This window comes from Micromonospora sp. SYSU B005 (genome assembly GCF_055362685.1).
Window position 1 is genome coordinate 57672 of the sequence record NZ_JAXCFU010000012.1, and the last position, 103078, is coordinate 160749.

72 protein-coding genes, 1 tRNA gene and 5 pseudogenes (1 of these 78 running past the window's edge) are annotated in these 103078 nt (G+C 69.8%); 34 read left to right on the plus strand and 44 right to left on the minus strand.

Features of this window, described 5'->3' with window-relative positions; genetic code table 11:
• Positions 1 to 501, minus strand: the 5' portion of a protein-coding gene (locus tag SM452_RS23960) for a phosphatase PAP2 family protein (protein ID WP_463840741.1). It extends 36 nt beyond the left edge of the window; the window shows 501 of its 537 coding nt (coding positions 1-501); it begins with the start codon at positions 499 to 501; its stop codon lies off the left edge, out of view.
• 45 nt (positions 502 to 546) lie between these two features.
• On the minus strand, positions 547 to 762 hold the full coding sequence (locus SM452_RS23965) for an ABC transporter permease (RefSeq protein WP_463840777.1): 216 nt from the start codon (positions 760 to 762) through the stop codon (positions 547 to 549).
• Positions 763 to 950: 188 nt separating this feature from the next.
• On the opposite strand from SM452_RS23965, the gene SM452_RS23970 reads away from it, so the two are divergent.
• The 3 genes and pseudogenes from SM452_RS23970 (at position 951) to SM452_RS23980 (ending at position 5809) form a co-directional block, all read left to right on the plus strand.
• The gene (locus tag SM452_RS23970) at positions 951 to 2183 is read left to right on the plus strand and encodes an IS701 family transposase (protein ID WP_463840778.1); all 1233 of its coding nucleotides are present in this window, start codon (positions 951 to 953) and stop codon (positions 2181 to 2183) included.
• A gap of 61 nt (positions 2184 to 2244) precedes the next feature.
• Entirely contained in the window at positions 2245 to 4536 is a 2292-nt protein-coding gene (locus tag SM452_RS23975; RefSeq protein ID WP_463840742.1) for an NACHT domain-containing protein, read from the plus strand.
• A 212-nt stretch (positions 4537 to 4748) separates the two neighbouring features.
• Positions 4749 to 5809 (plus strand): annotated as a pseudogene (locus SM452_RS23980) (IS110 family RNA-guided transposase).
• 343 nt (positions 5810 to 6152) lie between these two features.
• On the opposite strand, the gene SM452_RS23985 reads toward SM452_RS23980, so the two are convergent.
• Complete coding sequence (locus SM452_RS23985) at positions 6153 to 6311, minus strand: hypothetical protein (protein WP_463840743.1); 159 nt, start codon at positions 6309 to 6311, stop codon at positions 6153 to 6155.
• A gap of 241 nt (positions 6312 to 6552) precedes the next feature.
• On the opposite strand from SM452_RS23985, the gene SM452_RS23990 reads away from it, so the two are divergent.
• On the plus strand, positions 6553 to 6774 hold the full coding sequence (locus SM452_RS23990; protein ID WP_463840744.1) for a DUF397 domain-containing protein: 222 nt from the start codon (positions 6553 to 6555) through the stop codon (positions 6772 to 6774).
• Between the two features lie 137 nt (positions 6775 to 6911).
• Here SM452_RS23990 and SM452_RS23995 read toward each other — a convergent pair whose 3' ends face one another.
• The 6 genes and pseudogenes from SM452_RS23995 to SM452_RS24020 all read right to left on the minus strand — a co-directional run.
• Positions 6912 to 7547 (minus strand): DUF6082 family protein, encoded by a 636-nt coding sequence (locus SM452_RS23995; RefSeq protein ID WP_463840745.1) that lies wholly within the window; start codon positions 7545 to 7547, stop codon positions 6912 to 6914.
• Between the two features lie 269 nt (positions 7548 to 7816).
• Positions 7817 to 8953 carry a tyrosine-type recombinase/integrase gene (locus SM452_RS24000; protein ID WP_463840746.1) on the minus strand — a complete coding sequence of 379 codons (1137 nt, stop codon included), beginning with the start codon at positions 8951 to 8953 and terminating at the stop codon, positions 7817 to 7819.
• Between the two features lie 63 nt (positions 8954 to 9016).
• Positions 9017 to 9472: a helix-turn-helix domain-containing protein gene (locus tag SM452_RS24005; RefSeq protein WP_463840747.1), complete on the minus strand. Its 456-nt coding sequence runs from the start codon at positions 9470 to 9472 to the stop codon at positions 9017 to 9019.
• Positions 9450 to 10451, minus strand: coding sequence for a TRM11 family SAM-dependent methyltransferase (locus tag SM452_RS24010; RefSeq protein ID WP_463840748.1), 1002 nt, complete (start codon positions 10449 to 10451; stop codon positions 9450 to 9452). The genes SM452_RS24005 and SM452_RS24010 overlap by 23 nt, the downstream gene beginning before the upstream one ends.
• On the minus strand, positions 10435 to 11355 hold the full coding sequence (locus SM452_RS24015; RefSeq protein ID WP_463840749.1) for a hypothetical protein: 921 nt from the start codon (positions 11353 to 11355) through the stop codon (positions 10435 to 10437). Before SM452_RS24015 ends, SM452_RS24010 begins: the two co-directional genes overlap by 17 nt.
• A gap of 422 nt (positions 11356 to 11777) precedes the next feature.
• A pseudogene (locus tag SM452_RS24020) lies at positions 11778 to 12404 on the minus strand (transposase family protein); the annotation flags it as partial.
• A gap of 504 nt (positions 12405 to 12908) precedes the next feature.
• Between SM452_RS24020 and SM452_RS24025 the strand changes: the two are divergent.
• Positions 12909 to 13738, plus strand: a pseudogene (locus SM452_RS24025) (IS5 family transposase).
• A 334-nt stretch (positions 13739 to 14072) separates the two neighbouring features.
• Here the strand turns inward: SM452_RS24025 and SM452_RS24030 are convergent.
• The 11 genes from SM452_RS24030 to SM452_RS24080 form a co-directional block, all read right to left on the minus strand.
• Positions 14073 to 15005, minus strand: a complete 933-nt coding sequence (locus tag SM452_RS24030) for an alpha/beta fold hydrolase (RefSeq protein ID WP_463840750.1) — start codon at positions 15003 to 15005, stop codon at positions 14073 to 14075.
• Positions 15002 to 17476, minus strand: coding sequence for a glycosyl hydrolase 2 galactose-binding domain-containing protein (locus SM452_RS24035; protein ID WP_463840751.1), 2475 nt, complete (start codon positions 17474 to 17476; stop codon positions 15002 to 15004). Before SM452_RS24035 ends, SM452_RS24030 begins: the two co-directional genes overlap by 4 nt.
• Positions 17473 to 18474, minus strand: a complete 1002-nt coding sequence (locus SM452_RS24040) for a DUF1839 family protein (protein ID WP_463840752.1) — start codon at positions 18472 to 18474, stop codon at positions 17473 to 17475. Before SM452_RS24040 ends, SM452_RS24035 begins: the two co-directional genes overlap by 4 nt.
• Positions 18471 to 19340 (minus strand): class-II aminoacyl-tRNA synthetase family protein, encoded by an 870-nt coding sequence (locus SM452_RS24045; RefSeq protein ID WP_463840753.1) that lies wholly within the window; start codon positions 19338 to 19340, stop codon positions 18471 to 18473. Before SM452_RS24045 ends, SM452_RS24040 begins: the two co-directional genes overlap by 4 nt.
• Before the next feature lie 41 nt (positions 19341 to 19381).
• Positions 19382 to 20536, minus strand: a complete 1155-nt coding sequence (locus SM452_RS24050; protein ID WP_463840754.1) for an acyl-CoA dehydrogenase family protein — start codon at positions 20534 to 20536, stop codon at positions 19382 to 19384.
• Positions 20533 to 20862: an acyl carrier protein gene (locus tag SM452_RS24055; protein ID WP_463840755.1), complete on the minus strand. Its 330-nt coding sequence runs from the start codon at positions 20860 to 20862 to the stop codon at positions 20533 to 20535. The genes SM452_RS24050 and SM452_RS24055 overlap by 4 nt, the downstream gene beginning before the upstream one ends.
• Positions 20789 to 22540 carry a carbamoyltransferase family protein gene (locus SM452_RS24060; protein ID WP_463840756.1) on the minus strand — a complete coding sequence of 584 codons (1752 nt, stop codon included), beginning with the start codon at positions 22538 to 22540 and terminating at the stop codon, positions 20789 to 20791. Before SM452_RS24060 ends, SM452_RS24055 begins: the two co-directional genes overlap by 74 nt.
• A gap of 65 nt (positions 22541 to 22605) precedes the next feature.
• Positions 22606 to 23244 (minus strand): carboxymuconolactone decarboxylase family protein, encoded by a 639-nt coding sequence (locus SM452_RS24065; protein WP_463840757.1) that lies wholly within the window; start codon positions 23242 to 23244, stop codon positions 22606 to 22608.
• A complete protein-coding gene (locus SM452_RS24070; protein ID WP_463840758.1) occupies positions 23241 to 24143 on the minus strand; it encodes a hypothetical protein in 903 nt (300 codons plus the stop codon). Before SM452_RS24070 ends, SM452_RS24065 begins: the two co-directional genes overlap by 4 nt.
• Complete coding sequence (locus tag SM452_RS24075; protein WP_463840759.1) at positions 24143 to 24445, minus strand: acyl carrier protein; 303 nt, start codon at positions 24443 to 24445, stop codon at positions 24143 to 24145. Before SM452_RS24075 ends, SM452_RS24070 begins: the two co-directional genes overlap by 1 nt.
• Before the next feature lie 6 nt (positions 24446 to 24451).
• Positions 24452 to 26788 carry a WD40 repeat domain-containing protein gene (locus SM452_RS24080; protein WP_463840760.1) on the minus strand — a complete coding sequence of 779 codons (2337 nt, stop codon included), beginning with the start codon at positions 26786 to 26788 and terminating at the stop codon, positions 24452 to 24454.
• A 146-nt stretch (positions 26789 to 26934) separates the two neighbouring features.
• Between SM452_RS24080 and SM452_RS24085 the strand changes: the two genes are divergently transcribed.
• The gene (locus SM452_RS24085) at positions 26935 to 28998 is read left to right on the plus strand and encodes an AAA family ATPase (protein WP_463840761.1); all 2064 of its coding nucleotides are present in this window, start codon (positions 26935 to 26937) and stop codon (positions 28996 to 28998) included.
• Positions 28999 to 30004: 1006 nt separating this feature from the next.
• On the opposite strand, the gene SM452_RS24090 is transcribed toward SM452_RS24085, so the two are convergent.
• Both SM452_RS24090 and SM452_RS24095 read right to left on the minus strand, forming a co-directional pair.
• Positions 30005 to 30340 (minus strand): hypothetical protein, encoded by a 336-nt coding sequence (locus SM452_RS24090; protein WP_463840762.1) that lies wholly within the window; start codon positions 30338 to 30340, stop codon positions 30005 to 30007.
• The gene (locus SM452_RS24095) at positions 30337 to 31482 is read right to left on the minus strand and encodes a TRAFAC clade GTPase domain-containing protein (protein WP_463840763.1); all 1146 of its coding nucleotides are present in this window, start codon (positions 31480 to 31482) and stop codon (positions 30337 to 30339) included. Before SM452_RS24095 ends, SM452_RS24090 begins: the two co-directional genes overlap by 4 nt.
• Here SM452_RS24095 and SM452_RS24100 point away from each other — a divergent pair.
• Positions 31449 to 32030, plus strand: a complete 582-nt coding sequence (locus tag SM452_RS24100) for an IS1634 family transposase (protein WP_463840779.1) — start codon at positions 31449 to 31451, stop codon at positions 32028 to 32030. The two genes, SM452_RS24095 and SM452_RS24100, sit on opposite strands and share 34 nt — an antisense overlap.
• A gap of 98 nt (positions 32031 to 32128) precedes the next feature.
• Here SM452_RS24100 and SM452_RS24105 read toward each other — a convergent pair.
• Positions 32129 to 32908: pseudogene (locus SM452_RS24105) on the minus strand (transposase family protein).
• Positions 32909 to 33124: 216 nt separating this feature from the next.
• Positions 33125 to 34894, minus strand: a complete 1770-nt coding sequence (locus tag SM452_RS24110; RefSeq protein ID WP_463840764.1) for a restriction endonuclease subunit S domain-containing protein — start codon at positions 34892 to 34894, stop codon at positions 33125 to 33127.
• Positions 34895 to 35669: 775 nt separating this feature from the next.
• On the opposite strand from SM452_RS24110, the gene SM452_RS24115 reads away from it, so the two are divergent.
• The 6 genes from SM452_RS24115 to SM452_RS24140 all read left to right on the plus strand — a co-directional run bounded on the left by SM452_RS24115 (position 35670) and on the right by SM452_RS24140 (position 52165).
• A complete protein-coding gene (locus SM452_RS24115; protein ID WP_463840765.1) occupies positions 35670 to 40847 on the plus strand; it encodes a DEAD/DEAH box helicase in 5178 nt (1725 codons plus the stop codon).
• Positions 40844 to 43726, plus strand: coding sequence for a helicase-related protein (locus SM452_RS24120; RefSeq protein ID WP_463840766.1), 2883 nt, complete (start codon positions 40844 to 40846; stop codon positions 43724 to 43726). The genes SM452_RS24115 and SM452_RS24120 overlap by 4 nt, the downstream gene beginning before the upstream one ends.
• Positions 43723 to 47817, plus strand: coding sequence for an Eco57I restriction-modification methylase domain-containing protein (locus tag SM452_RS24125; RefSeq protein WP_463840767.1), 4095 nt, complete (start codon positions 43723 to 43725; stop codon positions 47815 to 47817). Before SM452_RS24120 ends, SM452_RS24125 begins: the two co-directional genes overlap by 4 nt.
• A complete protein-coding gene (locus SM452_RS24130; RefSeq protein ID WP_463840768.1) occupies positions 47814 to 50063 on the plus strand; it encodes an AAA family ATPase in 2250 nt (749 codons plus the stop codon). Before SM452_RS24125 ends, SM452_RS24130 begins: the two co-directional genes overlap by 4 nt.
• Positions 50064 to 50065: 2 nt before the next feature.
• A complete protein-coding gene (locus SM452_RS24135; protein WP_463840769.1) occupies positions 50066 to 51280 on the plus strand; it encodes an McrC family protein in 1215 nt (404 codons plus the stop codon).
• Between the two features lie 261 nt (positions 51281 to 51541).
• Positions 51542 to 52165, plus strand: a complete 624-nt coding sequence (locus SM452_RS24140; protein WP_463840770.1) for an endonuclease domain-containing protein — start codon at positions 51542 to 51544, stop codon at positions 52163 to 52165.
• A gap of 726 nt (positions 52166 to 52891) precedes the next feature.
• Here the strand turns inward: SM452_RS24140 and SM452_RS24145 are convergent.
• On the minus strand, positions 52892 to 55507 hold the full coding sequence (locus SM452_RS24145) for a PHP domain-containing protein (protein WP_463840771.1): 2616 nt from the start codon (positions 55505 to 55507) through the stop codon (positions 52892 to 52894).
• 1525 nt (positions 55508 to 57032) lie between these two features.
• Between SM452_RS24145 and SM452_RS24150 the strand changes: the two genes are divergently transcribed.
• The gene (locus tag SM452_RS24150) at positions 57033 to 57299 is read left to right on the plus strand and encodes a hypothetical protein (protein WP_355510077.1); all 267 of its coding nucleotides are present in this window, start codon (positions 57033 to 57035) and stop codon (positions 57297 to 57299) included.
• Positions 57296 to 58978, plus strand: coding sequence for a recombinase family protein (locus tag SM452_RS24155; protein ID WP_355510080.1), 1683 nt, complete (start codon positions 57296 to 57298; stop codon positions 58976 to 58978). Before SM452_RS24150 ends, SM452_RS24155 begins: the two co-directional genes overlap by 4 nt.
• On the opposite strand, the gene SM452_RS24160 is transcribed toward SM452_RS24155, so the two are convergent.
• Positions 58960 to 59043: transfer RNA gene (locus SM452_RS24160), tRNA-Leu, on the minus strand. The genes SM452_RS24155 and SM452_RS24160 overlap by 19 nt on opposite strands.
• Positions 59044 to 59243: 200 nt before the next feature.
• Here SM452_RS24160 and SM452_RS24165 point away from each other — a divergent pair.
• Positions 59244 to 59417, plus strand: a pseudogene (locus tag SM452_RS24165) (hypothetical protein); the annotation flags it as partial.
• A 968-nt stretch (positions 59418 to 60385) separates the two neighbouring features.
• On the opposite strand, the gene SM452_RS24170 reads toward SM452_RS24165, so the two are convergent.
• On the minus strand, positions 60386 to 61780 hold the full coding sequence (locus SM452_RS24170) for a hypothetical protein (RefSeq protein ID WP_463840772.1): 1395 nt from the start codon (positions 61778 to 61780) through the stop codon (positions 60386 to 60388).
• A 382-nt stretch (positions 61781 to 62162) separates the two neighbouring features.
• Between SM452_RS24170 and SM452_RS24175 the strand changes: the two genes are divergently transcribed.
• The 6 genes from SM452_RS24175 (at position 62163) to SM452_RS24200 (ending at position 71535) form a co-directional block, all read left to right on the plus strand.
• Entirely contained in the window at positions 62163 to 62933 is a 771-nt protein-coding gene (locus SM452_RS24175; RefSeq protein WP_357210045.1) for a fibronectin type III domain-containing protein, read from the plus strand.
• A gap of 206 nt (positions 62934 to 63139) precedes the next feature.
• Entirely contained in the window at positions 63140 to 65707 is a 2568-nt protein-coding gene (locus tag SM452_RS24180) for a fibronectin type III domain-containing protein (protein ID WP_357210047.1), read from the plus strand.
• A 24-nt stretch (positions 65708 to 65731) separates the two neighbouring features.
• Positions 65732 to 66727 (plus strand): AAA family ATPase, encoded by a 996-nt coding sequence (locus SM452_RS24185; protein ID WP_018787909.1) that lies wholly within the window; start codon positions 65732 to 65734, stop codon positions 66725 to 66727.
• Between the two features lie 2 nt (positions 66728 to 66729).
• Positions 66730 to 67884, plus strand: a complete 1155-nt coding sequence (locus SM452_RS24190; protein ID WP_463840773.1) for a DUF58 domain-containing protein — start codon at positions 66730 to 66732, stop codon at positions 67882 to 67884.
• Positions 67860 to 70169 (plus strand): transglutaminase TgpA family protein, encoded by a 2310-nt coding sequence (locus tag SM452_RS24195; RefSeq protein ID WP_435819581.1) that lies wholly within the window; start codon positions 67860 to 67862, stop codon positions 70167 to 70169. The genes SM452_RS24190 and SM452_RS24195 overlap by 25 nt, the downstream gene beginning before the upstream one ends.
• 91 nt (positions 70170 to 70260) lie before the next feature.
• Positions 70261 to 71535, plus strand: a complete 1275-nt coding sequence (locus SM452_RS24200; RefSeq protein WP_358174588.1) for an MFS transporter — start codon at positions 70261 to 70263, stop codon at positions 71533 to 71535.
• A gap of 15 nt (positions 71536 to 71550) precedes the next feature.
• On the opposite strand, the gene SM452_RS24205 is transcribed toward SM452_RS24200, so the two are convergent.
• The gene (locus SM452_RS24205) at positions 71551 to 72357 is read right to left on the minus strand and encodes an SDR family oxidoreductase (protein WP_114920898.1); all 807 of its coding nucleotides are present in this window, start codon (positions 72355 to 72357) and stop codon (positions 71551 to 71553) included.
• A gap of 1 nt (position 72358) precedes the next feature.
• A complete protein-coding gene (locus SM452_RS24210; RefSeq protein WP_463840780.1) occupies positions 72359 to 73333 on the minus strand; it encodes an LLM class F420-dependent oxidoreductase in 975 nt (324 codons plus the stop codon).
• A gap of 67 nt (positions 73334 to 73400) precedes the next feature.
• Between SM452_RS24210 and SM452_RS24215 the strand changes: the two genes are divergently transcribed.
• Positions 73401 to 73655: a hypothetical protein gene (locus tag SM452_RS24215; RefSeq protein ID WP_262016231.1), complete on the plus strand. Its 255-nt coding sequence runs from the start codon at positions 73401 to 73403 to the stop codon at positions 73653 to 73655.
• A 46-nt stretch (positions 73656 to 73701) separates the two neighbouring features.
• Positions 73702 to 74541, plus strand: coding sequence for a DUF1028 domain-containing protein (locus tag SM452_RS24220; protein WP_357210028.1), 840 nt, complete (start codon positions 73702 to 73704; stop codon positions 74539 to 74541).
• A gap of 7 nt (positions 74542 to 74548) precedes the next feature.
• Here SM452_RS24220 and SM452_RS24225 read toward each other — a convergent pair whose 3' ends face one another.
• Entirely contained in the window at positions 74549 to 75220 is a 672-nt protein-coding gene (locus tag SM452_RS24225) for a maleylpyruvate isomerase N-terminal domain-containing protein (protein WP_262016233.1), read from the minus strand.
• A 5-nt stretch (positions 75221 to 75225) separates the two neighbouring features.
• Positions 75226 to 76107, minus strand: a complete 882-nt coding sequence (locus SM452_RS24230) for a phosphatase PAP2 family protein (protein ID WP_355513739.1) — start codon at positions 76105 to 76107, stop codon at positions 75226 to 75228.
• Between the two features lie 93 nt (positions 76108 to 76200).
• Here SM452_RS24230 and SM452_RS24235 point away from each other — a divergent pair, with 93 nt between their 5' ends.
• Positions 76201 to 76890 carry a DUF3159 domain-containing protein gene (locus tag SM452_RS24235; RefSeq protein WP_402809100.1) on the plus strand — a complete coding sequence of 230 codons (690 nt, stop codon included), beginning with the start codon at positions 76201 to 76203 and terminating at the stop codon, positions 76888 to 76890.
• Between the two features lie 288 nt (positions 76891 to 77178).
• Here SM452_RS24235 and SM452_RS24240 read toward each other — a convergent pair whose 3' ends face one another.
• On the minus strand, positions 77179 to 80076 hold the full coding sequence (locus SM452_RS24240; RefSeq protein WP_355514825.1) for a glycoside hydrolase family 48 protein: 2898 nt from the start codon (positions 80074 to 80076) through the stop codon (positions 77179 to 77181).
• 855 nt (positions 80077 to 80931) lie between these two features.
• Between SM452_RS24240 and SM452_RS24245 the strand changes: the two genes are divergently transcribed.
• The gene (locus tag SM452_RS24245; RefSeq protein WP_355514823.1) at positions 80932 to 82425 is read left to right on the plus strand and encodes a GH1 family beta-glucosidase; all 1494 of its coding nucleotides are present in this window, start codon (positions 80932 to 80934) and stop codon (positions 82423 to 82425) included.
• A gap of 54 nt (positions 82426 to 82479) precedes the next feature.
• Here the strand turns inward: SM452_RS24245 and SM452_RS24250 are convergent, their stop codons facing one another.
• From SM452_RS24250 to SM452_RS24260, 3 genes are all read right to left on the minus strand, one after another.
• Positions 82480 to 82902, minus strand: coding sequence for a roadblock/LC7 domain-containing protein (locus SM452_RS24250; RefSeq protein WP_013287300.1), 423 nt, complete (start codon positions 82900 to 82902; stop codon positions 82480 to 82482).
• Positions 82899 to 85466: a sensor histidine kinase gene (locus tag SM452_RS24255; protein WP_355514138.1), complete on the minus strand. Its 2568-nt coding sequence runs from the start codon at positions 85464 to 85466 to the stop codon at positions 82899 to 82901. Before SM452_RS24255 ends, SM452_RS24250 begins: the two co-directional genes overlap by 4 nt.
• 121 nt (positions 85467 to 85587) lie before the next feature.
• On the minus strand, positions 85588 to 86958 hold the full coding sequence (locus SM452_RS24260) for an FGGY family carbohydrate kinase (RefSeq protein ID WP_355514135.1): 1371 nt from the start codon (positions 86956 to 86958) through the stop codon (positions 85588 to 85590).
• Positions 86959 to 87217: 259 nt separating this feature from the next.
• Here SM452_RS24260 and SM452_RS24265 point away from each other — a divergent pair, with 259 nt between their 5' ends.
• A complete protein-coding gene (locus tag SM452_RS24265; RefSeq protein WP_355514132.1) occupies positions 87218 to 89137 on the plus strand; it encodes a chorismate-binding protein in 1920 nt (639 codons plus the stop codon).
• Between the two features lie 66 nt (positions 89138 to 89203).
• On the opposite strand, the gene wrbA is transcribed toward SM452_RS24265, so the two are convergent.
• Positions 89204 to 89821, minus strand: a complete 618-nt coding sequence (gene wrbA, locus SM452_RS24270) for an NAD(P)H:quinone oxidoreductase (RefSeq protein ID WP_120569050.1) — start codon at positions 89819 to 89821, stop codon at positions 89204 to 89206.
• An 85-nt stretch (positions 89822 to 89906) separates the two neighbouring features.
• Here wrbA and SM452_RS24275 point away from each other — a divergent pair, with 85 nt between their 5' ends.
• Together SM452_RS24275 and SM452_RS24280 are read left to right on the plus strand one after the other, a co-directional pair.
• Positions 89907 to 90398, plus strand: a complete 492-nt coding sequence (locus SM452_RS24275; protein ID WP_262014313.1) for a GNAT family N-acetyltransferase — start codon at positions 89907 to 89909, stop codon at positions 90396 to 90398.
• A 203-nt stretch (positions 90399 to 90601) separates the two neighbouring features.
• The gene (locus SM452_RS24280; RefSeq protein WP_262014314.1) at positions 90602 to 91705 is read left to right on the plus strand and encodes a winged helix DNA-binding domain-containing protein; all 1104 of its coding nucleotides are present in this window, start codon (positions 90602 to 90604) and stop codon (positions 91703 to 91705) included.
• Between the two features lie 230 nt (positions 91706 to 91935).
• Here SM452_RS24280 and SM452_RS24285 read toward each other — a convergent pair whose 3' ends face one another.
• Genes SM452_RS24285 through SM452_RS24300 form a run of 4 tightly spaced genes read right to left on the minus strand, consistent with a single transcriptional unit; the run spans position 91936 to position 96273 of the window.
• Positions 91936 to 93144, minus strand: a complete 1209-nt coding sequence (locus SM452_RS24285) for an ABC transporter ATP-binding protein (protein ID WP_262014315.1) — start codon at positions 93142 to 93144, stop codon at positions 91936 to 91938.
• A gap of 9 nt (positions 93145 to 93153) precedes the next feature.
• The gene (locus SM452_RS24290; protein ID WP_135241062.1) at positions 93154 to 93990 is read right to left on the minus strand and encodes a carbohydrate ABC transporter permease; all 837 of its coding nucleotides are present in this window, start codon (positions 93988 to 93990) and stop codon (positions 93154 to 93156) included.
• Between the two features lies 1 nt (position 93991).
• Positions 93992 to 94993 carry a carbohydrate ABC transporter permease gene (locus tag SM452_RS24295; RefSeq protein ID WP_262014316.1) on the minus strand — a complete coding sequence of 334 codons (1002 nt, stop codon included), beginning with the start codon at positions 94991 to 94993 and terminating at the stop codon, positions 93992 to 93994.
• The gene (locus SM452_RS24300) at positions 94990 to 96273 is read right to left on the minus strand and encodes an ABC transporter substrate-binding protein (protein WP_355509754.1); all 1284 of its coding nucleotides are present in this window, start codon (positions 96271 to 96273) and stop codon (positions 94990 to 94992) included. Before SM452_RS24300 ends, SM452_RS24295 begins: the two co-directional genes overlap by 4 nt.
• A gap of 211 nt (positions 96274 to 96484) precedes the next feature.
• Here SM452_RS24300 and SM452_RS24305 point away from each other — a divergent pair, with 211 nt between their 5' ends.
• From SM452_RS24305 to SM452_RS24325, 5 genes are all read left to right on the plus strand, one after another.
• The gene (locus tag SM452_RS24305) at positions 96485 to 96760 is read left to right on the plus strand and encodes a hypothetical protein (RefSeq protein WP_463840774.1); all 276 of its coding nucleotides are present in this window, start codon (positions 96485 to 96487) and stop codon (positions 96758 to 96760) included.
• A 41-nt stretch (positions 96761 to 96801) separates the two neighbouring features.
• Positions 96802 to 97044, plus strand: coding sequence for a ribbon-helix-helix protein, CopG family (locus SM452_RS24310; protein WP_463840775.1), 243 nt, complete (start codon positions 96802 to 96804; stop codon positions 97042 to 97044).
• A 205-nt stretch (positions 97045 to 97249) separates the two neighbouring features.
• Positions 97250 to 97681 carry a RusA family crossover junction endodeoxyribonuclease gene (locus SM452_RS24315; protein ID WP_135241065.1) on the plus strand — a complete coding sequence of 144 codons (432 nt, stop codon included), beginning with the start codon at positions 97250 to 97252 and terminating at the stop codon, positions 97679 to 97681.
• A gap of 47 nt (positions 97682 to 97728) precedes the next feature.
• Positions 97729 to 98004: a hypothetical protein gene (locus SM452_RS24320; RefSeq protein WP_013287312.1), complete on the plus strand. Its 276-nt coding sequence runs from the start codon at positions 97729 to 97731 to the stop codon at positions 98002 to 98004.
• Positions 98005 to 98075: 71 nt separating this feature from the next.
• Positions 98076 to 98357, plus strand: coding sequence for an SCO0607 family lipoprotein (locus SM452_RS24325; protein ID WP_262014320.1), 282 nt, complete (start codon positions 98076 to 98078; stop codon positions 98355 to 98357).
• Between the two features lie 12 nt (positions 98358 to 98369).
• Here the strand turns inward: SM452_RS24325 and SM452_RS24330 are convergent, their stop codons facing one another.
• From SM452_RS24330 to SM452_RS24345, 4 genes are all read right to left on the minus strand, one after another.
• Entirely contained in the window at positions 98370 to 99071 is a 702-nt protein-coding gene (locus SM452_RS24330; RefSeq protein WP_355509747.1) for an AMIN-like domain-containing (lipo)protein, read from the minus strand.
• 71 nt (positions 99072 to 99142) lie between these two features.
• Positions 99143 to 100984 (minus strand): AfsR/SARP family transcriptional regulator, encoded by a 1842-nt coding sequence (locus SM452_RS24335; RefSeq protein WP_355509744.1) that lies wholly within the window; start codon positions 100982 to 100984, stop codon positions 99143 to 99145.
• 362 nt (positions 100985 to 101346) lie between these two features.
• Positions 101347 to 102048, minus strand: coding sequence for a hypothetical protein (locus SM452_RS24340; RefSeq protein WP_355509741.1), 702 nt, complete (start codon positions 102046 to 102048; stop codon positions 101347 to 101349).
• 127 nt (positions 102049 to 102175) lie between these two features.
• The gene (locus tag SM452_RS24345) at positions 102176 to 102637 is read right to left on the minus strand and encodes a hypothetical protein (RefSeq protein ID WP_355509738.1); all 462 of its coding nucleotides are present in this window, start codon (positions 102635 to 102637) and stop codon (positions 102176 to 102178) included.
• Positions 102638 to 103078: the final 441 nt, after the last annotated feature.

A 103078-nucleotide genomic window follows, 5' to 3' on the forward strand; every position in this document is an offset into this window, starting at 1 on the left:
GCGGTGGCTCGTCAGGCTGACGGCCACGACGCAGAGGCCGGCGATGACTGCCGCGGCGAGGATGTCGCCTGGGTAGTGCACGCCGACCCAGACGCGGGCGACCCCGACGACGAGCGCCGCGCCGGCCAGTACCACGCCCCACCGGCGGCCCAGGAAGGCGTAAACGCCGAACGCCAGCGCAAACGCGGCGGTAGCGTGGTCGCTGGGCAGCGAGACTCCCGCATCGTGAGGGATCAGCTGGTGCACATGATGACTCTGGAATGGGCGCTGCTGACTGTTCGAATGCGCCAGGACGGTGGCTGCGACGAAGGCGAGGACCAGGGCGGCCCCGAGCTCGACGACCGGGCGTATTCGTCGGCGGCGCAGTCTCGCCACCGCAAGCAGAGCGGTGACTGCGAAGATCAGATACAGCAGCCTGGTCGCGGCGAACTCCATGACGTCGTCGATACCGTCGATGCGCCCGGCGTGATCGTTGATGAGTTCGAACAGGCGGTAGTTCACCATGTCATCCTGCCGACTCAGTGGCGGGAAGTCGGGGAGATCGGGTTATCCGCGGGGTTCCGGTCGGCGAAGCAGCCCGTTGGCGACCAGTTCGACGGTCACCCCGACGGCGATCGCCTCAACGGCCAACAGCGCGACGAGGACCAGCAGTTGGGCCGCCCCAGCCGACGGGTGTGCCGCCGCCGAGCAGCACGCCCGCGCGAAGGCTCCGGGGAGCGTGACCAGCCCTACCGTGCGGGTCTGGTCCAGCGCGGGAATCAGCGCCTGCCCCGCGTCCCCGGCGAGCCTAGTACTCCAACGTCACTTGGCTCTGGCGTTGGGCGTGGCGCGGGCATGAAGACGGCCACCGCGTTGATCATCGATGGTTTGTGAAGACAACCGAAGATCGTGCGGTGGCCGCGTGCCACAGCGTAAACCCCGCCGGGTGGCGGGTCATCCTGGACGAGGCGGTGACGCGTGTCGCTGACCGGTTCGTGCGGGCAGAGCCGCGTCGGACCGCCGGGCAGTTCGTGGAAGGACTGCTGTCGGGCGTGGAGCGCAAGACCTGCTGGTCCATCGCGGAACGGGCTGGCCACGATGATCCGCAGGCGATGCAGCGGCTGCTGCGCACGGCTGTGTGGGACGCCGACACCGTCCGCGACGACGTTCGGGCCTGGCTGATCGAGCAACTCGGCCACCCCAACGCGGTGCTGGCCTGCGACGAGACCGGCTTCCTGAAGAAGGGCCTGTGTTCGGTCGGGGTCCAGCGGCAGTACACCGGCACCGCCGGCCGCGTCGAGAACAGCCAGGTCGGGGTGTTCCTCGCCTACGTCTCACCTCTGGGGCGGGCGATGATCGACCGCCGGCTCTACCTACCCGAGACGACGTGGTGCGACCGGCCTGAGCGTCTCACCGCCGCCGGCGTTCCCGACCAGGTCGGGTTCGCCACGAAGCCGGCCCTGGCCCGGCAGATGATCGCCGCCGCGGTGGACGCCGAAATCCCGTTCGCGTGGGTGACCGGCGACGAGGTCTACGGCGCCGACCCCGGCCTACGCGCTGACCTCGAACACTATGGGATCGGTTACGTGCTGGCCGTCGGCTGCGACCGACGCGTGGCGGTCAACAACGGCCGCACCCTCATCCGCGTCGACGACCTCGCCGAGCGGATACCCACCCGCGAATGGCAGCCCCACAGCTGCGGGCCGGGCGCGAAAGGTCCCCGCGACTACCTGTGGGCCTGGATCACCACGGCCACCCAACCCGGCGAGCACCGATGGCTGCTTATCCGCCGTAACCGCACCACCGGCGAGCTGGCCTTCTACCTGTGCTGGTCACCCCGCCCAGTGCCGCTGCACACCCTCGCGACCGTCGCCGGCTCCCGTTGGAGCATCGAGGAGCTGTTCCAGACCGGCAAAGGTCAGGTCGGTCTGGACCATTACCAGGTCCGCAGTTGGACCGGCTGGCACCGATTCATCACCCTGGCCATGCTCGCCCTGGCCGTCCTGACCATCCTCGCAGCCCAGCAGCCCGACACCGACCCGAAGATCATCGCGTTGACCGTCGCCGAGATCCGCCGACTCCTCAACGCCTTCGTCCTCGCCACATCGCTCCCGCCAGAGCACACCCTGCACTGGTCGCTCTGGCGACGAACATCCCAAGCCCGCGCCCGCCGATCCCACTACCAGCGCAGACAGGCCAAATGACGTTGGAGTACTAAGCCGCATACATGATGAGTCGGCGCGCTTGCGCGCACAGGTCGCCTCAGTGCACGGCGATCTGCGCATGCCGCATAACGGCAAGGTGCGCAGCGTTCCCTGGGACCAGCTCTACGTGGCGCCATCGTTACACCTAGATTCACCGCACGAGACCGCAGTTAGCTTCGACGAGCTAGTCGATCCGGGACGCCGGCACGTGATCCTGGGCGATCCAGGGGCAGGTAAGTCGACGCTGGCGGCGAAGCTTGCCCACGACTTGGCGGCCGACCCGCACGGCACCATAGTGCCGCTACTGGTCGTGCTCCGTCATTTCTCGGCTGCCCTGGAGGCAGGTGATCGCACGCTGATCGAGCACCTCGTAAGCGTCGCGAAGGACCCGTACAACGTCAGCCTCACCACCGACACGGTGGAGTACCTGCTGATGAACGGCCGGGCTGTGGTCATTCTCGACGGGCTGGACGAGCTGACCGACATCAGCCTTCGCAACCGTGTCGCAGACCTCGTCAAGGGCTTCGTGTTGCTCTACCCGCTCGTGCCGGTGATCGCGACGTCGCGCCGGGTCGGCTACGTGCAGGCCGCGCTCGACGCCACGCTGTTTCGCACCTGTGTGCTCGCCGCGTTCGATACCGAACGTGTCGAGTCCTACGTGCGGCGATGGTTTCATCTCGACGATGGGCTACCACCTACTGAACGGGCGCGTTTGGCCAGCGCGTTTCTGCGGGAAAGCGAACGGATAGACGACCTGCGCAGCAGCCCTTTGCTGCTCAGCGTGCTGTGTTCCATGTACGCCACCGATCATTTCATTCCTCGCAATCGCGGACAGATCTACGAGCGGTGCGCGCTGATGGTCTTCGAGCAGTGGGACCAGATGCGGGGCATCTCCCGCGCGCTGGGGTTCGAAGGCCGAGTCCGTTCCGCTGTTCAAGACTTGGCGTGGACACTACTCACCCGGCACAAGGTTCCTGAGCAACCGCGCGGCCGCATCAAGGCAGCCCTGGAGCGACATCTGACCGGCAAAGGGTTCGACGAGGACCAGGCGTCGACCGTGGCGGCGGAGTTCCTGGACTACTGCGCCGGTCGTGCGTGGATCTTGGTGGAAGTCGGCTCCACCGCTACAGAGCCGATCTTCGGGTTTTCCCACCGCACCTTCCTGGAGTACTTCGCCGCAGAGCATCTCGTACGCCGATCGAGAACTCCGGCGAAGGTCTGGAAGCAAATCAGGCCACGCGTGCGCCGCAACCAGTGGGAGGTCGTAGCCCAGCTCGCGCTGCAGCTGATCGATCGCAACGTCGACGATGGCGGTGACGCGGCGCTCCGACTCGCGCTCGACGACGTCGACCGGGTGACAGCGCAGGACGAACGAGACGCGCTCCTTGCCTTCTGCGCACGTGCTCTTGGTGACGTGTGTGTGACGCCGGAGGTGACGTGTCGAGTCGTTGACCTCGCGGTGAGCCGCTCATGCGCCTTCGGCGAAGCCGATCGCTTTCAGGTGATGCCGACACTCTTCTGGGCTTTGGAGGCAGCCGATGGCCCGCTATACGCCCTGCTGTACCAGAGCCTGCCGGGGAATCTCACGTTCATCCGCCGCAGGCTCGCAGAAGCCTTCCGTGATCGACTGGAGGCAGACGACGACGTAGCCCATTTCCTCCTTTCCGTGCTGCCCCGCCGTCTGCTAACTGAGGATCAAAAGCGTGCTGCGGTATGGACGGAGCTGCAGGATGAGTTGGAGGAGCGGCACGAGCTGGCGCATGAACGGTGGCGTCGTAGACGGCCGTGGGCGCAGCTTAGTAATGATGATGCCTTGAGCGACGTCATCGCCAACTATGGTGCGCTTCCCCTCTACGTGTCGGACATGGCGCTGAGCGGAGCTGGATACCCGCGGGTGGTGGGGCTTCTCGTCGATGACATCGGCGTCGCACCTGACCAGCCCCATCCGTTGGAGGAGACCGCACACCTAGTGCGTGAGCAGCTGATACGCCATCTGACGCCGTGGTTGCCGCACTTTGAGGCAGAGTCGTCCTTCACGTTTCGGCGCATCGAGCAGGAGCCAATACCACCGTCGGGTGAGGATCTTGCGAGCCATCTCGTGCTGTCGCTGCCTTACCTGGAAGCGCGTGTGCCTGCTACAAAGCCTGTCCACATTTTCGATCTTGCCCGAACGGGCCGCGAGGGCGACGAGCACGCGCAGAGGGCCTTCAAGCGCGAGCTCGAGAAGAGGGCGGTACCTCTACATGTGCGCGAGTTCTTGGTCCGGTGGGTTCAGGGTCTAGTGACTGTGGTGGGACCTGCGCCCTTAGCGGGCGCCGGCTCTTCGGTGTTGTTCACCATGCCCTCAGGTTGACGGCAGGGTATGAAAGGGAATTCAAAGCTGATGAGCTGTAGCCGCACCGCGTCCAACGGCGCAGTCCACTGAGATGCTTCTATAACTGTCAAGTGTTGCTGGTAGCTTGCCCGATCCGTGGCCGCGGATCGTGGCTCATCACAGTCCTGCCTCGAGAACATATTCCTGGGCCGGCGCCGTCACGACGTCTCCCGGGAAGGCAGTCCGCCGCAATGGCCATCGTCGCAGACCAGTACGACTTCGTCATCGGCGTGGACACCCACGCCGCTTCACACACCCTTGCCCTGATCACCGCCGACACCGGCGCGGTCGGGCAACACGCCCAGTTCCCGACCAGCCTGGCCGGGCTGCGTCGTGCTGCCGGCTGGATCCAACGCCACACCCAGGACGCGCCGGTGCTGATCGTCATCGACGGCGCCGGTTCCTACGGCGCCGTCTTCACGAAGCAGCTCACCGCAGCGGGCCTGGTCGTCGCCGAAGCACCCGACATCGCGGCCATCAGCCGGCGCGGCCGCGGCAAGAGCGATGCGCTGGACGCCGTCGCTATGGCCCAAGCAGCACGTGGCCTGGACGTCAACCAGTTGCGCTGGCCCCGCACGACCGCTGCCAACCCCATCTTGCGGGTCTTGACCGTCGCCCGAGAACAGATGAGCGGTGAACGCACCCGCGCGGTCAACGCACTGACCGCGCTGCTGCGCACCGTCGACCTCGACGTCGACGCCCGCCGCGCCCTGACCACGACGACCATCACCACCATCGCGGCCTGGCGCACCCGCGGCGAAGACCCGACCCTGACCGTCTGCCGAACCGAGGCCATCCGCCTGGCCCGGCGCATCCGCGCCCTCGACACTGAACTCGCTGCCAACCACGCGCCCTGCAGGCAGCCGTCTCTCAGCAGGCGCCGCAGCTACTGGACCTACCCGGCGTCGGCCCGGTCGTCGCCGCGACGGTCCTGCTGGCCTGGTCGCATCCCGGACGCATCCGCTCGGAGGCCGCATTCGCCGCCCTTGCCGGCGCATCACCGCTACCGGCCTCATCCGGCAACACCACTCGACACCGACTCAACCGTGGCGGCGACCGACGCCTCAACCGAGCCCTCTACACCGTCGCACTGGTCCGTACGGGCCACGACTCCCGCACCCGCGGCTACGTCACCCGCCGCACCGCCGAAGGCCGCACCAAACGCGAGGTCATGCGCAACCTCAAGCGCTACATCAGCAGGCAACTCTTCCGAACCCTCAACAACGCCCAACCAGCTACCAGCACCAGTTGACAGTTATAGAAGCATCTCACTAACTTCGGCCCGATTCCCGGCCCACGACCATCGAATACGGCCAGCCCCGGGATCATGATGGTCTGATCCTTGCCGCGTCCGTAGGTGTGACACAGGATCCGCTGCGGCAGGTATGCCCGTCCGGCCGCAGCCAACACGTCGAACACCCGCCGGAACCTGCCCAGGTTCCCCAACCCCATCATCCAAACCACGGTCATGCACACTGATCACCAGAACAGCCCTTGGTTATTGATGCTCTCGCTGGACAAGAAGCTCATCGACCAAGGACTGTTTCCGTGATCAGCCAGGATCCCCACAAGACCCTTGAAGGTTAAAGATCAAGTTAGTCGGCTGGTGAGTGCCCCAGGATGGCGTCGATGATGCAGACCCGGTAGAAGCCGACCACGACGGACAGCCAGCGGGAGACGGTCGAGGGCTGGTGTCTGCGCCCATACTGCAGCCATCGCACGCACCGCTCGATGTCCACCCGTGCCGCAGCCATTGATCTAGACCGTGGTCTACGCAGCGGATCGAGGTGGACTCGCGCTGTACTCTTGCGGTCGAATTGCAGCACAGCCGGTGGCCTCCCGCTGACTGCGCCGACGCTCTGACTTCCATACGTCATGGACGCCCGTCGCACAGCCTGTGCGACGATCCCCTCGTAGTCTAGATACTTTTACGCTCGGCGCTCTCTGAAAGAGGAGTAGGATCGGCGCGGTCATGAGCAAGGGGGCTTCGATTAAATGTCCGAGGATTGCGACAATCGGCCGCTAAATTGGATCAAGAGCAGTCGCAGCACATTGACCCAGGAGTGCATCGAGATGACAAGACGTCGGAATCATGCCCTAGTAAGGGACTCGAAAAATCCCGGCGGCGCAGTTCTCACCTTCCATAATTCAGCCTGGAGGGTTTTTATCTCCAACGTCCGCGCTGGCTTTTACCGCGAACATGCATGCTCCGGGTAAGTCCGACAATGAATGACCCATAGCGGTTCGGTTGACCACTGTCCAGCAAGGGCGCACTCCCCGGTAATCGCCGCAGAGCGGTGGACGCGCCTGGTCTCTGACCGCACTCGGTGGATTCGCGGGCATCGGACTGGGCGTCAAAATCTGCCGAAAACCCGTCGCGCCGTCGGCTGTAGCAGGATTCCAATCGCGACTCCTGCTGCGATGCCGGTGATGAAGAGATGGCGGGAGCCTTGCGAGGATTGTTGCTCCAAACCTGAAGCGGTAACCTCAACTTCTCGACTCTTCAAGGTTTCCGTAGCATATCGGGCGGCAGTTTCGCACTCCTCGGACAAGATGGCGAAAAAACGCTTCCGGCGACGCGAGCTAAGATATGAGCCCCCGTTCGCCTCCCACCATTCGCGAGCTACCTCTGACTCGAATAGGCGCCGCGCCACGATGTGCAGCGTATTTTCTTTCATCTCGCCGAGATCCCACACCATTGCCCAGTGGCCCACAAATAGATTCGCGTACACCTTTAGCGCCGCATTGGGATCGCCAGTGGCAGTTGATCCATCAACGTAAAGAAACTGTGGATTCTCGAGCGCCAGTTTTACGATGTCAAACTGCCTTTGTCGAATCAAATGGACCTGACTAATCCTGTTTAGATTGTTTTGAATTAGCAAGGATATCGAGACGCCAATGAGGGCTAGGGCCGAAAGTACGGCTGATGTGCCCCCGTATGCCTGACCAATGTCCGAGAGGTCACTCCACCGCACCGAAAGATCCGCCATCCAGGTCATTGCTACGGGGGAAAGCGCAACTAGGCCCATCAAAGATATCGACGCCAGTGAGATAATCGTCTTCCGGCGCCATGATGCCCTGCTCTGAAAACCCGACATACCACTCTCCGATAGAGTTGCGTGCGGCTACCCCCATGGACAGCATGGACTGGCCGCGCAAGTACGTCGATGCAGGCCAGCGCCGAAGCCGTTTTGCCCGGAGAGTGGAAGTGGTGCGACCCCCTATCGGCCGGACACCAATGCGCACCTCAGCAATCTGATCAAGCGACGGGTCGCAGATGCCGCAGCGTGCTGTTGGGGCGGTCGGGTTGGATTGTCTCCCAGCGTTTCTGCAGCGCCTCGACAAGGGTGGTGATCATGGGTTCGGTGACGTGGCTGTAGATGCCTCTTACTCCGACGAGGCGGTGGCCGAGCCCTCGGGCCTGGGCGATTTCGGGGATGCCGTCTTCGATGAGCCAGGTCTTGTGGGTGTGGCGTAGGTCGTGGAAGTGCATGCCGGGCAGGATCGGCGGGATGTCTCGTTGGGGGTCGCCGGTGAGGGCGGGGGTCCAGGCGCGGCGGTTGAAGTTGGAGCGGCGTTGGTGGTAGCCGCGGGCGCCGGGAAAGACGGTGTGGTGGGGGTGGTCGGCGAGGTGGCTGGCGAGGAGGTTGGTGAGGAATCGGGGTAGGCGGATGTGGCGGACGGAGTCGTTGGTCTTGGGTGGGCCGAGGTACAGCTTGCCTTCGACCTCGTGCAGGGCGCCGGTGTCCGGGTGGACGTAGATGCTGCCAAGGGTGAGGTCGAGGTTGTCTCGGTGCAGGCCGGCGAGTTCGCCCCAGCGCATGCCGGTGTAGGCGGCGGTGAGGATCATGAGGCCGTCGGAGGGTCGACTTTGGCGGGCGACGATGGCGGCGACTTGTTCGGCGGTGGCGTGGGGTCGTTCGGCGCGGATGCCTTTGGGGATGCGGATGCCTCGGCAGGGGTTGAAGGGGATCCGGCGGTCTTCTACGGCTTCTTGTAGGACCATCGACAGGACCATGATCACGTCGGCGACGGATCGGGGTGCGAGGCGTTTGCCGAGGGCGACGGCGAGGGTCTTGATGTGTTGGCGGCGGATGTCGACCAGGGGTAGTGGGCCGCGAGTGGGCAGGATGTGCAGCCGCAGGTGGCTGCGGTAGGCGGCCCAGGTTGCGGGGGCTGCCTGGTGGGTGGACTCCCAGATGGGCACCCATTCGGCGAGGGGGATGCGTCCGCCGCGGGGGTCGATGAAGGTGTCGCGGGCGACTTCGACGTCGATTTCTTTGGCGCGGATGACGGCGTCGGCGCGCCGGTCATGGGTGGAGTCGGTGGTGACGGTGCCGTCAGTCGTGCGGAGGCGGACGCGGAACTTCATGCCGCGTTGTTCCACCCAGGCCATGGGTTACTCCATTCGGTCCGGTTGTGGTGCGTCGGTGATGGACGCGTGACTTCGCGGGTTGGGTCAAGTCGCCGCTGGCGGGTGGCGGCGCCGGTGGGTGCGGCGGCCGGTGGCTGGTTCTGCTGCTGCGGTGATGAGGGCGGCGAGGTCGGCGGCGGAGAAGCGCAGGTGTTTGCCGAGGAAGGTGCAGGGGATTTGGCGGCGCCCAGCGCGGCGGCGTAGCCAGGATTCCGGGATGCGCAGCAGCGCTGCGGCTTCGGCTGGTGTGTAGAGGCGGGGTTCCTGCTCGTCGTGGTGCCCTGTCGCGTGGCCGGGTGTGGGTGGCGGCGGTGGGCGCCGTAGTGGGCGGGGCGGGTTGTCGCGCACGGTGAGCTCCTCGCAGGCGCGGGTGGGGCGGGCTCTTCGCGGGCGGATGTCTGGTCGGCCTACGAAGAGCTCGCGGGTGGTCAGTGGTGGCGGTACAGCAGGAGAGGGAGGGCGGCGGTGGGCAGTTGCCTTACGCGACCGCCCCTCCCTCACCGGTGTCCTTCGAGGTTCCTGCGCCGGAGCCGGTGGGATTCTTGGTGAACACGAGGACGTCTTCGTGTGCGATCAGGTGCATGGGGGTGCCGGCGGCTCGTGCCTTGCGGACGGCCTGGAGTTGGAAGAACGACGGCCGGGCTACGAGCCCGCCGTCTCGGACGGCGGCGAGCAGCGCTACGCACCGGTCGACGGGGGTGAGGCCGGCTCGGATGCCGGCGCCGATGACGGCCGATGGGAGGTCGATGAGTTCGCCGTGCTTGCGCCACGGTCGGGCGGCCACGACGACGACCCCACCGGGTTTGAGGAGGGTGTGGCAGCCGGTGAGGATCTGGGCGAACCCGTCGGCGAGGCCGGTGAGGTCGCGGTAGGCGAGGTTTCCGCGGTCGGTGCCGTCGTTGTAGGCGTTGTCGAACTTGGCTACGCCGTCGGTGCCGGGCCGGACGAGGCCGTGCACGGTCGGTCCGTACGGCGGTGAGGTCACGACGAGGGCGATCTGCCCGGTCAGGGCCGCGGGTACGAGCGAGAGGATGCTGGTGGCGTCGCCGCGGATGACGCCGGCCCGGCCGGTCGCACCCTGCGTGTGGGCGTGCTTGATGTTGGCGTCAGCGATGTCGGACCAGCGGGACTCGTACTCCACGCCGATCGCGTCGCGGCCGGCGTGGATCGCCTCGACGAGGGTGGTGCCGATCCCGCACATAGGGTCGAGCACCAGGTCCCCCGGTTGGGTGTAGGCGGTGACGGCGTGCGCGGCGATCGCGGGAAGCATCCGCGCCGGGTGTTGCACGGACTCGCGGACGTACCGTCCTCGGCGCTGGACCGGTCCGGTGGCCTGCGCGGTCGCCCACACTGACAGGTTCTCCGGGCCGGCAGCAGCCCGATGACCTCCGATCGGGCCGGTGCTCGTCGAGGCAAGCGGCGTGCTCTGCTCGTTGTGGTCGTCGGCGATCTCTGCGCGGTGCTTAGCCACGGTGACCACCGCCCTCGCGGCCACCCCGTCGACGCGGGGCGCGGCTCTGGGATTGGCTGAAGACCATCAGGTCCGCGTGGACTCGCAGGTGCGCCATCTGCCACCGCTGGTCGGTGGTGGTGAGGGTGAGTAGTTCCTCGTCGGTGACGTGGTAGACGAAGGCGTCGCCGTCGGTGTCGGCGGTGACGGCGACGAGGTGTTGCAGGTAGCCCAGTCCGGCGCTGGCGGCGGCTTGGACCACGCCGGAGAAGTCTTCCGGGCCGTTGGTGGTGCCGACCGGGGCGGTCACGACGAGGATCAGGCAGCCGCCCGGTTGCAGCAGTGCGGCGCAGGCGGCCAGCAGCCACGCCAGCCGGACCCGGTTGGCGGCGGCGTGCGCGTGTAGGGGCCAGCAGGCGACCACGAGACTGGTCGCAGTCTGCAGGGATCCGCTGGGTGGCAGGTCGACCGCCGTGTCGGTCGGTGGGTGCAGTTGCGGGTCGGTGAGATCGTCACCGAACCACGCACTCATCTCGGGCAGGTCGTCCTCCTCCCCCGGTTCCGCACGGCCGGTGGTGCCGACGGGCGGGACCGCGGTGGCCGGGCCGATGATCAGGCTGGGCGCGTCGGTGAACCACGCCGGGTGGTGACGGCGTGCCCCGACCGCGCTGGCATGGATGAGGGCGTGGTCGGTGGTGAGGTCGACGACCGTCTCGCCGGGGCGGCTATAGGCGGCGATGAGGCGGCCGGCCAGTCGGGTGCCGATGCTGCGTCCGGCGTCGCCCGGGGTGTGGGCGGTGCGCCAGACGGTGAGCGGTACCGGCGGGTCGCCGGCGACCAGGTCGGTCGGTGTCGGGTCGACCTCAGCGTCAGGGCCGGTGTCGGCGGTGGGATCGGGATGCGGGTTGTGGTGCTGCGGCGTGTGCTCGCTCATGTGGTGTCGGCTCCGCGCCGCGCCGTGGTGCGCTGACACCCTCAAACCGGTGTTTGTCAGCCGTGGCGAACACCTGCCTCTCTCACGGTGATCTCACGAATCTCTGACAGCCGGTTCCCGTCCGCTTAGCTGTCCTGGGGCTCCCGGATGTTCACGCGGGCGCCGACTCCGTGGGGTCGGATCAATATCGGGAGGCTGCCAGAGCCGTCGATCGTTCCAGTTCTGTCAGCCGCCCAGTGTCACGGCCACCTCGGCCATGCCAGCGGCGTACGCCAATGACACGGGGTGCTGGCCGGCGTTGTCAGACCGCTGTCCGACTTCGCCGGACAGCAGCGGCGCCACTGGGGGCACCGGCTCCGAAGCCGTCATTCGGACGGCGGCTCGTCAGACCGCCACGGCCCGGCGGACGGACGCTGTCAGCCGGCACGCCGGCGCACCCCCTGCCGGCGTGACAGCTTCGGCCGGAAGCGGCGCCGCTTGAACGGGATGCGCAGGCTGCCACGGGTGCCCTGGTAGCCCTTGTCCGCGAAGGTCATCACATCGGCGCTGGTCAAGGCTTCGATGATGCCGTGGGTGCGGGCGGCGGTCAGGTCATGCGTTGAACCGGGCAGCGCGGCCGATGCCCAGACGAGACGCCCGGCCGCATCCGCGATGACCTGCACGTTCACGCCGTGACGTTTGTGCTTGCCGGAGTAGTACGGCTTCTGGTCGGCGACCCGGTCGATCGGGATCAGCGTGCCGTCCAGGATCGCGTAGGCCAGTTGTCGGATGCGCCGCATGGCGGTGTCCAGGTCCTCGGCGGCAGCGCTGAGCAGGGCGATTGCTTCTTGAACATAGCGCCAGGCGGTCGCGACGCCGATCTCGAAGCCGGCGGCGAGGCGGGTGTAGGTGTCGCCGTTGCGCAGGTGGGCCAGGGCGAGTAGTGCCTGGCGGCCCGGGTTCAGTCGCCTCCACCGGGATTTGCGCTGCTGGCGGTGGCCGCGGATTCGCTCGGCGAGGTGGTTCAGGGTCCGGTTGGACAACGGGATCGTGGCAGGGTAGGACAGCATGGCGAGGCTCCCGGTCGGGGCATCGGGTTTTGGTCGATTTGCTGTCCTACCTGGAGCCTCGCCCTCATCGATCAGCACCCCTTGCCGACCCGGGCTGACCTGCAAGATCAGGCTGGAAAAGGCTCATTGGTACACCATCAGGCTCGCGGTAGCGCCGATCCTGCACTACGTCCGCGCTGCTCTTGCGCGGGAGCGCCTCGATCAAGACCGGCACCGACGGGGCCTGTCCGCGCCGGGCGGATGGGGGTTCATGTCCAAGGGGCGACGTCGACCATAAATCCATGATCTTCGTACGTGGCGAACTACAACTCACGCCCAGGTAGCCGCATCAGCCGATTACTGGCGCCGCTGCCCCGGCTCGTGTTCGAGGGGCGGCACGACCCCGCCCGAGATTGGCTGCACGTGCTACCGCCTGCCCGCCTAAGAGGGCGTCTGATCCGTGTAGTGGTTGATTCGCGTTCGGTCGTGGCTGCGGTGGGCTCGGCTCGTTGATCTCGAGTGGGTGTGAATCGGCGTGGGTATCGGTCGGACTTGTCGGATGAGCGGTGGGCGTTGATCGAGCCGGTGCTGGCCGCGTGGCGGGCGGCGCGGGTGGGGTTGGGGATCAGTCGGCCGGTGCATGACCTGCGGGAGATCGTCAACGCGATCCTGTATGTGGCCAGGACGGGTATCGCGTGGGAGTACCTGCCGCACGACTTCCCGCCGGCGAAGACGGTGTACGACTACTACGCCAAGTGGGAGGCGGACGGGACCACCCAGCGGCTCCACGATCTGCTGCGGGAACGGGTCCGGGTCGCTCGAGGTCGGTGTGGGAGCCCGTCGGCGGTGGTTCTGGACTCGCAGAGCGTGAAGACCTCCTGCAACGTCGGTGAGTCCAGCAGGGCATTGATGCCGCGAAGAAGATCAAGGGACGTAAGCGGCACATCGCCACCGACACCCTCGGTCTGCTCGTGGCGGTGATCGTCGCCGCCGCGTCGGTCCAGGACTCCGCTGGCGGCCGGCGCCTGCTCGACACGGTTTCCACCGACCATCCGACGGTGGTCAAGGCGTGGGTTGACGGCGGCTACAACACCGCGGTGCGTGCGCATGGCGCCCGGCTGGGCGTTGACGTCGAGGTGGTGCCCCGACCAGCCGAGAAGGGCTTCCACGTCCAGCCACGACGGTGGGTCGTCGAACGGACCTTCGGCTGGCTGATACAGCATCGACGACTCGTCCGCGACTACGAAACCCTCCCTCAACGAACCCGAGCGATGATCCACTGGGCGATGGCTAACACAATGAGCCGTTACCTCACCGGAGAATCCACCCCAACCTGGCGAAACGAAACCACCTAACCGGACCAACCTCGCCAACCGAGATCAGATGCCCTCTAAGCCCCCGACCCCAACCCCACCGAGCAGGTGTGGTCACACCTCAAGCGCGGCATCGGCAAACCTCGCCGTCCGCGGCGTTGACCACCTCCTGGCGATCGTCAGCAACCGGCTCAAGCACATCCAGTACCGCCCCGACCTACTCGATGGCTTCCTGACCAACACCGGCCTGACCATCGAACCCGACCCAACCTGACCGTTCAAGATCTTTATCTGCTGGAGAGGGAAGCACGACGGCTTCGCCTCGCCTTGCTGGCGCCTCTCGTGCAAATATGCACCTCTCGGCGGCCTCCTTGTGTTAGCCGGGCTGGCGTGGTGTTTGGGGGCGTTGCAGGGAGTCATCGCCTCGGCCCAGCCGCTGACGGACATTGCGCCGCTCACGGCCGACGAGTTCGGGAACAGCACGGATGAGCACCTCGCCGGTCGCCCTTCGGCTGAGGTACCGCTCAACCGCGTGCGTGTCGGCCCCGTTCTCGACGACGATGTCGTCCGCCTCTGCGATCTGTGGCCACCACGATCGTAACGAGCCGGCACAGGCCACCGGATCACGGCGGTCTCGAATGTTCACCCAGGTGGGCACGTCGATCGAGGGAGCGGGAAAGCGGGACCGGACGAATCGCAGCCCGAGCGGTGACCCCAGCGTGAGTAGCAGTGCAACGCCGTGATCCGGGGTACGCCGAAGGTACTCGGCGGCCACCACCGATCCCAGTGAATGGCCGACGAGCACCCGGCATCCGGATGTCACGCTTTCCGTGACGCGCTGGTCGATTTCGGCTTTCAACGCGGCGTCACGCAGGTAGCCGCGTACCTGCCGCAGGGCACCCACGGCCGTGATCGCGGACGCCGACCTGAAGCGGATCCCTAGGGCCCGCAGCAGCACCTGGAGCGGCGTAGGCGTTCGGGTGTAGCCCTTCTCCCCTGCCAGGTCGGCGGCGGCTGCTGCCACGTCCTCCGGTGTGACCATCTCCGAGAGCATCTTCTCGACATCGGCGCGTTCCTCGTCGCTCAGACCGTCAAGTGTGTCTGCCTCCTCGCTGCCCTTGCGCCCTCCGGATGTCCTCGGCGGCAGGTAGAGGTCGCCGTAAAAGGCAAGGTCGAGGTCGACGTGGTCGACGCGACGACCGGTGGCTCGCTCGATGCCGTCCAACAGCGCCGGCCGCCAGTCGGCCAACAACTGATGACGACCGGAGTGGTGCTTTGCGATTCCGTGTACGCCGACGATCAGGGTCACCCGCACTCCTCCAACTCGTCCTCGGACGCCGAGCAACCGTATGCGGCCGCCGTCTCTGGCACGTTCATCGCCCGCACCCGGACGATCGGTCGACCCGCACCGGACCAGACCGGATTCAGCCGCACCCGGCGCTCCGTCCCGGGTGCGAGGTGGAACCACGACTCGGTGGGTTGATAGTCGGCGCAGGTGATGGCGACCCACTGCGCAAGCCGGGTGGCGGCGATGTCGACCTGCCACCCGTCGTCGGTCCGCTGCACCACCGCGTTCAATCCCCCGTCGTAGGCCGGTCGCAGGTGTTCGCCGAGAAGCGCTACCTGCTCGGCGAGCACCACGCCGTCCGCTCCGATCAACCTGACCCGCAGCACATCCCGCATGCGCGGACCGAACCGGTACACGTGGCCGGCGTCGGTAAAGTGGCCCACAACCTCGTCGAGGCGGATCTCGATCCCTTCCCGCGCCGGCACGACGACCTCTGTGGACGCCGATTCGAGCGGAACACCGGCCACGGACCAGAGGCGGATCTCCAAGCGCGCCGCTATCGCCACCTTGGTGTCGTTGCAGGCGATCACGACGAGGCCGTTCAGCCCGTCGTCGCTCACGAGCACGGAGACCGGAGCGAGCACCCGCCGCAGCGCGTACCAGGGCGCCTTGGGAGCCCCACCGCTGTCCGTCAGGCCCCAGCCGGCACCGGGTGCGAGGTCCCGCAGCGTCCAGACCAGCGCGCCGGCGCATCCGGAATTGGGCCGCCGCCACCGCGCGAAGGCCTCCGTCATCAACACGCACGTGACCGCACGGCCGAGGTCGAGGTACCGCTCCGGGTCCTCCATCCGCACCAGCATCGGATCCAGGTCGAAAACCTGGCGCACGTAGTGGTCCCGGACATCCTCGAAATCCCACGAGGCGCCGCGGTCCCTCGGCACACCCGCCTTCCAGGCCGGATGGTGACCTGCGACAGCAGCTGATCCGAACCACCGCTCCACCCCCGGGGCCTCCGGGGGAATGCTCAGTGCCAGGCACTCGGCGGCGAAGCGCACCCCGGCGGTCCGGACGTCCGATAGGGGCCGCAGGTAGGCACCGACCCCGTAGTAGTGAGCGACACCGGACGAGACATCCGTCGGCAGCACACCGCCGGTGGGAGTCGACGGTACGTACGGCACCTCCAGCACACGCTGCCGCAGCAACTCGGGGATCAGCGTGTTGACCGCCGTCACGGCCGAGCGGTCGCGTTGGATACCCAGCAACGCTGGCTGCTGTTCGGTCTCGCTGCCGCCGCTGAGCACGGCGAGGCAGGGTCGACCGGACATCCGCTCGACGAGCTGTGTCACCTCGGCTGCCAACTCCGCGAGGAACCCGTCGTCGTCAGGCGGGTCCAGCGTTGCCAACATGACGTCCTGCCACACCAGCATGCCGACCTCGGTACACAGGTCGTAGAAGGTATCCGTCTCGTACAGCGTGCCCCCGACGACGCGCAGCATGTTGAACCCGGCGTCGCGCGCCAGTTCGATCGTGGCGCGGAGTTGTGCAGTGTCCGCGCGCAGGGAGACAGGGTCCGGTGGCATCCAGCACGCGCCACGGGCGAACAACGGCACACCGTTGAACCGGAGCTGGAAGCCGCCGGCGGAGCGGTCCACGGTGACGTTGCGGAATCCGATGTCGCGCAGCCGGACCTCGTACCCGTCAACAACGACCGAGACCGGGTAGCGGTACGGCAGACCGTGGGTGTGCGGCCACCACGGCCGCACCCGCGGCACCCGTACCCGGGCGCGCAGCGCACCATTGGTGAGGGTGGCCTCGGCGATCGCGTCGCCGACGTGGACCGTTGCCCGCCTCGCCGGTTCCGGCGCCAGGAGCCCGGCCTCCACCACCACCACACCCTCGTCACCGTCAAGCCGGGCCGACAGGTGGTGGCTCACGACGTACGGGCGGTCGACGGCGCGCAGCGATACGGCTCGCCACGGACCCACCGGCGGTGCGCTACCGGCCCAGGCCGGGGCACGCCCGAGCAGTGACGTGCGCAACCAGCGCCACCCCTGCTGCGTCACGAGCGAGGATTTCCAACGCGGTCGAGGGCGCCGGGCAGTCACGAGGGGTAGGGTCGCCCGGCAGCGGATCTCGACCGTGACCGTACGCGGCAGGGCGGCCAGCTCAACGGCATGCGACCGGAACATGTTCTCGCTGTGTAGCACGTGCGTTCCGGCGAGCCAGACGTCCGCCACGGTGGCGAGCCCTTCCACGGTGAGCAACCAACCGGCAGGGCAGTGCACCACATCGATGACGGTGCGCCACCACCAATCGCACCCGTCGAGGTCCTCCCCGGCCACCGGTGCCCTGCCGTTGTCCCTCAGGACCTCGGCGGCGGTGCCCGGCACCCGGGCAAGCATCCAGCCATCGTCGGGTAGATCCTCCGGCGACTCCGCCGCCCCGGGCGGCGACGAGAGCGCCTCCCATTCGGCGACGTCGAGCAGGTTCATCGTGAGACCCTCTCCGCCGCGTGACCGATCGGTGATCCGCCGCCCACCCCAGCTGCCATCGCGGCGAGGCCGTCCGCCCAGCGAGCCGCCATGACCGCTACCGCGGGTCGTGTCTCGACAGCACGGCCGCGAGTGATCCGCGACAATTTGAACTGCAGACTCTTGGCCTCCGCAGCGACGGTCTCGAAGCACTCCGCCGCACGGTGCAGCGGAAGGTCCGCCCGGCCGTGCAGCCAGCGGGCGAACGAGCCGGCAAGCTGCGCCGTCGCGCCACACTGCCGAACGGTCGCGAACGCATACCGGTGGAACATGTCCTCGTTCCACCGCGGCAGCTGAACCAGTTCCTCCTCCAACCGGTGGCCGAGCCGGTCCACCGGGTTGTCGGCGGGCCGGCGTGCAAGGTGCGAGCGCGCCGCCCGGAGGGCCCGCGGCAGTACGTCAGACCGAACGACCCCATCGAGCCGGACCACCTCGACGTACGGGGGAAGGCCATGCCCGCCGCCGTCGCCGGCCAGAAAGAGCCCTTCGAAGTCATCGCCGGACAGATCGTGGTAGCCGGTGTTGTGGAAGTACTCCAGCCGCCTGCCGACACGGTCGACCGCGTTAGGCACGATCGTCGACTTCACGTGCTCGGTGTGATAAGACCGGCCGGAGGTGTCGGGCAGGAACCACGAGTCGACCTCGACCGTCAGCAACCGTCCGGCACCCAGGAAGTGCTCGATGTGGTCGATCAGCGGCCGCCAGAGGGTCACCTCGTCGACAACCAGCCCGAAGACGTCGCGCAGGTCTTCCGGTGGGAACTTCAGGAACTGCCACTGGTCGTCGAGGAAGTCGGCGGACAGCGTCGAGGCAAGTCCCGCGGCAGGGTCAAGGCCGAGCGCGTGGAGCACCTCGACCCACACGTCGAGACTGCAACTGGTCTCGCTCCAGATCTGGTCGCGCCCGTGCAGCGGGTGAGCGACGTGATGCTGTGGGGAGACGGCGAGTACGCGTTTCATACGCCGACCGATCGGCGGACCTGCGCGGGCCAGGCGGTGGGATGGGGTCCGTGCACCCGGAGCAACGCCAAGGCGAGCCGTTCAAGCCCGAAACCGACACAACTCGTGTGTGCGGTCGCCCCGTCGGCACATCTGATGTCGAAGGCGTGACCGAAGCGGTCACGATGGGCGTTGCAGGAGGCCAGGGCGGTGGGGGTGGAACTGTCGCCGTGGTAGAGCTCCGTGACGAGTTCGATCTTCCCGCCGTCTTCCCGCTGATGCGTCGCGAGCAGCTTTCCGGCCCTACCGAAGAAGGGATCGTTCGCCGTGACGGCCCGAACCGGTAGCCGCAGCTCGTGCAGCGCATCCTGTCCGCGCTCGACCCAACGGTCGCGGAACCCCGTCGCGTCGGCCGCGTTGCCGAGGAACAGGAACTCCCGCTGCCGGAACGACTGCATACGGGCCGGGTCCACCGACGGTTCCCGCCGGAAGCAGTGGCCCAACAGGTCGACCCGCCGGCCGGGTCCGGGCAGCTCCCCTCGGAACATCGCAAAGACCGGCTGGCACGCCGCGGAGACCAGCATGAGACCCGCCGGGGCGAGGCAGTCGGTCCAGTGCCGCCGACGCAGCACGGTGTGGTCGCCCTCGTCGCCCTCGTCGCCGTCGAAGCCGTACACGGCTCCGGCGAGCTGCGGAAAGGAGGCGAGGTAGCCGGCGCGGAGGTAATCGTCCGTTCCGCACACCGGGGGCAGGCGCAGATGCAGCGCGTCCTCACTGCTGGTGAGCGTCAGCAGCCACGCATCGACCGCCTGGACGATGGACTCGAACCCGCCGGTGAAGGCGTACAGCCCGTCCGGGCCCAACGGCACCAGGTGCCCCGCCTCCACGAGTGCGGCACGGAAACCGGCCGGTCCACCGTCGTCGATCATCACCACCTCCGCACGGAGAGCAGCAACTGCGCGGTGCCGTTGAGCACCCGATCGTTGTTGACCATGACGAGGCCGCCGTAGGCGTCACGCAGCATCCGCCCCATCGCATACTCGCCCTCTTCCCGGTAACCGGCCATCCCGGTCACCACCAAGGCACCACTCACCACATCGACGCACAGTGCGGAAGCCGACACCTTGAGGTTGTTCATGAAGACTGTATCGTCGGGCGCCGGTGGGGCGACGCCATCACGCTCATCGAGCCGCCGCGCTGCCGCGTACACCAGTTCACGTAGCTGTTGCTGAGCTGCGGACAGTTCGGCCAAGCGGACGGCGCCAACCGGCATCGTCCCGGGAGCCCTTCGCGCCGCCGCCTGGACGAAGCGCGACGCGCGTTCGAGTGCTCCGGTCGCGATGCCGAGCCAGACCGCCGCCCACAGCGTGTGCGCCACCGGCAGCATCGTCGTGGCGAGAATGGTCTCGAAGGAGTCGTCCAGCACCGCGTCGAGCGGCGCGGTGGCACGGAGACGGTACGGCAGGCTCCTGGTGCCACGGAGCCCCATCAGTTCCGGTTCTCCGGTGCGCTGCAGGTCGAGATCATCACGTCGGCAGGCCATGAGTATCTGATCGCTGGGTGGGCCGGTCGGGGTACGTCGCGCCGTTACGAGGATGGCGTCTGCCTCCTCGGCGTAGGAGATCACTCGGGTGCGCTTGTCCACGTGGGCAACGCCGTCACGCTGGTGCACGGCGCACGCGCTGGCCCGGACGTCGCCGCCGCCGTGTTCCGAGGTCGCCGAGCCGAGCAGAATCTGCTGGTCGGCGACCTCTCGGAGAATGTCCCGGAGAACCCGGCTGCGGCCGTGCCGCACGAGACAGGCGACCTGGATCTGGTGCATGGCCAAGATGAGCGCCGTCGATGCGCAACGGCGGGCGAGCACGTCGACGGCCTGAGCGACGTCGGTCACTCCGGCCCCTTCCCCACCCAACGCGGGAGGTACCAGTGCCGACAGCAGCCGCGACTGCCGCAACGCGCCGAACGACTCGGTGGGAAACCGGCCCTCGCGGTCGACAGCCGCAGCCCACGCGCTGGTCACCTCGTCCGCAATCACTGCGGCCCGACCGTGCAGCGAGGCCGGGTCGACGCCGGTGCTGGTCATGCGGCCCCTCCCACCGTGGTTTCCCGCAGGGCGGCCTTGATGGAGGAAATGCTGGTGAAGGTCTGCTTCGTCAGCAGGTGGTCCGGGAACTCGACGTCGAAGGCGTCCTCAAGCGCAAGCATCACACTGACACTGGCCAGCGACGTCATTCCCGCCTGGTACAGGTCGGTGTGCTCGTCGAGCTTCTCGACCGACACCGGTAGGCGGGCGTGCTCTCGCAAGACCCGCCGGATGACGTCCGCCCACGTTCGCCTATTGTCCGTCGACAAGGGCTGCGCTCCCTTCGCCCGAAGGCTCGGTGTGAGCCGGCACGAGGGGCGACCCACCTGGTGTAGGCGCCGGTGCCGTCCACGGCGTGAACGAGAGGGGCCGCTCGGCGGCCGTCCGGGCCCGTGACAGCAGCCTGGCGGTCGGACGGCGGATGAGCAGATCACCGAGCACGAGTGCGTCGAGGTCGCTGCGCAGCAGCGTGTCGACCGCGTCGTCGGCGGTCAGCACGATGGGCTCGCCCGCCACGTTGAAGGAGGTATTGACCAGCACGGGTACACCGGTGCGCTCCCCGAACGCCCTCAGGAGGCGGTAGAACCGGTCGTGGTGGGGATGGACCAGTTGCGGACGGGCAGAGCCGTCCACATGCACGGCGGCCGGGATGTGTGCCCGCGACCCGGCCCGGACCGGCCAGGCCGCCAGCATGAAATCAGCGAGTGCGCTGGGCTCCCCGTCGAAGAAGCGGCCGAACTCGCTGACCGGCAGCGCCGGCGCCAGTGGACGCCACGGCTCCCGGCCCTTGAGCCGGTTGACGTGTGACAGGGCTTGCCACCGTCGCGGGTCGCAGAGGATGCTGCGAGCGCCCAGAGCACGCTGGCCGATCTCCGCGCGCCCCTGCCACCACCCGACCACCAGGCCGTCGGCCAGATGTCGTGCGACGACGTCCGGGACAGACTCGTCGTCAAGCTGCTCCACCTCGAACCCGCTGAGCCGTCGCAGTGGCGGCTTGTCGAGCCCGGGCGGGGTCGGTGCCCAGAACGGGTGCGCGAGCCTCGATGGTGGCGGTGCCACGCCAGCGATCTCACGCTCGGCCAGCAGGGCGGCGCCGAGGCTCACCCCCGCGTCGTGCGGGAACGGGGGCACCCACACCTCGTCGAACAGTCCCGCGCGGTGCAGCCGTCCGTTCGCGGCACAGTTGAGCGCCACGCCGCCCGCCATCACCAGCCGGTCGGCGCCCGTGAGCCGACCCGCGAGCCGCGCCAACGAGAGGATGGTCTCCTCCAGCGCCTGTTGCATGGAGGCAGCGACATCCGCGTACGCCATCACGTCGTCGCCGCTGCCGGCGCTGAAGGGCGGCGTGGCGGTGCGCAGCCATGCGCGGGTGCGGCTGCGGGAGAGCATGAATTGCTGGCGGGCGGGTGCGTCCGGTGGTGGGCTCCCGCGGACGACGTAACCGTCCGGGGTCGCGACCAATGGCACCGACTGGTCGGGCTGGCCGTAGGCGGCCAGTCCCATCAGTTTGCCCGCTCCCCAGTGGGACAGCCCTACCCAGTCGGCCACCCAGCCGTAGAGGTGACCGAGTGACGCCTCGATTCCCCACGTCCTGATCACTTCGATCCCACTGGGTCCGCCTACGGCAAGGCTGGTCGACACCGTCTCTCCGCGGCCGTCGGCGATGAGGATCGCGGCGTGACGAAGGCCGCTGGTGTAGAAGGCGCTCGCGGCGTGCGCGACGTGGTGCTCGACGAATCGCAGATCCACGGTCGTCCGGGAGTCCCACAGTGGGCCGAGCATCCACCGCAGGAACTCGGTGCGGTCGTATCGCACTCCCTCGACCTCGCAGAGACGGGGCACGTTCCATCCAACCGCGATCGTGTGCACATCGCCGAGGCCGATTCCGCCGTGACGGAGGCAGGCGGCGACCGCTTCGGACGGGGATTCGCCCCGCGCGTACCGCTTCCGGCTCAACCGCTCCTGCTCGACCATGGCAATCAGTTCACTGTCGCGGAGCAGCACGGCGGAGCCGTCGTGAGGGCCGGTGTTGACGCCTAGCACGTACCGGCCAGGCCAGGCCGCCCGAGTCATCCCGGCCTGGCAGGGTCGCCGCCGGCGCGGAGCACCGCGCCGAGCCTGCAGAGGTCGCGGATCAGGTCGGGGTCGGCACAACGACCCTCGGGTGGAATTCCCAAGGCCGACACGAAGCGGTTCCAAAAGCACTTCATGGCCACCACCGCGGTCAGCTCCAACAGCTCCTCGTCGTCGACGTACCGGCGCAGCGTGCCGACGACCTCCGGCGGTATCGCCGATGGTGCGAGGACGACCCACCTGGCATACTCCAGCCCCGCCACGACGCGAGCGTCGAACGCGGCAAACGGCGTGGCGAGCGCACGCAGTTGCGCGGCCGTGACCTGTTCCTCCAGCGCGACCGCCGCAGCGTCGTCGACGCAGTACGCGCAACCGTTCAACATGGACGTGTACACGCACAGGATCGCTTGCGTAGCCGCATCCAGCCGGGTCAATGATACGTACATGTGCTCAGCACGAACCGTCGCCTGCCACGTCGGCACCGATCGAGCGACGGCGGCGGTGAGGTTCCTGACCCGTCCCCATCGCTCGATGTCGGCAGCAAACGCCCGACGCAGCGCTGCCGGCATGTCGGCAGCGTCCTGGGCGGCCGTCGAGGCGGTCGTGCCTCCCGTCGCCCGGTTGCCGGGATTCATCGCAGCACCATCGCGGTAACCTCGCGCTCCGCGTCCACGAGGCGCTCCAGCAGGCGGATCACCCGCTGTCGACGGTGACCGACGAGCCGGTCGTCGTACGTGCCGAGCATGTGCACCAGGTACCAGTCGTCGGCCAAGCTCACGAGGCGGTCCCGGACCGGCACCACCTCCGCGACACCATGTTCCGCGAGGTGCCGGAACAGCTTGGCGGCCTGGTAACGCTCTCCGGCGGCCCGGCAGACGTCGATCTGACCGTCGCCGTGTCCGGCCCAGCGGAGAAAGGCCTCCAGCGCAAGCGTGGACCGGGAATGCGTCTGTCCCAGGTGGCGCCGGACCGCGGACAGCACCGCCGCCGGGGACAGTTCCCGGATCGGGTCCCGGGTCAGCGCGTACAGCTTCATAGGCTCGACCCGCCCCTGGCACGGCGCACCACGCATCGTCTCGTAGGCATCACCCGTCACGGTCATCACCTGATCGCCCGATCGCGCGGCGAGGAAACGGACCGCCGTCGGGGTGCGCTCCAGCACGAGGACGGCATGGATGACGTGCCGGTCGGAAGCGAGGTGACCGGGCAGGTGATACTCGTCCACCTCGGCGACGAAGGGGCGACCGGCGGCGGAGAGGTCGAGCTCGCGTGTTCGTGCGGCGCCGGGTTCGCCGAACCTCTCGATCGTGACCACGGCGCCGCAGACCTCGGTCAGCACCTGGTTCCAGGTCATCGCGCCGAACAGGACCCCGGGTCCTCTGAACTGGCAGCCCCACGCCAGCCCGAGAATCTCCGCGTAGTCACCATGACCTCGCCTCTTCAACGCATGAGCCAAGAGTTGCCAGTGACAGGTGGCAATGGGAGCATCTGCCCAATTCGGCCCGTTGAGGTCCGATGCCGCGAGGGAGCGCATCACGTCTCGCCCGCATGGCGTGTCTTCATCTGACCCTCCCCACACAACACTTCCCAGGTCAGGGATCGCAGGACACCGAGGGCTGTCATCTGGCAAGGAACCGCGAGGTATTCGAGTGGCCACATGCAATCGAACTCGTCCTCGAGTGCCATCATGAGATTTACGAGCCCAAATGAATCGACCCCGGCATCGGACATCGCCAGTTCATCCGGCGGAACCGTTTTCACCTGAAGCATCGTCGCCACGACACGATCGAATGCTTGATCAAATGCGTCGCGCGCCGCCTCTGGCTGCACGCTCAACGGAAGTCACCCATCCATCTCGTCGAACAATGAAGGTTGAAGGTCGATGGCGACAACGTGCCGATCCGTGCCGATAGCGACATGCCCCTCCCACAGGTCCACCGCGTATGCGGGTGACGCCTGGGGCAGGCTCAGAAAGCGGCGCGTCTGCACGTCCCAGGCCCGGACCGAAAGATCATCGCTGGTGGACACGATGACGGCCCGGTCCTGGAACGTCCCTATCGCAACACCCCAGACGCCATCTGCATGACCGCGAAGTGTAATCGTTGCCACACCAGTCGTATAGTCCCAGACGCGAATTGTCCGATCCGCACTGGATGCAACGACAACCGTCTTCCCGCGCACGCGGCCGAATCGAACGAACCGCGTACCTCGGGTATGTCCATGAAGCCGGCGGATGAGGTGGCCCGAGTCCGCGTCCCAGATCCAGATGCTGCGGTCGGTACTGGCGGCCGCGATCACCGGCCGTCCGTCCACGGTCTGGTAGGCAACGCCCCAGATCCTCTCCTGCGAACCCTTCAACACGTGCAACGTCCTGCCGTCGAACGCGTCAACGACGCGGACCGTACGGTCGCGACTGCCCGAAACGAGTACCGGCCGCCCGTGAAGGCATCCGGCGGTTACGCCCCACACGCTGCGGGCATGACCGGGGAACTCAGCGACGGGAGCGCCATCCTGCGCGTCCCACAGGCGCACCATCGCGTCGTGGCCACCGGAGAGCACCATCGCACGCCCGTCGACCTCGAATGTGGCCACCGCCAACGTGCCGCCGTTGTGGCCGTGCCACCCCTCCACCAACTCGCCGGTCGTCCCGTCACGAACATGCAGCCGGCCGTCCTGGGACCCGGAGACGATGATCCGCCGCCCGTCGAGCTCGGCGAACGCGACCGACCGGACCGGGCCAGCGTGCACGTCCGGTGAACTGCGCGCCACCGTCGCGGCCCGGCCCCACTGCCAGATGCTGGCGACCCCGCCAGCGGACGGCGCCGGCGGCGCCACGCTGTGACCATCTGCGGGATCCCATACGCGGATCGACCGGTCGGCGCTCGCCGACACCAGCCGCAGCTCATCCCTCAGCATGCGGAAAGCAAGCCCGCGAATGCCGCCGAGATGGCCGTGCAGCACCATCCGGCAGGTGCCGGTCAGGCAGTCCCAGAGCCGAATCGTCATGTCGCTGCTGCCCGACGCGAGCATCGGCACACCGGCCAGCACGGCAAACGCAAGGCTGGTCACACCCGCCTCGTGCTCGGCGAACCGGTGCATGACTTCGCCGGTGACACCGTCCCACAACCAGACCGACTCGTCAGCGTTGCCCGACGCGACGAACGAGCGCTCGCCCGACCGTCCCACCGCCACCGCCATGACGCTGCCGGTGGGGCCGGTCAGGCTGAGCAGGTTCTCCCGGTCGGTCGTGCGCCAGACGTTGACCACCCGATCCAGGCCACCCGACACCACCACGGGCACTCCGGCGAGGTCTCCGGCGGTCAGCGCGGACACCGCGTCCCGGTGGGCGTGCCACTCACCGAGCAGCGCGCCGGGCTCCATGCGAAGGCTGCGCAGCATGCCGTCCTCGCCACCGGCGATCACAACCAGTTCCGTACCGTCCTGCCGGGTGACGCACGTGACGGGCGAGGCGGTGGGCGCGCGGCTCAGCAGCATGCCCGAGTCCGGATCCCACAGTCGCACGGTGCCGTCCGCGCTGCCCGACACGAGTCGCGGCGCACCCGCCACAGTGACCAAAAGCAGCGCCGGGATGCTCTCGTGGTGCGCCTTCCAGTCCAGGAGCTGCCCCGCCGTGTCGACGCTCCACGTCTGGATGTGGTGGTCCTCGGTGGAGGTGACCAGCAGCTCGCCGGTGTCGAAGTCCGCGGTGGCCAGCGCCGAGATGTCCTGTGAACCGATCTGAGGCCGTTCCAGTACGGCGGCCTGCCGACCGGCGGTGAACAGCAGCCGCCACGGGAGATAGGCGGCATAGGCGCTCGCATCGAGTCGACGGCCCAGCTCCTCGCTGGCGTACTCGAGGTCGAGATTGACCACCCGCTGTACGAAGGTGCCGCCGACCCGCGACGCCCCGAGCCGCATGTAGGCCCGCACGACACCGCTCACCGCTGGATCGGAATGCGCGGACAGCGACGGCAACTCCGGCAACAGCCGCTCCGGATCCACCGCCCCCAGAAATCCCGCGTCCTTCACCAGATCGGCGAGAAGGTCACCGCTCGATGCGTGAGTCGGCAGGTGTTGCCGAATGTAGGCGTTGACGCCGAGCCAACCGAGACTGGCCTGCCGGACGTAGGCAACGAGCAGGTCAGCGATGCGACGTTGGGTGCCATCATGCGGGTCCACAACGGTATCCTTCCGAAGAGCACGCCGTCACACTTCGGTCAGCATATTCGCCCGAGAGGGTCACCGCGTCCGCTCGCCCTGACGAAAATTCGAAGGTATCGTGCCGCTTGTGAGGTCAACTCGCCCTTCCCGGTCGGACCTCGTCCATGACTGACGACTTTGACGTTCTTCGACGTCATCTCGTGACCATCGCTACTGCCACGTACGAAGACCCGACGTGGGAGGACCTGCCGGGTGTCCATGACGAAGTGGCGGTGTTGCGTGATTGGCTCTGCGCCGAACACCTGACCGACCGGCGATTCGAGGTGCGCTGGCCCGAACTCGCCGACGACCCTACCGAGGACGACATCCGGGGCCGGCTCAAGCATCTCGCCCGTGACCGCGTGTGGACGGACGCTGACGCGGCAGTGCTGTACGTGACGGGCCACGGCGTCGAGGCCGACTCGACACACTACCTGATTCTGCGCAAGAGCGTCGGGTCCATGCTCGCTACCACCGCGCTGCGGACCTCCGACCTCATCAGCTGGCTGGCCGACACACCGATCCACCACCTGCTGATCATCATCGACGCCTGCTACGCCGGCCAGGTCGCGCACGATGCCATGCGGCTGAGTCGGCAGCTTCACCGCCGCTGGCTGATTCTACCGAGCGTCACTCGCGACGAGAAGGCGGTGACCGGGGCACTCACCTCTGCGATCGTCAAGTTCCTCGACGCACTGCGCGAACCGGAAGGACGACGCTACGGGGAAGGCCCGTACATCGACGTGGCGGCGTTCGTCCAGGACGTGCAGGAGCACCTGGGGCCTGGCCAGTCGCTGTATCCGCTCTACGGCGGCCAGTTGGCAGGGCCGCACGTCTGCCTGCCCAACCCACACCACCAGCGCAGCGCGGTACTCGAGATCGGCCCGGCCCGGCACGAGCTCGCACTGCCCAGACAGGAACTGGAGACCCATTGGTCACCGCGTTCGCGCGGGGTGGCTACCGGCGAACAGGCCGGTTGGCTCTTCACCGGGCGGGGCGCCCTCATGCGAAAGTTGATCGCCGCCGCAACCAGCCGGCCCCGCGTGACGGTCATCTCCGGTGGCGCTGGCAGCGGCAAGTCCGCGGTCCTGGCGCGCCTGGTGACCCTGAGCGACCGACAGTTCGCCGAGGAGTACGCGGAGGAGATCGCCGCCGTGCCGGCCGGGCTCCGGCCCCCGCTCGACGCCGTCGACGTCGCCGTCCTGGCCACCGGGAAACTGCACACGCAGGTCCTGAAGCAGATCTGCGACGCCCTGCGCGTACCCCCGCCGGAGACCGGCTCGCCGGAGCCCACCGTGGACCAGCGCCTCGCCTCGTTCCATGCCTGGCTCAAGTCCCGGGCGACGCCCATCACCGTCGTCATCGACGCCCTCGACGAGGCGACGGATCCGGTCGTGCTCGTCCGTGAAGTGCTCGCCTTCCTGGAGCCCGACCCAGCGAACCCGAAGATCCGGCTTCTCATCGGCGTCCGTTCACTCGCCGCGCCGAACCGGGCGGCGCACGCGGGTTCTTCGCCCGCCGCCATGCCACTGGCCGACCTGGCCGAGTCCGTCCTGCACGCCGAACGTATCCCGGTGGACGAGGCACCATGGTGGGACCAGCGCGACGTCGTCGCCTACGTGCAGAGCATCTTGACACGCACCAGGAACTCCCCGTACGCGTCGATTGACATCGCGGACACCGAAGGTGTCGCGGGGGCTGTCGGTACCCGCGCCGCCCGCTCGTTCCTGGTCGCCCGGATCGCCGCCTCATCGCTCGCCGGACGTCAGAAGGTTATTCAGGCCGACGATCCCTCGTGGCTCAAGGCACTCGACGACGGATTGCTCGGTGTGTTCCGCGACGACCTGCACAACAGCATCGCGAGCGCTGCCGACCGGCACCGCGCAGTCGTCCTGATGCGAGCCGTCGCCTTCGCGTTCGGGGCCGGGCTGCCTTGGCGCGGATTGTGGCCGCTGGTCGCCAGCGCGGTCGACGAGGACGGCGGCCAGTACGGCGACTCGGACATCGTCGCGCTGTTGACCTCGAGGCTCGGCGCCTACCTGATCACAGATCGGGACAACGGCATGACCGTCTACCGCCTCTTCCACGACTCCCTGCGCAGCACCTTACGAGACCGATGGCGGGAACTCCTACGGCTGCCTGCCCCTCTCCCCGGTCAGGGATCCCGTCAGGAAGCGAGCCGCCGTTGAGAAGCGGCATCCTCCTCAGCGTGCGTGCCACTGGCGGCCCTCGGGCATTTTGGGACGGAGGTAGGCGCGGCAGCATGCCCTTTGGCATTGATATTCTCCTCTGCTGTTGGCCGCGACTACACAGTAGAGATCGACAGCAACCGCGGATGACGTCGGCTCAGCGGTGCGGAGCGCGCAAGGGATTGAGACCACCGGGTAACCGCCCGCCCGTACTCGCACAGGCATACCTCGAGGTTGCCACTACGGCCCCCGCCGCCACTGTCTCAAGCCGTCAACCGGCCGAGACGGAGGTACGACGCCGGCTCGACCACACCAGACGCGGGTACAGCAGAATGGCCACCAAGACGCCGGATTCGGTCTCGATCATGTACATCGAGTACAACTCTGGGGCGACATCGACCAGGGTCCATGATCGCCGTTCGTGGCGAACTACAACTCACGCCCAGGTAGCCGCATCAGCCGATTGCTGGCGCCGACGTCCCGGCTCGTGTTCGATGATCGACACGAACCGGTGGCCATCTCGGGCTGCGCATCGTCGGCGTAATCTCGATCGGTCGACAATCACCGTAGCTGGACTCGGCGGGGCCGGGCTGCCAACGGCCCCTTCGGCGACCTGCGCGGCTATCCCGGGGCCGGGTGATGCCACTGTGGCCCACTACGCCGTTCTTGGGTAATTGGCCGCGGTCGCGTACCGGCCGCAGCCCGGTCAGCGAACCCCTGCGCGACAGACGCGAACCACGTCGACAAGGCGAGAGAGCTCAGCCGTGGCGAAGTACGGCCCTGTGACCGACTCCCTGAAGTGGCACGAACAAGGCGAACTTTGGATATCGTTTCAACGGCTCCCGGAAGGTCCCGACGTGCGCGGGCCCGCGAGTGCCGGAGCTGCGCCCGCCGCCGAGCAGCTGGCCGGGCTGTTGCGGGAGCAGGGCAACCTCGAGCGTCACGGGATTCGGGCTGAAACTTGTGTCGCTGAGCTCCAGCGCCACCGAGATGTCCACGATCGGCTTCAAACAGGCGGCCGAGGCATCTCCCAGACTCGCTCGAACTCCCTAGCCACCTGCGGCCACACCAGCGCAAGACCGTCCGCCACCGAACGGATCTCTGCGGCCTGCGGCCCGCAGATGACGAACTCGTGCGGGATCAGCCGACCCGACTGGTCCTTACGCCCCAGCGGATCCGCGATGCGTAACGCCACCCTGTCCCCGAGAGGGTGGCAGATCTCCGGCGCATCGCCAGCGCCCACGAAAGCGGCTTCGTACTCCGGAAGGGGGTCCGGGAACCCGCCGGTGAGCAGGAAACGGAAACCCCACACCCGGCCGCGGGTGGCCCAGATGAGGCTCATCGCACGCTCCGGAGCAGGATCTGGTTCTCTTCGCCCTTCTCCAAGTCTATCCGGAAGCCGGTCAGTGTGGCCGAGAGGAACTCCTTCTTGGACAGTGCCTCGGCGTTGGCCGCCCGGAGCTTGTCCCCGGCCAGTTTCGCTGCGTTGCTCAAGAGGTCGGGACCGACGAGGTTCATCAGCAGGCCCAGCGGACCGGGCAGCCTGGTCCTAGCCAGCAGCGCGAGTGCCAGGTCGTCGGCACGGCCGAGAAGACCCTCGAACAAGCGTGCTGGGAGCCGTGTCAACTCGTGCCACCGGTGATGCCGCTCGAACGGCAGGACGGCGGCCAGCGGCATGATCAGATCTAACCCGACCCGATCGGTCACCGTGATCTTGCCCGGCTCGAACTTCGCCGACGAGAGCAGCACGAAATCCTCGCCCACCGACAGCGCCTCGCGGCCCTCCACCAGCCCGGCGATCGCCTCGCGCATCTGCTCGAGGTCGTCGCATGCCTTGGCGACGAGCAGATCACGGAACCTGTACACGTCCACGTCCGGCAGGAGGTCGGCCTTCGACAGCGCCATCACCCATATCCGGGGGAACTGGGCGAGCGGCTTGCCGTCCTCCAGCAGCTCGTCCCGTAGCGACAGCACGCCGTTGCGGAAATTGCTGAACAGAGACTTGAGGTACCGGTCCTCCTCGCCCGCGTTGTCGAGCAGCTTCTGGCCATCCACCAGCAGCAGGGCGACGTCCGAGCTCAGCAGGGACCGGAATGTGTCGGCGCGGCGCTGGGCCTCCTCGGGGCTCTGCACGGACTGCTCGAACCACTCCCCCGGATAGTCGTGCCAGACCAACCGCAGCACGTCGAACGGCCGGGACTTCGCCGCCGCGGGATCTGATCCGTCCTTCATCTGTACCTTGAAGGCGTACGACGTGGCGGCAAAGCGGGTGGTGAGCGGCAGCGTTCCCTCGTCCTTCATGCCGAGGTAGTTCTTGTGTAGCCGGTTGCCCTGGCCGATGTCTTCGGCCAGGACGTGGAAGAGGCTCCTCTTCACATACTGCGGCTCCTGCGTGGCACCGTAGAACGACGAGAGTAGGACGGTCTTTCCGCTGCCGCTCTCCCCGAACACTGCAATGTGCTGCTCGAACGCCCTCGGTTGCATGTGAGGACCTTACGCGAACCGGCGATCATCGCCGTGCACCGGCCAAGGGGCCGGGCGCATCGGAAAGGAAGGCGATCGGCAAGCGCGGCACCGGCTTGCAGCCCAGCGGGCGGTTGAAGGTCAACAAGACCAAGGTCAAGACCGAGACCCGCCTGGACCGCAAGTACCTCATCGCAACCTCGGACCCGCACATCAGCGCCGAGGACGTCGCTCTGGGCTACAAAAACCTCCTGGAAGCCGAACGCGGCTTCCGCGACCTGAAGTCCGACCTACTACTCCGCCCGGTCTTCCACCGCCTCGAACACCGCATCCGCGCCCACGCGCTCATCTGCTGGCTCGCCCTGCTCCTGACCCGCGTCGCGGAACGCGCCAGCGGCCTCACGTGGCGAAACATCAACCGGCAACTCGGGCGAATCGCACAGGTAACCCTCGCCGGCCCCGCCGGCACCGTCGTGCAGACCACCCCACTCAAGCCCGAACAGAAGGCCATCTACCAGGCACTTTCCATCCAGCCGCCACCCCGGGTCACCACCTTCGACCCCACATAACCAAGATCGACGAGAGTGCCGAGGGCGTGGACACACGACCCCCTTCTAAGGGACGTCTCGTAACTGGTTGAAGGCGTTGCCCGGCGCGGGGCCGGTGGTCAGCCGGCGAGGATGATGTTGTGGAGGTTGGCGATGCCGGAAGCGGCGTCGGCCAATGTGTGGGCGGCGCGGCGGTAGTCGCGCAGGATCTTGAAGCAATTCATCCTGGCCAGAGCGTGTTCGACGCCTGCTCGAACGGTTCTGTGTTCGACGTTGAGGGCTTCCTTCCAGGCTGGCAGGTCGCTGCCGTCGGTGGGCTTGCGGTACGGCATGATCACCTCGGCGTTGCCGCGGTAGCCGCCGTCGGCCATCACCGGCCGGCCGTCCAGCTTCTCCTGGATGCCCGAGGTGCGGTAGACGATGGTGTCGTTGCGGTTGCCGGGCTGCGGGTCGCCGACGGCGATGACCAGGCGGGTGCTGGCGTCGATGGCGACCTGCAGGTTCGTCGAGTACCGGTAGTTCTTGCTCCGGGCGGCCAGCCGGTGATCACGGGTCGGGACCAGGGTGCCGTCGACGATCGCGATCTGCTCGACCGGCCGCTTACGCACCGGCGCCAGGGCCAGCAGCGGCGCGAGGGTGTCGATGACCCGATGCGCCGCAGAGTGCGACACCCCGAACAGCGGACCGATCTGCCGCATCGTCAAGTTCGTACCTTAGTACGCGGCCACCAGCAACACCCGATCCGGCAGGTCCAGGGCCCACTGCCGACCCGGCCGGCCATCAGCGACGGCGTCACCGCCACGCTCGGCGACCAGCCGGACCAGCGTGCGGAACTGGGCGGGCTGCAGCCCGGTGAACGGGAAGATCCGCTCCGGGCGGCCTGCCGTGATCACCTGCACCCCGGCATCCTGCCCTGCCGTCCCTAACAGACAGACACCAGGGTTACGAGACATCCCTTAGACGTACGTTAATCTTTGCTGTCCATGCCGCGGATTCTGATGATCGTTCGACCACGAACTGCGGAACTCGGGTGGAACGATCCTCGCCACCAGGCCACGCCTATGCCGCCAATCACCGGGCTGCCCCTACCGGCCTGGGCGGCCGGTCGCCCTTGACTATTCGAGAAATCCGACGTGCTCCAGCACCTGCCGCAGCGCCGGGTCCGCGTCGGCGTGGCCACGTTCCAGACTCTTGACCGTCACGGTGAAGGCGTCTGGGGTGTTGTCGACGTGAAAAGTCTCCCAGCTACGGCACACGGGACAGCGTCGCCGGAGCAGGAAGGGGCGGAGCAGATGCAGCTGGCCGTCCTCGTTCGCCAGGTACAGACTTCCGACCTCAAGGTCATTACTAGTATGTGATCGCTGTCGGCCCGGCACGAGGGCGTTGTCGCCCATGAGTTCCTGATACTCCACCTCGGCGGTCCTCTGGATGGTGTCCCAGCGAAGGCCCGTGACGTGCACCAGGGGAAGGTCCGCAAGAAACGACGCTTGTTTCAGTAGGGTCGTGAGGTCGGCATGCGTTTCCTCTACGACAGAAGGAAGGTCACTCGCGTCGACCCGCCGAAGATGGGCTTTGTCGTTGCGTCGCCGAGCCAGACGCTGGCGGGCAGGTGCTGTTTCCGAGCCGGAAAAGGCCCGACTGAAGTCCCTTAGCGGGTTGCCATCGGGTACGCGCCGGAAGGCCTTGCTCTCCGCTGCCTCCTGAAGGATGGCGACCCAGTCCCCGAAGCCGGGCCCGTTGCTACCTCCCCGAGACAGTCGCCTCCGGATGCCGTCGACCGCGCCGAGGCGAAGACCCGCATCGCGCGAAAGCGACAGGACAACGAGCGCCGCGTAACACAGCAAGACCTCGCCAGTCTCCAGAATGGCTTCGTAAGCCGCCTCGTGGGAGCCTCTGGAGAGTTGAACCTGTACCTCGCTCCAGCGGTAGGCGATTGGGTGCGGGTAGCGGGTCCGCACCCGATGGCTGAAGTCGTCGAGCAGTGCCGCGGCGTGGACACGCATTCGCAGCTGACGTCCGGATTCCAATATTCGGCGCCTCGCGGTGACTGCGCTCTCATCCTCGAACACAGACCCGAGCAGCGCCTCGCACTCGTTCCTCCAGCTCTCCAGCTGCGATCTCGCGGCTTCGAGCCCCTCGAGAGTCGCGGCCAGCGCCGCATCGGGCTGCGGGATGGGCAGATCTCCCAGAACCGACGGGCTGAGACTGGCGACCGACAGCCCGGCGGCGTACGCCCGGACGAGCGGCGAGCGGAGGAACAGGACCGCGACGAGGTGTTGCGGCGCCTCCAAGCGCCCGTCAGCGCGAAGCGTCACGACACTGTCGTCTGCAGCCAGGGGCAGGTCGTCGGCGGTTACCTCCACGGCGACCAGATTGCCCAGCGCTTGTGGTGAGAAGAACCGCCGGAGCAGAATGTCTCCCGCTCGCAGTTGCCGATCCGGGGGAACCTCGGCCCACCGGGCTGAGTCGTCGGGGCCGGCTACCGTGCCATCGTGCCTGAGGTCTCGCCCCGACACGACCCGCACAAATCCATCCTGCCGCTGATCATGAAGAAGACGGCGATCCGCAGTTCGATGCAGAGCTGATGCCGGGAACGCGAACAGATCCTTCAAGGGAACTGTCGCACCCCATGCCTTCAGCTCCGACCATCGAGCGGTGGTGGCCGGATCGTGCAGCTCGATGGAAAGGCTTTCGCCCGCTCCTGGAGGGTCGGGCAGGACGTAGCCGAACTTTCCTGTGCCGCTCGCGCGGTCGAGAAGCCTACGGAAGTCGCCCTCCACCGCCTTGTCGTCCTCGTGCCGTGGAAGCCTGAAGAGCTTGAGGGGTTGAGGTGCCGACGAGCGCGGCCGCCAAAACACCGCAGCGATGTCGAAGCGCTCATGCACTCCGGCGAAGATGCCTGTCGCAAAGATGACAAGGCACGGCTGCCAGAAGTGATCAACGATCTCGCGGAACCTCCGCCCACCGGGAGAGGTTAGAGCGCTGGTCGGCAGCAAGGTCGCCAGGAGGGCTTCGGAATCGGTAGGCCGGGTTCCGGCTACGGCTATCTCATGAACAGACCGCAAGCGGCTCCCCGCTGCAGCCATAGTTGAGGATCCGGTCAGTCGCCCCCAGGGCGGAATCAACAACACCGGAGCGGTCCGGAGCAGGCTGGACGCGCGGTCCGCAAGATCCTCCGATGATCTGACCGGGTACGACCGCCAGTCATGGTCCAAACGTACGACAGCGTCGTCTTCCATAGTCACAACGGCTGGGTCGCTGTGCCCCAGAGCGCCAAAGGCCAGCTCAAGCAAGCGAAGGAACGTGTTGTGCCTAGCCGGGTGGGAGGGCGTGCCGTCGGTCACGCGGTGATGATATTCGCGATCAGCAACCGCCGATGCGGGAGACAGCTGCCGCGCCCATGCGGTCCCGAGGGCAGACGTCGGCTCAATGCGACCGGCCCATACTCCATTCGCAGCGCTCGTCGTCGGGCCGGTGGCCGGCGGCAGTGAGCGTCCGGGTTCGGCCCGCAGTTATGCATCCTCGTCCGCACGCTGCGGTGTATCCGCCCGAACGGTCGACCGGCCTGAACATGCTTCGAGTCCATGGCTCGTTACCCTTTGCCACTGGCGCTGCATGGGGTGTGATCCAGTAGGGCTGTCGGTGAACGAGAGGTGAGCGGTGGACGCGTTCGAGGTGCATCGGCGGCTGATCGAGGATTATCGGACCTTTACGGATGGTTTCGTCGACATCCACGACCAGCGGGTCCGGGAGCGCGTGGAGGCCGAGAGCGCCCGCGGAGCGCAGTGGCCAGCCCCATGGTCCTCCTTGAATCCGTCGTTCGAGCCAGGCGGTCGAGTGGATGACCTCGTACGTCGTGGCTTGCTACAGCAGGAATGCGCCCGGATCTTCCGCGTAAAGAAGGGTCCTGAGGATGTCGGGACTACGCCGATCACCCTGCACCGCCACCAGACCGATGCGGTAGAGGTCGCACGGACGGGCGCTTCTTACGTGCTCACTACCGGGACGGGCTCGGGCAAGTCGCTGGCGTACATGGTGCCGATCGTGGACCGGGTGCTACGGGAGGGCACAGGCCAGGGTGTTCGGGCAATCGTGGTCTACCCGATGAACGCGCTGGCGAACAGCCAGCAGGAGGAGATGCGCAAGTTCCTTGAGTTCGGCTACGGCGGGCATCCGCCGGTGACGTTCGCCCGGTACACGGGTCAGGAGACCGAGGAGGAGCGCCGAGCGATTCTCAAGCGCCGTCCGGATATCCTGCTGACGAACTACGTGATGCTGGAGCTGGTGCTGACCCGCCCGGAAGAGCGGCGCCCGCTGGTCGAGGCCGCGCAGGGATTGCGGTTCCTGGTACTCGACGAGCTGCACACCTATCGGGGCCGTCAGGGTGCGGACGTCGCCATGCTTGTCCGCCGGCTGCGAGATGCCTCCGGTGCCGGCACTTCATTGCAGTGCATCGGCACGTCGGCGACGATGGCCAACGCAGGGACTGTCGGCCAGCAGCAGGTCGAGGTCTCCGATGTCGCGTCGCGGATCTTCGGCACCGAAATCGGGCCGGAGCACGTGATCACCGAAACGCTCGTTCGAGCGACAACGACACGTGATCCAGACCCTGCGCAATTGGCGGCGGCGGTGACCGCACGCGGTGACGCCGAAGCGAACGATCCGGTGCTGCAGTCAGGGTTCGAGCGGCTCAGCGCCGATCCGCTGGCCTCATGGATCGAGGACACCTTCGGCGTCATGCCCGAGGAGGGCAGCGGACGTCTGGTTCGGCAGAAGCCAAAAAAGGTCACCGATGCGGCGCTTTTGCTCTCCGCGCTGACCGGGCACTCGGTGGAGCAGTGCGCGACGGCGATCCGCGCGACGCTGCTCGCCGGCTCGCGGGTTCGGGACGAGGCGACCGGCAGGCCGCTGTTCGCGTTCCGGCTCCACCAATTCCTGTCCAAGGGCGGCACGGTCTACGCGACGTTGGAGGCGGTGGCGTCGCGGGCAATCGAGACGACGTTCCAAATGGTGTTGCCGGGGCAGCCCGAGCGGCGACTCTATCCGCTGGCGTTCTGCCGTGAGTGCGGTCAGGAGTACCTGATCGCGCGCCGGGAGGGCGACCACCGAGCCGCGACGTTCCGGGCCCGGCATGGGTTACGGGTCAACGACAGTGACGACGGCTACCTATTCGTATCGGTGGACCGCGAGTGGCCAGCAGACCCTGTCGCTGAGGGACGTCTGCCGGGCTCGTGGCTGGCGGCCGACGGCGCGGGGCAACAAGTTGTGCAAGCTAGGCGACGTGACGTGCCGATTCGCTATCTGGTCCAGCCGGATGGCCGAGGCGTCGATGCTGGATCTTCGTACGATGCAGCTGATGACGCGGTGCTGGCAGCGTGGATCCCTGGGCCGTTCCGGTTCTGCCTCCGGTGCGGGGTATCGCACGAGCAGCTGCGCACCAGCGAGTTCACCAAGCTGGTCACGCTGGATCGCGAGGGCCGTAGTAGCGCCATGACGGTGGTGGCGTCGAGCGTGGTTCGCGCACTGCGGAGCCAGCCGGAATCCGCGCTGGGTGCCGACGCGCGCAAGTTGCTGACTTTCGTTGACAACCGGCAGGACGCGAGCCTGCAGGCGGGTCACTTCAACGACTTCGCGCTTGTAGTACAGCTTCGCGCCGCGTTGCACCGTGCCATGGTCGAGGCTGAGGCCGGTGGCGCTGACGGGTTGGATCCGCTGGACGTCACGTCGACGGTCACCCGCCGGCTTGGCCTGCAGGCCCGGGACTATGCGCTGGCCCCAGATGCCTTGGACCTGCGTGCGGCCGACCGGGCGCTGCGTGGAGTGGTGGAGTATCGAGTCCTCCGCGATCTGCAGCGTGGATGGCGGGTCACGCTGCCCAACCTCGAGCAGTCCGGCCTGATGACGGTCGACTACCCGGTGCTGGCGCTGTTGTCTGAGCGTGACGACCTGTGGGACGGCACGCACAAGGTGCTCGTCGACGCGGAGCCTGGGCAGCGCCTTGAGGTGACGAAGGTGCTCCTCGACGAAATGCGCCGGGTACTGGCCGTAGACGCTGAGGCGCTGACGCTAGAGTTCGTGGACCGGTTGCGCCGCCTGAGTCGGGAACACCTTACGGGGCTGTGGACCGTGCCAGAGACCGAGCCGGATCCGGCGATCGGGCTTGCCATCCCAGGCCGTGGCGGCCAGTGGCGCCCTCGTCACGCAATCTACCTGTCCGGGCTCGGCAGTTACGGTCGGTGGCTTCGGCACCGCGACCGGTTCGGCCGAACCCTGTCACCCGCTGAGGCCGATGACGTGATCTTCGCGTTGATGAAGGTGCTGGAGACGCACGGCGTGCTGGCCAAGGTCATCGAGAAGGACGTGACCGGCTACCGGGTGAAGTCGTCCGCGATGCTGCTTCGGGCCGGTGACGGCAAAGCTGGTGCGCCTGACCCCGTCCGGCGGCGGTTCGAGGCGGACCACCGGCCACGGGTTGTGCCGTTCTTCCGGGACCTCTACCTCGATGTCGGGTCCGGGTTGGCCGGGTTGAGAGCCGCCGAGCACACCGCGCAGGTACGTTCCGAAGAGCGGGAGGAACGCGAGCAGGAGTTTCGTAGCGGGGCCCGCCTACCGCTGCTGTTCTGCTCGCCGACGATGGAGCTTGGGGTCGACATCTCGTCCCTGAATGCGGTAGGGATGCGCAACGTGCCGCCGACACCGGCGAATTACGCGCAGCGCAGCGGGCGCGCGGGCCGCTCCGGGCAGCCGGCCCTGGTGGTCACCTACTGCGCCAGTGGCAACAGCCACGACGCCTACTACTTCGAGCGGTCGCACTTGATGGTCTCCGGTCAGGTGCAGGCGCCCCGGCTCGATCTCGCCAACGAGGACCTGATCCGGTCGCATGTTCACGCCATGTGGCTGGCGGAAACCGGCGTCCAGCTAAAGCGATCCATGGCCGATGTGCTGGCGTTGGATCTGCCACGCCAACCGGTTCAGGAAGTGCTGGCCGAAAAGCTGCGGCGACCCGAGGCAGCAGCGGCGGCTATCCGCGCCGGCCAGGCGTTGTTAGATCCGCTGCGACCGCTGCTGGCGCAGTCGGCGTGGTGGACGGTGCAGTGGGTGTCCCAGGTGGTCGGGTCGGCCTTTGAGTCGTTTGACCGGGCGTGCGGTCGGTGGCGAGACCTGTACACGACAGCTGACGCGGAGCGGCAGGCGGCGGCCGATCTCGCGGCTGACGCGACGGTCGGCCGGCAGAGCCGGGAGGATGCCGATCAACGCTATCGGGAGGCGCGGCAGCGTATCGAGCTGCTGTTGAACGAGACCGACGACGCCGGGCAGAGTGACTTCTACACCTATCGCTACCTTGCGTCGGAGGGCTTTCTTCCGGGGTATTCATTCCCGCGGCTGCCACTCGCGGCGTACGTGCCTGGCAGCCGCAGCCGTGGCAACACCTGGCTGCAGCGCCCACGATTCCTGGCGATCTCGGAGTTCGGTCCCGGTGCGCTGATCTACCACGAGGGGGCCCGGTACCAGGTGACGCGGATCAGCCTTCCCCGAGGGGGCGACGACCAGGTCAGTGGCGAGGTGGTGCGCACCGCCGCCCGGGTCTGTGAGGCATGCGGCTATCACCACCCGCGGCAGGTCGGTGTGGAGATCTGCCAGCATTGCGGACAACGGCTCGGCAGCGTCTGGAAGGACCTGCTGCAGATGCAGACCGTAATCACCAGGAGACGGGAGCGGATCAGCGCCGACGAGGAGGAGCGCAACCGGATCGGTTTCGAGCTGCGCACCACCTACCGGTTCGTGCCACGCTCCGGCCGCTCCGGCCGTTTCCTCGCCGAGGTCCTCGCCGCTGACGGACAGCCGTTGGCGGGGTTGGCCTACGGAGACGCGGCCGAGGTACGCGTCACCAACCTGGGTCGGAGAGCTCGCAAGAACAAGGACGTACACGGCTTCTGGTTGGACCTGGTGAAGGGCCGTTGGCTGTCGGAGAAGGAAGCCCGGGAGAGCGCGGCAGCGGACGGCAACACCGACGAGGATCTGGAGGCGAGGTTCGAGGACGTCAATCGCAAGGCACTGGTCACCCCGTACGTCGAGGATCGGCGCAACATCCTCGTGCTGCGATGGGCCGGGCAGGTCTCGATCGAGGAGGCGACCACCCTGCAGTTCGCGATTGAGCGGGGCATTGAGGCGGTGTTCCAACTGGAGGACTCCGAGCTGTCCAGTGAGCTGCTGCCCGACGCAGACCAGCGGGGCCGGGTGCTGCTCGTCGAGGCAGCCGAAGGTGGGGCCGGGGTGCTGCGCCGGCTGCAGTCCGAGCCCAATGCCATGGCTCGGGTCGCTTCCGAAGCACTGCGGATCATCCACATCGATCCGGAGACCTGGGAGGAGGACGATACGTCCTGCGTGCGGGGCTGTTATCGATGTCTGCTGTCTTACGGTAACCAGCTCTCACACGAGCTGATCGACCGCCGGCTCGTCGCGCCGCGCCTGCAGGATCTGGCGTCCGCGGTGACGCATCCCGAGCAGGAGCAGGAGCCGACCGGCCGGGGGCGGGCGGAAGATCCTGCCGACGCCGAACTGTCAGGGCCGGCGGGCCGATTGCTCCGCCTTCTGCAGGAGAACGGACACAGGCTGCCCAGCCGCGTCGACGTCGAGGTCGAGGGTGTCGCCGTGGACCTGGTGTTCGAGCGGGCAGACATGCCGTCGGTCGTTCTCATCGACCTCGACGGGCATCATCCACGGGACACCACACCGTTGATCTTCGGAGGTTGGAACGTGATCCATATCGGCGCCAGCGATGATCTGGCCGCTGCCGTGGCCGCGAATCCGGGCGTATTCGGCGAGGCGACCCGATGACGGCTCCCGCCACGGCTGGCGCTGCGTTTCCTATTGGTTCGCTGGTCACCGCGCGGGGACGCGAATGGGTCGTTCTCCCGGGCAGCGACCGGGAATTCTTGGTACTTCGCCCACTCGCCGGTGGTGAGGACGACATCGCGGGCGTGTTCGTCGATGAGGGTGTCTCGCACGCCACGTTCCCAGCCCCGACCCCAGATGATCTTGGCGATGATCGCAGCGCCCGCCTGCTGCGCGACGCCCTGCGGATTGGATTCCGAGCCAGTGGCGGCCCATTCCGTAGCCTCGCCGGACTCGCCGTTGACCCGCGCCCGTATCAGCTCGTGCCGCTGCTGCTCGCGCTCCGGCAGGACATCACCCGGCTGCTCATCGCCGACGATGTCGGGATCGGCAAGACGGTGGAGGCAAGCCTGATCGCGGCGGAGCTGCTCGCCCAGGGCAGCGTCCGCCGGCTGAGCGTTTTGTGCCCGCCGAGCCTCGCCGAGCAGTGGCGACTCGAATTGCAGGCGAAGTTCGGCATTCAGGCCGAGCCTGTGTTGCCTGGGACGGTCCGCCGCTTGGAGCGCGGCCTGGAGTACGGCCAGTCGATTTTCGAACGGCACCCGTTCACGATCGTGTCGACCGACTACATCAAGTCGGACATGCGTCGGGATGACTTCCTGCGCGCCGCACCCGAGCTGGTCATTGTCGACGAGGCACACGCGTGCGTCAGCGACGAGACCGCCGTCGGCGGTAAGGGACGCACCCAGCGGTACCGGTTGCTGAAGGATCTCTCTGCCGATGGTGATCGCCACCTCATCCTCGTGACTGCCACGCCTCACAGCGGGAAGGAGGAGACGTTCCGCAACCTCATCGCGCTGCTCGACCCTGCCTTGCGGGACATGAACCTCGCAGCCGAGGGAGGACGCCGTCGGCTGGCCGCGCACCTGGTGCAGCGCCGCCGCGCCGACATCCGGGACTTTCTCGGCGACGACACTAGGTTCCCGTCCGACCGGGCCACGGATGAGCAGACCTACGGGTTGTCCGAGACCTACCGCAGCTTGCTGGACGACGTCATGGCCTATGTCCAGGGTCAGATCACCGACCGCACCGGCAGCCGGGTCCAGCAGCGTGTGCGCTGGTGGTCCGCACTGTCGCTGTTGCGCTCCCTGGCATCGTCGCCTGCCGCTGCTGCGGCAACGCTTGCCACCCGCGCGACCACGGCGAACGCCACCAGCACAGACGCCGCAGACGCCACCGGTGCCGCTCAGGTACTCGACCTCATCGACGAGGACAGCCTCGACATAGCTGATGCAGTGCCCGGCGCACTTCCTGACGAGCCGGGCACAGGCAGTACGGCAGCGGTCCTGCACGACCTGCGGCAGCGTGCCATCGCCATCGCGGAAGAGACCAATCCAAAGCAGCGCCTCAAGCTCGACACGAAGCTGGCGCTGATCACCACGACGGTGCGGCAGCTACTGAAGGAGGGCTTCCACCCGATCGTCTTCTGCCGGTTCATCCCTACCGCGCACTACCTTGCCGGCCACCTCTCTGCCACGTTCCCGAAGGCCGTCGTCGAGGTCGTCACTGGCGAGCTGCCGCCCGAGGATCGCGCAGCTCGGGTCCGGGGCCTGGCCGACCGCGCCGGCAACGCCGACAAAATTCTCGTCGCCACGGACTGTCTCTCGGAGGGCGTCAACCTCCAGCACGACTTCCAGGCTGTCGTCCACTACGACCTAGCATGGAACCCAACCCGGCATGAGCAGCGCGAAGGCCGAGTCGACCGGTTCGGTCAGCCCCGTGATGTCGTCCGTGCCGTAACTCTCTACGGCGCCGACAACGTCATCGACCGTATCGTTATGGACGTCCTGATCCGCAAGCATGAGGCCATCCGGCGCGACCTCGGCATCAGCGTTCCCGTGCCGGCTACCAGTGACCAGGTTCTGACCGCCATCATGGACCGCGTCATGCAGCGTGGCCCGGTGTACGTGCAGGAGACGCTCGACATCGGCCTGCCCGAACAGGCACAGCAGCTCGAATTCGACTGGCAGAGCAGCGCCGAAGCGGAGCGCCGTAGCCGCAGCCGGTACGCCCAGCACACCATTCGCCCCGGCGAGGTGCAGCGCGAGGTCGAGGCTATGCGGGCCGCACTCGGCAGCCCGGATGATGTCGCGGGATTCGTCGCCACCGCACTTCAGGAGTGCGGCGGCATCCTAAGCCCGACACCGCTCGGCTTCACCGTCGAACCAGCCGTGCTGCCGGTCGGTCTCCGCGACATCGTGGGCAGCTCGACCAAGCCGGTCGTCTTCCAGCGTGACCTGCCGGCACCGCGCGGTGCCGCAGTCCTCAACCGGACCGACAGCACCTCCACGGCCATCGCCCGGTATGTCCTCGACGCCGCACTCGACCCTGCGCTGCCTGCTGCCGCCCGCCCAGCACGTCGATGTGGCGTCATCTTGACGACCGCAGTCACCCAACCCACGGTGCTGCTGCTAACCAGGGTCCGCGCCAATCTCACGCTCCCCGGACGGTACGGGCCGCATGCTCAGGTAGCCGAAGAGGCTCGGCCACTGGCGTTCACCGGCATGCCGGCCGACCCACACTGGCTCGATCCAGTCGCCGTCGAGGCGCTCATGGCCGCCAGACCAGATCGGAACCTCAGCGCGGACATCGCGCGCAACGTCATGAAGGGAATCCTCGACGCGATGCCCACCATAGCCGGTCACCTCGACCGCTTCGCTCACGAACTCGCCGACTCGCTGCGCGAAGCCCACGTCCGGGTCCGTACTGCCGCAAGAGGCGAGCGGGCCGGTGCCTTGAGCATCCGCGGCTTGACCGTTGAGCCGCAGCTCCCAGTCGACGTGCTCGGCGTCTACCTCTACCGTCCGGCGGCGCATTCATGAATGCTCCAGGTTTTCAAGGCATTCACGCGGTAGGTGGCGTCGTGCCGCCCGGCCTACTCGCCCGTATTCAGGCTGGCGAGCTGAAGGACCGGACCAGCCTGTCGCCCGCCTCGTACCATCTGGTCGGCCGCGAGACGATCCGCGACGCCGCAAGCCGCGCCTGGTCCTACCTGCGCGGCGCGTGGATGGCATGGCGCGAGCACGTCGCCGCCCAGCCGCCCGGCACAGCGGGCATCGCCGCCGCCCGGGAACAGTGGCTACTCGTCCTCCTGCGCGAACTCGGCTACGGCCAGGTGCCGGTCGTCAACGGGGGTTACACCATTGATGACCGGACCTACCCGATCTCGCATGCCTGGCAGCACGTACCAATCCACCTGCTCGGCCCCGGCATCGACCTCAATCACCGCAACCCGGCCATATCCGGCGCTGCCCGCGCACCTCAGGCGATGGTGCAGGAACTACTCAACCGCAGCGACCAGCACCTGTGGGCCATCCTGTCCAACGGCCTGCGCCTACGTCTACTCCGCGATTCCACCGCCCTAGCCGGCTCTGCTTACCTCGAGTTCGACCTCGAAGCCATCTTCGAGGGCGAGCTGTACCCAGAGTTCCTGCTCATGTGGCAGCTCTGCCACGTCTCCCGACTGGAGGCACGATCCACGGGAGACGGCAATGTCGCCAATCCAGCCGGCTGCTGGCTCGAAGTCTGGCGCGGCGAGGCCGCTGAAGCGGGCACGCGACTGCTCGACCGGCTCCGGGACGGCGTCGAGGAAGCCCTCACTGCCTTCGGTACCGGATTCATCAAACATCCCGCCAACCGCCCCCTCGTAGAGGCGCTACGCGACGGCACGCTGAGCAGGGCTCAATACCACCGCGCGCTGCTCAGGCTGGTGTACCGGCTGCTGTTCTGCTTCGTCGCCGAAGACCGTGACGCCCTGCTTCACCCGAAGGACGCGCATAAGGAACGCGACCGGTACACCCGCTACTTCTCTACGGCACGACTGCGGCGGCTCTCACGCGCCCGCGCCGGCAGCTCTCATCCCGACCTCTGGAAGGCGCAGGTACTCGTACTACGCGCGCTCGGCGGTGGCGGACACCCCGGCCTCGCACTGCCGCCGCTGGCCGGACTATTTGACCCCGACCCGAACCTCCCGAAGATCGACGCACTCGGCCCAGACCCGCTCCTCGGCTGCGCACTGACGAACGAAGACTTCCTCACCGCCATTCGCAAACTCGCCTGGGTCGCGCTGCCGGGCCAGCGCGTCCAGCCGGTCGATTACCGCAACCTCGGTGCCGAGGAACTCGGCAGCGTCTACGAATCCCTGCTCGAACTCGACCCACGCGTCGACCTCGACGACCGGGCATTTCACCTGCTCAACGTCAAGGGCAACGACCGCAAAACCACCGGCTCCTACTACACACCCCCGAGTCTGGTATCGGCACTACTCGACACCACGCTCGACCCTCTGCTCCAAGAGACCGTCGCCGATGCGACTAGTCCGACGGACGCCGAGACACGCCTGCTCGCCCTGACCGTCTGCGACCCCGCCTGTGGATCCGGCCACTTCTTAGTCGCAGCAGCACGGCGGATTGCCCGCCGCCTCGCCCAGGTACGGTCCGGCGACGACGAACCCACGCCGGCGCAGATCCAGCACGCCCTCCGCGACGTCATCGGTCACTGCATCTATGGTGTCGATCTCAACGACCTAGCCGCTGAGCTGGCGAAGGTGTCGCTGTGGATGGAGGCGCTGGAACCGGGCAAGCCTCTCGGCTTCCTCGACGCCCGCATCCGCGTCGGCAACTCCCTCCTCGGTGCCACCCCGGTGCTGCTTCGCGGGCCGCTGCCCGACGAAACGTTCAAAGAGCTGACAGGCGACGACAAAAAGACCGCCGCCGCAGTCCGCAAGCGCAACAAAGCTCAGGTTATCCGCCACGACGGATACGCCCAGGACCTGCTGTTCATCGGGGGTCCGGACCCGTCCAATGCCGACCTGGCTGCGCAGCGCGCCGCGCTGCTCGAACTCCCCGACGACGTGAACCTGGTCCGCGACCAGGCAAGCCGCTGGCAGAGCCACGAGCAGTCAGCGAAGTACCGGGCACGCCGGGTACACGCCGACACCTGGTGTGCCGCATTCGTGTGGCCTATGCCGCCCACCGGGACCAACGCGACACCCGAACCGCCCACTAATGCAATCATGCGAGCCATCGCCGGCGACCCGCTCAGCCCCACATACGCCCGCTTCACCGACTACGCAGAGCAAGTAGCTGCTAAGTATCGCTTTTTCCATTGGCATGTCGAGTTCCCTGAGGTCTTTCACGTCGACCAAGACACCGTAGAAGGCACCCCTCAGGGCTGGAGCGGTGGCTTCTCCTGTGTGCTCGGCAACCCGCCCTGGGAACGGGTCAAACTCCAGGAGAAGGAGTTCTTTGCCGCCCGGCACCCCGAGATCGCGACAGCCGCCAACGCGGCTACTCGCAAGCGGATGATCGCTGCATTGGGCGATTCGGCAAGCGCCGCCGATCGAGCCCTCCACCGGGAATGGATGGACGCGCTCCGGGTGTCCGACGGCATCAGCGCATTAATTCGCGAGTCTGGGCGATACCCGTTGACCGCCACCGGTGACATCAACACCTATGCCATCTTCGCCGAGGCAGCCCGCTCGATCATGGGAACAGTCGGGCGGCTTGGAATTGTCGTCCCAACTGGCATTGCCACCGACTCGACCACCCAGCGGTTCTTCAGAGACCTCGTCGAACGCCAGAACGTCGTGGCACTGCACGACTTCGAGAATGAAGACAAGGTCTTCCCGAACGTTCACAACCAGTACCGGTTTGCCCTCCTCGCCCTGTCGGGACGACGGTCACCCCGAGCGTCGCTCGTGTTTCGGGTGCGCCAGGCGGCTCAGATTTTGGACCGTGCTTACTCGATCACGCCCAATGAAATCCTGCTCCTCAACCCCAACACTGGTACCTGTCCTGTCTTCGTCTCCCGGCGCGATGCAGAGATAACTATCGGGATCTACCACCGCACGCCGGTCCTTTGGCGCGACGGCGACACCGACGGCAACCCGTGGGGACTGACATTTCTGCGGATGCTCGACATGGCAACCGACTCGGGACACTTCATTATCGGGGAGAAGGCCGAGGCGGACGGCTGGTCGCGTCGGGGGAACTTCTACCGCCGCGGCGGCGAGCGGCTACTGCCGCTGTACGAAGCAAAGATGGCGCACCACTTCGACCACCGCTTCTCAACATACGAAGGCGCGACCCAGGAACAACTCAACAAGGGAACGCTGCCGCGGCTCGATGACCGCGCCCACGCTGACCCGGCGCACGGGCCGCTACCAAGATACTGGGTGCCCGAAGGTCTGGTTGAGGACAAGCTCGCCGGAGATGAGGACCGAGGCAAGCCGGATTGGTCGAATGACTGGCTCCTCGGCTGGCGTGACATTGCCCGGGGCGTGGATGAGAGGACGTTGATCGCCACAGCGATACCGCGGTTTGGCGTAGGTGATAAGTACCTGCTCGCCCTTCCGCAGCAGCAGCCTGCAGCAGCGCTGCAAGCAAACCTCAGCGCCTTCGTCCTCGACTACACGGCCAGGCAGAAAGCATCCGGCGCGTCGTTCAAGTACTTCCTTATGAAGCAGCTCCCGGTGTTACCGCCCTGGACGTACGGAAACGAAGCGCCTTGGCAGGCGGGTACCGATCTGGGGTCGTGGGTAACCGCGCGTGTCCTGGAGCTGAGCTACACGGCGTACGATCTCGGAGGCTTCGCCCGCGACCACGGCGACGACGGGCCACCGTTCGTCTGGGATCGACCCCGTCGCGCGTTGCTCCGCGCCGAGTTGGATGCCGCCTACTTCCATCTCTACGGCGTGTGCCGTGAGGATGTCGACTACATCATGGACACCTTTAAGGTTGTCCGAGAACGCGACGAAAAGGCACACGGCGAGTACCGCACCAAGGGGCTGATCCTAGACACGTATGACGCCATGCAGCAGGCGATCGACAGCGGCAAGCCGTATGAGACGGTCTTGAATCCACCGCCTGGTCAAGGCCTGCGGCATCCGGCACGAGAAGAGGCGAGCGCATGAGCGACGACGTCATCATCCCGTCGCGTCACGATGAGCTGGTCCGCCAGGTAGGCCGGGACCTTATTGATCAGGGTCTGCGTCAGGGACGGTCGCTGTTCACGCCCGACCGGTCGGTGTGGAATTTGGATGTCGCTCAGGATCTGCGCCGCTGGTACAACGAGCAGCCTGATCTGGGCAAAGACCCGTTCATGGTGAAGCTCCAGCGCCAGCTCGCCTCGGCGTCGGATGAGGCAATCCAGTTGGCGGCAGAGCTGCTGACGCTGCAGGGACTGCCGCTGCTGAACCTGACGCCAGAGAAGCTGCGCGAGCGGGTGCTGACGGTGCTGAGCTGGATGCGGCAGCCCGTCGCGGTGCCCGAGCGTGTGCTGGCGGCTTTTACACAGGGCACATGGAATGGCGGAACCGGCGCCCACACCATGCTGTGGAAATGGCTGGTGGACGCCGTCGAGTTGGTGTGCGACTGGTGGGTGCTGCCGGCGGAGCAGCGAGAGCATGCGTTCACCGGCCCTTGGGCCTGGCAGGCTGCTATCTACCAGCACAAGATCATGCCGTCGCTACGGGAGGAGTTGCTGTACCTGGCCTACCCGACGCACTTCCTGCCGATCCTGAACATGGCGCACAAGAACGCGATCCGGGCCGCGTTTGCTGAGCCGGACACGGCGCTCACCGGCGACCTCAACCGGGACCTATTCGAGATCACCGTCCATATCCAGCGCGAGGCAGGGCAGGCGGTGGACTACTACCAGGCGCCGTTCATCGCACAGTGGCGCAAGCAGGCCGACCGGCCGCCAGGTGAGCGCCGCGCCTGGCTCGTACGACCCCGCCAAGGCGGGCACGAACTTGTCACCCGTTGGACGGGAGAGTCGTTCGTCTCTTTGGCAGCGTCCCACTTCGGCGACGTGCCGCCCGGGGCCTCTAAGTCCGAGGTTCGGGCTACAGTCGATTCCGGCTACCAGCACCTCGACTATGCCCAGCGGGTGGCGCTGGCCAACGAGTACCACGCGTTCCTGTCCCAGATGGATAGTGACGACGTTGTGGTGACGCTTGTCGATGACCACCTGTACCTGGGCGTCATCGACGGGGACCCGGAGTACCACGCCGCCGACAACGGTGCGCGACTGCGTCGTCCAGCCGGCTGGCTGGCGACTCCCCCACTGCCGGTCGAGACGCTGCCGGCACCGATACCGGCCGAACTGGATCAGCAAGGCACGGTCGTCGACCTGACCGGCGCGCTGGAGGTGCTGTCAGCACTTGTGGACACCAGCGCGGAGTCGTCCGATACGGTTGAGCCGTCCGAGCGGATCCCACCGCCTGCACGCGTCGTTCCGAAGCTGCCGAACGCGACCGAGGATCTTGCGACCAGGCTGTACATCGCCCGGCCGTGGCTACAAGACCTCATCGAGCTGTGGCAGGACCGTTCGCAGATCATCTTGTACGGACCGCCGGGAACAGGAAAGACGTACCTTGCACGAGCGCTCGCCGCGCATGTCGCCGAACGAGATGCCGTACGGTTGGTGCAATTCCATCCGTCGTACGCCTACGAGGACTTCTTCGAGGGCTTCCGGCCCGTCGAAGGGGCCGATGGCGGGTCAGTTGCCTTCGCCAAGACGCCTGGGCCGCTGCGTGAGATCGCGGTTGAGGCACGCGACAATCCCAAGCGGCCGTACGTGCTGATCGTGGATGAGATCAACCGGGCCAACCTAGCCAAGGTGTTCGGTGAGCTTTACTTCCTGCTGGAGTACCGCGACGCCACCATTCGGTTGCAGTACTCACCGTCCGAGGCGTTCAACCTGCCCCCGAACGTCTTCATCATCGGCACGATGAACACCGCCGACAGGTCGATCGCTTTGGTCGACGCGGCCATCCGACGCCGGTTTGCATTCGTCGAGCTACATCCCGACGACCCGCCGGTGCGCGACGTGCTCAGCAAGTGGCTCAAGGCTAACAACAAACCCGGCGATGAACGCGCATCGCTGCTTGCCGCCTTGAACGAGTCGATCGGTGAGGAGGACCACGACTTCAAGATTGGCCCGTCCTACCTGATGAAGCCAAACCTTGACACGGAGGCAGGGCTTGACCGGGTGTGGCGCTATGACCTAATGCCGCTGCTGGAAGAGCATTACTATGGCCGGCTTACCAAGACACAGATCCGCAACCGCTTCGGACTCGCCGCCGTCCGGTCCCGGATCAGCCCCCCGCCACCCGACGTCCCAGCAGCCGAGCCACCGACTCTGCCGCAGGCGTGACCGTGTCCGCGTCGATCAGCCTCGCCGAACTAGACCGCGTCGGTGTCCGGCACCAAATGGACGACCATCAGGCGAACGCACTGAGCGCTACGGGCCTCGTCAGCCTTCGGCCCGAAAGCGACGGATGGTGGCACATCCTGCCCTCCGGCAAGGTCGGCGCGGTGCGGACAGCCGGACTCGACGTCCAGGTCCGGCCCAAGGTTGGCATCGCCAGGCTGCTCTTCTTCCTCGGCTACGCGCTGGACCCAGGGTTCCGGCCAGAAGACGTCGCCGCGAAGCCGGAGCCCGACCTGTGGGCCGCCCTGGCGGAGTCACTGATCCGGCAGGTCGAACGTGCACTCGCGCCGGGAATCCTGCAAGGCTATGTCGTGACCGATGAGGCCCTGCCGCTGGTCCGGGGCCGGATCAGGTTCGCAGACCAACTCTCCCGTCGCCCCGCTATGCCACTGCCGATCGAGGTCCGCTTCGACGAGTACGCCGCGGACATTGCTGAGAATCGGATTCTGCGCACTGCACTTCGACGCATGCTCGCGGTGCCGCGGCTGCCCGCCGAAGCACGGTCGCGACTGACTCATCTGGACGGCCGCCTCGACGGGGTTGGGGTGCTGCCACATGGCGCCCCGCAGCCGACCTACAGACCCAGCCGTCTCAACGCCCGGTACCTCCCGGCGCTCAGGCTCGCCGAACTGGTCCTCCGCAATCAGTCCGCCGAACCGGGACCCGGCGACGTCACGATGGCCGCGTTCGTCGTCAACATGGCAAAGGTCTTCGAGGACTTCGTCACCACGGCGCTGCACGAATCCCTAGTGGAATATCCGGGCCACACCGACAGTCAGTATGGCGCGCACCTCGACACCGAGCTCACCATTCCCATCCGACCCGACATCGTTCACATCGCCGGTGACCGGCCCGTCGCAGTCTTCGATGCCAAGTACAAGCTGGAAGGAATTACCTCTGGCTATCCGAACGCCGACGCCTACCAAATGCTCGCCTACTGCACGGCACTGCGCCTGCGCACCGGCTGGCTGGTGTACGCCCAAGGGGCGTCGCCGCCCGGCCCTCGGCGCGTCCGCAACACCGAGATCGACATCGTGCACTATCCCCTCGATCTGTCCGCGCCGCCACGCGATCTCCTCATCGAGATCGACCTCCTGGCTCAGCAGGCCATGCATGTGGCCAACTATGAAGGCTCGTGGCGAGCGAGCAGCCCGGGCTGAGACGTGCATTTCGGGTGGCGTAGCTGCACCTGGTTGGCGGCACAGGTAGCGCAGGTTGTATCTGCCGGGGACACGGGGTAGAACGGGCACGGTAGCGATGCATGTGGCCCCAAGGTCGTCTGTGAAGAGCGCTCGCAGCCCGTGGGCCAGCTCGCATAAGCAATGGCCATATCTCGCTCCCGGCAGGACGGGGCAGCCAGGCTCCCCAGGCTCCGCAATCGTGCCCGATCGGTGTCGTACCCGGCCGCCATAATCCGGCGTGTGACGATCGCCGACGCCCGCCTGCTCGGGCTGATCCCCACGTACCCCGCCTCCGACGTGTGCTGCCTGGAGGCACCGAAGAAGGCGCTGCTACGGCACCGCATTACTGCAACCCGGTACCGGGAGTTACTGCGGGCGCAGGGCGGCGGGTGCGGAATCTGCGGCGGCCCGGCATGGCGCTACCCGGTCGGACTGGTGCCCCTGCCGGTCGACCATGACCACTTGTGCAGCCCGGGACGAGATTCGTGCGGTCGGTGCGTACGGGGGCTCCTGTGCGCCGACTGTAACGGGAACCTCGGTTTGGTCGAGCTGCATGGCAATGCGATGCTGTCGCCGAGACGGTGGATCGAAGCTGCCCGCACCTACCTGACACAGGCCGGAATCGATCCCTGGGAGATGAACAGGTTCACCGCCGGTGGGCGCATCCATCGCGATCGGCGGATCAGGGATGAGGTGGACTGCCGCTGCTACCACTGCACCGGCGACCCTCAGGGCGCGGGCGGATGGATCGCAGCGGCGATCGCCGTCGGTGAGCCCGTGGGGGACGAGATCATTCGACGGACCGCGCAGCAGCGGACAAAGGCCAACGAGCTCGGGTTGAACCTTACCGACAACGAGCTGTGAGCCACGGATCGGCCCCGAAGCCAGCATCGCCCCGACCCGGAGCTAAGGGTCGAAACGATGCGGTCCCCGGGCATCTCAATCCGTCTGGTGCCGGCGCCACAACGGCGTAAGCATTGTGAGCCCTCTCCCGGTGGGGAAAGGGCTCACGATCGCGGGTCGCGTCAGACTCGCTGGGTGATCGTCGTCCCCGGGTGCCGGGCCGCAGTGGCTGCCGTCACGAATCGGCCGGTGCTGGCGCTGCGGTTGACGGTGCGGGTGTTGCTTGTCCCGCGTCCGACGCGTTCGGTTGTGGTGGTCCGCGGCGACCGCACCGCCGTGCTGCTGCGGACGAACCGACCTGTGCTGGCGCTGCGGGCCACGGTGCGGGAGCCGCCTCGAGCCATGATGATCACCTCCTCTGGTAGTGCAGTCTCGGTTGGACCGCTCCTGCCGGAGGCATATGTGCTGGTCGGCCGGTTACCCGCCACTCTTTCGGCCGGTTTTCCGGCCGAGATTGCTGTGGGGGGTACGCGGGGCCGCTCCAGCCGCCCGGGCGACGATGGCGCGGGCGGTCGCGGTGGAAGTGCGGGCGCGCATGGCACGGGCGTCGGCGGTGCCGAGCGAGGAGCACTCGATCTTGGCGTGGATCGTGGACTCTGACGACTTCCCGCTCGCCGCGGAGGGTCGCGGGCGGTGGTCCGGGGTGGGCTGCGGCGTTGGCCCGCTGTTTGTCAGCGTGGCCGAGCGTTAGTTCATCGACGAGCCGAGCTTGACGGTTCGGCGTTTGAAGGGCACCGGACCGCCTTCCAGGTGGTAGAGCGTCAGGACGTTGAGGTCGTGGCGTTCGAGGGAGCCGGTGGCTTCGACGACGCCGTTGTTCGCATCGGAGGTGAGAGTGATGATCATTTCGGCATCGGCGGAGACGACTAGGCCGGGGCTGCGGGTGGCGAAGATGTACTGCCGGCCACCGCGCAAGTCGCGCAGTTTCGCGACAAGGTATTCCTCGATCCACGGGGCGTGAAGCGCGTCCTCGGGCTGGTCGATGATCAGAGGGTCGTTGCCGTCGGCGAGGGCGATGATGAGGATGGCGGTGCACTTCTGTCCGTGCGCGAGCCGCTCGATCGGCACATAGCCGTCGTTGGCCTGCTTGCGGAACTCGACGGACAGGCCGTCGTGCAAGTCGAGGGTTTGCATCCGCAGGAAGTCCTCGATGATGCCTTTCTCCCGCACGTGCTCGAAGAGGGTCTCGACGTGCTTGCGTTCGACGCCGGTGGCGGTGCATACGCCGTCGACGTCGTCGGCGAGGAACGAGCGGACCAGTTTTACCGGCAGGGTCTTTTCGCAGATCAGCTTGAGGACCGGGGCGCGCAGCCGGGATCCCTTGGCGATGGCGGTCAGGTCGGCCAGATAGGCCGAGTCGTCGTTCTCGGAGAGCATCTTGATCCGGACGATGCCGCCCATGAGCTTGTTGAGCGCCTTGATCCGTTCTTCGCGCCGCCGACGGCGTGCTTTGCGCGCCTCGAGTAGCTCGGTGATCAACTCTTCCCGATAGGTCGTGGCGGCGACCAGGTTCGGCAGGAACTCGTCGTTGAGCTGGGTCCGCTGGGCGTCGAGCTTCGCCTTCTCCGTCTGAAGTTCCACCAGCCGGATGCGCAGCGCGGCGAGGCCCTTGTTGTCGACGTCGATTTGACTGACCGCCTCGGCGAGTTCCTGGTCGAACTTCCGGTACCGCTCGAGCCATTCCTGCCGGACAGCGACCAGCTCCTTGTTCACCACCAACAGGACCTGGGCCACCTGCGCGTTGGCCGCCTCGATCGCCTCCCACAGCTGCTTGTACGCGGCCTGCACTCGCTGGTAAAGATCTTGATTGTCGGCGATCGCGGCTGAGCCCCGGAACTTGTCCCCGCCGTCGGTCCGGACGGTGATCTTCAGTTCGGGGATGCCGACGACCGGCTCAAAGAGGGCCTTCTCGGCACTCCACTTTGCCTGCATCTTGATGGTCTCGCCGTCGAACAGGCCGGACAGTTCCTCCAACCGCTTCTCGACGTCTGGAAGGGTCTCCAACCTGGCGCGGGCCTGTCCGATTTTGGACTCCAGCGAGCCGATAAGCCGGCCGTTGTCGATGAGCCGGCCGACCGCGTCCGATTCGCGGATCTCGAACTCGTTCAAGTCGAGCGCGGCGTCAATGAGCGCCATCCGGCCGACCGGCGTTCGGGCGTACTCGATCACCTCGCTCTGCGAGAACCCGGTGATCGCGATCCGGCCGGCCAGGCCGGTCAGCTGCTCGGTGTCGCCGATGAACTCCGGCTGGGTGGAGCCGTCCTCGAAGTACGCCCGGCGCACGAGGCACCGCGCGTGGCCACGGGCGAGGACGACCTCGACAGTCGAGCCGGAGGTGAGGGCGTATTTGAGCCGGGAGTCGACCTCCTTGCGGACATGGGGGAAGTCGCCGGCGTCGGTCTGCTGGTCGAGGGCGAACCGGACCAGCTCTATCAGCAGCGACTTGCCGGCGCCGGTCCCGCCGAGCAGGCAGTTGAGGTCGCACGAGAACTGGAACTGCTGCCCGTCGAGGAACCCTCCGGTCACGGTCACCGACTCGATCACCGTGTGCTCCGGCGCTCGGGGCTCGTCCAGGCGGACGCGCAACTCCGGATCCGCCAGTGCGTGCCGGAGGCCGCGCAGGTCGGGCCGCGACGCCTTGATCCAGGTCCGGCGATGACCGATGCCGCGCAGGACATGCCAGCTCACGCCGGGTGCCGTGGTGTCGGAGCTGCGGACGAGCGCGAGCTCGCGCCGGCCGTCGAGCCGGGCCTTGATCCGCTCAGCCTCTGCGACGTCGACGATCTCGACCGCGCTGATGGCGTCGTCGAGCAGCGTCTGGTTGATCCGGTCGGCGACGGCGAGGCGGAGCAGGCCCTTCTCCCGGTCGGCGTGCGCCGGGACCGCCAGGCCGCCCCGGGCAGCAATGATCTTTGCGGTGTCGGCGAAGCCCTTGTCCAGGGCCTTGTGCAGGTCACCGTGGTCGGCGCGGACAACGCCGAGTTCGACGAGCACGTCCTCGAGATGCTGTGCCGGGGTGCCCTCCTCCCAGATAGCGAGGAGATGCCCTTCCGCCGTGCTGAGTTCCAGACCGGGCAGCACCACGAGCGTCGTGCCGCGGGCGGCCTCGGCCATCCGGTCGCACCAGCCGGCCGTGTTGTGGTCGGTGACGGCGATCGCGTGGAGTCCGGCGGCGATCGCCGCGTCGACGATCTGCCGGGGCTCGATGGCGCCGTAGGTGTGCACGTCGACGTCGCGCGAGGCTGGGGTGTGGACGTGGAGGTCGACAGCCCAGAACCGTGCCGGTCCGTGCTTCGCGCTCACCGGCGATGCTGCCTGGCTGCTTTCCGTTGGTGCCGTTGCTGGCGTCAAAGCACTCGCTCCGTGATCATTCGTCGCCGTTTGAGCGTCCGGCTCGACACCCTAACGCTCAGCGAGCTGAAGAAGAGGGGCGACACTCGCCCATATGTACGACCAGGCGCCAACCGGATGAAGGTCCACCGGACCATTGGCTCGACCAGCCGTCCGATCCGCCAAGGCGTTCCGGCTTGGCGGGGTGGTCGGCCGCACCGTCAAGGACGAAGCCAACCACTCCGGACGTTCCGTTACCGAGGCGGGCTGAAGCCCGCAGGCCTTCTGGCCCTGATGGTCGGCAGCCGCATCGTGTCCAACGGCTGCAGCACCGCGCCGACGCGTCCTTCGATCCGACGCACGAGAGCCACCTCGGTGTCGGGATCAGCGGCACCACCATCAGGCGGGTCCAGCGTGTCGCCCGACCGGCTCGTACATGCTCCTGGATACGGTCGTCCACGCTGGCGAGCCCCGACCGGACCGCGCTCCCGACGTAGCGATCGGCGTTGTTCGAGTCGGCCGCGACGTAGACGGCCGTCACGAACTCCGACCACAGCTTCTCCTCGACGATCTGCAGAAGCGTCGCCGCCGCCGGGATTCGTCGCAGGAGACTGGCGCCGGCAAGGTCGCAGGCGGTGTCATACGCCGCCGGGCGGGATTTGGCCGCTGCGCCTGGCTCTACGTACGAGCTTCCTCAAAGGCTAAGGCGAGCTCACAGCCACAGCCCAGGCTGCAATACGCCATTGTGTCCCCATCGACGTCCTGGCGAAGCTGTCGCTCCAGCACGACTGCGCACCGGACTGCTCCCGGGGCCCCGGCACGTCGGTCCTGAGCATCTGAGCTGTTTCCGTGTGTCATCAGCCATGCTTTGGTGTTCGACTTCCAACGGGTGACATGGGCCGGGCGGTTGCCATGCCGGCTTGTCGTCGGTAGGCCGGGGAGCTGCCTGCTCCCAATCTGCTCCCAATTTAAGGGGCAACAGCGGAGAAGCCCGTTACCGGTGAATCCGGTGACGGGCTTCCTACCTGTATATATTCATGGTGGGCGATACTGGGATCGAACCAGTGACCTCTTCGGTGTGAAGAGAGTGCTCTTCCAGCAAGTTGGCCCACACGGGCGCACAGCAAGCCGCGCCATCATGAGGCTTGCCACCAACCTGGACGGCCGCCACCAACCAGCCTGACGACCGCAGAGACGTAACGCCCACTGCTCAACGAGCGGCCGGCGCCTAACGGCACCGGCCGCTTCTTCATGCCCGCCGGAGGAACCGGCACCGACCAACCCGAAGGACATCTCCCATGACAACCCACCCATGTGCCACGGCACGAGTCGCCAGCGCTACGAGCTGCAGCGGCACAATCCCGCCCAACCACGCCGCCGATGCTGGCATCGCCCTCCAATCCGCCCCCTCTCACAGCGAACTGACGGAGGCCAAGGACCGAACGGTGCACGCCCACCGCAGCGTGTGCCGGCCGGGGCGACCGCCGGACGGAGGCGCATGACGCTGCCGCCCGACCACCAGACCGAACATCACCAAGAGCCGGATTCGACCGCGCCAACCGACGAGCGACTTGACCAACCCAGCGAAGACGACCGTTCATGGACGGTCGAGACCATCGACAGCAGCGCACCGCCCGGCGTCACCAGCGTGGTGTTACCCGGCCAGCCACCCGAACTGCACCCCGGCGCCGCTGCGGCCCTGCTGAAGCTCCTCAGACACATGAACGACCGCCGCACCGACAACTCGAACAGGGAGAACCGATGACCACCCCTCCACCGAAACCCTTCGCCTTCTACGGCCGCGTATCGACCGAGGACAACCAGGACCCCGAGTCCTCCCGCAGCTGGCAACTCAGCCGGGCAACAACCCTCATCCAGCCCCACAACGGCCAGATCACCGCCGAGTACTTCGACATCGGCCAGAGCCGTTCGCTGCCGTGGCAGCGCCGCCCGCACGCCAGCCGACTTCTCGCCGCGCTCCGCGACCCCGGACGCGGATTCTCCGCCGTCGTCGTCGGCGAACCCCACCGAGCCTTCTACGGCAACCAGTTCGGTCTCACCGTGCCGCTGTTCGCCCACTACGGCGTCGAACTGTGGGTACCGGAGATCGGCGGCCCGATCGACCCTGACAACGAAGCCCACGAACTGGTGATGTCCGTCTTCGGCGGCATGAGCAAGGGCGAACGCAACCGGATCAAGCTGCGCGTCCGGACCGCCATGGCCGCCCAGACCCTGCTCGAAGGCCGCTACCTCGGGGGGCGTCCCCCATACGGCTACACCCTGCAGGACCTCGGCCCCCATCCCAACCCGGCGAAGGCAGCCGACGGCAAACACCTACGCGGCCTCACCCCGGACCCACGGACCGCACCGATCGTCCGCCAGATCTTTCACGAGTTCCTCAATGGCAGCGGCCTCTACGCCATCGCCGAAGCACTCACCAGCAACCACGTCCCCTGCCCCTCCGCACACGACCGGGCCCGAAATCCGCACCGCAGCGGCATCGCCTGGTCCAAGAGCGCCGTGCGGGTCATCCTCACCAACCCCAGGTACACCGGACGGCAGGTCTGGAACAAGCAGCGCACCGACGAAGTCCTCCTCGACGTCGACGACGTCGCGCTCGGTCACACCGGAGTCATGCGCTGGAACCCGCGGGACAAGTGGGTCGTCTCCAAGGAGATCACCCACCCACCGATCATCGATGAGGCCACCTTCGAACAGGCGCAGGCACTGCTCGCACGACACCGATTGGGATTGGACATCCCGCAACGGCACCGCCGCGCCCGCAACCCGTACGTCTTCCGCGGCCTGATCTACTGCGCCGCCTGCAACCGCCGGATGCAGGGCCAGTACAACCACGGCGCCGCCTACTACCGCTGCCGCTTCCCCCAGGAATACGCCCTCGCCAACGACGTCACCCATCCCCGCAACGTCTACCTCCGCGAGGAGACCCTCACCGACCCACTCGACACCTGGCTCGCCACCGCATTCCACCCCGACCGCATCGAGAACACGATCACCGCGATGGCAGACGCCCAGCTGGGCGACCACCCATCCCCCGCCATCACCGCCGCCCGCGCGACCATCACCGAGTGCGACACGAAACTGCAGCGCTACCGGGCAGCCCTCGACGCCGGAGCCGACCCCTCGATCGTCAGCAAGTGGATAGCCCAGACACAAGCCGAACGGACCCGGGCAGAAACCGAGCTGCATGCCGAGAGCTCCGCCGCACCACGCCGGATGACCCAGGCGGAGATCACCATGCTGGTCGAGGCCCTTGGGAACATCGTCACCGCGCTCCGCGACGCGGACCCCGCCGACAAAGCCGAGGTCTACCGCCAGCTCGGCCTGCGGCTGACATACCACCCTGAAGCGCAAACGGTGCACGCTGAAACCGATCTCAGCGCACACCGTGGGCCTATGGGTCGTGTCCGAGGGGGGACTTGAACCCCCACGCCCTATACGGGCACTAGCACCTCAAGCTAGCGCGTCTGCCATTCCGCCACCCGGACCTGCACGTACCAGCCTACCCGGTCGACCAATGTGAGCTACTCACCGCATCGGTCGGCCTGGCGGGCCGCACGGGGCATTACTCTACACGGCCCAGAACGATCATGCACATCAGCTCCATCGCGGCACGTTTGCGCAGGTCAACGGCCACAACGATCGGGTGGGTAGCGCGCAACAGGCGATTCCGGGCAGCATTGCTCACGTGTCCCACCCCTCCCCGTTGATCGCCACTCAACACCAGGCCCTCGCGCTGCGCGCCGCGGGTGACCTGACAAGCGCCCGCCGCCTGCTCGCCGACGCGATCGTCGCGGCCCGCCCGGCGTACGGCGAGGACCACCAGGACGTCCTGGCCACCGGTCACCTGCTGGCCCGGCTGCACCGGGAGGCCGACGACCCGGCCGCCGCCCGGCGCGTACTCGAAGAGGCCTACGCGGCCGGCGAGCGCCGCCGCGGCGAGGCCGACCCGCTGATGCTCGCGCTCAGCTTCGACCTCGCCGGCGTGTCCGAGGAACTGGGCAACCGGCACGAGGCCCGCCGCAACTACAGCCGCGTGGCGACCGCCGGGTCCGCCGTGCTCGGTCCGGACCACCCCGCGGTACGCGCAGCCCGCCAGTACCTCGGCGGCTCCGCCGCCGCTCCCGCAGGCTATGGCCCCTCCCCCGGCGGCTCCGCCGCCGCTGTCGGACCGCACCCCGCTCCGCCCCTGCCCGGCTACCCCACTCCGGGCCGTCCCGGGCACCCCGATCAGTCCCTGCCCCGGCATCCGAACCAGGGCCCGCCCGCAAGCCCCGGTCCGGTCCGGCCCGGCCAACCCGGTCCCGTCTCCTCCGGGTACCCCGGTCACGGAGTGTCCGAGCCCACCGTCTCGCTGCGAGCGGTCACACCCCCGCACCCGCCCGCACCGCCTCGGCCCGTCGTCCCGGGTGTACCCGCCGCGAGTCCGCCGGTACCCGATTCACAGTGGGCTCCCCGCCCGGGCCCGGCACCGCAAGCGCCCCACGCCCCGCAGCCGGCTCAGTCCGCGCCGAACCCGCGGGTCGCTCCGCCGCCCCCGGTGGCGCCTGCCCCGCCGCAGCAGCCTCCCGCAGCCGGGCCGAACGGACCCGCGAGTCGGTGGGCGCCGCCCTCGCCGCCTGTCTCGGAGGCGACGACCCGGTTCGCGCCCATCACCGAGGAGGCGACGACGCGGTTCGCGCCCATCACGGATGAGGCGACGACCCGCTTCCCGGTAGTGCCGGTCGAACCCACCGCCCCGGCGAGGGCACCGGTTGCCGGAACAGCGGCGCAGGTTCCCGGTGTCCTCCCGGTGCCTCCGGCCCAGGGCGTCATCCCGGTTCCCCCGGCTCAGCGTGTCCCCCAAGCGTCGCCCGCGACGTACGGCCGACCGGCCGCCGCTCCCGGTGTGACCCCGGTGCCGCCCCTCACCCCCGGCACGCCTTCGCACCCGGCCACCGCCGGTACGTCGACGTCCGGCCCGACACCGGGAACACCCGCGACGGCTTCCGGAGCGCCGACCACAGCACCGACGGTCGGAACGCCGACGAGGGTTCCGGCGGTCGGAACGTCGGTGCCCGGACAGCCGACAGCGCCTTCCGTTCCCGGCCCGACGTCCTCGCCTACCGGCAAGCACATCGCGCCCGTGTCGGCGCCGGCGCCGAGCGCCACTCCTACGCCTGCAGTGCCGCCGACGCCTGGCGCCGCCGGTACGCCGCTGTCGCGCCCGCAGCCGGGCACGGCCGGTACGCCGCAACCGCAGTCACAGGTGCCCGGAACTACCGGCATGCCCCCGCTGCCGCCGCCGCGGATGCCGGGAACCGCCGGCACGTCTCCACTTTCACCCCCGCCGGTCATTCCGCCGCCCGCCCCGACGGTCACCGAGGCGCCGCCCGCCGCGATCACCCCGCCACCGTCACGGACGCCTTCGGCGGGACTCCTGCCGCCGCCTCCGACCGTCCTGCCGCCCGCGCCGCGCGTGCCGGCTCCGGCAGTCAGCGACCTACCTCCACCACCAGTCGTTCCGGTTGTCCCGCCGGTGTCGTCCCCGTCCGCTCCGCCACCGCTCACCCCTCCGGCCTCGGCGGCGCCACCGGCGCCCGCCTCCCAGCCGGTGGCCGAATCGGCGCCGGCTGCTGCCACCGCACCGACGCCGCCCTCCGCACCTGTTTCGCCCCGACCGGCGCCCGGGCCCCGGGCGACTCCGACGGCCGAGGCAACCGCTCCCCCACAGCCTGCCGCGGAGCTGACGGCCGGCACCGGCACGAACGCTTCCGGCCGGGGTACGACACCTCCTGTTCCCGGTGGACCGGGCTGGGACAAGCCGACGATCCAGGTGCAGCAGATCGGTCCGCTGCTGGAAGAGGAGGCGGCGCGCAACGCCGCGGCGGCGGCTCCCGGAGCCCCGGCCAGGCCCGCGGCGACCGGCGCCGCCAGCGAGACCCCGGCCGGTGCACGACCGGTCAGCAGCCCTCCGGTCAGCGGACGGTCCGAGGACTCACCGCCGATCAGCGCATCGCCCGCCGGCCCGGCCCAGGCCGCCTCGTCCGGGGCGCCTGTGGTGAGTGCGCCGCTGATGAGCCCGCCGGCTACGGGTGACGGTGACGCTGCCGCGAGCGTGATGCAGCTGAGCGCGCCATCGTCGGGTGCGCCGAGCACCCTGGGCGCGCCCACCGCCGGTGCCCCGGCAACAGACGCGCCACCGCCGCCCGCCGCGTCCCAGGTCAGCGCACCGCCCGCCAGCACTGCGCCGGTCAGCGCGCCGCCCGTCGGGTCACCCTCGACGTCGCCGGTCAGCGCGCCGCCCGCACACCCGGTCAGCGGACCGGCCGGCTTCCCTGTAAGCGGGGTTCCGGTAAGCGGTTACCCGCCACCAGTAAGCGGCCCGTCCGCCGCGCCGGTCAGCGCCGCACCGGCCGTGGGCTACCCGCCACCGGCCAGCGGACCCGCACCCGCCTATCCGCCGCCGATCAGCGGGCCATCCGCGCCCGGCTACCCGTCGCTGGCCGGCGCACCACCCGCGCCACCCGTCAGCGGCCCTCCCGGGCCGCCGGTCAGTGCGCCGCCCGGAAACGGCTACCCACCGCCGGTCAGCGGACCACCCGCGGCACCGGTCAGCGCCGCGCCCGTGAGCGGTTCCTCCGTACCGCCGTGGGGCATGGTCGCGCCGCCGTGGAGCAGCGCCGCCCCGTCCCAGCCGGTCGACCGGCCCAACGATCCCGACCCGGAAGTGGACGAGCCGGCACCCGCCGACGCGGCAGGCGAACCGGACGCGGAGGCGCCGGAGCCGAACCGGCAGATGACGATCTACGAGGACCTGCTGGACTTCCCCGAGTCCACGCGACCGGAGCCGCCGGCCCAGCCGGAGCAGAGCGCCTGGCCGGCGACCCCGCCGATGTTCCACCAGCCGCCGCCGGTCCAGCCGCAGGACGCGTACCCGATGGAGCCGGAGCGGCCGGGCCGCAACCGGACGGTGCTGGCCCTTGTGGTCGGCGGTGCGGTGCTCGCGGTGGTGGCGGCGGTCGGTGTCGGCGCGGTGTTGCTGAACCGGGAGGCGGCGCCTCCGCCTGCCCCGGTGCCCGCGTCCGGCGCCGCGTCGCCGAAGGTGGCCGGGCCGCCGCCGGGGGACCTGAAGCTGCGCGACGACACCACCACCGTCACGGTGACCTGGACCGATCCGACGAACGGCGGGGTGCCGTTCGTGGTGGCGGGCGGCCGGGCCGGGCAGAAGCTCGGGGTGATGGCGACCGTGGACGCCGGGCAGACCCGCTACACGGTGAACGGGCTGAGCGCGAAGCTGGACTACTGCTTCACGGTGCTGGCTGTCTACTCGACCGACTCGTACGCCACGTCGGGTCAGGTCTGCACGGACCGGGAGGGCGGCGGCACGCCGAACTGAGTGTCCACGGACGACACGCTCGGTGTCCACAGGAGGACGGTGCGGGTTTCACCGGCTTCGGGCGGCACCTATGATGGCTCCCGGCTCTGGGGAGGGTCGGCCGTGCTCGGCGTCTCTCCCCCACCGACACGGGGAGGCAGCCGGCAGTGACCACCATCGAGGACGTCACGGGCACCGGGCCGGAGCAGGCTCGTCCACGGTCGCGGATGCGCGGCGGGCTGGTCACCATCGGCACGGTGGCCGCGCTGCTGGCCGCGATGGGCCTGACGGTGCTCGGGCTGGGCGCGGCCGACAACGCGGTGGCGAGCTTCGACGCGTCCTCCTGGTTGTGGAGCACCACCCGCAGCGAGCTGGCCCGGGTCAACGGCGTCACCGCGCGGGTGGACACCCGGATGGAGGTGCCGGGCGGGCGGCGGCACCAGATGCAGGTGGCGCAGACCGACCGGCTGCTGATCCTGCGTGACCTCAACACCGGGCAGGTCAGCTCGCTGGACCTGGCGACGTTGCAGATCACCGCGACGACGCCGACCGCGCCGGGGTTCGGGGTGAGCGTGGCGCTGCACGAGGACGCGGCGTTCGTGGTGGACGCGGTGCAGGGCATCGTCCGGCAGCTGGACCCGCGGGCGCTGACGCCGGTGGGCGAGCCGGTGCGCTACCCGCCGGGCATCACCGGTGGCACGTTCGACGGCGCCGGCAAGCTGTGGGTCGCGGTGCCGAGCGAGGGCACCGTCTCGGCGGTGACCGCCGCCGAGCTGCCGGAGACGCCGGGTGACGCGCCGTCCGCGGGGCTGAGCCCGAAGCGGGTCGAGACGTACGACGTGGCCGAGCCGGCGCACGAGCTGGTGGTGTCCACGCTGGACGAGGGTGTCGCGGTGCTGGACCGGACCTCGGCGTCGCTGGTGACTGTGGTCGGCGGGCAGACGCAGCGGGCGGAGCTGAGCATGAGCGCGCCGGGGAACCTGCCGACGCGGACCAGCGGGCCGCAGGTGCCGGTCACGGTCCCCGGTGACCGGTCGGTGCACGTGGTGCGGGACAGCCGCGAGGTGAAGCGGTTCACGGTGCCCGGCGCCGGTGTCCGGTTGAGCCCGGCGGTGGCGTGGGCGGGCCGGTTCTACTGCGCCGACGAGACCACCGGCACGGTGTACGCCTTCGACGCCGAGGGGCAGCTCGTGCAGACCGTCAAGGGTTCCGGCCGGCCCGGCCCGGTCGAGCTGGAGGTGCGCGAGAACCACCTGTTCATCAACCCGCCGGACTCGTCCACCGCGCAGGTGGTCGACGACCGCAACCAGGTGCGTGAGGTCGACAAGTACGCCAACGACGTGCTGGGCGGTGACCCGCCGCCGGTGGCCCCGCCGCCGCCCCCGCCGAAGAAGCCGAAGGTGTCCAAGCCGGGTGCGCCGAAGTCGGTCACGGCCGCCGCGGGTGACGCGTCGGCGCGGGTGAGCTGGCAGGCCGCCGCGTCCAACGGCGCCGAGATCACCCGGTACGTGGTGGAGGGCGCCGGTCAGACCCATCAGGTCGGCGCGAACCAGCGTGCGCTGGAGATCACCGGTCTGACCAACGGTGAGACGTACACGTTCTCGGTGCACGCGGTGAACGCCAAGGGTGAGGGGCCGGCGCGGCGCAGCAACCCGGTGGTGCCGACCGCCGAGGTGCCGGACCCGCCGGCGTCGGTGACCGCCGAGGCGCGGCCGGACGGCACCGTGCGGGTGAGCTGGCCCGAGGCCGACGGCCAGGGCAACACGATCGCGAGGTACGCGGTGACGGCGACCTCGGCGGGTGCGAGCGCCCCGGCCGGTGAGTCGGCGAAGACGGAGCTGATGGTGCCGGCCGGGCAGCTGGAGTACGGCACCCAGTACGCGTTCACGGTGACCGCGGTGAGCGAGAAGGGTGCCGGGTCGAAGGCGTCGCCGGTGAGCAACACGGTGGTGCCGTTCACCGTGCCGAAGGCGCCGACCGAGCTGCGCGCGTCCACAGTCGCCGACCAGCCGGGCACGATCGCGGTGCAGTGGTCCCCAGCGGGGGACAACGGCCGGCCGGTGACGAAGTACGTGGTGGAGGCGGCCGGAAAGTCGGTCGAGGTGACCGACGTGCAGGCCACCGTGGGCGGCCTGGGCAACGGGCAGAACGTGACGGTGAAGGTCAAGGCCGTGAACGAGGCCGGGCCGGGACCGGAGGCGAGCACCACCGCGCGAACGGTGGCCGAGCCCCGGATCACGGTGACCGGCTCGTCGGCGGACGCCACGTCGGTGACCGTCACGTTCACTGTGGACGCGGGCGGTGGGCGCGCCTCCTGCACGGCGGCGACCGGCGGGAAGACGGCGAGCGGCAGCTGTTCCAGCCTGCGGGTGACCGGGCTGACGCCGGGTACCGCGTACACGGTGACGCTGACCGCGAGCAACGCCGCCGGTAAGGGGACCGCTTCGCGCGCGCAGACCACCGACCCGGTGTACGGCGTCGCCACCTGCAAGAACGGCCCCGACGGCGACCAGCGGACGTATTGCGACCGGGAGATCCCCGGCGAGCGCAACGGCAACGAGATCTTCGAGGTGCCGCGGCAGGACAACAACCGGCAGGCGGGCTGGGTGCCGGACGGCCACCGGCTGCGCACGTACTGCAAGGTGAAGGGCGAGGACGTCAACGCCTGGATCTACAACAACAACAAGCAGAGCACCTGGTGGGTCCAGGTGGACTACAAGGGCAAGACGTACATCCCGTGGGCCTGGCTCAACCTGGAGGGCGGCGACGACCTCGGCGTCCTGCCTGGCTGCTGACCGCACCGTCCGAGAGGCGCATCCGTGAACACGCACGAACCGCTGAGCCAGCCGGAGGTGCAGGGCTTCGCCGCCCTGGCCGCCCGGCTGGCCGACAACGTCAACGCGGTCGTGCTGGGTAAGCCGCAGGTGGTGCGGCTGGCGCTGACCGCCTTGTTCGCGCAGGGGCACGTGCTGCTGGAGGACGTACCGGGCGTCGGCAAGACCACGCTGGCGCGGGCGATCGCGGCGACTGTGAAGGGGCAGTGGCGGCGCATCCAGTTCACGCCGGACCTGCTCCCCTCCGACGTGTCGGGGGTGACCATCTTCAACCAGGCCAGCCGGGGCTTCGAGTTCCACCCGGGGCCGGTGTTCGCCAACATCGTGATCGCCGACGAGATCAACCGGGCGTCGCCGAAGACCCAGTCGGCGCTGTTGGAGGTGATGGAGGAGCGGACGGTCACGGTGGACGGCGTACGGCATCCGGTGCCGCAGCCGTTCCTGGTGGTGGCCACGCAGAACCCGGTGGAGATGGACGGCACGTACCGGCTGCCCGAGGCCCAGCTCGACCGGTTCCTGGTGAAGCTGTCGGTCGGCTACCCGGACGAGGCGGTGGAGGTGGAGGTGCTGCGCGGCGCGACGGTCCGCTCCCCCGACTCGCTGACCGCGGTCACCGACACCGCCACCGTGGGCGAGATGGTGAAGATGGCCCGGCGGGTGCACATCGCCGAGCCGCTCTACGCGTACGCGGTGCGGCTCGCCGCGGCGACGCGTACCCATCCGCAGGTGCGGGTCGGGGTGAGCCCGCGCGGGGTGATCGCGCTGACCCGGGCGGCGTGCGCGTACGCGCTGATCGACGGCCGGGGCTGGATCATGCCGGAGGACCTGAAGGCGCTCGTCGAGCCGGTCTTCGCGCACCGGCTGCTGCTCACCCCTGATGCGCAGGTGCGCGGTGTCACGCCCGCCGAGGTGCTGCGTCAGGCGGTCGCGTCGGTGCCGGTGCCGCTGCCGTCGGGCCAGGCCACAGCGGTGCACGGCTGAGCGTGGGGATCACCGCCCGTGGCATCGGGCTGCTCGTCGCCGCCCTGGTGCTGCTCGGCGTGGGGTTCCGCTACGCGTACCCGGAACTGACGGTGCTCGGCGCGGCGGCCGCGGTGGCGGTCGGCTACGCCGTGGTGAACGCGGCCTGGCGGCCCCGGCTGAGCGTTCAGCGGCGGGCCGACCCGGACCGGGTGGCCCGGGGTGAGCCGGCGGCGATGGAGCTGACGGTGCGCAACACCGGCCGGCTGCGGGCGGCGAACCTGGTGGCCGAGGACCGCTGCGCCGGCGCGCTCGTGCCGGTTCCGCTGCTGCGGTTGCGCCCGGGCCGGGACACTGTGGTGCGCTACGACGTGCCGACGCACCGGCGTGGGGTGGTGCCGGTGGGGCCGCTGCGGGTGGTGCGCCGGGATCCGCTGGGGCTGGTGGCGCTGGCGCGCGGCTACGGCGGCACGGTGCCGGTGTGGGTGCATCCGCGCATTCACCCGCTCTCCGCGGTGCCCACCGGGGCCGGGCGCAGCCTGGACGGGCGCACCGACAGCGTGCCGCACGGGTCGATCACGTTCGACTCGTTGCGGGAGTACGTGGTGGGCGACGAGTTGCGCCGCGTGCACTGGCGCACCAGCGCCCGGGTGGGTGAGCTGATGGTGCGGGAGAACGTGGACACCAGCCTGCCGCGCCTGGTGGTGGTGCTGGACAACCGCGCGTCCGCGCACCCGGACCGGGCCGGTGGTGTCGCGGAGTCGTTCGAGTCGGCGTGCGAGGCGGCAGCGTCGGTGGTGGCCGCCGCGGTGCGGGAGGACCTGCCGGTGCACCTGCTGCTCGTCGTACCGGCCGAGGTGGAGCCCGCGGGCGCGGCCGGGCCGCTGGACCGGCTCGCCGCTGTGGAGCTGGCGGACGCCGGGCCGGACGTGCTGCCCGCCGCGACGGGCAGGCTGCGCCGCGACCGGCTCGGCGACACGCTCGTCTTCCTGACCGGGCCGGGTGGCCGCGACGACCTGGGGCACGTGGGCGCGCTGCGTGGCGCGTACCCGTCGGTGGTGGTCGGGATGTTCGGCGCGGACGGGCCGACACCGGCGGGCGCGGCGGGCCTCACGGTGCTGGACGCGGCCGACGGCGCGGCGTTCGCCGCCGAGTGGGACGGGGTCCGCCGGTGGTGACGCCGCCGCAGGTCGAACCGCCAGCGGACGGGCGCGTGGCCCGGGCGCTGCGGGCCGTGCCGGTCCCGGCCGCGCTGATCGTGCTGGTCGCGCTCTCCGGCGTGGTGCTGGGCCGGGTGTACGCGGACCCGCTGCTGACCCGGCTCATGGCCGGCGCGGCGGTCGGCTCGGTGCTGGTCAGCGTGGCCGCCCGGCGGCTGCCGTCCTGGCTGGTCGCGCCGCTGTCGGTGGCCGCGCTGGCCGGGTGGACGCTGCTGTCGCTGCGGCTGGCCGCCGCGCACGCGGCGCTGCCCGGCGGGCTCGGCGAGGTGGCCGCCGACGCGGCCCGCAACGCGATCCCCCGGCTGCTCACCGCGATGATCCCGGTCGAACCGGCCCCGGACACGGTGCTGGTCCCGGTGGTCGCGGCGTGGCTGGCCGGGCTGACCGCCGCCGAGGTGGCGCTGCGGGCCGGGCGGGTGCTGCTGGGCTACCTGCCGCCGGCGCTGCTCTACGCGGGCGCGCTCTACGTGGTGGGGCCGAACGCGGATCCGGCGATCGGCCCGACGGTGCTGTTCGCGGCCGTCGCGGCGGCCGGCCTGGCGACGCCCGGGCGCCGCGACGGCCCGGCGCCCGATCCGGTCGCCGGCCTCAGTCCTGCGGTACGCGCGGCGGTACGGCTGCGTCTGGTGGCGGCGAGCGCGGCCGGGCTCGCAGTGGTGGTGGCGCTGGCGGCGCTGCTCGCCCCGGTGGTGGCCGCCCAGGTCGACGAGCGGCCGGTCGACCCGCGCCGCTACGTGGAGCCGCCCCGGGTGGAGTCGCTGGACGAGAACCCGCTGATCCGGATCTCCGGGTGGGCGCTCAACCCGGACCAGCGGCTGCTCGACGTGCGTACGAGCGGGGGCGCGGCCGGGGACGGGTCGCCGCGGATCCGGCTGGCGGTGCTCAGCGACTACGACGGGGTGACCTGGCGGGTCGGCGCCACGTACCGCAACGCGGGGCGGATCCTGCCCGCCGCCGAGCCGGCCCCGAACGCGGCCACCGACGAGGTACGCCAGGAGATCACGGTCGGCGACCTGACCGGGCGGCTGCTGCCGGCGGTGCCCACGCCGCGCGAGGTGACCGGCGCGCGGGTGGCGTACGACCCGGCGACCGGGACGCTGATCCGGCCGGAAGGGCTCGCGCCGGGCCTGCGGTACGAGGTGTCGTCGGTGCGGGAGCGCCCGGACGCGAACCTGCTGCCCACGGCGAACGTGCCCGCCGGTGACGAGGTGGCCCGGGTGCTGCGGGTGGCCGACGGCGCGCCGGAGCCGGTGCGACGGCTCGCCACCCAGCTCGCCGAGTCGAACGGCGCCCCGTACGCGCGTGCCGACGCGATCGCCGCGTTCCTGGCCGAGCACTACCGGGTGACAGCCGACGCGCCCAGCGGGCACGCGTACCCGAACCTGGCGTTCTTCCTGTTCGGACCGCGTAACGGCGGCGGGCAGCGGGGCACGTCGGAGCAGTTCGCCGCCGCGTTCGCGGTGCTCGGCCGCCTCGCCGGCCTGCCGACCCGGGTGGTGGTCGGGTTCGAGCCCAAGGGCGACGGTCCGGTGCGGGCCGCCGACGCGTACGCCTGGCCGGAGGTGCTGTTCGACGGCGTCGGCTGGGTGCCGTTCGACCCGATGCCGCGTCCGGACTCCGAGCCCCGCCCGGTGGAGGAGGACTTCCGGCCGCAGCCGGAGGATCCGCCGCCGTCGGAGGTGCCGGCGCCCACCGAGGAGCCGAGCGCCACTCCCTCGGCCGCCGCGCCCGCGCCCGGCCGGAGCGAGCGTGGGCTCGGCACGCCGGTGCTGGTCGGCGGCGGTGCCGGTGGCCTGCTGCTGGTGGTCGGGGCGGTGCTGGCGGTGCTCGTGGCGATGCGCCGCCGGCTGACCCGCTCCCGGTTGGACGCCGGTGACCCGGGCGAGCGGGTCGCCGGTGCGTGGCGGGAGCTGACCGACGCGCTGCGGCTGGCCGGGCACCCGGTCGGGCCGGACCTGGCGGCGGCCGAGGTCGCCGAGCGGGCCCGCCGGACGCTCGCCGAGGCGCGCGCGGCGCGGCCCGGAGAGGGCGCGGCGAGCGGCGACCCGGATGGCGCGGTGGTGGACGAGCTGGCCGGTCTGCTCAACCAGGCGGGCTTCGCGCCGGGCAGCGTCACGCCGGAACAGGCGGAGCGGGCCGCACGGCTGAGCGCCGGCTTCGCCGACGCGCTGCGTTCGGCCCGGTCGCGGTGGCGACAGGTGCTGTGGGCGGTCCATCCGGGGCCGCTCCGGTGGCGACGCTGATCAACAGCCGTAACCGGATCGCCGGGCCGGTACCTCTACGAGCCGTCCTGAGTGGGGCACCGGCGGCCGGCTTACGGAAGTAGGGTGAGCGGTGATCTGGATCAGGAACCGGCGTTTTCGTCTGCTCTGGACCAGTACGCTCTTGTCCAACCTGGGCAATTGGCTGATGATCGTCGCGGTACCGGTCCACGTCTACACGATGACCGGGTCGACGCTCAGCAGCGGTTTCGCCTTCGTCGCGCAGACCCTGCCCGCGATCGTCTTCGCGCCCCTGGCCGGGGTGCTGGCCGACCAGTGGGACCGGCGGGCGGTGATGGTCGGCGCGGACCTGCTGCGCATGGCCGTCGTGCTCGCGCTGGTCGTGGTCGACGATCCGGGCATGCTGTGGCTGCTCTACACGGTGATGTTCTTCGAGAGCGCGATCGGGCACGTCTTCCAGCCCGCGGCCCGGGCGGTGGTGCCCGCCATCGTCGGCCGGGGCGGTGACCTGGAGGCGGCAAACTCCTGGAACACGGTGGCGAGCGGCGTCGTCCGCCTCGCCGGCGCGCCCCTGGGCGGCGCGCTCTACGCCCTCGTGGGTTTCGACGCTCTGGTGCTGATCGACTCCGCGACGTACCTGGTCTCGGCCGTACTGATCTTCGGAATGGGCCGGCTGCGGGTGGCCGACGACGGACACCGGCCGGGCACGTCGTCCTGGCTGGCCGCTTTCCGGGGGCAGATCCGGGAGGGTCTTGCCTTCCTCTTCGGGCATCCCGTCCTCCGCACGACGCTCGGCGTCTCCAGCATCTTCCTGATGGCGAACGCCGCTCTGAACGTGCTTCTCGTGCCGTACGTCATCAGCGTCCTCGGCGGCGACGCCGGCGATGTCGGCGTGCTCATGGCCGCGCTGGGCGGCGGCTTCCTGGCCAGCGCGTACGTCGGTAACGTGCTGTCCCGAAGCGGTCTCCTCCGGCTGTCGTTCACCGGCTGCCTGGCGGCGATCACCCTCTGCTTCGCGGGGCTCTTCCTCATCCACCACTTCGCCGCCGCGCTGGTCTTCATCGCCTTGGCCGGCCTGCCCGGTGGCGCGTTGCTGATGCTGGTCCAGGTTCAGGTCCAGCGCCACACCCCGGACCGCCAGCTCGGCCGGGTCGGATCCGCCTTCTCCGCCGCCGAGATGGCCGCGACCGTCGTGGGTGCCTCGGCGGGCAGCATCGCCGGGCAGCAGTTGCCCCTCATCACCACGGTCTGGCTCGTGATCGGCGTACTGGCGGCCGGCGCAGCAGTCGCCGCCCTCCTGCTACCCACCCGGTCCGGACCGCCGGCGGCGGAGCCGGTGGCGACGGCAACTCCGCCGGCGACAGCCGGAACCGGTGGCGACGGCTGAATCGCCGTCGATCCGTCATGACTGAGGGGAGTTCGCCCGCAGCTTCCGGACGAGCTTGCGCAGCCCGGCCTGCCAGCCGTCCGGGTCCTCGGCGCGGCGGCGGGCGTAGTCGGCGACCTCGGGGTGCGGCAGGATCAGGAACCGCTCCTCGGCCAGCCCGGCGACGACCGCGTCGGCGACCTGGTCCGGGGTGAGGATCGTCCCGGACGCGGCGATCACCCGGGCGCCCAGGTGCCCCTCGGCGAGGCCGTCGGCGAGCATCGGGGTGTCCACGCCCTGCGGGCACAGCGCGCTGACCCGGATGCCGGCGTCCCGGTAGGTGATCGCCAGCCACTCGGCGAGACCCACGGCGGCGTGCTTGGTGGCGGTGTACGGGGCGTCGCCGACGGCGGTCAGCAGTCCGGCCGCCGAGCAGGTGAGCAGCAGGTGTCCCTGGCCCCGGCTGAGCATCCCGGGCAGCACGGCGCGGGCGCTGTGCAGGTGCCCGAGCACGTTCACCTTCCAGGCCCGGTCCCAGTCGGCGTCGGGCGCGTCGATGCCACCGCCGGTGGCCACGCCGGCGTTGGCGCAGAACAGGTCGATCCGGCCGTGACGGCGCTCGGTCTCCTCGACCAGCGCGTGCACCGCCGCTTCGTCGGTGACGTCCAGCCCGACGCCGCTCGCGACCGGGCCGATCGCGTCGGCCGCCGCGCGGGCCGCGTCGGCGGCCAGGTCGGCCAGAACGATCGCGGCGGCGCCCTCGGCGGCGAACCGGCGGCCCAGCGCCGCGCCGATCCCACCGGCCCCGCCGGTGATCACCACCACCCGGTCGGTCAGGTTCATCTCAGGCCACCTTTCCGGGGCCGAGCCGGGGCAGCAGGTCCATCCAGGCCGCCGCGCCGCCCTCGGTGATCTCCGGCGTGGGCAGCACCGCGATGACCGGCACGTCGACGCCGTTGTCGGCGTACCGGCGGACGGATGCCACGCACTGCTCGGGCGAGCCGTGCAGCACCAGCGCGTCGACCACCTCGTCCGGTACGGCGGCGGAGGCGCCCCGCCGGTCCCCCGCGGCCCAGGCCTCCCACATCGGGCCGAGCGAGTCCTCGCGGCCCAGCCACCTGTGGAAGGCGGCGTACGCGGGCACGGTCAGGTAGCCGGTGATCATGCGGCGGCCCAGCGCGCGGGCGTAGGCGGTGTCCTCGGTGGGGCAGACGAAGATGCGGGCGGCCACGTCGAAGCCGGGCCGGCGCTCGCCCACCTCGGCCAACGCGGTCGGCACGTCGTCGGCGGCCAGCCAGTTGAGGATCACCCCGTCGGCCTCGGCTGCGGCCAGACGCAGCATGCCGGGGCGCAGCGCGGCCAGCAGGACCGGCGGCGGCACGCTGGGCGGGCGCTCCAGGGTGAAGCGTCGTACCGCGAACGTGTCGAACGCGCCGTCGACGGTCTCGCCGCGCAACGCGGCCCGCAGGAACCGCAGCACGTCCCGGGTCCGCTTGAACGGCTCGTCGAACCCGATCGCGTTCCAGTCCCGCACCAGCACCGGCGACGAGGCGCCGACGCCGAGGGCGAACCGGCCCGGCGCGGCCTCGGCCAGCGCGGCGGCGCTCATCGCGAGCAGTCCCGGCCCTCTGGTGAACACCGGCGTGATCGCGGTGCCCAGCCGCAGCCGCGGCGACCAGGCGGCGGCCAGGGCCAGCGGGGTGAACGCGTCGGCGCCGGCCACCTCCGACGACCACACGTCGGTGAACCCGGCGTCGTCGAGGGCCGCGTAGACCGCGGCGTGGTCGGCGAGCGGGATACCGCCCAGTGGCACGGTCATGCCCCATCGGTTCGTCACCCGTCGATGGTGCCCGTCCGGCACCGCCCGGAGCAAGATCCAGGCGGATATGGGTGATCCGCACCGGGGCGTCGGGAAAGAGTGTTACGACTGCCGGGCCCGCTTCGAGTACGAGGTGTTCGGCCGCGTCTCCCCGTCGAGGCTGGTGGGGATCGCCGCGCTGCTGCTGCCCGTACCGCTGCTGGTGCGCCTCGCGCCGCTGGTCGCAGCGATCCTGGCCGCTGTGGTCCTGACGGTGGTGGCGGTGGCCGACGCGCGCCGCGCCTGGGGCCGCCCGCCCGAGGAGGCGGCGACGCCGTTCTGAGCGGCGACGCCGGTGCCGGACGCCGCGGCCGGGCTACGATCCGCGCGTGACCTTCTCGCTCGTCGCCCGCTCCGCCGACGGGCGCCTCTACGGGGTGGCGGTGGCCAGCCGGTTCCTCGCCGCCGGGGCGCTGGTGCCGGCGGCCGAGGCGCTGGTGGGCGCGGTCGCCACCCAGGCGCACGCGAACCTCGCCTACCGGGCGCAGGCGCTCGCGCTGCTGCGTACCGGCGTCACCGCCACCGACGTGGTGGCCGGGCTGGTCGCCGCCGATCCCGGCCGCGACGACAGGCAGCTCGCGGTGGTCGGTACGACCGGCGACGGGGCCACCTGGACCGGGCCGCGCTGCCACCCCTGGGCGGGCGGGCAGGCCGGCGACGGCTGGGCCGCGCAGGGCAACATCCTGACCGGCCCGCAGGTGATCGACGCGCTGCGCGACGCCTGGCTGGCCCGCGACGACCTGCCGTTCCCGCAGCGCCTGCTGGCCGCGCTCACCGCCGGTGACGCGGCCGGCGGCGACCGGCGCGGCCGGCAGAGCGCCGCGATGCTGGTGGTGCAGCGCCACGGGGGCTACGCCGGCACCGGCGACGAGCTGGTGGACCTGCGGGTGGACGACCACGCCGACCCGGTCGCCGAGCTGCGCCGCCTGCTCGGCATCCACCACATGCTGTTCGGCCGCCCCGACCCGGCCACGCTGCGGGATCTCGCCGGCCCGCTCGCCGCCGAGGTGGCCGAGCTGCTCGCCGCCACCGGCCACCCCGTCGGCCCGGCCGGCCTGGACGACGCGCTGGCGGCCTGGACCGGCCTGGAGAACCTGGAGGAACGCTTCGTACCCGGCCGGATCGACCCGATCGTGCTGGAGCACCTGCGGCGGTGTGCCGGGCGCTGAGCCGTGGTCAGCCGCCGAACGCGAGCCGGCCGATGCCGGCGCGCGCCAGCTCGGCGTGCTCATCGCCGGTCAGCGGCAGCCGCCCGGTGGCCTTGCGCAGCACGGTGAGCGCGTCCCAGCCCAGTCCGGCCGGCACCGGCACGCCGCCGGTGAGCACGCCGACCACCACGTCCGCCGCGGCCGGGGTCAGCCACGGCGCCCGGTCCAGCGCGTCGGCCAGGTCCAGGCCGTGCACCGCGACCTCCACCACGCGGGTACGGAGGAACTCCGGCAGCGCCATCGCGTCACCGTGGCGGGTGCGTACCACCCGGCCGGGCGGCGCGGCGGCGACCGCCTCGTCGGTGGCGCGCCAGGCCCGGGCGAACTCGTCGGCCACCTCGGCCGCGCCCGGGTGCTCCCGCGCCGCCCGGCGGGCCGAGTCGATGCGGTCCCGGTCGACCGGCGGGCTGAACTTGGCCGCGCCGAAGTAGGCGGCCGCGTCGACCTCGGCGCGGGGCGGCGCGGGTTCGGCGAGCATCAGGGCCAGGCGACCGGCTCCGGTGCTCACGTGCGCGACCAGGTCGCGTACCCGCCAGGGCGGGCACGGGGTGGGCCGGTCCAGCGCCGCGTCGTCCAGGTCACGCAGCACCCGTTCCAGGCGCTCGCACTCGGCCCGGAACGCCGCCCGTACGGGCTGCACCGGCGTCAGCCCTTCCAGCGGGGCACCAGCCGGTGCACCACGACCAGCACCAGCGCCGCCACCACCGCGATCGTGCCGGCGATGCCGGCCGCGCTGCCCGCGTACCCGATGAACAGCGGACGGCGGCCGAGCGCCTCGACGGGGATGGTGGAACGGTCGACGAGCCAGGACAGCGCCACCGCGGAGGCCAGCAGGGCCACCACGCCGATGCCGCCGAGCACGGCGCCCGCCATTCGGTGCGCGTCGCCCGGCTCCACCACGGCCTGCTCCCGCTGGAAGAACAGCAGCACCAGTCCGGCGGCGGCGGCCCAGGCACCGACCACCAGGTACGCGGCGACCGCGTCGCTGGGCCGGTGCCAGCCGGCGGAGAGCGTGGCGACGCCGGCGGCGGCGGCGTACCCGGCGCCGAGGAACGCCCCGGCGACCCGCAGCTTGCGCGGCAGCACCAGGATCAGCGCGATCGCCACCGAGGCCGCCACGGCGGTGTGCCCGCTGGGCAGGCTGTTGCCGGCGGCGGCCCGTTCCGGGTCGATGCCGAAGTCGGGCCGGACCAGGTAGTACTTGAGCAACTGCGTGGTCACGTTCGCGCCGGCGATGAGCAGCGTCGCGGTGACGGCGAGCGCCTTGCGCCCCCGGATCAGCGCGATGAAGCCGATCACCGCGGTCGCGGCCAGCAGCGACACCACCGACATGGCGTTGAGGAGTGTGTTCACCGGACCGTCTATGCGGTCCTGGCCGATCCGGTTACCGGTGAGCGCCACCGTGTCCAGCCACTGGCCCAGTTCGGTGTGCACGGCGAAGCGCCACACCAGCCCGAACGCGGCTGTCTGGATCAGGGCCAGTACGACCAACCAGACCGCCGTCCAACCCCTCGCCGTCTCCCGCACCCGGACAACTTAACGGTAGGCACGCTCCGGCGCGCGGCGGAGCGCCAGCGGCGGCGGCGTACGGTGAGGCGGGCGATTTCGAGGAGGTGGCGCGTGACCGGCACGCCACAGCGGCAACCGGACGACGGGCCGCGGCCGGAGTCGCTGGCCGACCTGCTCGGCGGCCGGCGCGGGGCGGTGGACGCGACCCTTCCGCCACTGGCGTTCGGGCTCGGCTGGGTGCTCGGCGGTCTCGGCGGCGGCGTGCTCGCGGCGGTGCTGACCGGCACGGCGGTGGCCGGCTGGCGGTGGCGGCGCGGCGACCGTCCCCGCTCGGTGCTGGTCGGTCTGCTCGCGGTCTGCGTGGCAGCGCTCATCGCGTTGCGCACCGGCCGGGCCGCCGACTTCTTCCTGCTCCAGATCGCCGCCAACACGGCGAGCGCGCTGGCCTGGGCGGTGAGCATCGTGGTGCGGTGGCCGCTGCTGGGTGTGGTGGTCGGCACGGCGCTGGGCCAGCGGACCCGGTGGCGGCGCGACCCGGCGCTGCTGCGGGCGTACGGCCGGGCCAGCTGGGTGTGGGCGGCCACCTACGTGCTGCGGGTCGCGGTGTTCGTGCCGCTGTGGCTGTACGGGCACGTGGTCGCGCTCACAGTGGCGCGGGCGGCGCTGACCTGGCCGCTGATCGCGTCGGCGCTTGCGGGCAGTTGGGTGGTGATCCGGCGCTCGCTGCCGGCCTGGCATCCGGGGCTGCGGCACCCGGTGGACCCGGCGGGCACCGACGGTGTGGCGGCGCGCACAGAATAATGGAGAGGCCGCCACGGGGGGAGCGGCCTCTCCGTCAAATACGTTACTCCGTCCACGGCCCGGATGTGATCCCGTGGACCGCTGATTTTTCCGTGCCTTTTCGCGCCATGGGTCGTCGCCGGGCGGAGTGGTGGGCCGGCCGGTCCGCTGCGTCGGCCGGACGGCCGGCCCACCCGGCCTGACCGTGGGCGTCAGGCCGTTCGCCGACCCGGCCGCTCCGTTCCCCCATCGGCCGGGTCGGCCTCCTCCGCGGGCGGGTTCGCACCCGCCCGCGGAGGAGGGGTCACCTCACCCTTGCGGGAAGTAGGTGCCGTAGTCGGCGTACGCCATGGCGATGTCCGCCTGCGCCCAGAACCGGTGGTAGTTGAAGACCGGCTCGGGACCGCCGTCCAGGTACGCCTGCACCTTCGGCCAGTCCGGGTCGTTCTTGTAGAACGAGCGGATGTCCAGGAAGCTCTTGCCCGGGGCGATCGCGTCGCCGTTGGGCATCTTCCCGGTCCAGCCGTTGGGGACGTAGAGACCCTGGCCGTCGGCGGCGTTGTAGACGTCGTCGAAGCGCTTGTAGTCGCCGCGCTTCTCCGGCGTCGAGACGCCCTTGCTGTCGGCGGACGCCGAGAGCGCGTCCAGCAGGCCCTTGGCGGTGTCCTTCGCCGCGGTGTTGCCGGACTTGGCCGCGTACGCGATGAGCGTGCGGGCGTAGGCGCCGGCGACGCCGACGTCCTGACCCTTGACCGTCACCTCGACGTGCAGGTTGGTGTTCGGCTGCGGGCTGCTCGGGTTCCAGTTCGCCGGCTGGCCGGTCCACTTCATGTCCGACGGGATCGACCAGTTGGTGCCGACCGTGGTGTTCGCGATGGCCCACGGCACCCACTTGTCCAGCAGCGCCTTGGCCTTCGCGTTGCCGGTCTCCAGGTACAGCTCGGCGATGCGCTGCATCGACCAGGCCTGCATGCCGAACCACTGGTTCGACGGCGGGTCGTTGTAGACCGGGTCGACGTCGTAGTACATGCCGTAGAAGGTGGCGGTGCCGGCCGGCGGCTGGGCGTAGCTGCCGTCCCAGCTGTTGGTGGCGCCACCGGCGATGCCGCCCTCGGCGGACTGGAGCCAGGTGTAGAACTCCAGCTGCCGGTCGAGGCTCTTCTGCCAGTCGGAGACCGCGGTCGGCGACTTCGGCTTCAGCTCCGCGACGTTGGTCATGGCCCAGGCCGCGAACGGGTTCTGGTAGCCGAAGTGGCTGTGGCTGGAGCCGATCCGCCACGACCAGTTCTGCGAGGCGTCGTACGCGCCACCCCAGGCGTAGTACCAGGAGAGCAGGTAGTGCGCCGAGTCACGGCCGCTGCCGGCCGGGCAGGTGGACGCCCCGACGCAGTTGCCGATCTTCTTGAAGTACTTGTCGAACAGCGCGTAGCGCAGGTAGTCGCCCATCTTGGCGGCCTTCGCCACGGTGGCCGCCACGTCGGCCTGCTTGCCCTGTGCCTTGGCCCAGGTCAGCGCCCAGTAGGCGGCCTGGACGGCACGCGCGTCGGCGTCCGGGGCGTTCGTGTACTTCCACTGCTTGGCCGGGGCGCTGGACTCCTTGACGAACAGGTCCAGGTAGCCGTTCGGGCCGCCGTGCTTGAACGTGTCGCAGGACGGCTGCGGCACGGTCTCCCACACCGACTCCTGGGTGCCCCGCTGGAAGGTGTTGATGTACGCGGGCCGGGTGGTGCCGTCGCCGCAGCGGCCGAAGCCGTAGGTGTTGTCCACGTCGAGCAGCCAGTGCATGCCGTAGATGTCACCGGTGCCGTAGGTGGACTGCAGTTCCGAGCGCAGCGGGTCCTGGCCGACCGGGACGTTGGCCTCCAGCGCCGACGGGTACTGGCTGGGCAGGTTGTGCTCGGCGGCGTACTGCGGGGTGCCGGGCGAGCCGGCGGTGGCCTGGTCGGCGTGCGACGGGATGATGTACTTCTCCATGACCGTCCAGGCGTTGTTGAACGGGGCCCAGTTCTGGGTGACCCGGCCGTACTGCGCCTCCAGCCAGAGCCAGAAGCTGAACGCCTCCGAGGTGGTCTCGTGCCCGTGGTCGGGCGCCTCGACGATCAGCGTCTCGATCGAGTGGTACGGCACGCCCTCGGGGCTGAAGTAACCCGAGTTCTTGATCTTGCCGTACTGGTCGAGGAACTTCTTGATGTAGGCGTTGTCGCCGCCCGGGGTGTCGTTGTCCGCCTCGGTGGCGACGACGGAGATCGGGGCGTAGCCGGTGGCCGACGCGGTGATCGTCGCGGTGCCGCCGACCGTGTCGGAGTCCTCCGCGGCGGAGACGGTGGCGGTGACGCCGGTGCTCCAGTTGCTCGACGTGAGCGTCAGTGTGGACGGCGAGACCGTGATGTCGCTGTCACCGGTGACGGCGAGGGTCACCGGCACGTTGGCCGTGGGCGCCGCGCTGAGCGTGTACCGGACCGTGGCGCTGCCGCCCTCGGCCACGGTGACCGCCGACGGGCTGGCGACCAGCTTCGGCCCGCTCGCCGCGGTGACGGTGAACGACTTCTCCGAGACGGCGCTGCCGCCCGCGTTGTCGTACGCCTTGGCCTGCACCGTGTAGCTGCCCGCCGGCAGGTCGAGCAGGTCGTAGCCGTACGGCGCGGTGGTGTCGGTGTTTACCAGCAGGCCGTTGCGGTAGAACTCGACCTTGCTGATGGTGCCGTCGCTGTCGCTCGCGGTCGCGGTCAGCGGGACGTCCGCCGGCGCCTCGAACGGGCCGGACGGCACGCTCAGGGAGACCGTCGGCGGCTGGTTGGTCTGCGCGCCGTTGCACGCGACCCCGTTGAGCGTGAACGCGGTGGGCTTCGGGTTGCTGCCGCTGTAGCTGCCGTTGAAGCCGATGCTGGTGGACGCGCCGGTGGGCAGGCTGCCGTTCCACGACTCGTTCGTCGCGGTGACCTCGCTGCCGGACTGGCTCCACTTGGCCGACCAGCCCTGGGTCACGCGCTGGCTGCTGTTCGGGAAGGCGAACTTCAGCGACCAGTTGTTCAGCGCGTCGCCCAGGTTCTTGATGGTGACGGTAGCGGTGAACCCGTTGTTCCAGTCGCTCGTCGCATAGGTCACGTCGCAGGCGGGCGCGGCCTGGGCGGCGCCCGCGGGCAGGGCCACCCCGCCTATGACGAGGGCGGTGGCGGCGACCATCGCCGTACGGCGACGTCTGGCCAGAAGTCTCATGTGGGCGGTGTCTCCTCGGACCGGGCCGGGACCGTGGGCCCCGGCGGGGCGCCTCCACGCGTCGCCGGGGCGTACGCGGGGGGACGGAGGCGTCCGGAAAGGTGGTCGTCCCGGCCGTGCCGGGGATCGGGGCGCCGCACCGGTTGTTCACCGGGTGCCCTCGGCGGCCCGCGCTCGCGTTCACTGGCTCCGCGTGGCGTGACGAGAGTGTGACATGGAAGCGCTCCCACCACAACGGCCAGCGCAGATACGCGCTTCCATGTTTCGATCTCGTTTAGGGGCTTTTCCAAACCCGTGACGGGCGTTACAGTCGCAGCATCGCCGATGGGAGCGCTTCCATCGACGGTGATACAAGTACTGGATCGCCGGGTGCACCCGTGCCCGGCGCGTCGGCCCAGAGGCCGACGGCGGACCAGCCCGGACGCCGCCGCCGGCCGTCACCCGCCAGACGGAGGGAGGTGGAACCAGAGCCACTCGCGTGGCCCGGCTCCCGCGCGACGCGCACGACGGACGCCAATTCCACTTCGTGCGTGTGTGCACCATCGGTGGGGACGGGGGTTGCCCTCCCCCGTCCCCACACTAAACCCCCGTTGTCGACGGCAAAAGAGGCCGACGGGACAGGCGTGACACGCCACCCGGACGGCCTTTCTCGCTATCCACCCCACCCCTCGCCGCTCACGCCGCCGCGAGCGACGTTCCCGAGCGACGCCCCCGCCCACCCACTTTCCGGCCGCCCGCCGGCCGCGCCGCACCTCGCCGCGACCGCCGGATCGGGGCCGGCCGCTCCCTGGCTATCATGGGAGCGCTCCCGGCCCAGGGCGGCCCGTCACTCCGAGGAGAAACCTCATGTCGTTACTCACCCGACGGCGCCTGCTCCGCCGCGCCGCTCTGTCCGCGACCGCGGCCGGCGCGGCCCGGACCGGGCTCGCCGGCGCCACCGCGGCCGGGATCGCCGCGTCGACAGTCGCGCTCGGCGGCTGCGACAGCCCGCCCGAGCGCACCACCGACCCGGAGCCGGACCGCGGGCTGCGCTTCCCCGACGGCTTCGCCTGGGGCGCGGCGACCTCGGCGTACCAGATCGAGGGGGCCGCCAAGGAGGACGGGCGGGGTGAGTCCGTCTGGGACACCTTCAGCCACACGCCGGGCCGGATCCGCAACGGCGACACCGGCGACGTCGCGGCCGACCACTACCACCGGTACGCGCAGGATCTGGACCTGATGCGCGATCTGGGACTGCGCAGCTACCGGTTCTCCATCTCCTGGCCACGCATCCAGGCCGACGGCTCCGGCCGCCCCAACCAGCGCGGCCTCGACTTCTACCGCCGGCTGGTGGACGGGCTGCACGAGCGCGACATCGCGCCGATGGCCACGCTGTTCCACTGGGATCTCCCCCAGGCGCTGCAGGACACCGGCGGCTGGGAGAACCGGGACACCGCCGAGCGCTTCGCCGAGTACGCCGACGTGGTGTTCCGCGCCCTCGGCGACCGGGTGCCGGTCTGGCTGACCGTCAACGAGCCGAAGACGGTGGTGCAGAACGGCTACATCTGGGGCCACCACGCGCCGGGCATCCGCGACGAGGACGCGGCGTACCTCGTCGCCCACCACCTCCAGCTCGCCCACGGCCTCGCCGTGCAGGCGCTGCGTGCCTCCGGTCTCACCGGCCGGATCGGCCCGGCGCTCAACCTGCACCCCTGCTACCCGGCCGACGACTCCGCCGAGTCGGCCGCCGCGACCCGGCTCCACGACGGCTACGAGAACCGCCTCTACCTCGACTCGATCTTCAAGGGGGCGTACCCGCAGGACGTCCTGGACGACCTCGGCCCGGACAGCCGGATGGTCCGCGGCGTCCGCGACGGCGACCTGAAGATCATCTCCAGCCCGGTCGACCTGCTCGCCGTGCAGTACTACACGCCGCTCTACGTCACCGGCACCCGCGACACGGTCCGCAAGTGGCCCACCTCCGAGGCGGAGTGGCAGCAGATCTACCCGGAGGGCATGTACGACATCCTGACCCGGGTCACCCGCGACTACGGCCGGGTGCCGATCACCATCACCGAGAACGGCCTGCCCTGCCCCGACGTGCCCGGCCCGGACGGCACCGTCGACGACGCCGGGCGGGTCGCCTTCCTGCGCGACCACTTCGCCGCCGCCCACCGGGCCGTCGGCGACGGGGTGCCGCTGGAGAGCTACCACGTCTGGTCGCTGCTGGACAACTTCGAGTGGGCCGAGGGGTACGAGCAGCGCTGGGGCCTGGTCTACGTGGACTACGCGAGCCAGCGGCGGGTGCTCAAGCGCAGCGCCCACTGGTACCGCGACGTGATCCGCCGCAACGGCCTGTGACCGGCGTGCGTCCGGCCGGCGGCGTGCCGGCCGGACGCACGCGCCGGCTGCGGATCAGCGCGGCAGCGCCTGCTGGAGTTCGGCGCGCAGCGCCGGGGTGAGCATCTCGCCCGCCTGCTTGGCCAGCCGCGCCATCTCGTAGCCGACCACGCCGATGTCCGCGTCCGCCCCGGCCAGCGTGGCCAGGATCGAGCCGTCCCGGATCTGCATGACCAGGAAGTAGCCGCGCCCCATCTCGACCACCGTCTGCTTGACGACGTCACCGTCGAACATCTGGGCCGCACCGGCGGTGATGCTCATCAGGCCGGAGGTCACCGCGGCGAGCTTGTCCGCGTGGTCGCGCGGCAGGTGCGCCGAGATCGCCACCAGGAGCCCGTCGGAGGACACCACCACCGCGTGCGCCACCCCGGGAACGCGCTCCGCGAACGCGTTCACCAGCCAGCTCAGGTCGCGTGCCTCCTGGCTCAACGTCGTCACTGTCGTCGTCCTCCTTCATCGCGCGGCAGGTACATCTCGGTGGTCTCCTCGGCCTCGGCCCGCCGTACCCCGCTGTAGAGACGCGACAGCATGCCACCGACCGCCTCCGGGTCCGGCTCGTGCCGCACCACCGGACGGTCGGCCGGGGCGGCCGAGGTGAGCTGGGCCATCGGCACGCGTACCGGCAGGCCCCGCTCGTTCGTCCCTCCGGTCACCGGCGTCGCCGCCGGCGCCGGCGTCACACCCAGCGCGGACGAGGCCGGGCCCTGCCGGCTGAACCACCCGCCGGCCGCCGCGCCGGCGTCCGGGGTCAGCACGTCCTCGGCCCGTCCCGGGCGGGGACGCGGCGCGGGCACCGGCGCGGCGGCCGGCGGCGGGGTGGCCGCGGCGTCGGTGCCGTCGCCCAGCGGCCGGCCGGTCAGCGGGGACACCGGCAGCGCGGCGGGCCGGCCCGGCGCCGGACGCCAGCCGGCCACCGGCAGTTCGGCGGTGGCCGCGGCGAGCGCGCCGGACGCGGCGACCGGACCGGTGAGCATCTGCGGCTCCGGCCCGCGCACGAGCCGGCCCGGCGCCGGCTGGCCCGCCTCCGGCGCGGGCGCCTCGGCCAGCAGCTCGACCGGGATCCGCACCCGCGCCACCAGGCCCTCCCGGCCGGCGCTCAACCGCACCCGTACGCCGTGCCGGGCGCTGAGGTGGCTCACCACGAACAGGCCCATCCGCTCCGAGGCCGACACGTCGGCGGCTGGTGGCTCGGCGAGGACCGCGTTCGCCTCGGCCAGCGCCGACGGGCTCATGCCCAGCCCTTCGTCGACGATCTGCACGAGCGCGCCCCGGCCGTCCGGCTCGACCACCACCCGCACCGCGGTGTCCGGGCGGGAGAAGGCGGTGGCGTTCTCCAGCAGCTCCGCGAACAGGTGCACCAGGTCGCCGACCGCGTGCCCGACGACGTGCAGGTCGGTCCGGTTCTCGTGGCGTACCCGCTGGTACTGCTCGATCTCCGCGCTCGCGGCCAGCAGCACCGCGCCCAGGCCCACCGGACGGTTCCACCGCCGGGTCGACTCGGTGCCGGCGAGCACCAGCAGGCTCTCGTCGTTACGGCGCATGCGGGCGGCGAGGTGGTCGAGCTTGAACAGGTTCTCCAGCTGGTCCGGGTCGCTCTCCTCGCGTTCGAGATCGTCGAGCAGCTCCAGCTGCCGCTCGACGAGCACCTGGCTGCGCCGGGCCAGGTTGACGAACATGGCGTTGACGTTGCGCCGCATCATCGCCTGTTCGACGGCGACGTCGACGGCGCTGCGGTGCACCGCCACGAACGCCTCCGCCAGCTCGCCGATCTCGTCCTGCGAGTCGATCACCGCGGGCGGTACGTCGATCGTGCCGATCGGCCGGTCCACAGTGCGCAGCCGTTGCAGTGTCAACGGCAGGTCCACCTGCGCGATCCGCAGCGCCTGGCCGCGCAGCTGCCGCATGCCGCGCGCCACCGACCGGCCGACCAGCAGCGAGATCAGCACCGCGGACAGGAGCACCGTGGCGATCGCGCCGGCCACCAGCAGCGTGTCGCGCAGCTGGCGGGCGCTGGCGTCGTCGGCCTGGCGTACCGCGTCGGCGACGATGTCGCTCTCCAACTGGCGGAACAGTTCCTGCCGCTGCTCGCTGGCCGCCCACCACTGGGTCGCGTCGAGCAGGGCCGGCTTCGCGTCGCCGCCGCCGGGCAGCGTGCGCTCCTCCATCCGGGTGGCCGCGACGAACGCCGGGTCGACCGAGGTGCGGTCGTAGCGGCGGATCTGGTCGGCGGTCGCCGCGACCCGGAACGCGCCCAGCGCGGTGAGCTGCTGGGCCCGCAGGTCGCTGAGCGTCACCGGGTCGTCGGCCTCGTACCGGCCGGACCGGGCGGCAGCGTAGAGCTCCGCGCGGATGCGCGAGGAGAGCTCCTTGACCCGGGATATCTGCACGTACCGCAGCACCGCCTCGGTCAGCTCCTGCCGGCCGCTGCCGGGCGTCGGCTCGGCCAGCAGGTTCAGCAGCGCCGCGACGGACCTGTGGTAGTTGCTCAGCACGGTGTCGCTGGACAGCACGGCAGGCGCCACCGCCGCGCGGATGTTCACCACCTGGTCGTACGCCTCGAGTGCCTCGGAGTAGGAGACCCGCCAGGCGGCGTCGGCGTCGGCCAGCGGCGCGGCCGCGTCCCGCAGCTCGGCCACCGCGCGGTCGGCGGCCTCCTGAAGGGGCCGGAGTGCGGCGACAGCGGCGTCCCGGTCGGCGCCGGTGCCGGCGCGGCGCAGCGCGGCCAGTTCACCGGCGGTGCGGTCCCGCTCGTGCTGGAGCCGGTCCACCGCGGTGGAGATCTGCCGGCCGATCCCGACCTGCTCGGCGAAGGCGCTCAGCGTGGTGGTCTGCCCGACCAGGCCCCGGGTCTGGATGCCGGCCAGGACCAGGAACGCCAGCGACGGGATCACCAGCACCGTGGCGAGCTTGGTGCCCATCCGCCAGTCCCGCAGCCGGAACCCGGAACGCCGCCGGTGCGGCTGAGGGGCCGCGCCGCGAACCGGGTCGGGACCTGCGCCCACGGTTGCCTCCTCGTCCCGCCCCACCACGTCGGGGAGCGGAGTCCATCCAATCAGGCCGTCGGTCGGTGTCAACGGCCGCCCGGACGGCATGACCAGGACGGTCAGCGCCTCGGGTGGACGGTCACGCGTGCGAGGCGGCCTCGTCCGTCCGGCCGATCCCGGCGATCTCGTCCGCCTCCGCGACCCGGCCCAGCGCGATGAGCGCGGCGCCGGTCGCGCCGATCTCCGGGTTGCGTTGCCAGCACACCCGGCGGGGCGCGAGCACGTCGAGGAACGCCCCGCGCCACCACGGCGAGGCGGTCAGCGCCCCACCGCCGAGGACCACCTCCATCGGCTCGCCGATACCGGCCTCCAGCAGCGTCAGGTCGTCGGCGACCAGCCGGCACAGGCCGCTCATCAGCCCGGCCAGGATGTCGACCGCTGTGGTGCCGAAGCTCAGCCCGTGCAGCTCCCCCGAGCCCGCCGGGGCGGTGCCCGGTGGCCGGTCGCCGCCGAAGCGGGGATTGGCGCGTACCGAGGCGGCGGACCGGTCCAGCGCCATCTCCAGCTCCCGGCCCTCCGGCAGCCGCAGCTCGCGCGCCGCCCAGGCGAACAGGTTGCCGCCGCTGGAGTACGCCGCGCCGGTGACCACGTGGTTGTGGTCGACCCGGTACCGCCAGAGCTGCTCCGGCAGCGGCGGCGGCGCCGCGCCCGCCGGCACCGCCTGGATCATGCGGACCGCCGCCGAGGTGCCGACCGTCACCGCCGCGCGGGTCGGGTCGACGCAGCCCGAGCCGACGTTCGCGGCCGCGCCGTCGCCGACCGGCGGCGCCCACCGCGCGCCGGCCAGCTGCGGCCAGCGCCGCGCGTACGCCGCGTTCAGCCGGCCGTGCCAGCCGTCCGGGGCCAGCCGCAGCATCTGATCCGGACGTACGCCGGCCAGCTCGCACGCCTCCGGATCCCAGTCCAGGCGCCGCAGGTCGAGCAGCCCGGTGCCGGAGGCCAGCGAGATGGACATCGGCGCCTCGTCGAGCAGCGTGCCGAGCGCGTACTCGGTGAGCCCGGTGAAGCGGGCGGCCCCGTCGGCGCGCTCGCGCAGCCAGGGCAGCCGCACCGACCAGTAGCAGCGGTGCCACCACGTGCCGGTACGCCGGTGGAAGTCGTCCGGGTCGGCCGGCCCGGTCGCACCGGGAAGCGGCTCCGGCCGGGTGTCCAGCCAGGTCAGCACCGGCCCCGACGGTGTACCGTCGGCGGCCAGCGGCAGCACCGAGTGCCACTGCGCGGAGGTCGCCACGAGGTCGACGTCCCGCAGGTGCCCACCGGCGGCCAGCTCGTCCACGCACTCGATCAGGCACGCCAGGTAGGCCGGGCCGTCGAGCGTCCCGCTGCCGTCGTCGCCGGTGACCAGGGGCACCCGCCGCCGGGCCAGCGCGCCCGGGCGCGGCACCGCGTCCGCGTCGAGCACCAGGCCGCGCACCGAGGAGGTGCCCAGGTCCAGAGCGAGAATGTCCATCGCCGGTCAACCTACCCGGCGGGACCGGCGGCCACGCCAAGATCCGTACCCGGTGCCGCGCGATCGGGTTCCCCGGCTCCCGCCGGTCGCGTACAGTGACCGTCATGCCCGCGCACCTGTCCTGCTGGTGGCCCGCCGACCCGGCGGCCCATCCCCGCGCGTAGCTTCCCCACGCGGCCGCCCGACGAGGCGGCCGCCGGTCTCTCCCGGCATCCCGGGTCGCCTTCACCGGCGGCCACCGGCCCACCGAGGAGACCCGATGACCCGCCCGTCCGACCCGATCGCCGCCGTCGCCGCCGGCCGCGACCCCGGCCCGTTCGCGCTCGTCCGCCGCGAGGGCACCGACCACGTCGACCTGTTCACCGGCCCGGTACGCACCGCCGGCCTGCTCGCCGACCTGCCGCTGCCCGAGCACGGCGCCGGTCCGCACACGCTGGCCCTGGTGCCGTTCCGGCAGGTCACCGAACGCGGATTCGAGTGCGTCGACGACGGGTTGCCGCTGGAGTTCCTGACGGTGCAGGAGCACCGGCGGATACCGCTGGCCGACCTGCTCGACGACCTGCCCGACGCCGAGGTACGCACCCGCGACGCCGGCTTCGACATCGCCGACGACGAGTACGCGGCGATCGTGGAACGCGTGCTTGCCGACGAGATCGGCCGGGGCGAGGGCGCGAACTTCGTCATCCACCGCACCATGCGCGCCACGGTGCAGGGCGACCCGCTGGCGGCGGGCCTGGCCGCGCTGCGCCGGCTGCTGCTGCGCGAGCGGGGCGCGTACTGGACGTTCCTGGTGCACACCGGCACCCGGATCCTGGTCGGCGCCAGCCCCGAGCGGCACGTCAGCGTCGCCGACGGACTGGTCGAGATGAACCCGATCAGCGGCACCTTCCGGCACCGGGGCGAGACCGTCGATCGGGCTGAGCTGCTGCGCTTCCTGCACGAGGAGAAGGAGGTGGAGGAGTTGTACATGGTGCTGGACGAGGAGCTGAAGATGATGGCGGTGGTCGCCGAGCGCGGCGGCCAGGTGGTCGGGCCGTACCTGAAGGAGATGGCGCACCTGGCGCACACCGAGTACCTGCTGGCCGGGCGCTGCTCCCGGGACGTGCGCGACGTGCTGCGGGAGACCATGTTCGCGCCGACCGTCACCGGCAGCCCGATGGAGAACGCCTGCCGGGTGATCGCCCGGCACGAGCGCGCCGGCCGGCGCTACTACGCCGGGGTGCTCGCGCTGCTGGGCCGCGACGAGCAGGGCCGGCAGACGCTGGACGCGCCGATCCTGATCCGTACCGCCGAGATCTCACCCGAGGGCGCGCTGCGCGTGCCGGTCGGCGCCACGCTGGTCCGGCACTCCACCACCGCCGGGGAGGTCGCCGAGACGCACACCAAGGCCGCCGGGGTGCTTGCCGCGCTCGGCCTCGGCCCGGACGCGCCGCACTCGGCCACCGAACCGGCTGTCCGGTACGCCGACGACCCCGAGGTACGCGCCGCGCTGGCCGCCCGCAACGCCCCGCTGGCCCGGTTCTGGCTGGAGCAGCGGGAACCGGGGGCGCTCGCGCTACGAGGGCTGGCCGGGCGCCGGGCGCTGATCGTCGACGGCGAGGACACGTTCACCGGCATGCTGGCCCACCAGCTCGGCGCGCTGGGCCTGGCGGTGACCCGGCGGGACTGGCCGGACCCGGGGCCGCTGGACGGCTACGACCTGGTGGTGGTCGGCCCCGGCCCGGGTGACCCGCGGGACGCGACCGCGCCGAAGATGGTGGCGCTGCGTGCGCTGCTGACCGAGCTGCTCGCGTCCGGCCGGCCGACGCTCGCGGTGTGCCTGGGCCACCAGTTGCTCGCCGGGCTGCTGGGCCTGCCGCTGCACCGCCGGGACGCGCCGTACCAGGGGTTGCCGCGGGACGTGCCGGTGTTCGGGACGACGCGGCGGGTCGGGTTCTACGCCAGCTTCACCGCCCGCGCCGCCGCCGACCGGGTCGCCGGACCGTACGGCCCGGTCGAGGTGTCCCGGGATCCGGCCGACGGCGCGGTGCACGCGCTGCGCGGCGCGGGCTTCGCCGGGGTGCAGTTCCACCCGGAGTCGGTGCTGAGCCAGGACGGCACGCGGGTCCTGGCGGACCTGCTCGGGCACCTGCTCGACCGGCCGGCGCTGAGCGCGCATGGAGCGGCCGATCGCGGGTAGGGCACTGGCGACCGGTGGTCCGGGCGGGTTCGAGAGCCCCCGCCCGGCCACCGGTCGCCAGTCGGGTCAGCCGGCCATGCCCCGCTTCAGCGCGGCGCCCATGAGCACGGCCCGCTTGGCGGTCAGCGCGGTGGCGGCCAGTGCCACGTGGTCCGGGGCGACCTCGCCGTTGTTGCTCGTGTGCGAGGCGCCGTACGGGTTGCCGGCGACGAACTGGCTCGGGTCGGTGTAGCCGGGGGTCACCACGATGCCGCCCCAGTGGTAGAAGACCGTGTACAGCGACAGCAGCGTCGCCTCCTGGCCGCCGTGCGACGTGGCGGTCGAGGTGAACCCGCTGTAGACCTTGTCGGCGAGCGCGCCGGCCGCCCAGAGCGGGCCGGTGGTGTCGATGAACTGCTTGAGCTGGGCGGCGATCATGCCGTACCGGGTCGGCGAACCCATGATGATCACGTCGGCCCAGGACAGGTCGTCCGGCTGCGCCTCCATCACGTCCTGGGTCTCCAGCCGGTGTGCCTGCCAGCCGGAGTTGGAGCGGATCGCCTCGTCGGGCGCCAGCTCACGTACCTTGCGCAGACGCACCTCGGCGCCGGCCTCCCCCGCCGCCTCGACAGCCGCCTGCGCCATCTGGTAGGTGATGCCGGTCGCGCTGTAATAGATCACCGCGACCTTGACCTGGCCATCCATCAGACGTTCCCTCCTCGTTTCGGGTCAGCTCCGGCGACTACCCGTTACTTGTTCCGTCAAACTCCGGGCGTGGCATGCTCTCCGGGTGGAGATCCGCACCGCCACGCCCGCCGACTGGCCGCTCATCTGGCCGTTCCTGCGCGAGATCGTCGCGGCCGGCGAGACGTACACCTGGCCCCGCGACGTCACGGAGGAGCAGGCCCGCAGGCTCTGGATGCCGCCGGCGCCGGCGCGGACGGTGGTCGCGGCGGCGCCGGACGGCGCGGTGCTCGGCTCGGCCAAGCTGGCGCCGAACCAGGGCGGTCCCGGCGACCACGTGGCGAACGCCTCGTTCATGGTCGCCCCGGCCGCCGCCGGGCGCGGCGTCGGCCGGGCGCTGGCGGCGTACGTGCTCGACGCGGCCCGGGCCGACGGCTACCGGGCCATGCAGTTCAACGCCGTGGTGGCGACGAACACCCGGGCCGTCGAGCTGTGGCGGTCGCTGGGCTTCGAGGTGATCGGCCGGGTGCCGGAGGGCTTCCGGCACCCCACCCGGGGGTACGTCGATCTGCTGGTCATGCACCGGCGCCTGGACTGAGCGTGGCTCAAGATTTGCGCAAGTTCCGCCGGCAATCGCTGTCCCGGTCCAGCTCACACGGGATGCTGATCGGACCGGCGCCGGCCGCAGCGGCCGCCCCCGCGCCGGGAACCTGAACGGGGGATCGCGCTGATGTCGGCAGCGCCGCCGGCGCAGCGCGATCAGGGGCGGCACTGTCGTACCCCGGGCCTACGCTGACGCCCGTGACCGTACGCCTCAACCGCGCCGAGGCGCTCGCGCTACGCATGACCGGCCTGCTGTTGCGCCCGCACCCCGCCGCCCGCCCGCGGGGCGTCGCCGACGTGGTCGAGTGGTTCGGCGCCATGCAGGCGCAGGACGCGGCGAGCGGGTTGTGGTCGCTCGGCGTACGCCTTCCCGGCGCCACCCAGGACGACGTCCGCGCGGCGCTGGAGCGGCGCGAGGCCCTGCGCACCTGGCCGATGCGCGGCACCGTGCATCTGGTCCCGGCACGCGACGCACGGTGGATGCTGGACCTGACCGGGGTGCGGACGCTGGCCGGCATCGCCGGGCGGTGGCGGCAGCTCGGGCTGACCGTCGCCGACGGCGAACGGGCCGGCGAGGTGCTGGGTGCGGCGCTGGCCGGCGGTGGCCGGCTCTCCCGCGCCGCGTGCGTGGCGGCGCTGCGCGCCGCCGGGCTGGCCACCGACGGTCAGCGCGGCTACCACCTGCTCTGGTACGCCAGCCAGCGCGGCGTCACCTGCATCGCGCCGCACGTCGGCACCGAGCAGACGTTCGCCCTGCTCGACGAGTGGGCGCCCGAACCGCGCCGCCCGGAGCGCGACGAGGCGCTGGCGCTGCTGGCGCACCGCTACGTGCGCGGCCACGGCCCGGTGAGCCGGCACGAGCTGGCGCGGTGGACCGGCCTGACCGTCACCGACGCGACCCGGGCGATCACGCTGGCCGGTGACCTGCTCGCCCCGGTCGAGGTCGACGGCGAGCCCGCGGTGGTCGACGCCGCGCTGCTCGACGCGCCCCGCGCGCCGGTCGACGACCTGCACACGCTGCCCGGCTTCGACGAATACCTGCTCGGCTTCAAGGACCGCTCGCTGATGCTCGACCCGGCGCACGCCGCCGCTGTGGTCCCCGGCAACAACGGGGTGTTCCGGTCGACTGTGGTGCGGGGCGGGCGCGTGGCCGGCACCTGGACGCGGACGATCGGCGCGAAGGCGGTCACGGTGAAGGTGCAGCAGCTCGTGCCGTTCGACGCCGCGCTGCGCTCCCGGGTCGATGCCGCCCTGACCACGTACGCCCGCTTCCTGGGCCTGGAGTTGCGCCACTCGTGGTGAGCGGAGGGCTCCCGCCGTACCTCTCCTCTTCTTCTCTGGTGCTGCGCGGCTTCCCTCTTGCTCCCCCGCGCCCGTGTCGGGTGGAACGCCATGGGTGTCAAAACCGCGCCGAGGCACCCATGGCGTTCCACTCACCGGTTCGGCCGGGCGGCGAGGGAAGGGAGAGCAGAGCGTGGCAAGGCCGAAGGGCCGGCGGCGTGCACCACCGGCCCTTCGCACGCATCCAGGGATCAGTCGGCGAGCGCTCCGGCCGACCGGCCCTCGTGCAGCGTCAGGTTGCGGCCGCTGCCCGGGTCGAACAGGTGGATCTTCTCCAGGTTGAACCAGACCCGGCGCGACTCGCCCTCGCGTACCGGCGACTCCGCCGACAGCCGGGTGACCAGGTTCGACCCGGCGCCGGCGAAGTCCGCGGCACCCGTGTCGGCGGCCAACTCCTCCAGCTCGGCGGCGGTGGCCCGCTCCCCCTCGACGGTGAAGTAGACGTACTTGTCCGAGCCCATCGACTCGACGATGTCCACAGGCGCCTCGAACTCCATGCCCCGGCGACGGGTCTCGTCGTCGATCAGCGCCGCGTCCTCGAAGTGCTCCGGGCGGATGCCCAGGATCAGCTCGCGGGGCGCGTCGCCGCCTTCCAGCTCGCGGCGGATCCGGTCGCCGACCGGCACGTCACCGAGCGCGGTCCGCAGCCGGCCGTCCTCCACGACGGCGTGCACGAAGTTCATCGAGGGCGAGCCGATGAACCCGGCGACGAACAGGTTGCGCGGGTGGTCGTACAGCTCCTGCGGCGGCCCGACCTGCTGCACCGCGCCGCCCCGCATGATGACCACCCGATCGCCGAGCGTCATCGCCTCGGTCTGGTCGTGGGTGACGTAGACGGTGGTGGTGCCGAGCTGCTTCTGCAGCCGCGACACCACGGTGCGCATCTGCACCCGCAGCTTGGCGTCCAGGTTCGACAGCGGCTCGTCCATCAGGAACGCCTTGGGCTGGCGGACGATCGCCCGGCCCATCGCCACCCGCTGCCGCTGGCCGCCGGACAGGTTGGCCGGCTTGCGGTCCAGCAGCGCGGTCAGCTCCAGCACCTTCGCCGCCTCGTCGACCTTCTGGTTGATGGTCTCCTTGTCCATCTTCGCCAGCCGCAGCGGGAACGCCATGTTCTCCCGCACCGTCATGTTCGGGTAGAGCGCGTACGACTGGAAGACCATCGCGATGTCGCGGTCCCGGGGTGCCTTGTCGTTGACCCGCTCGCCGCCGATGCGCAGCTCACCGGAGCTGATGTCCTCCAGCCCGGCGATCATGTTGAGGGTGGTGGACTTCCCGCAGCCGGACGGGCCGACCAGGATGACGAACTCGCCGTCGGCGATCTCCAGGTCGACGTCCTGTACGGCGGTGGTCCCGTCCGGGAACCGCTTGCTCACCTTGTCCAGCACGATGTCGGCCATTGCTACCACCTATCCCTTGACTGCGCCGGAGGTCAGACCGGAGACGATGCGGCGCTGGAAGAAGAGCACGAACAGGATGATCGGCACGGTGATCACCACGGCGGCGGCGCAGATCGCCCCGGTGGGGTCCTCGAACTGCGACTCGCCGGTGAAGAACTGCAGCGCCACCGGGACCGTGCGGGACCGCTCGGTCGAGGTGAGCGTGATCGCGAACAGGAAGTCGTTCCAGCAGAAGATGAAGACCAGGATGGCCGTGGTGAACACGCCGGGCGCGGCCAGCGGCGCGATCACCCGCCGGAACGCCTGCCCCTGGGTGGCGCCGTCCATCTTCGCCGCCTTCTCCAGGTCCCACGGGATCTGCTTGAAGAACGCCGACAGCGTGTAGATCGCCAGCGGCAGCGCGAACGTGATGTACGGCAGGATCAGTCCGGGCCAGGTGTCGAACAGCCCGAGCTGCCGCTCGATCTCGAACAGCGGCGACACCAGCGACACCTGCGGGAACATCGCGATCAGCAGGGAGACGCCGACCAGCAGCTTCTTGCCGGGGAAGTCGAGCCGGGAGATCGCGTACGCGGCCATCGTCCCGAGCACCACGGCGATCGCGGTGGCGATCAGCGCGATGCCGATGGAGTTGACCAGGGCGCGGACGAACTGGTCGGTGTCGAAGATGGTGCGGTAGTTGTCCAGCGTCCACTCGCGCGGCCAGAACTTGCCGTCGGTGAGCGTGGCCGGGGTCTTGAACGACAGCGAGGCGATCCAGAGCACGGGGACCAGCGCGAAGACGACGACCACGACGTCCAGCAGGCCCCAGCGCACCTTCGCCCGCGTGGTGGTTTCCACTGCCATGTCAGCGCCTCTCCCCATCGTCGCTGCCCGGGGCAGCGGTGCCGAACAGCTTCACGAACACGAAGGCGATGATCGCCACGGTGATGAAGATCAGCACCGACATCGTGGAGCCGATGCCGAGGTTCAGGCCCCGGATCAGGTTGTTGTAGGCGAGCATCGACACCGACGACGTCTCGTTGCCGCCGTTGGTGAGCACGAAGATGTTGTCGAAGACCCGGAACGCGTCGAGCGTGCGGAACAGCAGCGCGACCAGGATGGCCGGCTTCATCACCGGCAGCATCACCTTGGTGAACCGCTGCCAGGCCGTCGCGCCGTCGGTGGAGGCCGCCTTGAGCAGGTCCTCCGGCACCAGCGCCAGCCCGGCCATGAGCAGCAGCGCCATGAACGGGGTGGTCTTCCAGATCTCCGCCAGCATGATGATCGCCAGCGAGCTGGCCCGCTCGGTGAGCGGGGCGCTGCCGTCGAACAGGTTCGCCAGGTAGCCGGTGCCGGGCGTCCAGGCGTACCGCCAGGAGAACGCGGCGACCACAGTGACGATGCCGTACGGGATCAGCGCGGCGGTGCGGACGATGCCGCGGCCGACGAGCGTCCGGTGCATGATCAGCGCCAGGCCCATGCCGAGCACCAGCTCGACCGCGACGGTGACCACGGTGATCAGCGCGGTCACCCCGAACGCGGTCCACCAGAAGTCGTTCGTCAGCACGGTGACGTAGTTCTCCAGGCCGACGAACTGCCGCTCGTCGGGGAAGCGCAGGTCGAAGCGCTGCAGTGACAGCCAGACCGAGTACAGGATCGGGTACGCGGTGACCAGCACCATGACCAGCGCGGCCGGCGCGCACAGCAGCAGGCCGAGGCGCCGCTCGGCGCGCTTGTTGTCACTCAGCGGGGCGCGGGAGCCGCGCCGGGACCGCTGTTCCGGTACGGCGGCGTGCCGTCCGCCGGGCTGCTCGGCATCGGCCTCGGCGGCGGCCTGCGCGCCGGCCGGGGTGGCGTTCACGCTCATGGCAGAACCCCCTTGGACTCCAGCGCGTCGGAGATCGCCTTGCGCAGCTCGTCGGCGGTCTGCTCGGGCCGGATCGCCGACGGCGGCGACAGGATCGCCGACATCACCGTGGAGATGCTCTGGTAGGCAGGGGTCAGCGGGCGCACCGCCGGCTCCTTCAGCTCCTCCAGGATGGTCTCCTTCATCGGGTACGCCTCGGTCATCTCCGGGTCGTCGTAGACGGCCTCGATGGTCGGCGGCACACCGTCGTTGACGGCGGAGAACTTCTGGTTCTCGGCGTTGCGCAGGCAGCGTGCCACCTCGAACGCCTCCTCCGGGTGCTTCGAGTACGTGCTGACCGCCAGGTTGACCCCGCCGATGGTGACCTTGCTGGGGGTGCCCGGGTCGATGCCCGGCACCCGGGCCCACTTCACGTTCTTCGCCAGGTCGGGGTTGGCCTCCTGGAGCGCCGGATAGACGAACGGCCAGTTCACCTGGAACGCGCCCTTGCCGGACTGGAACTCCAGCCGCACCGGGTCCTCCAGCGCGTTGCTGAACGACGGCGAGGTCACGCCCGACGTGGCGAACTTCTGGAGCTGGTCGAGCGCGCGGACCGCGCCGGCGTCCATCTCCGCCTTCTTGCCGTCGTCGCTGAGGATCTTGCCGCCGGCGCTCTCGGCGAGCGTGTTGTAGAGCACCACCAGGCCCTCGTACTGGGCGCCCATGGTCAGCACCTGGTACGGCTTACCCTGCTCCTTGAGCTGCTGGGCGGCCGAGATCATCTCGTCCCAGGTCTTCGGCGGCTGCGACACCAGGTCGGACCGGTACCAGAGCAGCTGCACGTTGGTGTTCTTGGGCGCGGCGTAGAGCTTGTCCTCGTACCGGGCGGTGTCCAGCGGGCCGGCCAGCGTGCCCTGCTCGACCTCGGCCTTGTCCTGGCCGGTCCACTCCCGGATCCACTTCGCGCTGGCGAACTCCTGGGTCCACGTGACGTCCAGGCCGAGCACGTCCATCCCGCTGTCCTGCGCGGCGAGCCGCCGCACCATCTGCACCCGCTGCTCGTCGGCCTCGCGCGGCAGCACCCGGTAGTCGATCCGGTACCGCCCCTGTGCCTGCGTGTTGCAGGTGTCGACGACCTTCTGCAGGTTCTGCTCCGGCGGGTAGTACAGGTTGATCGTGGGGACGCCGCCGTCGCCGCCGGATCCGCAGGCGGCCAGCGGGGCCACCAACGCCAGCGCGGCGGCTGCCGCCGCCGCGCGTCCGGCCGGCCGCCGTGCGGCCGTGTCGGGGACTGTCGTCATCACCCTCCCCCTCTCATCGGCGAAGAACCGGGGGGTGACCCGTGCCCCGGCGCACGGCGAGACGACCGGGGCATCGGCCCGATCGCCCGACGCCCCGGGCGTGTCGTGCGGCTGAACGTGCCCGACCTGCGACGGAGCGAAACATCACGGACATGTGACGGCGCCCGCGCGCCGCTCACCATCAGCGTTTTACGCGTTGTACGCTCTCCCTGTGCTGGAACGCGAGTACGCGTGGACCGACGCCGGCAAGGTGAGTGCCGCCCGCCACGACGTCTCTGAGCAGGAGGCGATCGAGGCGCTCTACTCACCCCAACGAATCGAGAACCACATCGGGAGCCTGCTGCTCGCCGTAGCCGGTCTGGCGGACTCCGCCCGGGTGATCATGGTGCTCTGCGAACGGATCGGGAAGGTCGACAGCTACGGGATCCTGGCCGTTCGGCCGGCCACTCCCGATGAGGTCAAACAGTGGATGGAGGGAACGCGATGAGCGCTGACCGCGATCCGCGGACGATGAGCCGTGAGGAGTTGGTGGCCTACTTCGACCGGGGCGGCGACATCTCGGAGCTCCTGAGGGAAGCGACCCGGGGACCTGATCTCGGACCCGCGCCTGCGCCGGAGATCGTGCCGATGGTGGTGACCGGCGTCAGACTTCCCTCGACGATCGTCCGGCGGCTCGACGAACTGGCCGGCAACGACAAGGGCGGGCGTTCCGGTCTGATCCGCAGGGCGATCGACGAATACCTGGCTCGGCACACCGGCGAGGCGGCCTGACGGCCGTCCCACTCAGTGAGCAGGGAGGCTACCCAGCGTCAGCCGGCTCGACTAGCGTTTCCCTAGCTCCGTAGCCGGCGCGTCGCCGTCGACGCCGATGCGCCTCCGGCCGTCCCCCATCGCCCGCCCGATCGGTTGGTTCTGACGGGAAGTGCCGTGCGCGCGTTCCCCGGTTGGGCAGGATTCCCCCCGAGGAGGTGCCGTCGTGCAGGACACCCGCGCTCTCGCCCTGACGTTCGAGGTGAGCGGCCTGCCCCCGGTCAAGACCGAGGCCCTGTCCATCTTCGCCGCCGGGCACCGGCAGGCGACGAGGGTCCGCACCCTGCTCCAGGCCGCCTGCACGGCGGCCCAGCGCACCGGGTGGACCCCGCTGACCGGTCCGGTCGAGGTGGACCTGACCCTGCGCTGTCCCCCCGGGCACCGCACCTCCGACGCCAGCACGCTGCTGGGCGGCGTGTGCGCGGTGCTCCAGGACAAGAAGCGGGTCTCCTCCATCGGTCTCGCCCACCTCGGGGTGCTGGTCGACGTCGCGCTCTGGTCCGACGACCGGCAGATCCGCCGGCTGTCGTACGTCGAGGAGCCGGCGGAGGAGTTCTCGTATCTGGTCCGGGTGTCGGCCGTACCGACGATGGTTTGACCGACGTCCGCGGTGGGGTACCGCGGACGCCGACGAAGGGAGTGCCGATGTCGGAGCCACATGTCACGCTCGACCCGAGCGGGCTCGATCCGGTGCAGCAGAAGCTGCGCGGCCCGCTGGAGGATCAGCTGACGTCGGCCCTGCAGGCGGCCGCCGACCGGGTCCGCGCCGGCTACGCCGGCGAGCCGGTGGAGGACGTCTGCCGTCGGTTGCTCGACGAGACCCGCTCCGGCCTGCACCCGGACATCGCGGCCGGCTTCCAGCCGGACATGGACGAGTTCTGCCGGGTGGCGGTGGCGATCGTGCGGGGCGAGCTGACCTGAGCCCCGGGCTACCCCGGAATTGAGTACGCGTACCGATGGCGGGTCCGCCCGGGGCGGCGAGAATTCTCCCCGTGCGAACTCGAATCATGATCGTTCTTGCCGTGCTCGGACTGACCGGGCTGATGGCGACCACCGGTTGCTCCCTGCGGCAGAGCATCTGCGGCAGCGACGAGTACCCGGTGATCGCGGTCGGTCCGCAGGGCGGTAGTTCCTGCGTGCCGGACGGCCAGGAGCCGTCCCCGCCGTACGTGCGCTACCCGGAGGGCAAGGTGCCGAAGTACGTCGACGACGAGTGGGACGTCTACTGGCGCACCCACGGCATCGACGAGGACAACAGGGTCATCGACCGCTGACGCGGGCCCGCGTCAGCTTCGCCGAACGTCGACCGAGACGACGTGCGTGCCGTCCGGGCGGTCGGCCTCCCCCAGCCGCACCGGTAGCCGGCCGCCGTCGGGCGGTCGCAGGCCGAGCCCGAAGCTGAGGTGGCCCTCGTAGTCGCCGGCCACCGCCCATCCGCGCAGCGTCGGGAAGCGGATCGCCGCCGGTGGCAGGTCCGCCGTCCCGCCGCCGCGGGCGTCGTGCGCCTGGGCCGGGTCGAACCGCACCGACAGGTACGCGGTGCCGGGCAGCGTGACCGGTGCCCCGCGGCCCTCGGTCACCACCTGCGGCACGTAGGCGACCTCGTAGGACGGTGTGGGTCCGCGGAAGGCGAACGTGATCCGGCTGAACCCCTCCACCGGGTGGTCGCCGACGTCGATCGCCACCAGGACGGGCAGCGGTTCCCCGGGCGGCGGGGCGACCGGCACCCGTACCCGATGGGCCACCCGGACCGGGCCGCCGGGCACCGCCCAGCCCCAGGTGGCGTGCCATGACCCGGCGACCGGCTCGGCCTCGGTGGGCACCGGCGGGGTGGGCGTGGCCTCCGGCGTCCCGGTGGCGGCCGGCGCGGACGCCGCCGCGACCGTCGGGGTGGGCGCCGTGGACGCGCCGTCGTGGCCGGTCGCCGTGCAGGCCGCCGCGAGCAGCACGACCAGGCCGGCGAGCAGCGGTACGCGCTGAGGAGTCATGACTCAGTGTCGCTCCGTGACCGGCTCACGCACCAGAGGCGTCCCACCCCGATTCCGCGCCGGTCTCGACGTCAGGCGGCGCGCGGGTCGAATCGCTGCCCGGCCGCCTCGCGGACGGACACGTGGCCCACCGCGGCCAGTTCGGCGGCGTAGTCGCTCACCAGCGTCGGCAGCCGGTAGTCGCCGTGCCGGTCCCGCTGCGCCAGGTGCGCGTCGACCAGATCGTCCAGGGCGCGGTGCACCCGCTGCGGGGAGACACCGAGCTGATCCGCAGCGGTGTGCACCGGCGTGCCCGGCCGCGCGGCGAGCAGTTCGAGCATCCGGCCGGCCAGTTCGTCGTCGGAGCGGACCACCGCCACGCCGGTGGCGAGGCTCGCCCGTACCGACAGGTCCTCGTAGGCCAGCAGGTCCAGCCGGCCCCGCCCGTCGCCGAGCTCGGCGACGAGGGTGGACACCGACGCGCCGGACCGCCGGCTCAGCCGGGCCCCGGCGATGCGCAGGGCGAGCAGCGAGCCACCGCAGATCCGCACCAGGTCGGCGGTGGCCGCCGGCTCGGCGGCCAGCCGCTCCGGGCCGGCGAGCGTGGCCAGCAGGTCGCGGGCCTGCGCGCTCCCGACCGGGCGCAGCGCCACCCGGCGTACGCCGTCCAGGCTGCCGAGGTGCCGCTGAGCCACGGTGATCAGCGCCGGGCCGGGACCGGCGGGCAGGAGCGGACGCACCTGCGCCGCCCGGGTGACCCCGTCGACGACGAGCAGCACCCGGCGGCCGGCCACCAGCGAGCGGAGCCAGCCGGCCCGCTCGTCGGTCCTCTCGGGGACGTCCGCGGCCGGCACGCCGAGCGCGCGCAGCACCCGGGCCAGCACCTCCCCCGCCGTCACCGCGGTCCGGTACCCGAGGTCCACGAAGACCTGCCCGTCGGGGAACAGGGCGGAAACGGCATGCCCGGCGCGTACCGCGAGGGTGGTCTTGCCGCTGCCCGGGGCGCCGGTGACGACCACCGCGGCCGAGGTCTCGGCGGTCACCGCCGCCACCACGTCAGCGGTCTCCCCGGTACGTGCGACGTAGGTGAGCGGGTCCGCCGGCAGCTCCCGTGGCACCACCCAGCCGACGGCGGGACGGAGATCCGCGACCGGCGCCGAGGCGGTCACGACAGCGCCTTGCGGCTCGACGTACGACAGCTCCGGCGCGCGGTCCAGCATCGCCCGGTGCAGTCGGGCCAGTTCCGCGCCGGGTTCGAGGCCGAGCTGCTCGTCGAGGACGGCCCGGGCGTCCCGGTAGACGGTGAGCGCGGCCGGCACGTCCCCACAGCGGTAGAGGGCGAGCATCAGGTGCTCCCAGGCCCGTTCCCGCAGCGGATGCGCGGCCAGGTGCGCGCGCAGGTCGGCAAGGAGGTGGGCGTGTTCACCGGCGGCCAGCCGCGCCTCGGCAAGTTCCTCGAAGACCTGGAGCCGCTGCTCGTCGAGGGCGGCCCACCTGTTGTCCAGCGCGGTGCCCCGGGGCAGGCCGTCGCCGGCCGGGCCCCGCCACCAGGACAGGGCCGAAGTGAGCGTGTCGATCGCGCCGGCCGGGTCGGCCGACGCGAGCAGTGACCGCCCCTCCCCCGCCAGCCGCTGGAACTCGGTCACGTCCAGCTCGTGCGGCGCCAGCCGCAGCTCGTACGCCTGCGGCCGGGCGACCAGCCGGTCGCCCACCGTGCGCCGCAGGCCGGCGGCGTGGGTACGGAGGTTGGCGGTGGCGGACGTCGGCGGGTGGTCGGACCAGACCATCCGGGCCAGCCGTGGCAGGGAGACCGAGTGGTTCGCCTCGATCGCCAGCCCGGCCAGGACGGCCCGTCTTTTCGCCGCGCCGGGCGTGACGGTCTCGCCGTCGACGCACAGCTCCACTGTGCCCAGAAGCCGAATCTGAAGTTCCATCGCGCCGCTCCCCGTAAACCCTAGACGCGCAGCCCACGCTAGGGGTGCGGATCGCGGCCAACAAGGGTCGAACCGGACAATTAAGCGTGATGAATGTCAATGTGGTTGGCGGTGTGTCGAGGTAACAGAAATACCGCTGAGGACGCTTCAGGTTGATCACGCCGGGTGACGGGAGGCAGAGGCCGTCCGTTCCGGTCACGGAGGTCTCGAGCCCGTCGCGGTACCGGCATCCCCGCAGCGTACATACCGCCCGCCTGGCGCGCCTCAGCACCGCGCACAGGTCGCGCCGACGCAGATCGGGGAACCGGGGCGACGTCGGCTCGGCTGCCTCGACAGGCGGCCCCCCCTCCGCGAGCCGTCACTCACAGGTTCAACCACTCCCAGTCGGCCGGGATCCGCATCGACATGAACCCCTGCACATCCGGGGTCTGTCCCATCGCCCAGACAGAGTTGTGGCCCTCCTCGCGGACCAGGACACCCTCGTCGCCGTACCACCTCATTCGCGGGCCTTCCGGCTTGGGCCAGTAGACGTGCGGTGGAATGACAAGGGGTTTGAACAAGTCGGACAGGGAGCGGTAGCGCGCCTCATCCAGGTAGCCGTAGACGGTGTGCACCGATTCGCTGAACATGCTTTCACCGATGACGGCTTCGAGCAAAAACGCGGAGAGTGGTTGACCGTAGTCACGCCAGCGAGCCGCAGAACCGCTATGGGCGTCCTTCCACTTCATCTCGGAATCCAGGCCGCCGTCACAGGGAAAAGCCCATAGCACACTTCCCTGATTCTCTTCGCGAATTACCAGGATGTCGGGACCGTCCAGGTAGAACTCGTCAGGTCTCAACATCGGGTCCTGCAGCCGCAAGGCGTCCTGTCTATTTCCCAACAAACCGTGGAAATCCCGGAGGAGGGGTGGGATCGAGAATCCGAGAGCGCGCTCGGTAGCCTCCAACTCAGCAGCCGAGACGCCATCGCCGGCCTCGACCCCACCCATCCACTCATCCATGAAGGCGCGGCACAACCCCAGCGTCCGCTGGGGATCCCATGAACCGGTGGTGACGGCCTTCATGAAGCTCACCCTTGCGTCAACTCGGCTTTCGAGGGTTCGGGTTGGATCCCCATGTCACGGACTTTGGGCACCCCGGACCTGAGGAGCGAAGCGACCGCAGAGCCGCGATTCGGGTGCCGTGATCCTCTCAGTACGGCATCGCCTCACGAACGAGCCTCTTCTGAAAAGCAATCGTTTCCACGCACCTGGCATTCGCCCGCTCAGCCTCCTCAGTCCACTCCGGCACTTCCTCTCGATCGAGAAGACCTTCGTAACAAAAGGAAAGAACGCCGTACAGGACTTCGCCGGTGAGGCCGTCGGGTGCGTCGGCACACGCCAGCAGAGCCGACATCATGTGCGAGGTACCGGGCTCCTCCGCCAGATCCAGCACATCCTCGTACTCGTCGAGCACCTCGTCGGAGAGCTCGATCTTGTCTCGACCGGCGGCCACTGCTTCGCGCCCGGCCGCCATACCTCGATCCAGGTAGCCGCGAACTTCTTCTACCTCGATCTGACCCATTGCATTACGGGTCCACTCCATCGCCGTCATTGCAAGAGCGAGCCTTTGCGGAGGCTGAATATTCTGCAGTTCACCCCGCAGCGGCTGCATCTCACGATCCCAGAGTAGCACCTGGTCCTCCAGTTTCTATAGCCAAGTTACGCAAATCCGAACCACACGGCGGGCAATTTCGACCCGACTGGAGACGGCGCCGGTTGATGACATGACACGCTTCATTTACCAGGCTGCACGGCCACTGCGGGCATGGCACCAATCATACCGAACCCGACAACGAGCTGCTCACCTGCACACCGACACCCCGCGGACCTTCTTTGCGCAGCACACGACTGGTCGTCGGCGCCCGCCGGCGAAAGGCGTGAGACCCGCGCGCCAGCCGTCGCCTCCCTGAATGTGGGAGGCGACGGCTGGGACGGGTCTAGCCAGAGTTGTCAACTACAGAGGTTGAAAGGCCAAGGTTCGAGTTATCTCGGTGGCTCGGGTTCGAGGGTCATGCCGGTGCTGGCGAAGAAGCCGGCGAGGAGATCGGTCTGT

Bases quoted from the DNA above. Each gene is read 5' to 3' on its own strand.
- SM452_RS24050 (WP_463840754.1), bottom strand. From the start codon at position 20,536: ATGACCAGCACCGGCGTCGACCCGGCCTCGCTGCACGGTCGGGCCGCA.
- SM452_RS24260 (WP_355514135.1), bottom strand. From the start codon at position 86,958: ATGGACATTCTCGCTCTGGACCTGGGCACCTCCTCGGTGCGCGGCCTG.
- SM452_RS24125 (WP_463840767.1), top strand. From the start codon at position 43,723: ATGAATGCTCCAGGTTTTCAAGGCATTCACGCGGTAGGTGGCGTCGTG.
- SM452_RS24295 (WP_262014316.1), bottom strand. From the start codon at position 94,993: ATGAGCGTGAACGCCACCCCGGCCGGCGCGCAGGCCGCCGCCGAGGCC.
- SM452_RS24340 (WP_355509741.1), bottom strand. From the start codon at position 102,048: ATGAAGGCCGTCACCACCGGTTCATGGGATCCCCAGCGGACGCTGGGG.
- wrbA (WP_120569050.1), bottom strand. From the start codon at position 89,821: ATGGATGGCCAGGTCAAGGTCGCGGTGATCTATTACAGCGCGACCGGC.
- SM452_RS24085 (WP_463840761.1), top strand. From the start codon at position 26,935: ATGACTGACGACTTTGACGTTCTTCGACGTCATCTCGTGACCATCGCT.
- SM452_RS24130 (WP_463840768.1), top strand. From the start codon at position 47,814: ATGAGCGACGACGTCATCATCCCGTCGCGTCACGATGAGCTGGTCCGC.
- SM452_RS23995 (WP_463840745.1), bottom strand. From the start codon at position 7,547: ATGGCGGATCTTTCGGTGCGGTGGAGTGACCTCTCGGACATTGGTCAG.
- SM452_RS24070 (WP_463840758.1), bottom strand. From the start codon at position 24,143: ATGCGCTCCCTCGCGGCATCGGACCTCAACGGGCCGAATTGGGCAGAT.
- SM452_RS24095 (WP_463840763.1), bottom strand. From the start codon at position 31,482: ATGCAACCGAGGGCGTTCGAGCAGCACATTGCAGTGTTCGGGGAGAGC.
- SM452_RS23990 (WP_463840744.1), top strand. From the start codon at position 6,553: ATGTCCGAGGATTGCGACAATCGGCCGCTAAATTGGATCAAGAGCAGT.
- SM452_RS24040 (WP_463840752.1), bottom strand. From the start codon at position 18,474: ATGAAACGCGTACTCGCCGTCTCCCCACAGCATCACGTCGCTCACCCG.
- SM452_RS24035 (WP_463840751.1), bottom strand. From the start codon at position 17,476: ATGAACCTGCTCGACGTCGCCGAATGGGAGGCGCTCTCGTCGCCGCCC.
- SM452_RS24205 (WP_114920898.1), bottom strand. From the start codon at position 72,357: ATGAACCTGACCGACCGGGTGGTGGTGATCACCGGCGGGGCCGGTGGG.
- SM452_RS24215 (WP_262016231.1), top strand. From the start codon at position 73,401: ATGGGTGATCCGCACCGGGGCGTCGGGAAAGAGTGTTACGACTGCCGG.
- SM452_RS24265 (WP_355514132.1), top strand. From the start codon at position 87,218: ATGACCCGCCCGTCCGACCCGATCGCCGCCGTCGCCGCCGGCCGCGAC.
- SM452_RS24290 (WP_135241062.1), bottom strand. From the start codon at position 93,990: ATGGCAGTGGAAACCACCACGCGGGCGAAGGTGCGCTGGGGCCTGCTG.
- SM452_RS23985 (WP_463840743.1), bottom strand. From the start codon at position 6,311: ATGGCTGCGGCACGGGTGGACATCGAGCGGTGCGTGCGATGGCTGCAG.
- SM452_RS24345 (WP_355509738.1), bottom strand. From the start codon at position 102,637: ATGCAGCCGCTGCGGGGTGAACTGCAGAATATTCAGCCTCCGCAAAGG.
- SM452_RS24335 (WP_355509744.1), bottom strand. From the start codon at position 100,984: ATGGAACTTCAGATTCGGCTTCTGGGCACAGTGGAGCTGTGCGTCGAC.
- SM452_RS24120 (WP_463840766.1), top strand. From the start codon at position 40,844: ATGACGGCTCCCGCCACGGCTGGCGCTGCGTTTCCTATTGGTTCGCTG.
- SM452_RS24320 (WP_013287312.1), top strand. From the start codon at position 97,729: ATGTCGGAGCCACATGTCACGCTCGACCCGAGCGGGCTCGATCCGGTG.
- SM452_RS24330 (WP_355509747.1), bottom strand. From the start codon at position 99,071: ATGACTCCTCAGCGCGTACCGCTGCTCGCCGGCCTGGTCGTGCTGCTC.
- SM452_RS24210 (WP_463840780.1), bottom strand. From the start codon at position 73,333: ATGACCGTGCCACTGGGCGGTATCCCGCTCGCCGACCACGCCGCGGTC.
- SM452_RS24180 (WP_357210047.1), top strand. From the start codon at position 63,140: ATGCGCGGCGGGCTGGTCACCATCGGCACGGTGGCCGCGCTGCTGGCC.
- SM452_RS24000 (WP_463840746.1), bottom strand. From the start codon at position 8,953: ATGGCCTGGGTGGAACAACGCGGCATGAAGTTCCGCGTCCGCCTCCGC.
- SM452_RS24015 (WP_463840749.1), bottom strand. From the start codon at position 11,355: ATGAGCGAGCACACGCCGCAGCACCACAACCCGCATCCCGATCCCACC.
- SM452_RS24155 (WP_355510080.1), top strand. From the start codon at position 57,296: ATGACCACCCCTCCACCGAAACCCTTCGCCTTCTACGGCCGCGTATCG.
- SM452_RS24300 (WP_355509754.1), bottom strand. From the start codon at position 96,273: ATGACGACAGTCCCCGACACGGCCGCACGGCGGCCGGCCGGACGCGCG.
- SM452_RS24065 (WP_463840757.1), bottom strand. From the start codon at position 23,244: ATGAATCCCGGCAACCGGGCGACGGGAGGCACGACCGCCTCGACGGCC.
- SM452_RS24285 (WP_262014315.1), bottom strand. From the start codon at position 93,144: ATGGCCGACATCGTGCTGGACAAGGTGAGCAAGCGGTTCCCGGACGGG.
- SM452_RS24150 (WP_355510077.1), top strand. From the start codon at position 57,033: ATGACGCTGCCGCCCGACCACCAGACCGAACATCACCAAGAGCCGGAT.
- SM452_RS24245 (WP_355514823.1), top strand. From the start codon at position 80,932: ATGTCGTTACTCACCCGACGGCGCCTGCTCCGCCGCGCCGCTCTGTCC.
- SM452_RS24090 (WP_463840762.1), bottom strand. From the start codon at position 30,340: ATGAGCCTCATCTGGGCCACCCGCGGCCGGGTGTGGGGTTTCCGTTTC.